This is a genomic window from Streptomyces sp. NPDC026500 (genome assembly GCF_055567635.1).
The window spans coordinates 1-112232 of the sequence record NZ_JBVHQB010000009.1; the positions used below are offsets into that span (position 1 = coordinate 1).

The 112232-nt window shown below is 71.3% G+C and carries 102 protein-coding genes, 1 rRNA gene, 4 pseudogenes and 1 riboswitch (1 of these 108 running past the window's edge); of the genes and pseudogenes, 61 read left to right on the forward strand and 46 right to left on the reverse strand.

Features of this window, described 5'->3' with window-relative positions; all coding sequences use genetic code 11:
• The 11 genes from rrf to ACZ4N5_RS17780 all read left to right on the forward strand — a co-directional run.
• Positions 1-95, forward strand: a 5S ribosomal RNA gene (gene rrf, locus ACZ4N5_RS17730); the annotation flags it as partial.
• Positions 96-267: 172 nt separating this feature from the next.
• Positions 268-876: a CDP-alcohol phosphatidyltransferase family protein gene (locus ACZ4N5_RS17735; RefSeq protein ID WP_467757994.1), complete on the forward strand. Its 609-nt coding sequence runs from the start codon at positions 268-270 to the stop codon at positions 874-876.
• Between the two features lie 116 nt (positions 877-992).
• Positions 993-3488, forward strand: coding sequence for a mannose-1-phosphate guanyltransferase (locus ACZ4N5_RS17740; protein WP_355856702.1), 2496 nt, complete (start codon positions 993-995; stop codon positions 3486-3488).
• 107 nt (positions 3489-3595) lie between these two features.
• Complete coding sequence (locus tag ACZ4N5_RS17745) at positions 3596-4495, forward strand: DUF881 domain-containing protein (RefSeq protein WP_467757995.1); 900 nt, start codon at positions 3596-3598, stop codon at positions 4493-4495.
• A complete protein-coding gene (locus ACZ4N5_RS17750) occupies positions 4492-4824 on the forward strand; it encodes a small basic family protein (RefSeq protein WP_003988855.1) in 333 nt (110 codons plus the stop codon). Before ACZ4N5_RS17745 ends, ACZ4N5_RS17750 begins: the two co-directional genes overlap by 4 nt.
• 5 nt (positions 4825-4829) lie before the next feature.
• Entirely contained in the window at positions 4830-5675 is an 846-nt protein-coding gene (locus tag ACZ4N5_RS17755; RefSeq protein WP_467757996.1) for a DUF881 domain-containing protein, read from the forward strand.
• A gap of 61 nt (positions 5676-5736) precedes the next feature.
• Positions 5737-6693: an FHA domain-containing protein gene (locus tag ACZ4N5_RS17760; RefSeq protein WP_467757997.1), complete on the forward strand. Its 957-nt coding sequence runs from the start codon at positions 5737-5739 to the stop codon at positions 6691-6693.
• Positions 6694-6735: 42 nt separating this feature from the next.
• Complete coding sequence (ftsR, locus tag ACZ4N5_RS17765; protein ID WP_467757998.1) at positions 6736-7488, forward strand: transcriptional regulator FtsR; 753 nt, start codon at positions 6736-6738, stop codon at positions 7486-7488.
• 86 nt (positions 7489-7574) lie between these two features.
• Positions 7575-8048: a bifunctional nuclease family protein gene (locus ACZ4N5_RS17770; RefSeq protein ID WP_006123076.1), complete on the forward strand. Its 474-nt coding sequence runs from the start codon at positions 7575-7577 to the stop codon at positions 8046-8048.
• A 218-nt stretch (positions 8049-8266) separates the two neighbouring features.
• Complete coding sequence (locus ACZ4N5_RS17775) at positions 8267-8941, forward strand: MerR family transcriptional regulator (RefSeq protein WP_467757999.1); 675 nt, start codon at positions 8267-8269, stop codon at positions 8939-8941.
• A 72-nt stretch (positions 8942-9013) separates the two neighbouring features.
• Positions 9014-10717 carry a DNA polymerase IV gene (locus ACZ4N5_RS17780; protein WP_467758000.1) on the forward strand — a complete coding sequence of 568 codons (1704 nt, stop codon included), beginning with the start codon at positions 9014-9016 and terminating at the stop codon, positions 10715-10717.
• Here ACZ4N5_RS17780 and ACZ4N5_RS17785 read toward each other — a convergent pair.
• Complete coding sequence (locus ACZ4N5_RS17785; RefSeq protein WP_467758001.1) at positions 10639-11010, reverse strand: PRC-barrel domain-containing protein; 372 nt, start codon at positions 11008-11010, stop codon at positions 10639-10641. The two genes, ACZ4N5_RS17780 and ACZ4N5_RS17785, sit on opposite strands and share 79 nt — an antisense overlap.
• 114 nt (positions 11011-11124) lie before the next feature.
• A riboswitch (glycine riboswitch) is annotated at positions 11125-11220 on the forward strand.
• Between the two features lie 177 nt (positions 11221-11397).
• Here ACZ4N5_RS17785 and gcvP point away from each other — a divergent pair.
• Positions 11398-14283: an aminomethyl-transferring glycine dehydrogenase gene (gene gcvP, locus ACZ4N5_RS17790; RefSeq protein WP_467758002.1), complete on the forward strand. Its 2886-nt coding sequence runs from the start codon at positions 11398-11400 to the stop codon at positions 14281-14283.
• 135 nt (positions 14284-14418) lie between these two features.
• Here the strand turns inward: gcvP and ACZ4N5_RS17795 are convergent, their stop codons facing one another.
• Positions 14419-14625: a DUF5999 family protein gene (locus ACZ4N5_RS17795; protein WP_323178830.1), complete on the reverse strand. Its 207-nt coding sequence runs from the start codon at positions 14623-14625 to the stop codon at positions 14419-14421.
• Between the two features lie 375 nt (positions 14626-15000).
• Entirely contained in the window at positions 15001-15585 is a 585-nt protein-coding gene (locus ACZ4N5_RS17800; protein ID WP_467758003.1) for a hypothetical protein, read from the reverse strand.
• 540 nt (positions 15586-16125) lie between these two features.
• Here ACZ4N5_RS17800 and ACZ4N5_RS17805 point away from each other — a divergent pair.
• A complete protein-coding gene (locus ACZ4N5_RS17805; protein ID WP_467758004.1) occupies positions 16126-17643 on the forward strand; it encodes a glutamate-cysteine ligase family protein in 1518 nt (505 codons plus the stop codon).
• Positions 17644-17659: 16 nt separating this feature from the next.
• On the opposite strand, the gene ACZ4N5_RS17810 is transcribed toward ACZ4N5_RS17805, so the two are convergent.
• Positions 17660-19429: a substrate-binding and VWA domain-containing protein gene (locus ACZ4N5_RS17810; protein WP_467758005.1), complete on the reverse strand. Its 1770-nt coding sequence runs from the start codon at positions 19427-19429 to the stop codon at positions 17660-17662.
• Positions 19430-19613: 184 nt separating this feature from the next.
• On the opposite strand from ACZ4N5_RS17810, the gene ACZ4N5_RS17815 reads away from it, so the two are divergent.
• Positions 19614-20414, forward strand: a complete 801-nt coding sequence (locus tag ACZ4N5_RS17815; protein WP_467758006.1) for a CPBP family intramembrane glutamic endopeptidase — start codon at positions 19614-19616, stop codon at positions 20412-20414.
• 145 nt (positions 20415-20559) lie between these two features.
• On the opposite strand, the gene ACZ4N5_RS17820 is transcribed toward ACZ4N5_RS17815, so the two are convergent.
• Complete coding sequence (locus ACZ4N5_RS17820; RefSeq protein WP_467758007.1) at positions 20560-21369, reverse strand: PhzF family phenazine biosynthesis protein; 810 nt, start codon at positions 21367-21369, stop codon at positions 20560-20562.
• A gap of 502 nt (positions 21370-21871) precedes the next feature.
• Between ACZ4N5_RS17820 and ACZ4N5_RS17825 the strand changes: the two genes are divergently transcribed.
• Positions 21872-22525: a PadR family transcriptional regulator gene (locus ACZ4N5_RS17825; RefSeq protein ID WP_365882300.1), complete on the forward strand. Its 654-nt coding sequence runs from the start codon at positions 21872-21874 to the stop codon at positions 22523-22525.
• Between the two features lie 108 nt (positions 22526-22633).
• Here the strand turns inward: ACZ4N5_RS17825 and ACZ4N5_RS17830 are convergent, their stop codons facing one another.
• Positions 22634-23062 (reverse strand): type II toxin-antitoxin system Rv0910 family toxin, encoded by a 429-nt coding sequence (locus ACZ4N5_RS17830; protein ID WP_356786048.1) that lies wholly within the window; start codon positions 23060-23062, stop codon positions 22634-22636.
• Positions 23063-23446: 384 nt separating this feature from the next.
• Here ACZ4N5_RS17830 and ACZ4N5_RS17835 point away from each other — a divergent pair, with 384 nt between their 5' ends.
• From ACZ4N5_RS17835 to ACZ4N5_RS17845, 3 genes are all read left to right on the forward strand, one after another.
• On the forward strand, positions 23447-23995 hold the full coding sequence (locus ACZ4N5_RS17835; RefSeq protein WP_467758008.1) for a peptidase: 549 nt from the start codon (positions 23447-23449) through the stop codon (positions 23993-23995).
• A gap of 190 nt (positions 23996-24185) precedes the next feature.
• Positions 24186-25190 (forward strand): EamA family transporter, encoded by a 1005-nt coding sequence (locus ACZ4N5_RS17840; protein WP_467758009.1) that lies wholly within the window; start codon positions 24186-24188, stop codon positions 25188-25190.
• Positions 25191-25402: 212 nt separating this feature from the next.
• Positions 25403-26389 (forward strand): DMT family transporter, encoded by a 987-nt coding sequence (locus ACZ4N5_RS17845; protein ID WP_467758010.1) that lies wholly within the window; start codon positions 25403-25405, stop codon positions 26387-26389.
• Positions 26390-26647: 258 nt separating this feature from the next.
• Here ACZ4N5_RS17845 and ACZ4N5_RS17850 read toward each other — a convergent pair whose 3' ends face one another.
• Positions 26648-27337, reverse strand: coding sequence for a pyridoxamine 5'-phosphate oxidase family protein (locus ACZ4N5_RS17850; protein ID WP_467758011.1), 690 nt, complete (start codon positions 27335-27337; stop codon positions 26648-26650).
• Between the two features lie 35 nt (positions 27338-27372).
• Between ACZ4N5_RS17850 and ACZ4N5_RS17855 the strand changes: the two genes are divergently transcribed.
• On the forward strand, positions 27373-28704 hold the full coding sequence (locus tag ACZ4N5_RS17855; RefSeq protein ID WP_467758012.1) for an aminotransferase class I/II-fold pyridoxal phosphate-dependent enzyme: 1332 nt from the start codon (positions 27373-27375) through the stop codon (positions 28702-28704).
• 159 nt (positions 28705-28863) lie between these two features.
• On the opposite strand, the gene ACZ4N5_RS17860 is transcribed toward ACZ4N5_RS17855, so the two are convergent.
• Entirely contained in the window at positions 28864-29799 is a 936-nt protein-coding gene (locus ACZ4N5_RS17860) for a DMT family transporter (RefSeq protein WP_467758013.1), read from the reverse strand.
• Between the two features lie 75 nt (positions 29800-29874).
• On the opposite strand from ACZ4N5_RS17860, the gene ACZ4N5_RS17865 reads away from it, so the two are divergent.
• Complete coding sequence (locus ACZ4N5_RS17865) at positions 29875-30777, forward strand: LysR family transcriptional regulator (RefSeq protein ID WP_467758014.1); 903 nt, start codon at positions 29875-29877, stop codon at positions 30775-30777.
• Between the two features lie 57 nt (positions 30778-30834).
• Here the strand turns inward: ACZ4N5_RS17865 and ACZ4N5_RS17870 are convergent, their stop codons facing one another.
• Complete coding sequence (locus tag ACZ4N5_RS17870; protein ID WP_081223215.1) at positions 30835-31302, reverse strand: pyridoxamine 5'-phosphate oxidase family protein; 468 nt, start codon at positions 31300-31302, stop codon at positions 30835-30837.
• 243 nt (positions 31303-31545) lie between these two features.
• Between ACZ4N5_RS17870 and ACZ4N5_RS17875 the strand changes: the two genes are divergently transcribed.
• Positions 31546-32184 (forward strand): cysteine hydrolase family protein, encoded by a 639-nt coding sequence (locus ACZ4N5_RS17875; protein ID WP_467758015.1) that lies wholly within the window; start codon positions 31546-31548, stop codon positions 32182-32184.
• A 31-nt stretch (positions 32185-32215) separates the two neighbouring features.
• Here ACZ4N5_RS17875 and ACZ4N5_RS17880 read toward each other — a convergent pair whose 3' ends face one another.
• Complete coding sequence (locus tag ACZ4N5_RS17880) at positions 32216-32701, reverse strand: Rieske (2Fe-2S) protein (RefSeq protein WP_467758016.1); 486 nt, start codon at positions 32699-32701, stop codon at positions 32216-32218.
• 221 nt (positions 32702-32922) lie between these two features.
• Here ACZ4N5_RS17880 and ACZ4N5_RS17885 point away from each other — a divergent pair, with 221 nt between their 5' ends.
• From ACZ4N5_RS17885 to ACZ4N5_RS17915, 7 genes are all read left to right on the forward strand, one after another.
• Positions 32923-33696 (forward strand): HipA family kinase, encoded by a 774-nt coding sequence (locus ACZ4N5_RS17885; RefSeq protein WP_467758017.1) that lies wholly within the window; start codon positions 32923-32925, stop codon positions 33694-33696.
• On the forward strand, positions 33693-34076 hold the full coding sequence (locus tag ACZ4N5_RS17890; RefSeq protein ID WP_467758018.1) for a DUF3037 domain-containing protein: 384 nt from the start codon (positions 33693-33695) through the stop codon (positions 34074-34076). The genes ACZ4N5_RS17885 and ACZ4N5_RS17890 overlap by 4 nt, the downstream gene beginning before the upstream one ends.
• A gap of 204 nt (positions 34077-34280) precedes the next feature.
• Positions 34281-35042, forward strand: a complete 762-nt coding sequence (gene fabG, locus ACZ4N5_RS17895; RefSeq protein WP_328556799.1) for a 3-oxoacyl-ACP reductase FabG — start codon at positions 34281-34283, stop codon at positions 35040-35042.
• Between the two features lie 17 nt (positions 35043-35059).
• Positions 35060-35821 (forward strand): SDR family oxidoreductase, encoded by a 762-nt coding sequence (locus ACZ4N5_RS17900; protein WP_467758019.1) that lies wholly within the window; start codon positions 35060-35062, stop codon positions 35819-35821.
• Positions 35822-36071: 250 nt separating this feature from the next.
• Positions 36072-37652 (forward strand): ABC transporter substrate-binding protein, encoded by a 1581-nt coding sequence (locus ACZ4N5_RS17905; RefSeq protein ID WP_467758020.1) that lies wholly within the window; start codon positions 36072-36074, stop codon positions 37650-37652.
• Positions 37653-37819: 167 nt separating this feature from the next.
• Positions 37820-38503 carry a uracil-DNA glycosylase gene (locus tag ACZ4N5_RS17910; protein ID WP_351133963.1) on the forward strand — a complete coding sequence of 228 codons (684 nt, stop codon included), beginning with the start codon at positions 37820-37822 and terminating at the stop codon, positions 38501-38503.
• A 122-nt stretch (positions 38504-38625) separates the two neighbouring features.
• Entirely contained in the window at positions 38626-39183 is a 558-nt protein-coding gene (locus ACZ4N5_RS17915) for a hypothetical protein (protein ID WP_467758268.1), read from the forward strand.
• Positions 39184-39380: 197 nt separating this feature from the next.
• On the opposite strand, the gene ACZ4N5_RS17920 is transcribed toward ACZ4N5_RS17915, so the two are convergent.
• Positions 39381-39842, reverse strand: a complete 462-nt coding sequence (locus ACZ4N5_RS17920) for a hypothetical protein (protein WP_467758021.1) — start codon at positions 39840-39842, stop codon at positions 39381-39383.
• A gap of 554 nt (positions 39843-40396) precedes the next feature.
• Here ACZ4N5_RS17920 and ACZ4N5_RS17925 point away from each other — a divergent pair.
• The gene (locus ACZ4N5_RS17925) at positions 40397-41308 is read left to right on the forward strand and encodes a Gfo/Idh/MocA family protein (RefSeq protein ID WP_467758022.1); all 912 of its coding nucleotides are present in this window, start codon (positions 40397-40399) and stop codon (positions 41306-41308) included.
• Here the strand turns inward: ACZ4N5_RS17925 and lnt are convergent.
• Together lnt and ACZ4N5_RS17935 are read right to left on the reverse strand one after the other, a co-directional pair.
• Positions 41226-42812, reverse strand: coding sequence for an apolipoprotein N-acyltransferase (lnt, locus tag ACZ4N5_RS17930; protein WP_467758023.1), 1587 nt, complete (start codon positions 42810-42812; stop codon positions 41226-41228). The genes ACZ4N5_RS17925 and lnt overlap by 83 nt on opposite strands.
• A gap of 160 nt (positions 42813-42972) precedes the next feature.
• Complete coding sequence (locus ACZ4N5_RS17935; RefSeq protein WP_467758024.1) at positions 42973-43458, reverse strand: nuclear transport factor 2 family protein; 486 nt, start codon at positions 43456-43458, stop codon at positions 42973-42975.
• Positions 43459-43795: 337 nt separating this feature from the next.
• On the opposite strand from ACZ4N5_RS17935, the gene ACZ4N5_RS17940 reads away from it, so the two are divergent.
• Positions 43796-44536, forward strand: a complete 741-nt coding sequence (locus ACZ4N5_RS17940) for an SDR family NAD(P)-dependent oxidoreductase (protein ID WP_467758025.1) — start codon at positions 43796-43798, stop codon at positions 44534-44536.
• Positions 44537-44565: 29 nt separating this feature from the next.
• On the opposite strand, the gene ACZ4N5_RS17945 is transcribed toward ACZ4N5_RS17940, so the two are convergent.
• Complete coding sequence (locus ACZ4N5_RS17945) at positions 44566-44745, reverse strand: hypothetical protein (RefSeq protein ID WP_467758026.1); 180 nt, start codon at positions 44743-44745, stop codon at positions 44566-44568.
• 734 nt (positions 44746-45479) lie between these two features.
• The gene (locus ACZ4N5_RS17950; protein WP_467758027.1) at positions 45480-45653 is read right to left on the reverse strand and encodes a hypothetical protein; all 174 of its coding nucleotides are present in this window, start codon (positions 45651-45653) and stop codon (positions 45480-45482) included.
• Between the two features lie 458 nt (positions 45654-46111).
• On the opposite strand from ACZ4N5_RS17950, the gene ACZ4N5_RS17955 reads away from it, so the two are divergent.
• On the forward strand, positions 46112-47314 hold the full coding sequence (locus ACZ4N5_RS17955) for a T4 RnlA family RNA ligase (RefSeq protein WP_467758028.1): 1203 nt from the start codon (positions 46112-46114) through the stop codon (positions 47312-47314).
• 166 nt (positions 47315-47480) lie between these two features.
• Here the strand turns inward: ACZ4N5_RS17955 and ACZ4N5_RS17960 are convergent, their stop codons facing one another.
• Positions 47481-48356: an undecaprenyl-diphosphate phosphatase gene (locus tag ACZ4N5_RS17960; protein WP_467758029.1), complete on the reverse strand. Its 876-nt coding sequence runs from the start codon at positions 48354-48356 to the stop codon at positions 47481-47483.
• Between the two features lie 597 nt (positions 48357-48953).
• Between ACZ4N5_RS17960 and ACZ4N5_RS17965 the strand changes: the two genes are divergently transcribed.
• The 3 genes from ACZ4N5_RS17965 to ACZ4N5_RS17975 are packed head-to-tail and all read left to right on the forward strand — an operon-like array spanning position 48954 to position 51849.
• The gene (locus tag ACZ4N5_RS17965; RefSeq protein ID WP_467758030.1) at positions 48954-50189 is read left to right on the forward strand and encodes a Gfo/Idh/MocA family protein; all 1236 of its coding nucleotides are present in this window, start codon (positions 48954-48956) and stop codon (positions 50187-50189) included.
• Positions 50186-51127 (forward strand): DUF6807 domain-containing protein, encoded by a 942-nt coding sequence (locus ACZ4N5_RS17970; protein ID WP_467758031.1) that lies wholly within the window; start codon positions 50186-50188, stop codon positions 51125-51127. Before ACZ4N5_RS17965 ends, ACZ4N5_RS17970 begins: the two co-directional genes overlap by 4 nt.
• Positions 51121-51849 (forward strand): cupin domain-containing protein, encoded by a 729-nt coding sequence (locus tag ACZ4N5_RS17975; protein WP_467758269.1) that lies wholly within the window; start codon positions 51121-51123, stop codon positions 51847-51849. Before ACZ4N5_RS17970 ends, ACZ4N5_RS17975 begins: the two co-directional genes overlap by 7 nt.
• A gap of 146 nt (positions 51850-51995) precedes the next feature.
• Here ACZ4N5_RS17975 and ACZ4N5_RS17980 read toward each other — a convergent pair whose 3' ends face one another.
• Positions 51996-52457, reverse strand: coding sequence for a winged helix-turn-helix transcriptional regulator (locus tag ACZ4N5_RS17980; RefSeq protein ID WP_467758032.1), 462 nt, complete (start codon positions 52455-52457; stop codon positions 51996-51998).
• Positions 52458-52607: 150 nt separating this feature from the next.
• Here ACZ4N5_RS17980 and ACZ4N5_RS17985 point away from each other — a divergent pair, with 150 nt between their 5' ends.
• On the forward strand, positions 52608-53783 hold the full coding sequence (locus ACZ4N5_RS17985; RefSeq protein ID WP_467758033.1) for a thiolase family protein: 1176 nt from the start codon (positions 52608-52610) through the stop codon (positions 53781-53783).
• A gap of 143 nt (positions 53784-53926) precedes the next feature.
• Here the strand turns inward: ACZ4N5_RS17985 and ACZ4N5_RS17990 are convergent, their stop codons facing one another.
• Positions 53927-54745 carry a TVP38/TMEM64 family protein gene (locus ACZ4N5_RS17990; RefSeq protein ID WP_467758034.1) on the reverse strand — a complete coding sequence of 273 codons (819 nt, stop codon included), beginning with the start codon at positions 54743-54745 and terminating at the stop codon, positions 53927-53929.
• Positions 54746-54794: 49 nt separating this feature from the next.
• Between ACZ4N5_RS17990 and ACZ4N5_RS17995 the strand changes: the two genes are divergently transcribed.
• From ACZ4N5_RS17995 to ACZ4N5_RS18005, 3 genes are all read left to right on the forward strand, one after another.
• A complete protein-coding gene (locus tag ACZ4N5_RS17995; protein WP_467758035.1) occupies positions 54795-55529 on the forward strand; it encodes a DNA alkylation repair protein in 735 nt (244 codons plus the stop codon).
• 381 nt (positions 55530-55910) lie between these two features.
• Positions 55911-57080, forward strand: coding sequence for an elongation factor Tu (tuf, locus tag ACZ4N5_RS18000; RefSeq protein WP_467758036.1), 1170 nt, complete (start codon positions 55911-55913; stop codon positions 57078-57080).
• A gap of 169 nt (positions 57081-57249) precedes the next feature.
• Positions 57250-58095, forward strand: a complete 846-nt coding sequence (locus ACZ4N5_RS18005) for a spermidine synthase (protein WP_467758037.1) — start codon at positions 57250-57252, stop codon at positions 58093-58095.
• 35 nt (positions 58096-58130) lie between these two features.
• Here the strand turns inward: ACZ4N5_RS18005 and arsM are convergent, their stop codons facing one another.
• Positions 58131-59024 (reverse strand): arsenite methyltransferase, encoded by an 894-nt coding sequence (arsM, locus tag ACZ4N5_RS18010; protein WP_467758038.1) that lies wholly within the window; start codon positions 59022-59024, stop codon positions 58131-58133.
• 196 nt (positions 59025-59220) lie between these two features.
• On the opposite strand from arsM, the pseudogene ACZ4N5_RS18015 reads away from it, so the two are divergent.
• Positions 59221-59376, forward strand: a pseudogene (locus tag ACZ4N5_RS18015) (phosphotyrosine protein phosphatase); the annotation flags it as partial.
• 139 nt (positions 59377-59515) lie between these two features.
• Here the strand turns inward: ACZ4N5_RS18015 and ACZ4N5_RS18020 are convergent.
• Together ACZ4N5_RS18020 and ACZ4N5_RS18025 are read right to left on the reverse strand one after the other, a co-directional pair.
• Complete coding sequence (locus ACZ4N5_RS18020; RefSeq protein ID WP_467758039.1) at positions 59516-60568, reverse strand: DUF8017 domain-containing protein; 1053 nt, start codon at positions 60566-60568, stop codon at positions 59516-59518.
• A 140-nt stretch (positions 60569-60708) separates the two neighbouring features.
• A complete protein-coding gene (locus ACZ4N5_RS18025) occupies positions 60709-61740 on the reverse strand; it encodes a DUF8017 domain-containing protein (RefSeq protein ID WP_467758040.1) in 1032 nt (343 codons plus the stop codon).
• Between the two features lie 152 nt (positions 61741-61892).
• Between ACZ4N5_RS18025 and ACZ4N5_RS18030 the strand changes: the two genes are divergently transcribed.
• Positions 61893-62345, forward strand: coding sequence for a DUF4442 domain-containing protein (locus ACZ4N5_RS18030; protein ID WP_467758041.1), 453 nt, complete (start codon positions 61893-61895; stop codon positions 62343-62345).
• Between the two features lie 239 nt (positions 62346-62584).
• Here ACZ4N5_RS18030 and ACZ4N5_RS18035 read toward each other — a convergent pair whose 3' ends face one another.
• On the reverse strand, positions 62585-62989 hold the full coding sequence (locus tag ACZ4N5_RS18035; protein WP_467758042.1) for a PaaI family thioesterase: 405 nt from the start codon (positions 62987-62989) through the stop codon (positions 62585-62587).
• Between the two features lie 262 nt (positions 62990-63251).
• Here ACZ4N5_RS18035 and ACZ4N5_RS18040 point away from each other — a divergent pair, with 262 nt between their 5' ends.
• A complete protein-coding gene (locus tag ACZ4N5_RS18040; RefSeq protein ID WP_467758043.1) occupies positions 63252-65114 on the forward strand; it encodes a LamG-like jellyroll fold domain-containing protein in 1863 nt (620 codons plus the stop codon).
• Between the two features lie 146 nt (positions 65115-65260).
• On the opposite strand, the gene ACZ4N5_RS18045 is transcribed toward ACZ4N5_RS18040, so the two are convergent.
• Complete coding sequence (locus tag ACZ4N5_RS18045) at positions 65261-65710, reverse strand: MarR family winged helix-turn-helix transcriptional regulator (protein WP_467758044.1); 450 nt, start codon at positions 65708-65710, stop codon at positions 65261-65263.
• Between the two features lie 78 nt (positions 65711-65788).
• Here ACZ4N5_RS18045 and ACZ4N5_RS18050 point away from each other — a divergent pair, with 78 nt between their 5' ends.
• The 3 genes from ACZ4N5_RS18050 (at position 65789) to ACZ4N5_RS18060 (ending at position 68561) form a co-directional block, all read left to right on the forward strand.
• The gene (locus ACZ4N5_RS18050; protein ID WP_467758045.1) at positions 65789-66616 is read left to right on the forward strand and encodes an SDR family oxidoreductase; all 828 of its coding nucleotides are present in this window, start codon (positions 65789-65791) and stop codon (positions 66614-66616) included.
• A gap of 110 nt (positions 66617-66726) precedes the next feature.
• The gene (locus tag ACZ4N5_RS18055; protein ID WP_467758046.1) at positions 66727-67776 is read left to right on the forward strand and encodes an NAD-dependent epimerase/dehydratase family protein; all 1050 of its coding nucleotides are present in this window, start codon (positions 66727-66729) and stop codon (positions 67774-67776) included.
• Positions 67777-67910: 134 nt separating this feature from the next.
• Positions 67911-68561, forward strand: coding sequence for a DedA family protein (locus tag ACZ4N5_RS18060; protein WP_467758047.1), 651 nt, complete (start codon positions 67911-67913; stop codon positions 68559-68561).
• A 15-nt stretch (positions 68562-68576) separates the two neighbouring features.
• Here ACZ4N5_RS18060 and ACZ4N5_RS18065 read toward each other — a convergent pair whose 3' ends face one another.
• Entirely contained in the window at positions 68577-69107 is a 531-nt protein-coding gene (locus tag ACZ4N5_RS18065; RefSeq protein ID WP_467758048.1) for a gamma carbonic anhydrase family protein, read from the reverse strand.
• Between the two features lie 141 nt (positions 69108-69248).
• On the opposite strand from ACZ4N5_RS18065, the gene ACZ4N5_RS18070 reads away from it, so the two are divergent.
• A complete protein-coding gene (locus ACZ4N5_RS18070) occupies positions 69249-70067 on the forward strand; it encodes an acyltransferase (protein ID WP_467758049.1) in 819 nt (272 codons plus the stop codon).
• A 197-nt stretch (positions 70068-70264) separates the two neighbouring features.
• On the opposite strand, the gene ACZ4N5_RS18075 is transcribed toward ACZ4N5_RS18070, so the two are convergent.
• The gene (locus ACZ4N5_RS18075) at positions 70265-71122 is read right to left on the reverse strand and encodes an EamA family transporter (protein WP_467758050.1); all 858 of its coding nucleotides are present in this window, start codon (positions 71120-71122) and stop codon (positions 70265-70267) included.
• Between the two features lie 93 nt (positions 71123-71215).
• Here ACZ4N5_RS18075 and ACZ4N5_RS18080 point away from each other — a divergent pair, with 93 nt between their 5' ends.
• Entirely contained in the window at positions 71216-71788 is a 573-nt protein-coding gene (locus tag ACZ4N5_RS18080; protein ID WP_467758051.1) for a helix-turn-helix domain-containing protein, read from the forward strand.
• Between the two features lie 250 nt (positions 71789-72038).
• On the forward strand, positions 72039-72596 hold the full coding sequence (locus tag ACZ4N5_RS18085; RefSeq protein WP_467758052.1) for a YbaK/EbsC family protein: 558 nt from the start codon (positions 72039-72041) through the stop codon (positions 72594-72596).
• A gap of 119 nt (positions 72597-72715) precedes the next feature.
• Here ACZ4N5_RS18085 and ACZ4N5_RS18090 read toward each other — a convergent pair whose 3' ends face one another.
• The gene (locus tag ACZ4N5_RS18090) at positions 72716-73927 is read right to left on the reverse strand and encodes a cation diffusion facilitator family transporter (protein WP_467758270.1); all 1212 of its coding nucleotides are present in this window, start codon (positions 73925-73927) and stop codon (positions 72716-72718) included.
• On the opposite strand from ACZ4N5_RS18090, the gene ACZ4N5_RS18095 reads away from it, so the two are divergent.
• Positions 73865-74113 (forward strand): hypothetical protein, encoded by a 249-nt coding sequence (locus ACZ4N5_RS18095; RefSeq protein WP_467758285.1) that lies wholly within the window; start codon positions 73865-73867, stop codon positions 74111-74113. The two genes, ACZ4N5_RS18090 and ACZ4N5_RS18095, sit on opposite strands and share 63 nt — an antisense overlap.
• Positions 74110-74469, forward strand: a complete 360-nt coding sequence (locus ACZ4N5_RS18100) for an ArsR/SmtB family transcription factor (protein ID WP_467758053.1) — start codon at positions 74110-74112, stop codon at positions 74467-74469. Before ACZ4N5_RS18095 ends, ACZ4N5_RS18100 begins: the two co-directional genes overlap by 4 nt.
• A 144-nt stretch (positions 74470-74613) precedes the next feature.
• On the opposite strand, the gene ppk2 is transcribed toward ACZ4N5_RS18100, so the two are convergent.
• From ppk2 to ACZ4N5_RS18115, 3 genes and pseudogenes are all read right to left on the reverse strand, one after another.
• Positions 74614-75552 carry a polyphosphate kinase 2 gene (gene ppk2 / locus ACZ4N5_RS18105; RefSeq protein ID WP_467758054.1) on the reverse strand — a complete coding sequence of 313 codons (939 nt, stop codon included), beginning with the start codon at positions 75550-75552 and terminating at the stop codon, positions 74614-74616.
• A gap of 56 nt (positions 75553-75608) precedes the next feature.
• The gene (locus ACZ4N5_RS18110) at positions 75609-75803 is read right to left on the reverse strand and encodes a hypothetical protein (protein WP_467758055.1); all 195 of its coding nucleotides are present in this window, start codon (positions 75801-75803) and stop codon (positions 75609-75611) included.
• 23 nt (positions 75804-75826) lie between these two features.
• Positions 75827-76536: pseudogene (locus tag ACZ4N5_RS18115) on the reverse strand (inorganic phosphate transporter); the annotation flags it as partial.
• Positions 76537-76716: 180 nt separating this feature from the next.
• Between ACZ4N5_RS18115 and ACZ4N5_RS18120 the strand changes: the two are divergent.
• Positions 76717-77649, forward strand: coding sequence for an alpha/beta fold hydrolase (locus tag ACZ4N5_RS18120; RefSeq protein ID WP_467758056.1), 933 nt, complete (start codon positions 76717-76719; stop codon positions 77647-77649).
• A gap of 34 nt (positions 77650-77683) precedes the next feature.
• Here ACZ4N5_RS18120 and ACZ4N5_RS18125 read toward each other — a convergent pair whose 3' ends face one another.
• The 4 genes and pseudogenes from ACZ4N5_RS18125 to ACZ4N5_RS18140 form a co-directional block, all read right to left on the reverse strand.
• Positions 77684-78124, reverse strand: a complete 441-nt coding sequence (locus tag ACZ4N5_RS18125) for a GNAT family N-acetyltransferase (RefSeq protein WP_467758057.1) — start codon at positions 78122-78124, stop codon at positions 77684-77686.
• Between the two features lie 175 nt (positions 78125-78299).
• Positions 78300-78707, reverse strand: a complete 408-nt coding sequence (locus tag ACZ4N5_RS18130; protein ID WP_467758058.1) for a CoA-binding protein — start codon at positions 78705-78707, stop codon at positions 78300-78302.
• Between the two features lie 130 nt (positions 78708-78837).
• Entirely contained in the window at positions 78838-79743 is a 906-nt protein-coding gene (locus ACZ4N5_RS18135) for an alpha/beta fold hydrolase (protein WP_467758059.1), read from the reverse strand.
• A 134-nt stretch (positions 79744-79877) separates the two neighbouring features.
• Positions 79878-81682 (reverse strand): annotated as a pseudogene (locus tag ACZ4N5_RS18140) (TIGR03767 family metallophosphoesterase).
• Positions 81683-81941: 259 nt separating this feature from the next.
• Between ACZ4N5_RS18140 and ACZ4N5_RS18145 the strand changes: the two are divergent.
• The 5 genes from ACZ4N5_RS18145 (at position 81942) to ACZ4N5_RS18165 (ending at position 88859) form a co-directional block, all read left to right on the forward strand.
• Positions 81942-82763, forward strand: coding sequence for a hypothetical protein (locus tag ACZ4N5_RS18145; RefSeq protein ID WP_467758060.1), 822 nt, complete (start codon positions 81942-81944; stop codon positions 82761-82763).
• The gene (locus tag ACZ4N5_RS18150) at positions 82760-83302 is read left to right on the forward strand and encodes a SixA phosphatase family protein (RefSeq protein ID WP_467758061.1); all 543 of its coding nucleotides are present in this window, start codon (positions 82760-82762) and stop codon (positions 83300-83302) included. Before ACZ4N5_RS18145 ends, ACZ4N5_RS18150 begins: the two co-directional genes overlap by 4 nt.
• Before the next feature lie 598 nt (positions 83303-83900).
• Positions 83901-84527, forward strand: coding sequence for a YigZ family protein (locus ACZ4N5_RS18155; protein ID WP_467758062.1), 627 nt, complete (start codon positions 83901-83903; stop codon positions 84525-84527).
• Positions 84528-84637: 110 nt separating this feature from the next.
• Positions 84638-85801 carry an exonuclease SbcCD subunit D gene (locus ACZ4N5_RS18160; protein ID WP_467758063.1) on the forward strand — a complete coding sequence of 388 codons (1164 nt, stop codon included), beginning with the start codon at positions 84638-84640 and terminating at the stop codon, positions 85799-85801.
• A gap of 55 nt (positions 85802-85856) precedes the next feature.
• Positions 85857-88859: an AAA family ATPase gene (locus ACZ4N5_RS18165; RefSeq protein ID WP_467758064.1), complete on the forward strand. Its 3003-nt coding sequence runs from the start codon at positions 85857-85859 to the stop codon at positions 88857-88859.
• A 94-nt stretch (positions 88860-88953) separates the two neighbouring features.
• Here ACZ4N5_RS18165 and ACZ4N5_RS18170 read toward each other — a convergent pair whose 3' ends face one another.
• Positions 88954-89400 (reverse strand): Lrp/AsnC family transcriptional regulator, encoded by a 447-nt coding sequence (locus tag ACZ4N5_RS18170; RefSeq protein WP_261704188.1) that lies wholly within the window; start codon positions 89398-89400, stop codon positions 88954-88956.
• Positions 89401-89768: 368 nt separating this feature from the next.
• Here ACZ4N5_RS18170 and ACZ4N5_RS18175 point away from each other — a divergent pair, with 368 nt between their 5' ends.
• Positions 89769-90251: a rhodanese-like domain-containing protein gene (locus tag ACZ4N5_RS18175; RefSeq protein ID WP_467758271.1), complete on the forward strand. Its 483-nt coding sequence runs from the start codon at positions 89769-89771 to the stop codon at positions 90249-90251.
• Between the two features lie 121 nt (positions 90252-90372).
• Positions 90373-90882 (forward strand): immunity 21 family protein, encoded by a 510-nt coding sequence (locus ACZ4N5_RS18180; protein ID WP_467758065.1) that lies wholly within the window; start codon positions 90373-90375, stop codon positions 90880-90882.
• A gap of 82 nt (positions 90883-90964) precedes the next feature.
• On the opposite strand, the gene ACZ4N5_RS18185 is transcribed toward ACZ4N5_RS18180, so the two are convergent.
• Both ACZ4N5_RS18185 and ACZ4N5_RS18190 read right to left on the reverse strand, forming a co-directional pair.
• A complete protein-coding gene (locus ACZ4N5_RS18185) occupies positions 90965-92656 on the reverse strand; it encodes a DUF885 domain-containing protein (RefSeq protein WP_467758066.1) in 1692 nt (563 codons plus the stop codon).
• A gap of 63 nt (positions 92657-92719) precedes the next feature.
• Positions 92720-93226: an Lrp/AsnC family transcriptional regulator gene (locus tag ACZ4N5_RS18190; RefSeq protein WP_467758067.1), complete on the reverse strand. Its 507-nt coding sequence runs from the start codon at positions 93224-93226 to the stop codon at positions 92720-92722.
• A gap of 81 nt (positions 93227-93307) precedes the next feature.
• Between ACZ4N5_RS18190 and ACZ4N5_RS18195 the strand changes: the two genes are divergently transcribed.
• Positions 93308-94498: a trans-sulfuration enzyme family protein gene (locus ACZ4N5_RS18195; RefSeq protein ID WP_467758272.1), complete on the forward strand. Its 1191-nt coding sequence runs from the start codon at positions 93308-93310 to the stop codon at positions 94496-94498.
• Positions 94499-95201: 703 nt separating this feature from the next.
• Here ACZ4N5_RS18195 and ACZ4N5_RS18200 read toward each other — a convergent pair.
• The 5 genes from ACZ4N5_RS18200 to pdxR all read right to left on the reverse strand — a co-directional run bounded on the left by ACZ4N5_RS18200 (position 95202) and on the right by pdxR (position 104435).
• Positions 95202-96650, reverse strand: a complete 1449-nt coding sequence (locus ACZ4N5_RS18200; RefSeq protein WP_467758068.1) for a GNAT family N-acetyltransferase — start codon at positions 96648-96650, stop codon at positions 95202-95204.
• A gap of 199 nt (positions 96651-96849) precedes the next feature.
• The gene (locus tag ACZ4N5_RS18205; RefSeq protein ID WP_467758069.1) at positions 96850-99501 is read right to left on the reverse strand and encodes a DUF7824 domain-containing protein; all 2652 of its coding nucleotides are present in this window, start codon (positions 99499-99501) and stop codon (positions 96850-96852) included.
• Positions 99498-100946: an SWIM zinc finger family protein gene (locus ACZ4N5_RS18210; protein ID WP_467758070.1), complete on the reverse strand. Its 1449-nt coding sequence runs from the start codon at positions 100944-100946 to the stop codon at positions 99498-99500. Before ACZ4N5_RS18210 ends, ACZ4N5_RS18205 begins: the two co-directional genes overlap by 4 nt.
• A 138-nt stretch (positions 100947-101084) precedes the next feature.
• The gene (locus ACZ4N5_RS18215) at positions 101085-102680 is read right to left on the reverse strand and encodes an alkaline phosphatase D family protein (RefSeq protein WP_467758071.1); all 1596 of its coding nucleotides are present in this window, start codon (positions 102678-102680) and stop codon (positions 101085-101087) included.
• A gap of 273 nt (positions 102681-102953) precedes the next feature.
• Entirely contained in the window at positions 102954-104435 is a 1482-nt protein-coding gene (gene pdxR / locus ACZ4N5_RS18220; protein WP_467758072.1) for a MocR-like pyridoxine biosynthesis transcription factor PdxR, read from the reverse strand.
• Between the two features lie 47 nt (positions 104436-104482).
• On the opposite strand from pdxR, the pseudogene ACZ4N5_RS18225 reads away from it, so the two are divergent.
• Positions 104483-104839, forward strand: a pseudogene (locus ACZ4N5_RS18225) (EamA family transporter); the annotation flags it as partial.
• Between the two features lie 579 nt (positions 104840-105418).
• Here the strand turns inward: ACZ4N5_RS18225 and ACZ4N5_RS18230 are convergent.
• On the reverse strand, positions 105419-106249 hold the full coding sequence (locus tag ACZ4N5_RS18230; RefSeq protein WP_467758073.1) for an alpha/beta fold hydrolase: 831 nt from the start codon (positions 106247-106249) through the stop codon (positions 105419-105421).
• A gap of 298 nt (positions 106250-106547) precedes the next feature.
• Positions 106548-107201, reverse strand: a complete 654-nt coding sequence (locus ACZ4N5_RS18235; RefSeq protein ID WP_467758074.1) for an NADPH-dependent F420 reductase — start codon at positions 107199-107201, stop codon at positions 106548-106550.
• 110 nt (positions 107202-107311) lie between these two features.
• Between ACZ4N5_RS18235 and ACZ4N5_RS18240 the strand changes: the two genes are divergently transcribed.
• Positions 107312-108196, forward strand: coding sequence for an RNA polymerase sigma-70 factor (locus ACZ4N5_RS18240; RefSeq protein ID WP_467758075.1), 885 nt, complete (start codon positions 107312-107314; stop codon positions 108194-108196).
• A gap of 267 nt (positions 108197-108463) precedes the next feature.
• Positions 108464-109225: a GntR family transcriptional regulator gene (locus tag ACZ4N5_RS18245; RefSeq protein WP_467758076.1), complete on the forward strand. Its 762-nt coding sequence runs from the start codon at positions 108464-108466 to the stop codon at positions 109223-109225.
• 133 nt (positions 109226-109358) lie between these two features.
• Here the strand turns inward: ACZ4N5_RS18245 and ACZ4N5_RS18250 are convergent, their stop codons facing one another.
• The 3 genes from ACZ4N5_RS18250 to ACZ4N5_RS18260 form a co-directional block, all read right to left on the reverse strand.
• A complete protein-coding gene (locus ACZ4N5_RS18250) occupies positions 109359-110516 on the reverse strand; it encodes an ROK family transcriptional regulator (RefSeq protein WP_467758077.1) in 1158 nt (385 codons plus the stop codon).
• Between the two features lie 98 nt (positions 110517-110614).
• Positions 110615-111277, reverse strand: a complete 663-nt coding sequence (locus tag ACZ4N5_RS18255) for a response regulator transcription factor (RefSeq protein ID WP_467758078.1) — start codon at positions 111275-111277, stop codon at positions 110615-110617.
• 14 nt (positions 111278-111291) lie between these two features.
• Positions 111292-112232, reverse strand: partial view of a sensor histidine kinase gene (locus ACZ4N5_RS18260; protein WP_467758079.1) — the 3' portion only. 223 nt of this gene lie beyond the right edge of the window; the window shows 941 of its 1164 coding nt (coding positions 224-1164); its start codon lies beyond the right edge, outside the window — the gene reads right to left on this strand; the stop codon is at positions 111292-111294.

Genomic DNA, 112232 nt, shown 5'->3' on the forward strand with positions numbered 1-112232 from the left:
AAACGCCCGGTTACATTCCGAACCCGGAAGCTAAGCCTCACAGCGCCGATGGTACTGCAGGGGGGACCCTGTGGGAGAGTAGGACGCCGCCGAACTAAAATTAGAGCTCCGGCTCTTGGGAATTTTTCCCGAGAGCCGGAGCTTTTTTGTTTTCCGCCAATTTTTCTGATGACGTCTCTCCCTTGCCTCCCCCTCTGCGCTGTGGCGCGAGGGCTGCGGGTAAGGTCAGGGGGCATCGTTGGCTCGTTTCCCACAGGAGGCCCCCGGGTGGAGGTCCAGGAGACCCGTGTTCAGACGGACCGGGTCCTCACCATCCCGAACATCCTCAGCATGGCGCGCCTCCTCGGCGTACCCATCTTCCTGTGGTTGATCCTCAGGCCGGAGTTCGGCGGTCCCAAGAGTGACGGCTGGGCGCTGCTCATCCTCATGCTGAGCGGTATCACCGACTATCTGGACGGCAAGCTCGCCCGGCGCTGGAACCAGATCAGCAGCCTCGGCCGGCTGCTGGATCCCGCGGCCGACCGGCTCTACATTCTGTCGACGCTTGTCGGACTCACCTGGCGGGGGATTCTTCCGATCTGGCTGACGGCCGCGCTTCTCGCACGCGAGCTGGTTCTGCTGGTGATGGTGTGGATCCTCCGGCGCCACGGCTATCCGCCCCCGCAGGTGAACTTCCTCGGGAAGGCAGCCACCTTCAACCTGATGTACGCCTTCCCGTTGTTGCTGCTCAGTGACGCGAGCGGCTGGATCGCGACAGTGGGCGCTATTTTCGGATGGGCGTTCGCCGGATGGGGTACAACCCTGTATTGGTGGGCAGGAGTCCTCTACGTGGTGCAGGTCCGCCGGTTGGTCCGGGCGGACACCATGGCCGATTGAGCTCGGCCCGATTGGGCGGCTGTAGTGCCCCGATGGCCCGCGCTCGAAAACTGCGGGACAATCAGGACGGGTGAAGTCGGCTGTACCGTCGTCTCTTCAAGGAGGACGCTTCCGACATGAAGGCCGTCGTGATGGCCGGAGGCGAAGGCACACGCCTTCGCCCAATGACCTCAAGCATGCCCAAGCCGCTCCTGCCGGTGGTGAACCGCCCGATCATGGAGCATGTGCTCAGGTTGCTCAAAAGGCATGGGCTCAACGAGACCGTCGTCACTGTCCAGTTCCTGGCCTCGATGGTCAAGAACTACTTCGGTGACGGTGAAGAGCTCGGCATGGAGCTCACCTATGCCAATGAGGAGAAGCCACTCGGTACCGCCGGGAGCGTCAAGAACGCCGAAGAGGCGTTGAAAGACGATGCTTTCCTCGTCATCTCCGGTGATGCTCTCACCGACTTCGATCTCACCGAACTCATCAACTTCCACAAGGAGAAGGGCGCGCTCGTCACCGTCTGTCTGACGCGCGTCCCCAATCCGCTGGAATTCGGCATCACCATCGTGGACGAAGAAGGCAAGGTCGAGCGCTTCCTGGAGAAGCCGACCTGGGGCCAGGTCTTCTCGGACACCGTGAACACCGGTATCTACGTCATGGAGCCCGAGGTCTTCGACTACGTCGAGGCCGATGTATCCGTCGACTGGTCCGGCGACGTCTTCCCTCAGTTGATGAAGGAAGGCAAGCCCATCTACGGCTATATCGCCGAGGGCTACTGGGAGGACGTCGGCACTCACGAGAGTTATGTGAAGGCCCAGGCCGACGTCCTGGAGGGCAAGGTCGACGTCGAACTCGACGGGTTCGAGATCTCCCCGGGCGTCTGGGTGGCCGAGGGAGCGGAGGTGCATCCCGACGCCGTACTGCGCGGGCCGCTCTACATCGGTGACTACGCCAAGGTCGAGGCGAACGCCGAGATCCGCGAACACACCGTCGTCGGCTCCAACGTCGTCGTCAAGAACGGCGCGTTCCTCCACCGGGCCGTCGTGCACGACAACGTGTACATCGGTCAGCACAGCAACCTGCGCGGCTGTGTGGTCGGAAAGAACACCGACATCATGCGCGCCGCTCGCATCGAGGACGGCGCGGTGATCGGCGACGAATGCCTCGTCGGTGAAGAATCGATCATTCAGGGCAACGTCCGCGTCTATCCGTTCAAGACCATCGAGGCCGGCGCCTTCGTCAACACCTCGGTGATCTGGGAGTCGCGCGGTCAGGCCCATCTCTTCGGTGCCCGTGGTGTCTCCGGGATCCTGAACGTCGAGATCACCCCGGAACTGGTCGTGCGCCTGGCAGGCGCCTACGCGACGACCCTCAAGAAGGGTTCCACCGTCACCACGGCCCGCGACCACTCCCGAGGTGCCCGCGCACTGAAGCGAGCGGTGATCTCGGCGTTGCAGACCAGCGCCATCGACGTACGCGACCTGGAGAACGTACCGCTGCCCGTGGCCCGGCAGCAGACCGCTCGGGGCAGCGCGGGCGGAATCATGATCCGGACGACACCCGGAGTGCCCGACTCCGTCGACATCATGTTCTTCGACGGGCAGGGTGCCGACCTGTCGCAGGGCGGGCAGCGGAAGCTGGACCGGGTCTTCGCGCGACAGGAGTACCGGCGCGCGTTCCCCGGCGAGATCGGGGACCTGCACTTCCCCGCCAGCGTCTTCGACTCGTACACGGGGTCGCTGCTGCGGAACGTCGACACCACCGGTATCGCGGATTCCGGGCTCAAGGTGGTCGTCGACGCCTCCAACGGCAGTGCCGGACTCGTGCTGCCCAGCCTGCTGGGCAAGCTCGGTGTGGACTCCCTGGTCATCAATCCCGGTCTCGACGAGTCCAGGCCGACCGAGACGGCGGAGACGCGGCGGGCCGGCCTGGTGCGGCTGGGCGAGATCGTCGCGTCCGCGCGGGCCGCGTTCGGAGTGCGCTTCGACCCGGTGGGCGAGCGGCTCTCGCTCGTCGACGAGAAGGGGCGGATCGTCGAGGACGACCGGGCCCTGCTCGTCATGCTCGACCTGGTGGCCGCCGAGCGGCGCAGTGGGCGAGTGGCGCTGCCGGTCACCACCACAAGGATCGCCGAGCAGGTGGCGGCCTACCACGGCACGCAGGTGGAGTGGACGACGACGTCGCCGGACGACCTGACGCGGGTCGGCCGCGAGGAGACGACGATCTTCGGCGGCGACGCACGCGGCGGCTTCATCATTCCCGAGTTCAGCGGTGTCTTCGACGGCGCGGCCGCGTTCGTACGGCTCATCGGTCTGGTGGCGCGGACGCAGCTCACGCTCAGCCAGATCGACGCGCGGATTCCGCGGGCGCATGTCCTCAAGCGGGACCTCGCGACTCCGTGGGCGGTGAAGGGGCTGGTGATGCGCCGGGTCGTGGAGGAGGCGGGAGACCGCTTCGTGGACACGACGGACGGCGTACGGGTCGTGGAGACGGACGGGCGTTGGGTGATGGTGCTGCCGGACCCCGCCGAGGCCGTCACCCATCTGTGGGCGGAGGGTCCGGACGACGCCTCCGCGGAGGCTCTGCTCGACGAGTGGGCGGCCGTTGTGGACAGCGCCGGCCGCTGAAACGATCTTCACTCGTGCGTGCCGGACAAGTGTCCCCAAGGGGGCCTGTCCGGCACGTTGGTGGGGCCATTCGGAGGTAGCACCCGCGACGTGCGACGATGTGCGGCATGCCGCAGCAGCCCCCCGTTCGGAGCAGCGCTCCGCGCCCCCCGCGCCCGGACGCCTCCATGTCGCTGCTCACCAACGTCATGGATCACAGCCTCGACGAGGGGTACGCCGAGGCTGCCGCCCGCAGGGAGGCCGAGGGCGCCGGCGGCATGCCGAAGACGGTCCGGGCCAAGCTGGGTCTTGCCGCGGGTCTGGTGCTCGCCGCGCTCGTGGTCACCGTCGGTGCGGCGAACGCTCGGCTGGCGGCCCCCGTCGTCGCCAAGGAGCGCCAGGAGCTCATCGACCGCATCGAGCGCGAGACGACGGCCGCGGACAAGTTGGAGACCGGCGTCGACGCCCTGCGTGCCGATGTGAGCGCCCGCCAGCGTGTGGCGCTGAAGAAGGACGGCGGCGGTGAGCAGGCCGACCTCGTGAGCATTCTGTCGGGTGCCACCGATGTGCACGGACCGGGCGTGAAGCTCGTCGTGAACGACGCGAAGGAAGCCAGCACGGGCGGTGACGGCACCAATCCGCGGGAGACCTCGGGATTCTCCGACACCGGGCGGGTGCGGGACCGTGACATGCAGCGCGTGGTCAACGGCCTGTGGGAGTCGGGCGCCGAGGCCGTCTCCGTCAACGGACAGCGGCTGACCGCCCTGTCGGCCATCAGGGCCGCGGGTGACGCGATACTGGTCGACAACAAGCCGCTGGTGCCGCCGTACACGGTGCTCGCGGTGGGGGACGGCCGGCGGCTCAGCACCAGGTTCCAGAACAGCGCCGACGGGCTCTATCTGCACGCCCTGCAGGAGAACTACGGCATCAGGACCAGCATTTCCGCCGAGGGCGACGTCCGGTTGTCCGCCGCACCGAGTGTGATCGTACGTACAGCAGAGCCGAGCACAGAGAAGGGCACACCGTGATCGCCGTACTGGGCCTCGTCGTGGGAGTCGTGGCTGGATTGTTGGTCCGGCCCGAGGTTCCGGCGGTTGTCGAGCCTTACCTTCCGATCGCCGTCGTGGCGGCGCTCGACGCCGTGTTCGGCGGTCTGCGCGCGATGCTCGACGGCATCTTCGACGACAAGGTCTTCGTGGTCTCGTTCCTGTCGAACGTGGTCGTCGCCGCGCTGATCGTTTTCCTGGGTGACAAGTTGGGTGTGGGTGCCCAGCTGTCCACGGGTGTCGTGGTCGTCCTCGGCATCCGGATCTTCTCCAATGCCGCGGCGATCCGCCGGCACGTGTTCCGGGCGTGAGGCCGATGAGCAACGAGAACGAAGACGAAGCGCCCCAGAACCCGCTGCGCGAAGAGCTGCCCGAAGAGGTCCGCGCGGCCGCGCAGGAGCCCGAACCGGAGACGGCCGACGAGAACGTCGAGACGCCGCCGTCCGGCCGTCAGAGGCTGGTCAAGGGGTTGTGGCCGCCGCGGGTGTCGCGTGCCCAACTCATCGTCGCCGTGCTGTTGTTCGGCCTCGGCTTCGGCCTGGCCGTGCAGGTGGCGTCCAACAGTGACGGCGACAGCGCGCTGCGGGGAGCGCGTCAGGAAGATCTCGTGCGCATTCTCGATGAACTCGACAGCCGGACTCAGCGTCTTGAGGACGAGAAGCAGGGTCTCGAGGATCAGCGCACCGAGCTGGAGAACAGCTCGAACCAGGCCGAGGAGGCCCGCAAGCAGACGATCGAGAAGGAGAAGCAACTCGGCATTCTGGCGGGCACCGTGGCCGCTCAGGGCCCCGGCATCACCCTGACGATCGACGATGTGAAGGGGACGGTCAAGGCGGACATGTTGCTCGACGCCATCCAGGAGCTGCGCGCCGCCGGCGCGGAGGCGATCCAGGTGAACGGCGTACGTGTGGTCGCCGGGACATATCTGGCCGACTCCGGAAGCGGAGTGAAGGTCGACGGGAACAAGATCACCCAGCCTTATCGTTTCAAGGTCATCGGCAAGCCGCAGGATCTGGAGCCGGCGCTGAACATTCCGGGAGGCGTGGTGCAGACACTGGAGAAGGAGCAGGCCACCGTCACGGTGGATCGCTCGACGAAGATCGTCGTCGATGCCTTGCGACCGGCGGAGCGGCCTGACTACGCTCAGTCGTCCTCCCGGTGAACGGCGGTCGCATGGGGGTCGCCGGGCGAGGGCAGGAGGTTGCGGGGGGTCGGCGCACCGAATGGGTGGTGCGTGGTGGAAACTGTCTGGTGGATACGGACGTTGTGAGGATGTCCGGGTCGACCGGTGTGTTCAATCAGGGTTCGTCCTGCCCCACGGGCGGGTCTGTTTCGGTCAAGGGGAATCGCCCGTGAAGTTGTTTGCGAAGTTGTTCGGCAAGAGCACGCGAGAGGACAGTGGCGACAACGCGACTGCCCGTCACCGTGCACCGCGCCAGGGAGACGCGGAGGCCCGGAGCGGCGACCGCCCGCTGTTCCGGGACCAGGTCACCGGTCCCGGTGGTCAGGGCGCGTCGTCTGTTGACCCTGCCCAGCCGGGCCGCATAGGTTTCGGGGAACCGTCAGCCTCAAGCACGGGTGGAGGGTTCGCCTCCGATCCGTATGCGTCCCATGCCCCAGGTGGGCAGCCGCGGCAGGAGGATCCGTCCATGTCGGCCCAGGTGTGTACGAGGTGCGGGAACCGCAACGCGGAGAACAGCCGGTTCTGTTCCAACTGCGGTGCGCCGCTGCGGGGCGGACCGGAGCGTCCGTCGGAGCAGACGTCCACGATCTCCATCTCCGGTATCGAGGCCTACGACGCCGAGGTGACGGGTCAGACGCCCTCGCCGATGCTCTCCCCGGAGGCTCAGGCGGCGGTCGACGCGCTGCCGGTCGGATCGGCGCTCCTGGTGGTGCGCCGTGGCCCCAACTCGGGCAGCCGCTTCCTGCTGGACGGTGAGCTGACCACGGCCGGGCGTCATCCGCAGAGCGACATCTTCCTCGACGACGTGACGGTGTCGCGTCGGCACGTGGAGTTCCGTCGTGTCGCGGACGGTTCGTTCACGGTCGCGGATGTCGGCAGCCTGAACGGCACGTACGTCAACCGGGAGCGGATCGACCAGGTCCCGCTGTCGAACGGTGACGAGGTGCAGATCGGCAAGTACCGGCTGGTGTTCTACGCGAGCCAGCAGGGCATCTGACCCTCCCCCAACTCCGTCCGGGGGGACACCGAGGGAATGTCCATGCTTCAAACACCGAGCGGCGGTGCCGGCAGCGGTACCGCCGCCGCGGACAGTGGGCTGATGAGCATCGGCGCGGTGCTGAGCGTGCTGCGTGACGAGTTCCCCGAAGTCACCATCTCCAAGATCAGGTTCCTGGAGTCGGAGGGGCTCGTCGAGCCGCGGCGGACCCCCTCGGGGTACCGCAAGTTCAGCGTGAACGATGTCGACCGCCTCGGCCACGTCCTGAGGATGCAGCGCGACCACTACCTCCCGCTGAAGGTGATCCGCGAGCACCTGGACGCCCTGGCGCGCGGTGAGCAGGTGCGGCTGCCCTCCGTGGGCCGCCAGCGCGACGCGGGTGAGGGAGAACCCCTCGGCGGGCTCTACGGCGAGCCCGAGGGGCCCACGGCCCGGGTGGGCCGCGCCGAGCTGCTGGCCGCCGCGGAGATCGGCGAGCAGCAGCTCCAGGAGTGGGAGTCGTACGGGCTGATCGGGCCTCTGCCCGACGGTGTGTACGACGCCGAGGCGGTGACCGTCGCCGCGCTCGTCGTCGAGCTGGGACGCTTCGGCATCGAGCCGCGCCATCTGCGGGCGATGAAGGCCGCGGCGGAGCGTGACGCGGGGCTGGTGGACCAGGTGGTCGCCCCCCTGCGGCGCCACCGCAATCCGCAGACCCGGGCGCACGCGGAGGCCCGTACGAAGGAACTCGCGGGCCTCACGGTGAAGCTGCACGCGGCGCTCGTGCAGACCGCGCTGGGAGTGCGGCTGCGCTGATCCGGGGTACCGGCGCGGGCTGCGGATCGTCCACCCGTTCTGTGCCCGACTACCCAAACGTCCCGGGCACGGCCTAGGGTTGCTGTGTGAACGAGCTCGATGTCGTAGGTGTCCGGGTCGAGATGCCCTCCAACCAACCGATCGTGCTTCTGCGTGAAGTGGGAGGCGACCGCTACCTCCCCATCTGGATCGGACCGGGGGAGGCGACGGCGATCGCCTTCGCTCAGCAGGGCATGGCCCCCGCACGACCGCTGACCCACGACCTGTTCAAGGACGTGCTGGAGGCCGTCGGCCAGGAGCTCACCGAAGTACGCATCACGGACCTGCGCGAGGGCGTCTTCTACGCCGAGCTCGTCTTCGCCAGCGGGGTCGAGGTGAGCGCCCGGCCGTCCGACGCCATAGCGCTGGCCCTGCGCACCGGAACGCCGATCTACGGCAGTGACGGGGTGCTCGACGACGCGGGTATCGCGATCCCGGACGAGCAGGAGGACGAGGTGGAGAAGTTCCGCGAGTTCCTCGACCAGATCTCGCCCGAGGACTTCGGCACCAACAGCCAGTGACGCGGGCGAACGGAGGGCCGCTGCGGGCGGCATTTGCCCGCGGCGAGTGTGGTGTGCCGCGGCCCGCGCCGAGAGGATTCGACTAGCCTTTCCCCGCGGTAGGGCACGGGAAACCACCCTTAGGGTGATTATCACTCGGCGTGCCGAGTGTGGCGATCGTTGACGCGCCCCTGGTGACTGCCTACCGTCGAGAAGGCAGGTCAAGGACGGAGGTCGGCGTGAGAAGCAGCGGCGACGGTACGGCTGGGGGTGCTCCCGGACGCGGTCCGGGGGAGAGTGGCCCGTACCCTCCCCCAAGCTCTCGGCTCGGCTCGAGCAGGGGGTACCCCCATCATGGCGGCGCGGCCGATCACGTTGCGCGGCGGCCGACAGCAGTGCCCGGTGAGGGAGGGGCTGTTCCCGAGGAGGTCGGTTACCGAGGGCCCACGGCGTGCGCCGCCGCGGGCATCACCTACCGGCAGCTGGACTACTGGGCGCGGACCGGACTGGTCGAGCCCAGTGTGCGTCCCGCCTACGGGTCGGGGACGCAGCGCCTGTACAGCTTCCGGGACGTGGTGGTCCTGAAGATCGTCAAGCGGTTCCTCGACACCGGGGTGGCGCTGCAGAACATCCGCACCACGGTCCAGCACCTGAGGGAGCGCGGCTTCCAGGACCTGGAGCGCATGACGCTGATGAGCGACGGCGCGACGGTCTACGAGTGCACCTCGCCCGACGAGGTGCACGCGCTGCTGCAGGGCGGCCAGGGTGTCTTCGGCATCGCCGTGGGCGTGGTGTGGCGGGATGTCGAGAGCGCCCTGTCGCAGTTGCACGGAGAGCGCGTGGACACCGGTGAGACGCTCCTCGGGCACAATCCCGCCGACGAGCTGGCGCGCAGGCGCAACCGCGCGGTGTGACGCGCGGCTTTCGATGACGTGATGCCCCGGCGTGCCGGGGCATTGTCAGTGGCGTAGGGCAGCATCGGAGATGTGAGAACCGCGCCCACGATCCTGCATCTCGACATGGATGCCTTCTTCGCCTCGGCGGAGCAGGCGTCCAAGCCGAGCCTGCGCGGGAAGGCCGTCGTCGTGGGCGGGCTCGGACCCCGTGGAGTGGTCGCCACCGCCTCGTACGAGGCGCGCGTCTTCGGGGTGAACTCGGCGATGCCCATGGCCCAGGCCCGCAGGCGCGCACCGAACGCCGCCTATCTCGTGCCGCGCTTCGGGCTCTACCGTGAGGTCAGCGAGCAGGTGATGGGGCTTCTGAGGGCCCTGTCGCCGCTGGTGGAGCCGCTGAGCCTGGACGAGGCGTTCGTGGACCTGGAGGCGGGCGGGACGGCCTGGGACGACGCCTCGGCGCGGCTGGCCGGTGCCAAGCTGCGCGCGGACATCCGGGCGGTCACGGGGCTCACGGGGTCGGTGGGGCTCGCCGCCTCCAAGATGCTGGCGAAGATCGCCTCGGAGCAGGCCAAACCCGACGGTCTCGTGGTGATCGAGCCGGGCACCGAGCGCGCGCTGCTGGGGCCGATGCCGGTACGGACACTGCCGGGTGTGGGGCCGGCCACCGGCGACCATCTGCGGCGGGCCGGCATCACCACCGTCGAGGAGCTCGCCGAGGCGGGCGAGGACGAGCTGGTACGGCTGGTGGGGAAGGCTCACGGGCACGCGCTGTTCGCGATGGCGCTGGCCCACGACGAGCGGCCCGTGGTGGCCGAGCGGGAGACCAAGTCGGTGTCGGTCGAGGACACGTACGACGTGGACATCCACGACCGCGTCCGGGTGGAGCTGGAGGTGCAGCGGCTCGCGGACCGGTGTGTGCGGCGGCTGCGCCGGGCCGGGCTGTCGGGGCGGACCATCGTGCTGAAGGTGCGCAGGTACGACTTCTCGACGCTGACCCGGTCCGAGACGCTGAGGGGGCCCACGGACGACCCCGGTGTCGTCCGGGAGGCCGCAGCCCGGCTGCTGGAGGGCGTGGACACTACCGGCGGCGTGCGCCTGCTGGGGGTAGGTGTCTCCGGGCTCGCCGACTACACGCAGGAGGACCTGTTCGCGCAGGCGCAGGCCGCTGCCGTGGGGGACCTGGCGGCCGAGGAGCGTTCCGCGGACGAGCCGGCCGAAGAGGCCGCCGGGGAGGTACCGCCCGCGGAGCGGCGGTGGCCCTCCGGGCACGATGTGCGCCATGCCGAGTTCGGGCACGGATGGGTACAGGGGAGCGGGCTGGGGCGGGTCACGGTGCGGTTCGAGACGCCCTGGTCCGATCCCGGCCGGGTGCGGACCTTCCGGACGGACGATCCGCAGCTGGAGCCGGCGGACCCGCTGCCCCTGGTGGAGCGAAGACCGGAGGATGCCGAAGGGCTCCCGGCCGGTTCCGAGCCGGTGGTGTCAGAAGCCGGGACGCAGGGTCCGGGCCGGGACGCGGGCCCAGACGCGGACGCGGGCCCAGACCCAGATCTAGACGCGGACGCGGGCCCAGACCCAGACGCGGGCCCTGACCCAGACCCAGACGCGGGCCCTGACCCGGGCCCAGACGCGGGCCCAGACGCGGGCCCAGACGCGGGCCCTGACCCGGGCCCAGACGCGGGCCCGGGTCCGGACGCGGGCCCGGGCCGCAGGGCTCAGGCGTCCTCCGTGCCCGCTAGCCGGCCGAAGTCCCGGTCCGGCGGCGGCGGAGGGGACGCCACGTCGAGACCGTAGTGGTGGTAGAGCTGGAGTTCCTGTTCGGGGGAGAGGTGACGCCCGACGCCGAAGTCGGGGGCGTCCTTGATCAGCGCTCGGTCGAAGGGGATACGCAGGGTCCCCTCGACGATCTCGCTGGGCTCCAGGGGCACGAAGGCATCCCTGCTGAACAGCCCGGTGCGTATGGCCGCCCACTCCGGGACACCGGTGGCGTCGTCGAGATAGACCTCGTCGATCGTGCCGATCTTGGTGCCCTTGCTGTCGAACGCCTTGCGGCCGATCAGGTTGCGCGGATCGATGTCGGTCTGCACGGTCCCTCCAGTGGTCGCAAACTCATCCGTAAGTACTACAAAAGAGCACATTTGTGAAGGCGGCCACTCGAAGGCTGATGTCTTGTCCTCGCTGGTAGGCTGGCAGACGGCTGCTGATCCCGTGCGGGAGAGTCCTCCAGATTTCACCGGAGGCGCCGAAGGAGCAAATCCTCCCCGGAATCTCTCAGGCTCACGTACCGCACGGACGAGGTCACTCTGGAAAGCAGGGCGGGTGTCGATGGCTTCCGCTCTCACCGACGGTGAAAGCCGGACCGTCCGAGGACGATCCGGTGAAACTCTCAGGTTGAGATGACAGAGGGGGAGGCCGTCGGGGTACCCGTGCCGGGGTGCCCCTCGAAGGTCGCGTCAGACCAGGAGGCCTCCGCCATGACCGCCCCTCGTATTCCGCTTTCCGAGCTCGAACAGGGCATTCCCTTCGAGCAGCGCCACATCGGGCCCGACTCCGAAGCGCGGGCCAAGATGCTCGCGCAGGTCGGATACGGCTCGCTCGACGAGCTGACGGCCGCCGCGGTGCCCGACGTGATCAAGAACGCCGAGGCCCTGAAGCTGCCGGCCGCGCGCACCGAGGCCGAGGTACTCGCCGAGCTCCGCTCCCTCGCGGACCGCAACGAGGTGCTCGGCTCGATGATCGGCCTCGGTTACTACGGCACGTTCACGCCGCCGGTGATCCTGCGCAACGTCATGGAGAACCCGGCCTGGTACACCGCGTACACGCCGTACCAGCCGGAGATCTCGCAGGGCCGTCTCGAGGCGCTGCTGAACTTCCAGACCGTCGTCGCCGAGCTGACCGGACTGCCGACCTCCGGCGCCTCCCTCCTCGACGAGGGCACCGCCGCCGCCGAGGCGATGGCGCTGTCCCGCCGCATGGGCAAGAACAAGAAGGGCCTCTTCCTGGTCGACGCGGACGCGCTGCCGCAGACCATCGCCGTCATAGAGACCCGCGCCGAGCCGACCGGCGTCGAGATCGTCGTCGCCGACCTCGCCGACGGCATCCCGGCCGATCTCGCCGGGCGCGAGATCAACGGCGTGCTGATCCAGTACCCGGGCGCCTCCGGTGCCGTACGCGACATCAAGCCGATCGTCGAGCAGGCGCACGAGCTGGGCGCCGTCGTCACCGTCGCCGCCGATCTGCTCGCCCTGACCCTGCTGACCTCGCCCGGCGAGCTCGACGCGGACATCGCGATCGGTACGACGCAGCGCTTCGGTGTGCCGATGGGCTTCGGCGGTCCGCACGCCGGTTACATGGCGGTGCGCGAGAAGTTCGCGCGCAGCCTCCCCGGCCGCCTGGTCGGTGTGTCCGTGGACGCCGACGGGCACAAGGCGTACCGCCTCGCCCTGCAGACGCGTGAGCAGCACATCCGCCGCGAGAAGGCGACCAGCAACATCTGTACGGCTCAGGTGCTGCTCGCCGTGATGGCCGGCATGTACGCCGTCTACCACGGTCCCGACGGCCTGCGGACCATCGCACGGCGTACCCACCGCTACGCCACCGTCCTGGCCGCGGGGCTCACCGCCGGCGGTATCGAGGTCGTGCACGGCGCGTACTTCGACACGCTCACCGTGCGGGTCCCGGGCCGCTCCGCCGAGATCGTGGCCGCCGCCCGCGACCACGGCGTCAACCTCCACCTCGTCGACGCCGACCAGGTGTCGATCTCGTGCGACGAGACGACCACGCGCGACCAGCTGGCCGCCGTGTGGACCGCCTTCGGCGTTGAAGGCGACATCGAGGCGCTGGACGCGAGCACGCAGGACACCCTGCCGGCCGCGCTGCTGCGCACCGACGAGTACCTCACGCACCCCGTCTTCCACCAGCACCGCTCCGAGACCGCGATGCTGCGCTACCTGCGCAAGCTCTCCGACCGCGACTACGCGCTCGACCGCGGCATGATCCCGCTGGGCTCCTGCACCATGAAGCTCAACGCGACCACCGAGATGGAGCCGGTCACCTGGCCCGAGTTCGGGCAGATGCACCCCTTCGCGCCCGCCGAGCAGGCGCGGGGCTATCTGACGCTCATCCACGAGCTGGAGGACCAGCTCGCCGAGGTCACCGGCTACGACAAGGTGTCGCTCCAGCCCAACGCCGGTTCTCAGGGCGAGCTGGCCGGTCTGCTGGCCGTCCGCGGCTACCACCGCGCCAACGGCGACGACCAGCGCACCGTCTGCCTCATCCCGTCCTCCGCGCACGGCACCAACGCCGCCAGCGCCGTGATGGCCGGCATGAAGGTCGTCGTGGTGAAGACCGCGGACGACGGCGAGATCGACGTCGCGGACCTGCGCGCCAAGATCGAGCAGTACCGCGACGAACTGTCGGTGCTGATGATCACGTACCCCTCGACGCACGGTGTGTTCGAGGAGCACGTCGCCGACATCTGCGCCCAGGTGCACGAGGCCGGCGGCCAGGTCTACGTCGACGGTGCCAACCTCAACGCCCTGGTGGGCCTCGCCAAGCCGGGTCACTTCGGCGGCGACGTCTCGCACCTCAACCTGCACAAGACCTTCTGCATCCCGCACGGCGGTGGCGGTCCGGGCGTGGGCCCGGTCGGTGTGCGCGCGCACCTGGCGCCGTACCTGCCGAACCACCCGCTCCAGCCCGAGGCCGGTCCCGAGACCGGTGTCGGCCCGATCTCGGCCGCTCCCTGGGGTTCCGCGGGCATCCTGCCCATCTCCTGGTCGTACGTCCGGCTGATGGGCGGCGAGGGCCTCAAGCGCGCCACGCAGGTGGCCGTGCTCTCCGCCAACTACATCGCCAAGCGCCTGGAGCCGCACTACCCGGTGCTGTACACCGGTCCCGCCGGCCTGGTCGCGCACGAGTGCATCATCGACCTGCGCCCGCTCACCAAGGCGACCGGCGTGAGCGTCGACGACATCGCCAAGCGACTCATCGACTACGGCTTCCACGCGCCGACGATGTCGTTCCCGGTGGCCGGCACGCTGATGATCGAGCCGACCGAGTCCGAGGACCTCGGGGAGCTCGACCGGTTCTGCGAGGCGATGATCGCGATCCGCGCGGAGATCGAGAAGGTCGGCTCCGGCGAGTGGGCGGTGGACGACAACCCGCTGCGCGGGGCGCCGCACACGGCCGCCGCGCTCGGCGGCGACTGGGAGCACCCCTACAGCCGCGAGGAGGCCGTCTTCCCGGCCGGTGTCTCGGCCGCCGACAAGTACTGGCCGCCGGTGCGCCGCATCGACCAGGCGTACGGCGACCGGAACCTCGTCTGCTCCTGCCCGCCGCTTGACGCCTACGAGGACTGATCAGCGCTCGGCACGTGGACGCCTACGGGGAGTGATCACCCTCGGACATGCGTCGGGGCCGGTTCGGAGAGTACGTCTCCGGGCCGGCCCCTCGTGTGTCTGGGCGGCCTGTCACGGCCGCCCGGGTCGTGCGGCTCAGGCGGCCGTCATCACCGGCGCGCCGCCCAGCGGGCGGTGCGGGGCGATGATCTGGCCGTCCGGCAGGAGCTCACCGGTGTCCTCGAAGAGCAGAACGCCGTTGCACAGCAGGCTCCATCCCTGCTCCGGGTGGTGCGCCACAAGGCGGGCGGACTCCCGGTCGGCTGATTCGGCTGACGGACACGGTGGCTGGTGCTGGCACATGGATGGGATCTTTCGCTGGGTCGAGATGTGAGTGATGGCTGTGGTGTCTGTCTTGCGGCTTGAGGTACTCATGGCCGCCCCCCGTTGGTGTGTGGTCTGGAACCCAGTGTTGCCCCACAGGCGCCAATCCGCAGGGATTTGAGGGCACCACTTCTCACAGGTTTATGACGCATCACCCGCGCGGAGGGTTCACCCCAACTACGCCGTCCTTTCGGGTGGTTCGGGGTGGCCGAATGGGGCTAGTCAGGTCGGGTGCGAGGTGTGTTTCCCCTCGTACGAGCGCTGCATGGCCCTAACGAGCGAGCTGCTCTCCGGGGTGGTGACAGCGCAGTGCCCCGCGGCCGCGACACGGCTGCGGGGCACGGGCGCGGAGGATCAGGCGGGCGAGCTGAGGAGCGGTGCCGGGGTGACCCGGTGGGTGAGGACCGGCAGCAGTTCGGCGACGTGGTACGGACGGTGTGCGGCGATGCCGGGCGGGGCGGGCGCGAGCGGGACCAGGAGGTCGGTGGCGGCCGGATGGCCGGTCGCGCCGTCCGCCGTGCAGTCGCCGTGCAGCCAGAGGGTCAGCATGTAGAGCTCGGGCACGGACAACAGGCGCGCCTGGTAGGGCTGTTGCATGGTCTCGGCCTGCCGCAGGGCGCGTTCCGTCGCGGTGATGTAGGGGCCCTCGAAGAAGCGTGAGAAGGCCCAGCCGTCCGGGGTCAGCATGGTGTCGGCGGCGGCCACCGCACGGTCGCCGCAACGGATCAGGAAACGCCACCCGGCGAGCCGGGTGGCGGAGGCGCCCGCGGGAGTGATGCGATCCAGGACGTGGACGGGCAGCGGGAGTTCGGGGGTGGCGGGTCCCTGCGCCAGGCGCAGGGACGGGGTACGGGCTTCGCGGACAGCGGTGGGGGAACCGAGTGCCGTGAGAACGGTGCGCAGGGCGGGCGCGGGAGCCGGGGGTACGTGCAGCGGCATGGTGGGTCGCCTCTCATTCGACAGGCACAGTGGCGCGAGGGCGGGGGCGGACGGCGCTGTCAGCTCTCGGGTCAGAGGGGCGAGGGGTCTGGATCTGCCGACAGGGTGTCGCCTGCCGTCGTCACCATGACGACAGGACCTAGGACCGCGAGCGCCAACTCTCTGCCTCGGTAGCGGAGTTTATACGACGCGTGTTCAGGCTTTGTTTCGTCTAGTCGTCCCGAATACGAAGAGCAAGGCGCTATTCGGTCGATGAAACGAGGGATTCATCCCGATTCTGCGCGGTCGAACCGCGGTGACCTCGGAATGCTCCGCCGGAGCGGTCGGCCGATTCTCGTCGGCGTTTTTCACGAGATCATGTCGGGCGGCAAACTTGCTCAATGCTCCATGCCCGGTGAATGTGCCCGGGGCCGATGTCCAGCCTAGCGGTCGAAGAGCGAGCGCGGGACGTTATGGATCGCGTTGCCTGGGCATCATCCACCGTGACCCGGGACGCCAGGGCCGAAGCGTCGGCCTGCCCATCCGAGGAGGGACACTTCGATGGGGGAGAAGGTCGTGGCAGGGACGTTCGGCCTGTCTGATCGGCAGCGCTACCGCGACAAGCTCCGACAGTGTCTGACGGGGCTGGAGCGACTGCTGGAGGAGAAGCGGTTCGACCGTCCGAAGAACCTGATGGGCCTGGAGATCGAATTGAATCTCGCAGGGCCCGACGGCATGCCCAGAATGATGAATGGGCAAGTACTCGAAAGGATTGCGAGCCGCGATTTCCAAACAGAACTCGCCATGTTCAACCTGGAAGTCAACATCGCCCCACACCGATTGGGCGGCCGGGTATTCGACCGGCTCGCCGAAGAGATCCGCACCTCGCTCGCGTATGCCCATCGGAAAGCCAGCGAGGTCGACGCCGGAATCGTGATGATCGGCATCCTGCCGACGCTGGGCCAGGACGATCTGGTGTCCTCGAACCTCTCGGACGTCGACCGCTACACGCTGCTCAACGATCAGATCGTGGCCGCGCGCGGAGAGGATTTCGAACTCGACATAGACGGTGTGGAGCGTTTGGTGTGCAGGTCGGGATCCATCGCGCCCGAAGCCGCCTGCACCTCTGTGCAGTTGCACCTCCAGGTCACACCGGGCCGGTTCGCGGATGTGTGGAACGCGGCGCAGGCGGTCGCGGCGCCGCAGGTCGCGGTCGGGGCCAACTCGCCGTTCCTGTTCGGGCACGAGCTGTGGCGGGAGTCGAGGCCCCCGCTGTTCCAGCAGTCCACCGACACGCGGCCGCCGGAGCTGCAGGCGCAGGGAGTCCGACCGCGCACCTGGTTCGGCGAACGGTGGGTCACCTCGGCGTACGACCTCTTCGAGGAGAACCTGCGGTTCTTCCCGCCCCTGCTCCCCATCTGCGACGAGGAGGATCCGCTCGGAGTCCTCGATGCCGGGGGCGTACCCAAGCTCGCCGAGCTGGTGCTGCACAACGGCACGGTGTATCGCTGGAACCGGCCCGTGTACGGCATCGCCGACGGTGTACCGCATCTGCGCGTCGAGAACCGGGTGCTGCCCGCGGGCCCGACCGTCACCGATGTCATCGCCAATGCCGCCTTCTACTACGGGCTGGTCCGCGCGCTCGCCGAGGAGCCGCGTCCGGTGTGGACGCGGCTGTCCTTCGAGGCGGCGGCCGCCAATTTCGACGCGGCCTGCCGGTACGGCATCGACGCGCGCCTGGAGTGGCCGCGGCGCGGCCGCTACGGCGGGACCACGCAGGTCGACGCCGCGAACCTGGTCCGCGACGAACTGCTGCCGCTCGCCGCCGCCGGGCTCGACGCGTGGGGCGTCGAGCCCGCCGACCGGGATCTCTACCTGGGCGTGATCGAGGACCGGTGCCGGCTGCGCGTCAACGGCGCGACCTGGCAGGCGGCCACCTTCCACCGGGCCCTGGAGAAGGGACTCGGCCGCGATGCCGCGCTGGCCGCGACGACGAGGCGCTACGGCGAGCTGATGCATCTCGGGGACCCGGTGCACACCTGGCCGGTGGGACTGCCGGAGCCGGTTCCGCTGGGGTGACGCCCGGCGGTGCCGGTCAGTCCGGGTTGCCCGCGCCCGCGGCTGTGATCGCCTTGAGCATCGCCGCGTGGATCTGTGACGGCTCGTTGACCCGCTGGCCGGAGCCGCCGGTCGCCCTGGCGATCTGATCGACCTCCCGTCGGTCGCTGTCCGGGCCCACCGCGATGGCGATCAGGGGCACCGGGCGTTCCGGGTCGGCCAGTTTCTGCAGCTCGGCGACGAGATCGGACCGGGAGATGCTGCCGGGGTCCTGGTTGACTCCGTCCGTGAGGACGACCAGCGCGTTGAACCGGCCCTTCGCGTAGGAGGCGACGGCTGCCTTGTACGCGGCGAGTGTGGTGTCGTACAGACCGGTCTCTCCGTGCGGGACCGGCTTCAGGGAGCGGAAGGCCGCGGACAGCTTCTCGCGCTGGGTGCGGGATCCCTTGGCGTCGCCGAGCCGCTCGGTCGGTACGAGGACGCGGTAGTCCTTGTCGCCGTCGAGTTTCGTGGAGAACTTCCACAGCCCGATCTCGTCCTCGGGGGTGAACGTGGCGAGCGCCTGGAGCAGCGACTCCTTGGTGACGTCCATGCGTGACTGATCGCTGCCCGGCAGCGGCTCGGCCATGGAGGAGGAGGCGTCGACGACCGTGGTGATCCGGGCGCGCTCCACCGTGATCGTCCACATGCCGAGGGCTTCCTGGACCGCCTCCTTCGACGCGTGGTCGACGAGGATGCGCGCGTACGGCTGCGGGGACCTCCCGCCGGCCTCGGTGACCAGCGTGGCCGACGGGTTCTCGGCGTCCGTGCGGAAACCGAACACCCGCAGGAACTGCCGGGGTGCCGCCTCTCCGAGCAACGTCATGAACCGCAGGGCCGCACGGCTCTTGTCCGTGCCCAGCCGCGGAGCGTCGACCAGCGTGTACGGGTAGTCGAGCAGCGGCGCGCCGTCCTTGGGGTAGAAGAGGTCGAGGTCGTCACCCCCGTCCGCCGAGGTGTTGTGGGCGAACGCCGCCTGCTCGGAGAGGATCAGGGCCTGATTGCGCCCGGGGCTGTCCTGCCCGGAGCCGGAGAAGTCGGGGGGCAGGGTGTCCAGGAGCTGGGTGTCGCTGTCGGACGTGCGCTGCGAGAGCGCCTTGGCCATGGCGGCCGCCCGGACGTCACCGCCCTTGACCCGGGAGGCGGCCGCGCTGATCCGGGCGAGCGCGAGCAGTCCCGTCGAGCTGCGGGCAGGATCGACCGTGCCCAACTTGAGCCTTTTGTCCTGCATCGTCTCCCCGGCCAGCTCGGTCCAGGTGTACGTCTTCCCGGGCCAGCCCAGTGCTTTGGCGGCCGACGGAACCACGGCGACGCCGACCGGTGAGGAGGCGACGTTGCCCAGGCTGGTGACCTGCGTCGCGGTGGTGATCTCGGTGACCCGTTCCACCCACGCGTCCGAGTCCGGTACCCACACCTGCACGTCGGGCTTCCCGCCCGACCGGAGCGCGGCGGCGACCTGGTACGACTCGCGCGCGGTCACCCTGACGTCGAGGCAGCGGCCGTCGGAGGTGACGTTCTTCGCGCGGGCGTCCTCGGCGGCGGCCCTGAGCGCGGGCGCGATGTCCGGCGAGGCGGCCACCTCGATGTGGACGGCGTCGTCCCGGCAGGAGCCCCCGAAGGAGAACAGGCCTCCCCGGACGGCGGCGGCGGTGCCTCCGGCGACGGTGAGGACGAGTGCCGTCGCGAGGGCCACATTGCGGCGGCGTGCGCGGAGCCGGGGGTCGGCGGAGCCCGCCCGTGGCGCGTCGGGCAAGCTGTGACGTCCCATGACGGTGAGGTCCTCCCAGGTGAGCCCAAGCCGTGGGACAGCCGTAGAACAGGCAAAGGGGGAAGTACGCCCCGTATGGCGCCCGTCCCCCGACGGCCTGTCGCGCACGATCTTCGTAACTTCTTTCGAGACCCTAGCGGGGCGACGATGGGGATGCGGCGGGAATACCCAACTGGAGGCGGGAGTGCAGGTGGAGGCGGGATCGGCGGCCGATTCCTTTCCGAAGGAGAGGCTGACACGCCGGATTCTCCGGGACGAGACGCTGCTCGTCCTGGCGCTGTCGCTCGGCGCGAGTGGAGTGTCCGCGCTGATCAGTTTTGTCGGATCGGTCACGAAACCGGGTGGTCTCAAGGACCAGGCGGCCACCCTGAACGCCTCGGCGGCGCCGGGCCGGCCCTGGCTCGATCTGGCCTGGCAGCTCTTCGGTATCGCGTCGGCTCTGGTGCCGGTCGCGCTCGTCGCGCACCTGCTGATGCGCGAGGGCCAGGGGATGCGCGTGATCGGATTCGACCGTACGCGTCCCTGGCCGGACCTCGGCCGCGGTGCCATGGTCGCGGCGGTGATCGGCAGTACGGGAATCGCCTTCTATCTGGCGGCGCGCGGGTTCGGCGCCAACCTCACGGTGGTGCCCGAGGCGTTGCCGGACGTGTGGTGGAAATTTCCGGTGCTGATCCTCTCGGCCGTGCAGAACGCCGTGCTGGAGGAGGTCATCGTCGTCGGGTATCTGCTGCGCCGGCTCGGGCAGTTGGGCTGGACGCCGGGGACCGCGCTGGTGGCGAGTGCGGTGCTGCGCGGCTCGTACCACCTCTACCAGGGCATCGGCGGCTTTATCGGCAACATGGTGATGGGCGTGGTCTTCGTCTATCTGTACCGGCGTTGGGGCCGGGTCGGACCGCTCGTGGTCGCGCACTCGCTGCTCGACATCGGCGCCTTCGTGGGGTACGCGCTGCTCGCCGGGAAGGTGGGATGGCTCCCGACCGCGTGAGTGGCGCTCGCGACCGCTGAGCGACGGGGACTGACCCCGAAGGGGCGTACGACCATCTCGTACGCCCCTTTCGTGTGCTGCCGCGCGAGGCTCGTACGTTGTCGCGCGAGTCCCGTGGACTGTTGCGCGAATCCCGTGGCCTTGCCTACGCGAGCAGTTCGCCCTCGACGACCGTGACCGCGTGCCCGGAGAGAAGGGTGCGGTCGCCGCGCACTTCGGTGCGGACCAGGCCGGAGCGCGGGGAGGCCTGCAGGCCGGTGAGATCGGGGCGGCCGAGGCGCTCGGACCAGAACGGGGCGAGGGCCGTGTGGGCGCTGCCGGTGACCGGGTCCTCGTCGATGCCGACGTTCGGGAAGAAGCAGCGGGAGACGAAGTCGTAGCCCCGGGAGGGATCTTCGGCGCGGGCGGTCGCGATGATGCCGCGCTCGGAGTAGCGGGCGAGCCCCTTGAGGTCCGGCGCGAGACCGCGGACCGTCTTCTCGTCGGCGACCTCGACCAGCAGGTCACCGGTGTTCGGGCCGGTGTCCAGAGTGGAGAGCGGCTCGGCGCCGAGTGCCTCGGCGACACCGTCGGGGGTCTCGACCGGGGTGAGCGGCGCGGTCGGGAAGTCCAGGGTGATCGAGCCGTCGGCGGCGGGGGTGGCGATGAGGACACCGCTGCGCGTGGCGAAGCGCACCGGGCCCTGGTGGGCGCCCGTGGTGAGCAGGACGTGCGCCGCAGCGAGGGTCGCGTGCCCGCACAGGGCGACTTCGGTGGCGGGGGTGAACCAGCGCAGTGCCCAGTCGGCCTCGCCGCCTTCGGGAAGGCGGCGGGTGAACGCCGTCTCCGCGTGGTTGACCTCCATGGCCACGTTCTGGAGCCAGGCGTCGTCCGGGAAGGAGTCGAGGAGGAGGACCCCTGCCGGGTTGCCGGCGAAGGGGCGGTCGGTGAAGGCGTCGACGATACGAATGCGCATGCCCCGACGCTAGCGGTCCCGGGAAGCCACGGGCCAAGGCCAATCCGGGGGATCTGGCCCCTTGTCGGCGCGGGCGGGCGGCACGGGCGCCACGCGTGCCACGGATGTCCCCCGCGGGACGGGCGCCCCGGGCGCCACTGGCATCACGGGTGTCATGCGCGGCAGCGGTGCTGTCGGGTGTTCGGAGTGCCTGATCCGCGTGCCCGGGTTCCTGGGCGGACGGCCGGACGACGTTCCCGGCGTTCCGAGCTGGAAGTGCGGGATCCCGGCGCTTCGTCGAAGTCGTCGTCGGCCGACCGGATCGCCTGTGGCCACGGGCGGGTCGCGCCGCCAAGTCACCTGAGACGGAAGGTGGATCGTGGGAGAGGGCGCTTCGGTGAGATCGGAGCGGCCTTCGTTCAGGCAGGTCAGGCCGCCCTTCTCGAATGGGGTTGTCATGCGATCGCTTCCGATATATCGTTGACGCATCGCGACCGATCAACGATGGAATGGAGTGATTGCGATGCGTTCCCGTGGAGAAGACTTCGGATACGAGCACGAACACGGACATGGACACCACGGCGGACCCGGCCATCGAGGTCGGGGCGGCTTCGAGGGGCTGCGGGGGGCTTTCGGGCCCTTCGGGCCGGGTGGTCCCGGTGGCCCCGGCTTCGGTGGACCCGGCTTCGGCCCGGGTCCCTGGGGCGGGCGCGGCGGCCGGGGCGGACCGCGGGGGAGGGCGCGGCGCGGTGACGTACGCGCGTCGATCCTCGCCCTGCTCAAGGACCGGTCCATGCATGGTTACGAGATGATCCAGGAGATCGCCGAGCGTAGCGGCGGGGCATGGAAGCCCAGCCCGGGTTCGGTGTACCCGACCCTTCAGCTGCTGGAGGACGAGGGCCTGATCACCAGCGAGGCCGAGGGCGGCAAGAAGCTGTTCTCGCTCACCGAGTCCGGCCGCAGCGCGGCCGACGAGGGTCCCGACGCGCCGTGGGAAGAGGCCGGGCGCGGGGTCGACTGGGAGTCGCTGCACGAGATCCGGCAGGCCGGTTTCGGCCTCATGGAGGCCTTCGGCCAGGTCTGGAAGACCGGCAGCAAGGGCCAGCGCGACAAGGCGCTGGCGGTCATCAACGAAGCCCGCAAGAAGCTGTACCTGATCCTCGCCGACGAGGACTGACGGCGTGCCGTGGTATCTGCCGGCGCCTCGCGGAAGTGTTTCCGCGGGGCGCCTTTCCGCATACGGAGCGCCGGGCGCCGCCTCGTGCGACGCGGGGACGTGCGGGGCTCAGACCACCAGCCCGGCCAGCTTGCGCAGCGACTCGTCGAGGGCGGCCGTCGCCGAGTCCTTCAGCTTGCCGGCCATCAACGAGACGGCCGCACCCGTGAACTCCCCGTCGATGCGCACCGATGTGGCGTCGCCGTCGGGAGTGAGTGTGTAGCGCGTGGAGACGATCACCGACATCGGGCCCTTGCCGCGGATGGCCAGGGTGCGGCCGGACTCCAGTTCCTCGATGGTCCAGGTGACCTCGGCCGGGAAGCCCATGAGCTTCATGTTCTCCGCGAAGGTGCCGCCCACTTCGAGCTTCTCAGGGCCGCCCTTCGGGAAGTTGGTGTGCGTCGCGTTCCACTCGCCGTAGGCGGACCAGTCCGTGAGCTGGGTCCAGATCTTCTCCGCGGGCGCCTCGATACGTGCTTCCGCGCTGACTTCGGCCATGCGACCACCCCTTCGTGTCGGGCGCTGCGCCCGGCGCAGCTACGGTGTCGCGGAACGTAGCCCCAGGCTCTGGAACATTCAATACTGATGAACCGTCAGGAATTGTGGAGAGGGCGGGCGGGGGTCCACCGGGACGGGGAGCGGCTCTCGGGCACCCCCGGGGGTCCGAAGGGGCGGCCGCGCGCCGAGGTCCGACGGGCGAGCGCCGGTGCGGCCCCGTCGACTCAAGGGGCGCGAGGCAAGGCGGCGCGCGCCGTAGCGGGAATTCGGCGCGAAGTCATCCGTAAGGAGGAGAACCGCACAGGGATGCCCACCCTGTGTCGGACCTGAAGATGCTGCCCGCCGTGGATGACCCGGCGCCACGAGGCTGATGGGGTAGAGGTTGTGTCATCCCGTATCCCCCAGCAGTCCGCCGCCGCGAGCGGCCCGAACCATCCAGGCATCGACGCCGGACTCAGCGCAGAGCTCGCCTCGGTGGTCTCCGGTGCGCGCCGAAGAGCGCTGCGCGACGGGGACCGGCAGATCGACACGGCCCATCTGCTGCACTCCCTGCTGGAGTCCGACCCCGAGGTGCGCGCCGTCTTCGACGGCGGACCGCAGGTCGCCCGGCTGCTCGGCTACCTCGTGCAGCGCAGCATCGGTTACGGACTCCGCTGGCAGAGCGCCGTCGAGGACTCGGGCGCCGGGCCGCTGGTGGCCGGCGGGAGATGGTCCCCGGTGGCGGCCGGTGCCATGGAGGAGGCGTACGAGCGCGCCGTGCTGCGGGGCGACGGGCGGGCCCGTGGTCTCGACCTGCTCGCGGCGCTCGTCGGCGATCCCCGGTCGCGGGCCGTCGAGGTCCTCGGACGCGCCGGTGTAGAGCTGCCGCCGCTGCTGGAGCGGATCGAGAGCGGCTGCGAGGAGTGCGTGAGCGGCGGCGAGTCGGGCTGCTGAAGTCCCGGCGGCGCCCTGCGGCAGGTGCGTCGGCGGGAGCGGGCGGGCCGAAGTGGGCGAGCGGGAGCCCGGTCACTCTGTTCCACCGTGCGGTCCGGCGGTCGTTGTCGAGGGCCGGTGCCTGAGTCCAGTCGTTGAGACAGGTGTCATCGGGGGTGACGGTCATGTCGTCGCCTGTCATCATGTTGCGGTGCATACGTCTCAGGGGAGTCAGGGCAACCACGGAAGGGGCGTCGGCCTGGGCCTGGCGCTCGTGTCGGCGGTCGCCTTCGGCGGATCGGGTGTCGCGGCCAAGCCGCTGATCGAGGCGGGGCTCGACCCGCTCCACGTGGTGTGGCTGCGGGTCGCGGGCGCCGCCCTCGTCATGCTGCCGCTCGCCGTGCGGCACCGGGCGCTGGTGAAGCGACGCCCCGCGCTGCTCGCCGGGTTCGGACTCCTCGGCGTGGCCGGTGTCCAGGCCTTCTACTTCGCCGCGATCTCCCGCATCCCCGTCGGCGTCGCCCTCCTCGTGGAGTACCTCGCCCCCGCGCTGGTGCTCGGGTGGGTGCGCTTCGTGCAGCGCCGGCCCGTCTCGCGCGGCGCGGCTCTCGGAGTCGTCCTCGCGGTCGGCGGACTCGCCTGTGTGGTGGAGGTGTGGTCGGGGCTCAGCTTCGATGTCGTCGGACTCCTGCTCGCGCTGGGCGCCGCCTGCTGCCAGGTCGGCTACTTCGTTCTGTCCGACCAGGGCAGCGACGCCGGGGACGAGGCACCCGACCCGCTGGGCGTGATCGCGTACGGCCTGCTCGTCGGCACCCTCGTGCTGACCGCGGTCGCGCGCCCCTGGACCATGGACTGGTCCGTCCTCGGCGGCGGCGCGGACATGAACGGGACGTCCGTGCCCGCCTCGCTGCTCCTCGGCTGGATCGTGCTCATCGCCACCGTCGTCGCCTACGTCACCGGAGTGGTCTCCGTGCGCAGGCTCTCCCCGCAGGTCGCGGGCGTCGTGGCCTGTCTCGAAGCGGTGATCGCCACCGTCCTGGCCTGGGTGCTGTTGGGCGAACACCTCTCGGCGCCGCAGATCGTCGGCGGCGCGGTGGTCCTGCTCGGTGCGTTCATCGCGCAGTCGTCGGCCCCGGCGAAGCCCTCGCAGGGGCCGGTCGCGAGTGGGCCGAGCGACGCCGAAAGGGAGTTGTCGGCCCACGGAACGGCCGTCTAAGGTGCTGATCATGCCTGCGACGCTCGTGCTTCCGCCTCCGGCCGCCTGAGGCGGGCGTACCGGAACACCGGCCCGGCCCCAGCGCCGGGCGGAACGGCGCTGCCCGCAGAAGAAGTCCGAGGACCTTTCCGTACGCCCCTGCCCTCATGGCACGGGCTGCGACGCGGTCCCTTCCTGAACTTCTGACTTCTGCGGATCTGCGGAGAGAACACGTGTCGAACACCGCTGTCGGCCTGCCCGTCGGGCGAGGCCTGCTGTATCTGATCGTCGCCGGTGCCGCCTGGGGCACCGCGGGCGCCGCCGCGTCACTGGTCTACCGGGCCAGTGACATGGGACCGATCGCCCTGTCCTTCTGGCGCTGTGCGGGCGGACTCGCCCTGCTCCTCGCCGTACGCCTTCGCCCTCGCCCGAGCTTTCGGCCCGGCCGGCGCGCGGGCCGCCCCGCCGTGCGGGAGCCGCTCGGCCGCAAAGCGCTGCGCATCGGTCTGACCGGCCTCGGGCTGGCTGTTTTCCAGACCGCCTACTTCGCCGCAGTCGAGGCGACCGGCCTCGCGGTGGCGACCGTCGTCACCCTGGGTGCCGGGCCCGTCCTCATCGCGCTCGGCGCCCGGCTGACCATGGGGGAGCGGATCGGCCGGGGCGGGAGCGTCGCGGTCGTCGGGGCGCTGACCGGGCTCGGCGTGCTGGTCCTGGGCGGCGAGGGTGCCACCGTGCGCCCCGGGGGTGTCGTGCTGGCGGTCCTGTCCGCGGCCGGATACTCCGCGATGACTCTGCTCACCCGATGGTGGGGGCGCGACGGCCGCGTCGACGGGTCCGGCACGACGGTGTGGACGTTCGCCGTCACCACCGTCTGCCTGCTGCCGTTCGGGCTGGCCGAGGGGCTGATCCCGCACGCCGCGCAGCCGGCCCATGTGCTGGCACTGCTGGCGTACATCGCCGCCGTCCCCACAGCGCTGGCCTACGCCCTGTTCTTCGCCGGCGCCGCCGTCGTCCGCTCAGCGACCGTGTCCGTGATCATGCTCCTGGAGCCGGTCAGCGCGGCCGCGCTCGCCGTCGCTCTGCTCGGCGAGCGGCTCACCCTGCCGACGCTCGCCGGCACCCTGCTCATGCTCGGCTCGGTCGCCGGCCTCGCGGTGGCGGAGGCACGTGCCGCGGGGGCCGAACGGCGCGCGGCGCCCGCGGAGGCGCTTCTCGTGTGAGGCGGCAGGGGACGGCGGTGCTCGGGTGCGACCCAGGAGGGAGGTGGCGCTCGGGTGACGAAGCACCGGCGCCGGTCCGAGCAGGGGCCGGTGCTCGTCCGGGGCGCCCGGTATGCGGCCGTGCCTGCCGGGTGCGGGTCCGTGCGGACCCGCACCCGGCTCATCCGCTCGCTGCCTGGTCCACGTCCAGGTCCACGTCAACGCCCTGGTCCACGTCCAGGTCCTCGTTCAGGTCCGGGTAAAGATCGGCTCGGGTTCTCACGGCGCTGTCAGGTAGTCGGGGAGGTCGATGCCCGGGGCCAGGTCGTCCGCCGGGACCGGGGTGCCGTGTCCCTTGGTCAGCGGGACCACGCCGGTCCAGTGGGGGAGGGCGAGATCCTCGGGCTCGTCGCTCGGGCCGCCGGTGCGCAGCTTCGCGGAGACCTCGTCCAGATCCAGGCTGATCACGGCGGTGGCCGCGAGTTCCTTGGCGTTGGCCCGGCGGGAGTCGCCCGATCGGCCGGGGACGACGTGGTCGACCAGCGCGTCCAGTGCCAGGCGCTTCTCGTCGGGGTCCGTCACCTGGTGGGCGATGCCGTGCACCACCACGGAGCGGTAGTTCATCGAGTGGTGGAAGGCCGAGCGGGCCAGCACCAGTCCGTCGACGTGGGTCACGGTCAGGCAGACGGCCAGCCCGGGATCGGCCTGGCCGGTCATCCGCAGCGGGCGTGAACCCGTCGAGCCGTGCACGTAGAGCCGCTCGCCGACCCGCGCGTACAGCGTGGGCAGGACGATCGGCGCGCCGTCGCGGACGAAGCCGAGGTGGCAGACGTACCCCTCGTCGAGTATCGCGTGCACCAACTTGTGGTCGTACGCGGCGCGTTCCTTGGAGCGGGTGGGAACAGTGCGGTCGGTCGGGGTGTAGGCAGCGGACCCCGTCGTCCTCGGCTGGGTACTCGTCTCCGGCATTGCCTTCTCCATTGCACTAGTGCATAATCTCTTTTGTGCTAGGAGAGTATCGGATCGAAGGGCGTCGCGCAGCCGACATCGCCGCCAGCGTCGAGCGGGCGGTGGGGTCGGGGGACCTGGAGCCGGGTCAACTGCTGCCGTCGATGCGGGAGTTGGCGGAAGAGCTCGGGGTCAACGCGAATACGGTCGCGGCCGCCTATCGCACCCTGCGCGAGCGCGGGGTCATCGAGACCGCCGGCCGACGGGGCAGCCGGGTGCGCCCGAAGCCGGCCACCACCGGGCGTGAGTACCTTCGCGTCGAGGTGCCCGAGGGCGTGCGGAACATGGGCGAGGGCAATCCCGATCCCGCCCTGCTGCCCGCCCTCGCCGACGCCTTCGCGGCAGCGGCACGGCAGTCCGACCGGCATCCCGTGCAGTACGGGGAGGACGCCGTCGAACCGGAGCTGGAGCGCCTCGCCCGCGCCGGCCTCGACGCGGACGGAGTGCCCGAGGGGCCTGTCGTCGTCACCTCCGGATCGCTCGACGCCATCGAGCGCGTCCTGATGGCCCATCTCAGACCCGGCGACGCCATTGCCATCGAGGACCCCGGCTGGGGCAGCCTGTTCGACCTCGTCCCGGCGCTCGGGCTGCGGACGGTCGGGGTCGGTGTCGACGACGAGGGTCCGCTTCCGGCGGACGTACGGCGCGCGCTGGAGGCCGGGGCGCGGGCCCTGATCGTCACCGACCGGGCGCAGAATCCCACCGGTGCCGCGGTCACGGCCCCGCGCGCGCGTGCCCTGCGTTCCGTGCTCCGGGAGTACCCGGGGACCCTGCTGATCGAGGACGACCACGGTCACCAGATCGTCGACCTGCCCCTGCATCCCCTCGCCGGAGTCACGCACAGCTGGGCCTTCGTGCGCTCCGTCGCCAAGGCGTACGGGCCCGATCTCCGGCTCGCCGTGCTCACCGGCGACCCCGTCACCGTCGACCGCGTGCACGGGCGGCAGCGGCTCGGCCCCGGCTGGGTGAGCCGCCTGCTCCAGAAGGCCGTGGTCCACCTGTGGACCTCCGGCACGGTCGACGTCGGTGCCGTCGCGGCCGCGTACGGGTCGCGCCGAGACACGCTGATCGACGCCTTGAAGGCGCGCGGTGTCGACGCGTACGGGCGCAGCGGGATGAACGTCTGGATCCCCGTCCCGGACGAGACCGGGGCTGTCTCCCGGCTGTTGCACGCCGGCTGGGCGGTCGCGCCCGGCGCCCGCTTCCGGATGAACGCGCCGCCGGGCATCCGGATCACCGTCTCGACGCTTCGGCCCGAGGACACCGAGCCGCTCGCGGACGCCGTCGCGTCAGCCGTGGGACCGGCACCCGCACGCCGCTACATCTGAGGTGCCGCCGTCGTCGAAGCCCGGACGGCGGGTGGCGCGGGCCAGGACGGCGGGTGGCGTGGGGCACGTACGGCGGGGGCGTGGGGGCACCGTACGACGGGTGGCGGGCGTTTCTGGCGGCGGGTGTCGTGGGGGCCGGGACGGCGGGTGCCGTCGGCGTCAGCGGCGCGGCTTCGCCTGGGTGAGGGCCGCGCCCGCGAGGACGATCACCGCGCCGACCGGCGTCGACCAGGCCAGCGACTCGCCGAGAATCGCGACACCGGCGGCGGTGGCGATGACCGGGATGAAGTACGTGACCATCTGCGCCGTCGTCGGGCCGACCTCGGCGACGATGCCGTACTGGACGAGCATGGCCAGACCGGTGCCGAGGGCCCCCAGGGCGGCTATCGCGAGCAGCGGCACCCACGCGACATGGCTCGGAAACGTGGTGAACAGCGGCGTGACGAGGGCCAGTTGGGCGGTGGCCAGGAGCAGTTGGGCGCCGGTCATCGACAGATGCGAGTGGCCGGTGCCGGCCAGCGTCCGGCGGACGTATATCCAGCCGACCGGGTAGCTCAGCGAGGCCAGCAGGGCCATCGCCGTGCCCGTGGCGTCCAGGCCGTGGAAGCCCTGCCAGATGCCGAGGACCGTCAGGACGCCGAGGAAGCCGATGCCGAGACCGGCCACTCTGAGCCGGGTCGGCCGGTCCTCGGACAGGGCGACCAGGGACAGGGCCATGCCCCACAGCGGCGACGTCGCGTTGCAGATGCCCGCGAGTGTGGAGGGGATGGTCAGTTCGGAGTAGGCGAAGAGGGAGAACGGCAACGCGTTCAGCAGGAAGGCCGCGACCGCGAGGTGTCCCCATGTCCGCGCGCCGCGCGGCAGCCGCTCCCGCTTCACCGCCATCGCCGCCGCGAGCACCGCGGTCCCGAACAGCAGCCGCCCGAAGGTGACCTGGAACGGCGCGTAGCCCTCCGTGCCGACCTTGATGAGCAGGAAGCTGAAGCCCCAGATCAGCGAGAGGACGCCGAAGCGGATCCGCCAGTCGAGGGCGGTGCGACGGCGGGGTGCGACGCCGGTCGGCGTGACGGGGCGAGGGGAGGCGACGGTGCTCATGGGGTCAACAATGAGGCAGAACAATCTCGTAGCACAAGCGAGAATACTCAAGCGATATCTCGTAGCATTGCTTACATGTTGAATCTGGAGCGACTGCGCACCCTCGACGCCCTGGCCCGGCACGGCTCGGTGAGCGGCGCGGCCGAGGGACTGCACGTGACCACCTCGGCCGTCTCCCAGCAGATGTCCAAGCTGGAGCGCGAGGTGGGACAGCAACTGCTCGCCAAGAACGGCAGGGGAGTGCGCCTCACCGACGCCGGGCGGCTCCTGGCCGAGCACGCGGCGCGCATCCTGTCCCAGGTCGAGCTCGCGCAGTCCGACCTGGAGGCGCAGCGCGGTCAGGTGGTCGGCGAGCTGCGGCTGTCCGCGTTCCCGACCGCGGCGCGCGGACTGTTCCCGGCGGCGCTCGCCGAGCTGCGCGCCGACCACCCCGGACTGCGGGTGCGCTCCAGCGAGCTGGAGCCGGAGGCCGGGGTCGCGGGGGTGGTGCGCGGGGACCTGGACCTCGCGGTCGTGCTCGACTGGTACAACAAGCCGATGCCGCTGCCCGACGGTCTGGTGAAGGCGTCGATCCTCGACGACCCGGCCGATGTGGCGATGCCGGCCGGCCATCGGCTCGCGGGCCGCGACGAGGTGGACCTCGGGGACTTCGCCGACGACGAGTGGATCACCTGGGGCGAGGGCGAGTTCTGTCACGAGTGGCTGATGTTGACGCTGCGCTCCCAGGGCGTCGAACCGCACATCGGGCACCGTGCCGCGGAGACGCACACCCAGCTCGCACTCGTCGCCGCCGGGCTCGGCGTGTGCGTGGCCCCGCTCCTCGGGCGCCATCCGATGCCCGAGGGAGTCGTCACGGTGCCGGTCCGTCAGCGTGTGCGCCGCCATGTCTACGTCGTCTGGCGGGCCGACGCCGACCGCCGGCCGTCGATCAGGGCGGCGGTGGACGCCTTGCGCAGGGCCGGTGAGGCCGTCGAGTAAGGGGCCGGGAAGGGCGGGCCGCACCCCACGTCTCCGCCGTGATCGACCGGACAGGTCCTACATCGGGGGGAGCTTGCGGAAGTCCCACGAGGCGATCGCGTCCGGTGTCAGCCGCATCCAGGCGTGCCGGCCGTCGTGCGGCATCTCCTCCAGGCCGAAGTTCTTGCGGGCGAACAGGGTCTCCGGGACGTCGAGTTCGGCGCACAGTTCCCCCGTGCGCGGGAACTCGCCGACGAACTCCACCGTGCCGGACAGCTCGACGCCCCGCAACTCCCCGTACTCCTCACCGGAGTCGATCACCACGGCGACCCGCGGATCGTTCCGCAGCTGCACCCAGCGCTTGCTGCGCACCACCGAGTACAGCCACAGCGAGGTGCCGTCCCAGGTGAACCAGAGGGCACTCACATGCGGGACTCCGTCCTTCGACACGGAGGCGACGCGGCAGGTGCGCTGAGTGGTGAGGAACTCGTCCAGTTCACCCGGGGTCATCATGATCTTCCGGCCTCTGCGCTGGGTGACGGCCATACGGTCCCCTCTTCTTCTGTGAATCGGCTCTGTCCGTGCCGAGCTGTGTCGGCGGCCCGCCCCGGGCCGCTCCTCGTACCGGCCGTGTCCCGGGCCGGCCCCGCGGGGCCGGCCCGTTCCGTACCCGGACAAGGGTTCCTGCAAAGGTTCCTGACGCTCCGTCAGGAAAGCATGAGGCGTCTTCCGCCCTATCGCAATGGTCGTTACGCTCGCCCGTCCCGAACCGCGACGACAAGGAGAGTCATGCCGTCGTTCGAGCAACTCAGTGAACTCCTCGACCCCGTCGGCACGGTACTGCTCACCGTGGAGTGCCAACAGGGTGTCGTGGGCCAGGACAGCGCGCTGCCCGAACTCGCCAAGGAAGCACGGTCGTCCGGAGCGCTCACCCGGGTCGCCCGGCTGGTCGCAGCCGCGCACGAGAGCGGGGTGCAGGTGATCCACGCGGTCGCCGAACGCCGTCCGGACGGCCGCGGCGCGAACCGCAATGCCCGGCTGTTCCGCGCGGCCGAGCGGCTGCCGGTGCAGCAGCTGACCGGGACGACGGCGGTGCGGATCGCGCCACCCATCGAGGTCGCCGAGGAGGACTTCGTCGTACGCCGGCTGCACGGTCTGTCGCCGATCGCGGGCACCGACGTCGACCCGCTGCTGCGCAACCTGGGCTGCCGCACCCTCGTCGTGACCGGAGTATCGGCCAACATCGCCATCCCCAACGCCGTGTTCGACGCCGTGAACCGCGGCTACACCGTCGTCGTGCCGGCGGACGCCATCGCGGGGGTGCCCTCCGAGTACACCCCCGCAATGGTCCGCAACACGCTCGCGCTGGTCGCCACGATCACGACCACCGACGACGTGCTCGCCTGCTTCAAGCGACGACGACGCTGACACTGACGTTCCGAGCGGTCGGCGGTCGGCGTCAGGCGAGCTTGATCGAGTCCCCGTCGACGGTGATCTTGGCGGCGGCCAGCGCGCTAGTCGCGGGCCCCTTCTTCACACTTCCGTCGGTCGCGGAGAACTGGCTGTTGTGGCAGGGACAGGTGATGACACCGTTCGCGATGTCCTTGACCGCACAGCCCTGGTGGGTGCACTTGGACGAGAAGGCCTTGAAGGTGCCCGCCGTCGGCTGGGTCACCACGACGCCCTTGTCGGCGAAGACCTTGCCACCGCCCTCCGGGATGTCGCCGGTCTTGGCGAGTTCCGTGCCGCCCGCGTTCCCGGCCGCGCCGTTGTCGCCGCCGCCCGAGGTCCCGCCGCTCGCGCCGTTGCCGGAGCCCACGGTGTTGGAGGCCTTGTCGTCCGCCCCGCACGCGGTCAGCGCGACGGCGAGCCCTGTCGCGCCGACCGCCGCCACGACGGTGCGCCGGGCCGGTGCCTGTGCGGGGTGAAGCGATTCGCTGGTCATGCTGGCTTTCCCTTCAGCGGACATGATCTGGATCTGCTCAGAGGTACGGTCCGGCCGTGCGCGCTGTTCAGGGAATGGAGACTTCTTGACCGGATCGACAGCGTTCCGACAGCCGAGCCGCCGCGATCACGATCCGCCGCTGCCGCAGATCCCGGGGGCCGCTCCGGCCGCCGCCCCCGGATTGCGTCCGCCGCACGGGACCATCCCAGTAACCTGGGGCGATGCTCAAGGAAGTGAACGCCACCCGCTACATCACGCCCTTGCGTGAGGGCGGCTCGCTGCCGGGACTCGTCGAGGCCGACGACCTCGGGACGTACGTCATGAAGTTCACCGGCGCCGGACAGGGGCGCAAGACGCTCGTCGCGGAGGTCGTCTGCGGTGAACTCGCCCGCCGGCTCGGTCTGCGGGTGCCCGGCCTGGTGACGATCGGCCTCGACCCGGTCCTCGGGCTCGGTGAACCGGACCAGGAGGTCCAGGAACTGCTGAAGTCGAGCGGCGGCCCGAACCTCGGGATGGACTTCCTCTCCCGCGCCATCGGCTTCGACCCGCTCGCCTTCGAGGTGAGCGCCGAGGACGCCGGCCGGATCGTCTGGTTCGACGCCCTGGTGAACAACGTCGACCGCTCCTGGCGCAACCCCAACCTGCTGATGTGGCACGGCGACCTGTGGCTCATCGACCACGGCGCCACGATGATCTGGCATCACCACTGGCCGGGCGCGGAAGCTTCCGCCGCCAAGCCGTACGACATCTCCGACCACGCACTCGCCCCCTTCGGGCCGGACATCGCCTCGGCGGCCGCCGAGCTGGCCCCGCTGGTCACCGAGGACCTGCTCGCCGAGGTCACCGCCGAGATCCCCGACGCCTGGCTGGCGGGCGAACCCGGCTTCGACTCGGCGGACGCGCTGCGGCGGGCCTACGCGCGGCCGCTGCTGGCACGCGCCGGCGTCATCCACGAGCGGATCAAGGGCCTCGCCGGCATCGAGGGGGACAGGTGAGCGAGCGGGACGTCTTCGAGTACGCGCTGCTGCGCGTGGTGCCGCGGGTCGAGCGCGGCGAGTGCTTCAACGCGGGCGTGCTGGTGTACTGCCGCGCCCACTCGTTCGTCGCGGCCCGTACCCATCTGGACGAGAACAAGCTGTTCGCGCTCGACCCGGACGCGGACGTGGTGGGCGTACGGGCCGCGCTGCGCGCTGTCGAAGCTGTCTGCGCCGGAGGAAACGCCGCTGGTCAAGCGGCGAACGACGACGCCGGACGGCGTTTTCGCTGGCTGATCGCGCCGCGCTCGACGGTGGTCCAGCCGGGTCCCGTGCACACCGGCCTGACCGCCGATCCGCGGGTCGAGACCGAGCGGTTGCTCCAGCTCCTGGTCAGGTAATGGATCACATGGGCGCGGTGTGCCGTTGACACCGCGTGCCAGGGCTTCTAGCGTCACGTCTGCTGAAGGTACTAAGCGGTCGCTCACTGGACGGGCGTACCGTGAGAGCCGCGGGTCTTCCGGGACCCCCGAAGACTCCGCAAGGGTGTCGAGACAGCTTGGCCGGGCTTGGGCCGGCTTTTCCAAGGGCGAGGAGAACCAGCAATGTCCACCACTGAGCAGCGCGTCGCCGTAGTCACCGGTGCCGCGCGCGGCATCGGCGCCGCGACCGCCGTACGACTGGCCGCGGAAGGCCGCGCCGTCGCGGTGATCGACCTCGACGAGGCCGCGTGCAAGGACACCGTGGAGAAGATCACCGCGGCCGGCGGCAAGGCCCTCGCGGTCGGCTGCGACGTCTCCGACGAGGCCCAGGTGGAGGCCGCCGTCGCACGGATCGCCGAGGAGCTCGGCGCGCCGACCATCCTGGTGAACAACGCGGGCGTCCTCCGCGACAACCTGCTGTTCAAGATGAGCGCGTCCGACTGGGACACCGTCATGAACGTGCACCTGCGCGGCGCCTTCCTGATGGCGAAGGCCTGCCAGAAGCACATGGTCGACGCCAAGTTCGGCCGTATCGTCAACCTGTCCTCGTCCTCGGCGCTGGGCAACCGCGGCCAGGCCAACTACTCCACCGCCAAGGCCGGTCTCCAGGGCCTCACCAAGACCCTGGCCATCGAGCTCGGCAAGTTCGGCGTGACCGCGAACGCCGTGGCGCCCGGCTTCATCGTCACCGACATGACCGCCGCCACCGCCGCCCGCGTCGGGATGGACTTCGACGACTTCCAGGCCGCGGCCGCCACCCAGATCCCCGTGCAGCGCGTCGGCAACCCCGACGACATCGCCAACAGCATCGCCTTCTTCACCGGCGAGGCCGCCGGATTCGTCTCCGGCCAGGTGCTGTACGTGGCCGGCGGACCGCTCAACTAGGCGCGGGGGAAAAGCACATGACCACGCTCCCCGAACTCTCGGGCAAGGTCGCGCTCATCACGGGTGCGAGCCGCGGCATCGGCTACGGCGTCGCGGAGGCCCTGGTCGCCCGCGGCGACCGGGTCTGCATCACCGGCCGCAACGAGGACGCCCTCAAGGAGGCCATCGAGACGCTCGGTGCCGACCGCGTCATCGGTGTGGCCGGCAAGGCCCACGACGAGGCCCATCAGGCCGTCGCCGTGGAGCGCACCATGGAGGCCTTCGGCCGCGTCGACTTCCTGGTCAACAACGCCGGTACGAACCCGGTGTTCGGGCCGATCGCCGAGCTGGACCTCAATGTGGCGCGCAAGGTCTTCGAGACCAACGTCGTCTCCGCGCTCGGCTTCGCCCAGCAGACCTGGAAGGCCTGGCAGGGCGAGAACGGCGGCGCGATCGTCAACATCGCCTCGGTCGCCGGCCTCGCGCCCTCGCCGTTCATCGGCGCGTACGGCATCAGCAAGGCCGCGATGATCAACCTGACGGTGCAGCTGGCGCACGAGTTCGCGCCCAAGGTGCGGGTCAACGCCATCGCGCCCGCCGTGGTGAAGACGAGGTTTGCGGCCGCACTCTACGAGGGCCGTGAGGCGGAGGCCGCCGCGGCCTACCCGCTCGGCCGGCTCGGCGTGCCCTCCGACATCGGCGGAGCCGCCGCGTTCCTGACCTCGCAGCAGTCGGACTGGGTCACCGGTCAGACGCTCGTGGTCGACGGCGGAATGTTCCTCAACGCCGGAGTGGAATGACCCGAGGGCCGGTCGGACGTTCCACGCGCGCGGGGAACGTCCGACCGGCCTTTTGTCGGTAGTCGACAAAGAGCCTGCCCGCGCCGAGCGACGCGGGGCCGGATTTCCGGAGCGTCGACGCTTTCACAGAACTCTGACAACGTAGTCACAAACGTGCTGATCAAGTGCCCTGCCGGGAACACGGTTCCCCCGGCGGGGCACTGCGGTATGGTCTGCCGACCCTTGGTACGGCGGATCGAGGAGCGTGCGCGTGTTCAACCGGAACCGATGCCTGCGACAGCTGGCGGCGATCACGTCCATAACCCTGGTGGCCGGGTGTGGCGTTCTCTCCTCGGGATCGCCGGCCGACAAGGGGCCGATCGTGGTGGGCACCACGAGCGCCCCCAGCACCCTGGACCCGGCTGCTTCCTGGGACGGCTCGTGGGAGTTGTTCCGCAACATCTACCAGACGCTGCTGGGCTATCCGACCGGCTCGGTCACCCCGCAGCCCGACGCCGCCGAGAAGTGCAGGTTCACGGATGGAACCAATCGCGTCTACCGCTGCGTACTGCGTCCGAACATGAAGTTCTCCGACGGTGACCCGCTCGACGCGTCGGCCGTCAAGTACTCCATCGACCGGATCAGGACGATCGGTGTACGCGGCGGTCCCGCCGGTCTGCTCGGCAGCCTCGACCGGGTCCAGGTCCTGGGCAAGCGCGAGGTCGTCTTCCACCTCAACAAGCCGGACGCCACCTTCCCGTTCGTCCTGGCCACGCCGGCGATGTCGATCGTCGACCCCGACGAATACCCCGCCGACGCCCTGCGCAAGGACACCAAGGTCTTCGGCTCCGGGCCCTACAGCCTGCGCTCCTACACGGAGGGCAAGCAGGCCGAACTCGTCAGGAACGACCACTACGACGGCTTCGCCGAGCGCAAGAACAACGCGGTGACGATCCGTTACTTCCAGGACTCGGCCCAGCTGGTCGGGGCCCTGAAGGACAAGAAGATCGACGTCACCTACCGCGGCCTCGCCGCTTCGGACATCGTCGCCCTGCAGGGCCACGGCGACGGGAAGGACATCCAGCTCCTCGACGGCGCGGGCACCGAGATCAGTTATCTGGTCTTCAACCCGAAGGATCCGTGGGCCGGAAAGCCCGCCGTCCGCAAGGCGATCGCCCAGATCGTCGACCGGCCGGCCATCGCGCACAAGGTCTACAGGAACACCGTCGACCCGCTCTACTCGATGGTCCCCGCGGGTCTGACCGGGCACACCACCGGCTACTTCGACCAGTACGGCAACCCCAACCCGTCCAAGGCCCGCAAGATCCTGCTCGACGCGCACATCAACGGACGTGTCCCGCTCACCCTTTGGTACACGACCGACCGCTACGGCTCCGAGACCGCCCCGGAGTTCCGCGAACTCAAGAGCCAGCTCGAACGCTCCGGCCTGTTCACCGTCACGCTCAAGAGCCGTCCCTGGAAGACGTACGAAGCGGGCTACCGCGCCGGCGAGTACCCGGTGTTCGGCCGCGGCTGGTTCCCCGACTTCCCCGACGCCGAGAATTTCATCGCCCCCTTCGTCGGCGAGCAGAATGCCCTCGGGACGCCCTATCCGGCCCCGCGGATCACCGGCCGCCTGCTGCCCGAGTCGCGCGCCGTGCGCGATCGCGCGGCGGTGGTCAAGGAGTTCGAGGAGGCCCAGCAGATCCTCGTCGACGACGCCCGGCTGCTGCCCCTGTGGCAGGGCAGGCAGTACGTGGCCGCGAACGAGGAGATCTCGGGCGGCGAGCGGGCACTGGACCCGTCGACGATCATGACGATGTGGGAGCTGGACCGCAAACCGAGCTGGTAGCGGGCCCGGGACCGGCTGCCGGAAGAACCCCGTGCCGCCGGTCGGCGGCGCGCCGTGGGGGCACACGGTACCGGGCCTACGGCCTCGACGCGGGCGACGAACCGATTGTCAGTGCTCGACGGTAGGTTCTGTGGTCTGGAAGTCATCGCACATCGAAGGAAGTTGACGTGACCGATATCGCCATGCTGCCCGAGTCCTGGCGCGGCGTCCTGGGTGAGGAGCTGCAGCAGCCCTACTTCAAGGAACTCACCGAGTTCGTCGAGGAGGAGCGGGCGAAGGGTCCCGTCTACCCTCCGCGGGAGGAGGTCTTCGCCGCGCTCGACGCCACGCCGTACGAGCGGGTGAAGGTATTGGTTCTCGGTCAGGATCCGTACCACGGCGAGGGGCAGGGGCACGGCCTGTGCTTCTCGGTCCGTCCTGGAGTGAAGACCCCGCCGTCCTTGCGGAACATCTACAAGGAGATGAAGGAGGAGCTGGGCACCCCGATCCCGGACAACGGCTATCTGATGCCGTGGGCCGAGCAGGGCGTGCTGCTGCTCAACGCGGTGCTGACCGTGCGCTCCGGCGAGGCGAACTCGCACAAGGGCAAGGGCTGGGAGAAATTCACGGACGCGGTCATCCGCGCGGTGGCCGACCGCCCCGACCCGGCGGTCTTCGTGCTGTGGGGCAACTACGCGCAGAAGAAGCTCCCGCTGATCGACGAGGAGCGGCATGTGGTGGTGAAGGGGGCGCACCCCTCGCCGCTGTCCGCGAAGAAGTTCTTCGGTTCGCGTCCGTTCACGCAGATCAACGAGGCCGTGGCGGCCCAGGGCCATGAGCCGATCGACTGGCGCATCCCGGACCTGGGCTGAGCGCCGAGCCGCTGGGCGGGACCGTCACCGGCCTGGCCCAGCGGCGTACGGGGGCGCCTGAGCGGGATTGTCAGTGGCTCCGGTTAGCGTCGTGAGGGACAGTGACGATCCTGGAGGACGCGGTGGCGGAGCAACAGGAGCAGGCGGCGCCGGACGCCATGATGACCCGGATCGGACAGGCCGTCATGCTGCACCACGCCGGTGACCGCGAGGAGGCCCGCGGTCGCTTCCTGAGTCTGTGGGGCGAGATCGGCGAAGGCGGTGACGCCCTGCACCGCTGCACGCTGGCGCACTACATGGCCGACACCCAGGACGACCCCGCGGACGAACTCGCGTGGGACCTGCGGGCCCTGGCGGCGGCCGAGGAGCTCGCCGACGGCCGGGTCGCCGAGCCCCATCAGTCCCTTGCCGTACGCGCGTTCTACCCATCGCTGCATCTGAACCTCGCCGCCGACTACGCGAAGCTCGGCCGCTCGGAGGCCGCCCGCACTCATCTGCGCCGGGCCCGCGGTGCGGTCGGCGCCCTCGCGGACGACAGATACGGGGACGGTGTCCGCGCGGCGATCGGCCGTCTGGAGCTGAGGCTCCAGGACACCGGCACCTCGGCGGAGGCCGGCCGCCCCGACCGCTTCGGCGGCCCCGGGGGCGAGACACTCGGACCGCCAAGACAGCGGCCCTGATGTCCAATGTCCCGTCCCGTCGGGGCGGCAGGTGGTTCGGGTTCTGAGCCTCGTCCCGCGGTGGGCGGCAGGCGGTGCGGTCCTGAGCCCCGCCTTGCCGGGCACGGTGGCGCTGTCCCGAGCCCTTTCGTGCCGGGCGCGGGACGCTGGGCACCGGGTCCCCGGTGTCGCAACCTGGCCGGGGTCGCCGGGCGCCGTCAGTTTCCGTACGTCTTCACACAGATGACCGCCTCCGGGCTGTCCGCCTTCCAGCCCCCGTATTTCCTGCCGAGGGCGCACACATCCGACCGCTTCGGCACGGCGGGGATGCCGGGCGGGCCGGCGACGCGGGGTTTCGCGTGCCGCGGATCTGGACGCGGGGCCGGGCGGTCGTGCCGCGGAGGGGCCGGGGGTGCCACGGCCTGCGGTGGGGGAGCCGACCGGTGCCGGGTCGCCGTGTCGGGTGAGGGCTGGTGCGAGGCACCGACGCGCTCCAGCGCCTCCCTGGCCGGTGCCTGCACGATCTGGGACCTCTCTTTGCTGTCCTGGTGCGGCGCGGCGGGCCCGGACGGGGCGGAAGGGGAGCCGGAGGCGGGCGGCCGCTGGACGGTCACACAGCCGGAGAGGGCGGTGACTGCCACGGCGACCAGGAGCGTTGCGGTCGTCGTCGTTCGATACACCCACGCAACTCTGCTGGTTCCGGACCGCTTTGGGGAGCGGAGAAGTTCAGGATGCCCCGCACGGGTGATCCTTCCGCTCCTCCGGCGGGCACGGACATCGGCGAGCTGACACGCTGCCGGGTGCGCCGGGTGCGCCGGGTGCGCCGGGTGCGCCGGGTGCGCCGGGTGCACGGGGCGTGCGGGGTACGCCGGGTACACGGGGTACCCCGGGTATGCGGGGTGTGCGAAGTGCGCGGGTTCGGCCGGGGTGCGGCCCTCTTCCGCGGGGAGTGGTCCGCCACCCCCAACCGGCACGGGCCGCAGACCAGGCCGCCCACTCGGGGGACCGGGGACCTCGAACAAGGCACCCGTCGCCCGTAAGGCCCTCTGGGCGGCCCGGACCAACGGATGGACGACCGCGCCGTGATCGCCCTGCGCAGCACGGCGTTCACGGCCTTGTCCGAGGCGGGGCCCGCGCCCTTCCCGCGGAGCTCCGACGGAATCGCCGACCGGCGCCCGCCGCGGCGGCCGTATGCTTCCGACGGAACCCGCGTCGGCGACTGAAGGAGACCCCTGTGAAGGTCGGCTGCATCGGACTCGGCGACATCGCGCAGAAGGCGTATCTGCCGGTGCTCGGCGTGCGGCCCGAGATCGAACTGCATCTGCAGACGCGGACGCCCGCCACGCTCGACCGGGTCGCCGACGGCCTTCACCTGCCGCGGGCGCAGCGCCACACCGACCTGGCGGACCTGCTGGCCCAGGACCTCGACGCCGCGTTCGTGCACGCGGCCACCGTCGCCCACCCGGAGATCGTCGCGCGTCTGCTGGAGGCGGGCGTACCGACGTACGTCGACAAGCCGCTCGCGTACGAGCTGGCCGAATCGGAGCGGCTGGTCCGGCTCGCCGAGGAGCGGAACGTCAGCCTCGCGGTCGGCTTCAACCGGCGTCACGCGCCCGGATACGCACAATGCGTCGAACACCCGCGCGAGCTGATCCTGATGCAGAAGAACCGCACAGGGCTGCCCGAGGAGCCCCGCACCATGGTCCTCGACGACTTCATCCACGTCGTCGACACCCTGCGCTTCCTGGTGCCGGGTCCGGTCGACGACGTGACGGTGCGGGCCCGTGCCGAGGACGGGCTGCTGCACCACGTGGTGCTCCAGCTCGCCGGAGAAGGATTCACGGCACTCGGTGTGATGAACCGGCTGAGCGGCTCGAGCGAGGAGATCCTCGAGGTCTCGGGCCAGGACACCAAGCGTCAGGTGGTCAATCTCGCCGAGGTGATCGACCACAAGGGGCAGCCGACCGTGCGACGGCGCGGCGACTGGGTGCCGGTGGCCAGACAGCGCGGTATCGAGCAGGCGGTCCTCGCGTTCCTCGACGCCGTGCGCGCGGGAAAGGTGCTCAGCGCCCGGGACGCGCTGGCGACTCACGAGTTGTGCGAGCGGGTGGTACGAGCGGTCGAGGAGCGGTCCGCCGCAGCCTGAACGTGCGCGCGCCCTCCGTCACGCACAGCGCCGCCATCACCAGCAGCGCGCCGTGCACCGGCCAGTCGCCGAACCGGACGTACGGCGTGACACCCCGGGCCAGCGGCACCTCGTAGACCATCGCGCTGCTCGTGCCGGTGCCGAGCCAGGAGCCGATGCGCTCGCCGTCCGGCCCGTAGACGGCGGAGACGCCGGTGAGGGTCGCGTGCACCATGGAGCGGCCGGTCTCGGCGGCGCGCAGCGCGGCGAGCGAGGCATGCTGCTCGGGCGCCCAGCTGTGCTGGAACGTCGACGTCGAGGACTGGGCCACCAGCACCTCGGCGCCGTCCTGGGCGAGGTGGCGGCTCATGTCGGGGAACGCCGACTCGAAGCAGATCATGGGGCCGACGCGCAGCCCGTGCCCGACGTTCATCACCACCTGCTCGGTGCCCCGCCTGCGGTCCTCGCCCGCGGCCTTGCCTACCGAGGTGGCCCAGCCGAGCAAGGAGCGCGCCGGCACGTACTCGCCGAACGGGACCAGCCGCATCTTGTCGTAGCGGTCGCCGGTCGGACCGTGCGGTCCCACCAGGACGGAGCTCTTGTAGATCCCGGGCCGGTCGGAGCGGCGCGCGTCGACGTTCACCAGGATGTCGGCGCCGACCTCGTGGGACAGCGTCGCGATGCGGTGTGCCAGATCGGGCCGGTCGGCCAGGTCGAAGCCGACGCTGCTCTCGCCCCAGACGACCAGGTCGGCGCCCTGCCCCGCGAGTTCCCGGGTAAGGGCTTCCTCGCGCGCGAAGCGCTTGTCGCCGCTCGTGCTGCCGTCCACGACACCTGGCTGCACGACCGCGATCCGCACCCGGCCGTCGACGTCTGGGCGCGGCGACCACACCCAGGCCGCCGAGGTGGCGGCGGCCGTCGCGACCAGTCCGGCCACGGCGGGCATACGGGACTCACGCACCGAGACCAGCACGGCGACCGCGACGTTGACCGCCACCACCAGGAAGCTGAGCAGCCACACCCCGCCGACCGAGGCCAGCCGCAGCGCGGGCCCCACCTGCCACTGACTCGATCCGAGCAGACCCCAGGGGCCGCCCAAGCCCTGCCAGGACCGAGCGAGTTCGACCATCAGCCACCCCGACGGCAGGACGAGGAGGGCGGCGCCGACCTGGCCCGGTGACGGCACCCCGGCCAGGAACCGCCGGACGAGCCAGCCCCACGGGGCCCACAGCGCGCCGAGCAGTGCCGCTATGACCAGCGTGAAGACATTCAGGCTCGGCAACAGCCAGTGGTGCACGGCCAGTATGAAACCGAACCCGCCGAGCCAGCCGTCGTACGCGGCACGCCTGCCCGTGGGGGCCGAGCGGGCCAGCAGGATCCAGGGCACCAGCGCCACGTACGCGAACCACCACCAGGACGGGGCGGGGAAGGCGAACACGGGCAGCGCGCCCGCCAGCGCGGCGACGGCACCGCGCCGCCAGGGGGAGACCAGCCATGGGCCGAACGCACGGTCGGGCCTCTTCATCCTTCGCCTCCCTGCCCCGCAGTGTCTCCAGTGTGCGCGTCGGGGGCGATCTCCGACAGGGGGCAGGGAGATCGGGAGGGGGCGCGTCGGCAGGGAAGCGCCCCAAGTCCTGGAGGCGGTTCGGGAACGCGCCGGATCGGTGGGGAAGCCGACCGATGGCTCAGGGGTTCGCGGGCGCGTGCCGGGGCTGCGGCATCCGGCGCCACTTCTCCTGGACGACCACCTGACGCAGCCGCCAGCCGTCGTGGGTGCGCACCAGGCCGAAGGCGTAACGGCCGCCGCACACAAAGTCGGGCGCGGTGGAATCCCCGTCCTGCCCCGCGAACCGCATCGGATTGATGTAGTCCGCCTGTACCTCGGCCGTGTCGCCGGTGTCCTGATCCAGGACGCCGAACCGCACACGCCGGTTGACGATCAGATGCTGGCGCATCGCGAACAGTTCCAGGCTCTGTGAAAGCCATCGGGCGACCTCGGTGGCGTCGCCCTCGACGCCGCCGGACGAGCGGTAGTCGGCGCGGCCTTTCGGTGTGAACAGCCCCCGGTACGCCTCCCAGTCGCCGTCGTCCACTGCCACCGCGTACGCGGTGACGATCTCGTCCACGGCGAACCGGTCCAGCACGGTCGCGAGCTCCACACGCTGCGTCATCGGCTCAGTGTTGGCCACGGGGCCTGCCACGCCAAGGGGCTGTGCGGGGATATTCGGTGTCCGGCAGGGTTCGATTCGGCATCGGTCAGCACGGTCCGGGCGGTCGGCACGGTCCGTGCGGTCTTGTGGGTGAGGCGGCACTCGTACGCGGGCGAGCCGTTCCTGGAAGTCCGAGACGTCATGCCGGGGCCGGCGCGGATCTGCCATCGTTGGTGATCCATGATCGACCGCGGACGACCCGTCCATAGGGATCCGGTCCGATCGGGAAGTGTTCCCACCCATGTCGGTCACCCCCGCTCATGCGTCGGTGACCCGTCTGCCACTCCAGGAGGCTCATATGGCACGTCCCGTCACGATCGTCACGGGTGGCAGCCGGGGGATCGGCGCCGCGACCTGTAAACGGCTCGCGGCGGACGGGCACGACGTCGTCGTCGGTTTCGTGAGCGACGGCGAGGCCGCCGAGCGGACCGCGACCGCCGTCCGCGCGGCCGGGGCACGCTGTGCCACGGTACGCGTGGACACCTCCGACGAGGCCGACGTCGAGCGGCTCTTCGACACGGCCGCGGACCGGTTGGGGCAGGTGACGGGGCTGGTGAACAACGCCGGGGTGACCGGACCGCTCGGGCGGCTCGCGGACGCCGACCCCGCGGATCTGCGACGCGTGATCGAGGTCAATGTGCTCGGCACGCTGCTGTGTTCGCGGCGCGCCGCCCGGTCCATGGCCGCCCTGGGGGGCGGCGCCATCGTGAATGTGACCTCGGCGGCCGCCACGCTCGGCAGTCCCGGCGAATTCGTGCACTACGCGGCGAGCAAGGCGGCCGTCGACGCGCTGACCACGGGACTCGCCAAGGAACTCGGCCCCGACGGCATCCGTGTCAACGCCGTCGCGCCCGGCATGATCGACACCGAGATGCACGCGACCATGGGTGACCCGGGGCGTGCCGAACGTGCCGCCTCGTCGATTCCACTGCGCCGCGTCGGCGGGGCGCAGGAAATCGCCGCCGCCATCGCGTGGTTGATGTCGCCCGAAGCGTCGTACACGACGGGGGCGGTGCTAAGGGTGTCCGGCGGGCGGTGAGCCCGTGCGCGCCGGAATCGCGAAAGGCCCTACGCCGCCTCGATGATCTCGCCGCGTATCGCCTCGGCCCACTTCACGACCAACAGCTCGTACTCCGCCCGCTCCTGTGGGGACAGAGAGCCGCCTGTCCGCGTCCACAGGGAGCGGATCTGTTCGTTCAGCGCGGCGGCAGACCGCACGGAACCAGGCGGAGTGACATCGGGGGACATGCGCACCAGCCTAGGCGCAAGGACTGACACTGCGCTACCGGGCGGCTACTCAAGCCGTATGTGCTTCGTCACGCGAATCCGGCCGATGCCCAGTTGCGCGCCGAACTCCCCTTCTCGCGGCCTCAGTTGTCCTGGTCGGCGCCGCACCGACCAGGTGGACGGAAACGTCCACGGGGCCGGTGCGAGCTGCGCGGAACAGAGGAGATCCCTGCCGCGTGGGGGCGGTCGGGTCGGGTGGGGCCGCTGCGCTCGCGTCGCGTGGTGGACTCGCGCCGGGTGGGTGTATTCGAGGCTCGGGGTGGACAGTTCGGCACCGACGGGGGCGGGCCGCAACGCGACACCATCCCCGGAAGGCAGCACACGACGGCCGAACCGGCATGACCGTTCTGCGAGATCGTCGCCGGGCGTGCACCCGCCGAGTGGATCGGCGGGCGTGATCACTGGCCCGACGCCGTCGCTCTCGTACCGCTTTCGAAGCCCTGCCGGAGGAAGCCGGCGAAGGAGAAGACGGAGGGTGGGCCGCACCGCTCGGCCTGCCGGACCCGCCTGCCGCGAATGCCCGCTGCCGTGCCGGACCGGGCACATCCCGGAGTCGTGGTCGAGCGGATCCTCGGGCGGCGAAGCGATGGGAACCGCGCAGACCCGTCCCTGTCCGCATCCACGCGAGACAGCGACGAGCGCACACTCGAAAGCCCCCTGGAGCGATCCCGGGGGGCTGTGGTTCCGTCGCGGGCTCAACCGTTCGGCCCGCCCGACTCCGCTCTCTCCGCCCAGACCCGCGCCGCGAGCGCGTCAGCCTCGTCCTGCGGGATTCCCGCCTTCACGAGGATGATCCCGCGGCTGCCGTCGGGAAACTTCACACTGCGCGCTTCCGTGCCCAAGCGGCCCAGCATCGGCGCCTTCGGCATGCTCCACCTCCAGTCGGGGAGACCACGCTAAAACGCGTCGGCGCAGTCCGCAGAAGTGTTCGGCCAGACGGCCTACAGCGCCTTCGCTCCCCGCTGGTCGAAATCCGCTTGGCCGATCCCTGCTCCGGCGGGAGGATCAGCGTCATCCCGGCGACGTGGACCGGGTCGACGGACACCGCGGGCTGCGGGCGCCCACCGTCATGCGAGAGGAAGCGACGTGAGCAGCCGTCCGACCGCGGCCGACGTGTCCGGCCCGCCAGAGCCGCAGGCCGACGTCCTCGCCCGCCACGCGACCCGCCGGCCCCACCCCGTGCTGCCGGTGTCGATCTCCACGTGCATGTGCCGACGCTGTCGGGCCGGCGCGTCAGTGGTCTCGTCGCGTGGGCGGGACAAGACATCGGGCGTTACGGCGAAGAAGCCGAGCGGGGCGTCGGCCGAGGGCGCGGGCGGAGGCTGCCATGCGGCTCTCTGACCTGTTCCGCCTTCGCGACCTCGAGGCCGCCGTCATGGACGGCTACGTGACACGCAAGGCCCATCCGTCTCTGCCGCTCCGCATCCTCACGTACACGAGAACGTGCCAGTACGAGCGCGCCTGGACCCCGGTCACCCTCCATTGCCGCGGCCTGATCACCGATGACAGGACCGGCGCCATCGTGGCGCGGCCGTTTCCGAAGTTCTTCAATGTCGGCGAGCACCAGCTCGGCAGCGAGTACGCACCGCCGCTCCCCGACGGCGAACCGTTCGAGGTGTACGACAAGGTCGACGGATCGCTCGGCATCGTCTTCCACTACGACGGCCGGTGGTGTGCCGCGACGAAGGGCTCGTTCACCAGCGAGCAGGCGCGGTGGGCGCAGGCCTGGCTCGACGGCCACGACACCAGCCGGCTCCAGTGCGGAACCACCTACCTCGCCGAGGTCGTCCACCCGGAGAACCGGATCGTCGTCGACTACGGGGACCGTCAAGACCTGGTGCTGCTGGCCGCGTTCGAGCCGGACGGCACCGAGACTCCGCTCGCCGTCGCCGCCGGCGACTGGGCGTCCGTCGGCTCCGTCGTCCGTACGTGGCCCACCCTCCCGCTGCCCGAACTGCTGAAGCTCACCGAGGCCGACACCCGCCCCGACGGCCGGCGGACGAACGGCATGCACGCCGAGGGCTATGTCATCCGCTACGCCGGCGGGCTGCGGGTGAAGGCGAAGCTCGCCGAGTACGTCCGTCTCCACAAGGTGCTCACCGGGATCACCGAGCGGGACATCTGGCGCTGCCTCGGTATGCAGAGGTTCGCCGGCCGGCCACCGAAGCTCGTGGCGAAGGCGCTTGGCTGCCCGGTCACGGAGGTGTCCGCGCTCGGGGCCGACGGCAAGGGCCCCCTGGACGCGCTGCTGGAGCAGGGGCCCGACGAGTTCGACACATGGGTGCGCGGCGTCGTGGCGCGGTTGGAGCGAGACGCCGCCGCGGTGGAGACGGTCGCGGACCACGCGTTCCAGCGCATCGCCCACCTCGGCGCAGACCGCGGGGAATTCGCTCGCGCGGCGCGGGCCATCCGTGACCCGGTCGTGCGAGCGACTATGTTCCTGGTCCTCGACGGCAAGCCGCTCGACCTGCACCTGTGGCGGTCCATCAAGCCCGGGACGTCCGCGCCGTTCGTCGCCGACGACGAATGATCAGCCCTGCACGGCGGCGAACGCCGTCACTTCGGCGAGTGGGGGACGGCTCGGAGACGGCTGGGAGGACAGGCCCCCGTCGCTCCGTCCAGCCACGTGATTCTGCTAGCGGGTCCGGGATCAGGCACGTGGTTCCGCCATGAGGAGCAGCCGGGAAAGGGTCGGCTCAGCCGGCGGATTCGGCTGCGTGAGGGCTGAGGACATCGGTGCCGACCAGCCCGATGATGACGAAGCCGAGCACGATCCGGTACCAGACGAACGGCATGAAGCTCTTGTGGGAGATGAACTTCATGAACCACGCGATCACCGCGTAGCCGACCGCGAAGGCGATGATCGTCGCGAACATGGTGGGCCCCCACGAGACATGGCCCTGAGCGGCCGCGTCCTTGAGCTCGAACGTGCCGGAGGCGAGGACGGCCGGCATGGCGAGGAGGAAGGAGTAACGGGCCGCCGCCGCACGGCTGTAGCCCATGAAGAGGCCGCCGCTGATGGTCGCGCCGGACCGGGAGACCCCGGGGATCAGGGCCATCGCCTGGCAGACGCCGTACAGCAGGCCGTCCTTGGTGTTCAGGTCCTCAAGTACCTTGCGCTGCTTGGCCGCCCGCTGCCTGCCGCCCGTCTCGTCGCGTGCCGCGAGCCGGTCGGCGATGCCTAGCACGACGCCCATCACGATCAACATGGTCGCGGTGACCCGCAGATCGCGGAACGGCCCCTCGATCTGGTCCTTGAGCGTGATCCCCAGCACCCCGATCGGGATCGAGCCGACGATGACCAACCACCCCATCTTCGCGTCGTGGTTGCCGCGCATCGCCTTGTCCGTGAGCGAGCGGAACCATGCCGACAGGATCCTTCCCACGTCCTTGCGGAAGTAGATCAGCACCGCCGCCTCCGTTCCGAGCTGCGTGATCGCGGTGAACGCCGCGCCGGGGTCCTCCCAGCCCGCGAACGCCGCCGTCAGCCGTAGATGCGCGCTGGAGGAGACGGGAAGGAATTCGGTCAGCCCCTGGACGAGTCCGAGGATGAGAGATTGAAACCAAGACATGAAGCTACGCGGTCCAAGTGCTGATCGTGGAACGGGAGATGGGCACGCCGGATCGCGGTGCGAGGTGATCATGGGTGCTGAGGGCAGCCTAACCTCCGCCCGCCGACCCGGGCCACAGGGGTTCCGGGACCGCTCCCGCGAATGCTGCGCCGTCGGGGTGCCCGGCGTCGTTATACCCCCGGTGATCGTCCCGTCGTGGCGGTCGGTCGCCGACCCGATTCCGATCCGGGCTCGGTCGGGTCAGGTTCGGGTCCGGCCGGATTCCGATCCGGGCTCGGCCCGATTCCCGGCCCGATTCCGATCCGGGCCTGGCCGCGTCAGATCCGCGTCCGGCGAGATCCGGGTCCGTTCAGGGACCGGGCGCGATCCGGCTTAGGTCAGGGATCGGGTGTCGTCCAGGTTCGGCCGGGGCGGGATGACACCCGATGGCACGGTGACCGGGGTGTTGACCGGCCGCCCGGCCGACGCTTACGTTGCAGCGGCAGGGAAAGCGCTTGCTACCACCGTTCGCGTCCGTTCGGAGATGTGCGTCCGTCCGGTGGAGCCATGCGCTGGCCGACGTCTGACATCACGTCCGATGGAGCGCTGATCAGGTAGATGACCGTATCCCGTACCGCAACAGCCCCCCAGGCCTCTACGAACCGCGCCGCGAACGCCCCCCTCGACGGTCGCCGCATCAGGGTCGCCGTCGTCGGCGCGGGCGCCATCGCGCGCGGGAGTCATCACCCCGCACTCGCCCGGCTCGCGGAGGAGGGCGAGACGGAGATCGTCGCCGCGGTGGACATCGCCGAGGGCGCGGTCCGGCAGTTCTGCGCCGAGGCGGGCATTCCGCACGCGTACACCGATCTGGACCGGATGCTCGTGGAACAGCGGCCCGATCTGGTCGCCGTCTGCACCCCGCCCACCCTGCACCGGGAGCAGAGCGTCGCCGCGCTGCGGGCGGGCGCGTGGGTGTGGTGCGAGAAGCCGCCCGTGCCGACGCTCGCCGACTTCGACGCCGTCGAGGCGGCGGAGGGCACGGACGGCGGGCCGTACGCCGCGATCGTCTTCCAGCACCGCTTCGGCTCGGGCGCCCGGCATGTACGGCGCCTGATCGCGGAGCGGGCGATGGGCCGGCCGCTCGTCGCGCACTGCCAGACCACTTGGTACCGCGACGCCGCCTACTACGCCGTCCCCTGGCGCGGCCGCTGGGCGACCGAGGGCGGCGGGCCCGCGATGGGACACGGCATCCACCAGATGGATCTGCTGCTGGACCTGCTGGGGCCGTGGACCGAGGTGCGCGCGATGGCCGGTCGTCTGGTGCACGACGTGGAGACGGAGGACGTCTCGACCGCCCTCGTCCGCTTCGCGAACGGCGCTCTGGCGACCGTCGTCAACAGTGTGCTGAGCCCCGACGAGGTCAGCCGCATCCGCGTCGACTGCGAGCGCGCCACCGTCGAGCTGACCCACCTGTACGGCCATGGCAACGACAACTGGCGGATCACCCCCGCGCCCGACGTGCCGGAGGCGGACGTCGCGGCCTGGCGGGATTTCGGCGCGGACGTGCCCAGTTCGCACCTCGCGCAGCTACGGGACCTCGTCGCCGGCATGCGGGCGGGCGAACGGCCGCGCAGCAGCGGTGCCGACGGGCGGACCAGCCTGGAACTGATCACCGCGCTCTACAAGTCGGCGTTCACGGACACGACCGTCCGCGCGGGAGAGATCGGTCCGGGAGACCCGTACTACACGGCACTGCACGGCGGCGCGCCCGGCTGGACACCCGCCGGGCCCGAGTCGGCGGCGCCCGAGGTGGCCGAGGCGCCTGCGGCGGCACGCGCGGAGGCCCGGGCATGAGCGAGGAGCCGGAGTCCGGCCTGCGGATCGTCCACACGCACGGGGAGCGCATCTCGATCAGTGAAGTCTCCACCGGCGTCGAGCTGTTGAACTACGTCTACCGGCCCGAGGCCGCCTGGGAGTCACCGAAGCCGTATCTGCATCCGCTGCGGACGCTGGCCGGCAACGTCGTCACGGACTACCGCCCGAACGACCACCGCTGGCACAAGGGCCTCCAGATGACGGCCTCGCACCTCTCCGGACAGAACCTGTGGGGCGGCAACACCTACGTCCACGGACAGGGATATCTCGAACTCCCGGAGCGTGTCGGGTCGATGGCGCACGTCGCCTTCGCGGAGGTCGCCGCGGCAGACGGTGGCGCGGTCATCTCCGAGCGGCTCACCTGGCATCCGTACGACGGTGAGCTGTGGGCCGACGAGGAGCGCCGCGTCGAGGTCCGCGACGTCGATCCCGGGGCGGGCTCCTGGGCGCTGACCTGGAGTTCCGCGATCACCAACCGTCGCGAAGAGCTCTTGCGCTTCGGCAGTCCGACGACCGCGGGGCGCGAGATGGCCGGCTATACGGGCCTGTTCTGGCGCGGACCGCGCGCCTTCCGGGACGGGCTGGTCATCGGGCCGGACTCCGAAGGACCCGGGCTGATGGGGCGCCAGGCGCCCTGGCTCGCGTACTCGGCGGAGCACGACGGCTCCGACGGTCATGCCACCCTCGTCTTCGCGCACGCGCCCGAGAACGACCACACCGGGTCGCGGGGCGCCCACCCGGCCCACTGGTTCGTACGCAACGAACCCTTCGCCGCTGTCGCCCCGTCCCTCGCCTTCTACGACGAACTGGAACTCGCGCCCGGCGACACCCTCACCCGCCGCTACCGGGTGGTCGTCGCCGAAGGGGCCTGGGAACGCGAGGACATCGTCAAGTACCTGGCGGAGCACCCCTGGTGAGCGCCGTGACTCCCGGCTTCCCCGGGCTACCGGGAGCCGTCGCCGTGTCGCATCTGCGGGTGTACGACTGGCGCGCGGTCGACGGCGTGTGCGGCGGAACTCCCCATCTCCACCTGACCTGTTCGGAGGCGTACGTCGTCACCGGCGGACGCGGCTCGGTCCAGACACTGACAGCATCGGGGTACGAGGTGACGCCGCTCGTGCCCGGCACGGTCGCCTGGTTCACCCCGGGCACGATCCACCGCCTCGTCAACGAGCACGACCTGTGCATCACCGTGCTCATGCAGAACAACGGCCTGCCGGAGGCGGGCGACGCGGTCATCACCCTGCCCCCGGAGTACCTGACCGATCCCGGGACCTACGCGGCGGCCACCGTCGTCCCGGCGGACGCGCCAGAGGAGGAGCAGGCGCGCTTCGCCCGCGCCCGGCGTGATCTCGCCCTGGAGGGGTACCGCGCATTGCGCGACGCGGACGGACCCGCGCCCCTCGCGGCGTTCCACCGGGCAGCCGCGGCCCTGGTGCGGCCACGCCTCACGGAGTGGCGCGAACGGTGGCGGCGCGGGGCCGAGGCCGCCGCCGCGGCGACGGGGGACCAGCTCGACCGACTGGAGCGGGGAGACGCGTCGCACCTCGCCGCGGCCGTCGTACGAGCCGAATCGCCCTCCGCACGGGGCCGGTTCGGAATGTGCGGACGGCTCGACGTCTACGAGACGGCCGACTAGGCCGTACCATCGCCCGCTGCCCGCTGCCCGCTGCCCGCTGCCCGCTGCCCGCTGCCCGCTGCCCGCTGCCCGCTGCCCGCTGCCCGCTGCCCGCTGCCCGCTGCCCGCTGCGCCCGTCTCCGCGTCCGCGTTCCCCGTGTCGGCGGTTACGCCACCGCGGGTCCCGTCACCGTCCACCCCGGGGCCTGGGGGTGGGCCGTGAGGGTTTCGTGTTCGACCTGCTCTCCGCATTCCTGGCAGACCACCAGGGGAACCAGCTCGTGGCCGCAGGTGTGCTCCAGCACCATGGGCCGGAAGCCGCCCTCCTGGAGGTGCCGGTCTCCCCACGCCATGAGCGTCAGCAGGACGGGTTGCAGTTCGAGCCCCGACCGCGTCGGCCGGTACTCATAGCGCTTGGGGCGGTCGCTGTACTCCGCCTTCTCCAGCAGACCGGCGTCGACGAGGCGCTTCAGCCGGGTCGTCAGCACGTCGCGAGGGGCGCCGGTGTTGCGTACGAGCTGGTCGAAGCGCGTGGCGCCGAGCGACACCTCGCGCAGGACCAGCAGGGAGTACTTCTCGCCGACGAGGGCGAGCGTCGCGGCGATCGAGCAGGGGCGGGGGTCCTTCATGCCCTCAGTCTACGAGGGTGGGTTGGATGTTCCAACTCACTGGGTTACTCTTGGGTCACTTGGTGGGTTGGAAAATCAAACTCATCGGATTCGAAGACCGGATCCGCCCGGTCGCCGGTTCCCCGACCTCGAAGACCTGAGAGGCATCCCATGCGTGACGCCGTGATCGTCGAAGCCGTACGCACCCCCGTGGGCAAGGGCAAGCCGAGCGGCTCCCTCGCCCACGTCCACCCCGTGGAACTCCTCGCCCACACGCTCCGCGCGCTCGTCGAGCGCTCCGGGGTCGACCCGGCGCTCATCGACGACGTCATCGGCGGCACCGTCGACCAGGTCGGCGAACAGGCCATGAACACCACCCGGTACGCCGTGCTCTCCGCGGGATTCCCCGAGTCGGTCCCGGCGACCACGGTGGACCGCCAGTGCGGCTCGTCGCAGCAGGCCGTGCACTTCGCCGCGCAGGGCGTCATGTCGGGGGCGTACGACATGGTCGTGGCCTGCGGTGTGGAATCGATGAGCCGGGTGCCGATGTGGTCCAACGTGCCGGCCGGCGCGGACCCCTTCGGGCCCGGGGTCGCCGAGCGCTACCCCGAGGGTCTGGTGCCGCAGGGCATCAGCGCCGAGCTCATCGCCGCCAAGTGGGGCATCACCCGCGAGCGGATGGACGCCTTCGCCGTCGGCTCGCACCAGAAGGCGGCACGGGCGTGGAGCGGCGGTCTGTTCGACGTCGAGGTCGCGCCCCTGGAGGGCGTCACCCGGGACGAGAGCGTCCGCCCCGGCAGCACCCCCGAGGTGCTCGCCGGGCTGAAGCCCGCGTACTACGACCCGGGCTTCGCCGAGCGTTTCCCGCAGATCGACTGGTCGGTCACGGCCGGGAACGCGAGCCCGGTCAACGACGGGGCGTCCGCCGTGCTCATCACGTCGAGCGAGACCGCCGCCCGCCTCGGACTGCGGCCCATCGCCCGGCTGCACAGCTTCGCCGTCACCGGCTCGGACCCACTGCTGATGCTCACCGGCGTCATCCCCGCCACCGAGAAGGTGCTGCGCAAGGCCGGGCTGGACCTCGGGGACATCGACCTCTTCGAGGTGAACGAGGCCTTCGCCGCCGTCGTCCTGGCCTGGCAGCAGGAGACGGGCGCCGACCTGTCCAAGGTCAACGTGCACGGCGGGGCCATCGCGATAGGCCACCCGCTCGGCGCGAGCGGCACCCGGCTCACCACGACCCTCGTCCACGCGATGCGCGCCCGCGGGGCCCGCTACGCGCTGCAGACGATGTGCGAGGCGGGCGGACTGGCCAACGCGATGATCCTGGAGGCCGTGCGCCCGTAACGGCTGCAGATCCTGGAAGCCTCGCGTCCGTGGCGGCCGCAGATCTTGGAGGCCGTGCGCCCGTAGCGGCCGCAGATCCTGGAGGCCTCGCGTCCGTGGCGGCCGCAGATTCTGGGCTGTGTGCGCCCAGGCGCTGGCGGGCCTCAGTGACCGCGCAGGTGGTGGCGCTTGCGCCAGGCCACCGCCGTTCCGACCAGGGCGGGGACCGCGATCAAGGCCATCGCGATCAGGAAGGCCGGGGAGGTCGGCGAAGACGCGCGGGCGCCGGCGACGGCGTACGCGGCGGTGTTCGGGATCGAGCCGAGCGCCGTCGCGACCAGGAAGGGCAGCCAGCCCATGCGGGAGACGGCCGCGCAGTAGTTGGCGGCCCAGAACGGCACGCCGGGGAACAGCCTGGCCACCATCATCGAGCGGAAGCCGTGACGGCTGAGCTGACCGTCCGCCGCCTTCAGCCAGCGGGCCCGCAGCAGCGACCGCAGCGCGTCCTGCCCGAGGATCCGGCCGAGCCCGAAGGCGACACCGGCGCCGAGCACCGTGCCCACCAGGGCGGTGCCCAGGCCCAGTTGAGAGCCGAACAGGGCGCCGGCCGCCAGATTGAGCAGCGGCCTGGGCACGAAGGCGACCGTGCACAGGCCGTACGCCACGGCGAACGCGACGGCCGCCGCGGCGCCGCCGAGCTGGGGTGGCCAGCCGTCGGCGAGCAGCCGTTGCGGGTCGAAGAGCAGCACGCTCGACGCGGCGGCCGCGAGCAGCACGACCAGCAGGGAGAGCCGCGACCAGGGCGAGAGCAGTGCTCTCAGGCAGCGAGCGCCCAGGCCGGTGCGTGCGGCGGTCGGGACCGCGGGTGCGGCGACGGCGATCTCCGAGGCGACGACCAGGTCGGTTGCGACGGCGAGCTCCGTGGCGGCGGCCTGGGGAGTGGCCGTGGCGGTGCCCCCAGAGCGGGTGGTGGCATCGAGCATCCGGTGACACTAGCCGACGCATGTGTGTGACCGCCGTATGGTTCGTCTCATGGGCGTCACAGCTTCCGGAACGTCGGGTGCGCGGTTCGAGGTGCCCGACAGCGTCCTCGCGGACACCGTTCTGGAACGGCTCACGACCGTCTACCCGGCGGCCGCCGACCCTCACCGGGCCGCGTCGATGCGCGCGTACATGAAGGACATCGCCCCGTTCCTCGGGCTGACGACGCCCGAGCGCCGTGCCCTGTCGCGCACCGTGCTCCTGGACACCGCCCGTCCCGACGAGGCGGACTGCACGGCGCTCGCGCTGCGCTGCTGGCGACTGCCGGAACGCGAGTACCAGTACTTCGCCGTCGACTACCTGCGCCGCCACGTGGCGCGCCTGTCCTCGGGCTTCCTGCCGGTGGCCCGGCACCTCGTCTCCACCGTCTCCTGGTGGGACACGGTCGACGCGCTCGCCGCGCATGTGGTGGGAGGCCTGGTGGCCGCCGATCCGCGACTGCGCACCGACATGGACGGCTGGATCGAGGACGTAGATCTGTGGGTCGCCCGTACGGCGCTGCTCCATCAGCTCCGTCACAGGGAGGCCACCGACACAGGGCGCCTCTTCGCGTACTGCGTCCGCCAGTCGGGCCATCCCGATTTCTTCATCCGCAAGGCCATCGGATGGTGTCTGCGCGAATACGCCAAGATCGACCCGCAGGCGGTACGGGACTTCGTCGCCGCGGAGCGGGCGAGGCTCGCGCCGCTGTCCGTGCGCGAGGCCCTCAAGAACATCGGCCCCTGAGACCGCGGACGCCCCCGGACCCCGAGGGTTCCCGACACGCAGCTCGCGGTGGCTGCACCCCCGCACCGCCCGCACCACCCGCGCCACACCGGTCCACGGGGCACCGAAAACCATTCGACGTGGGCAGACGCGTCGGCGATGATCTCCTCATGTTCCGGTACGCCTTCTTCCTCGCAGCATCCGCAGTCGCGGATGCGCCGAAGGCTGCCGTCCCGATCATCACGGCAGCCGTCGACGGCGCCCGAAGCTGACCCTTCCCGGATTGTCCGGCGGACCCCGCAGGGGGAGGGTCGGTAGCTCCTGGGGGTCCCCGTCCCGGCCCGTACGCGCCGGGGCCATCACTCAGCTCCGCTGACACTGAAGAGGCTTCGAGGTACAGCCATGCCCAAGACGGCTTACGTGCGCACCAAACCGCACCTGAACATCGGCACCATGGGTCACGTCGACCACGGCAAGACCACCCTGACCGCCGCCATCACCAAGGTCCTCGCCGAGCGCGGCTCCGGCACGTTCGTTCCGTTCGACCGGATCGACCGCGCGCCGGAGGAGGCCGCCCGCGGCATCACCATCAACATCGCGCACGTCGAGTACGAGACCGACACCCGGCACTACGCGCACGTGGACATGCCGGGCCACGCCGACTACGTCAAGAACATGGTCACCGGCGCGGCCCAGCTCGACGGGGCGATCCTCGTCGTGTCCGCGCTGGACGGGATCATGCCGCAGACCGCCGAACACGTGCTGCTCGCCCGGCAGGTGGGCGTCGACCACATCGTGGTCGCCCTGAACAAGGCCGACATGGCGGACGAGGAGCTCGCCGACCTCGTGGAGCTGGAGGTCCGCGAGCTGCTCTCCGCGCAGGGCTACGGGGGCGACTCGGTTCCCGTCGTACGGGTGTCCGGCCTCAAGGCCCTTGAGGGGGACCCCCGGTGGACGGCGGCGATCGACGCGCTGCTCGACGCGGTGGACACCTATGTGCCGATGCCCGAGCGCTATCTCGACGCGCCGTTCCTGATGCCCGTCGAGAACGTGCTCACCATCACCGGACGCGGAACGGTCGTCACCGGTGCCGTGGAGCGCGGCACGATCCACGTCGGCGACCGCGTCGAGGTGCTCGGCGCCGGCGTCGACACGGTGGTCACCGGCCTGGAGACCTTCGGCAAGCCCATGGAGGAGGCGCAGGCCGGCGACAACGTGGCGCTGCTGCTGCGCGGCGTGCCCCGCGACGCGGTCCGTCGCGGGCACATCGTCGCCGCGCCCGGCAGTGTCGTACCCAGCAGCCGTTTCACGGCGCAGGTGTACGTCCTGTCGACGCGCGAGGGCGGCCGTACGACAGCGGTCTCCACCGGGTACCGGCCGCAGTTCTACATCCGCACCGCGGACGTGGTGGGCGACGTCGACCTCGGCGAGCGGGCCGTCGCCCGGCCCGGCGACACCGTCACCATGACGGTCGAGCTCGGCCGCGAGGTGCCGCTGGAGCCGGGCCTCGGCTTCGCGATCCGCGAGGGCGGCCGGACGGTCGGCGCCGGGACGGTGACGTCGATCGGCTGACGTCCGGCCCGACAAGCCGGTCGGCCGACCTCCGGCCAGGTAGGCCGGTCGGCCGACCTCCGGCCCGACAGGCCGGTCGGCCGACCTCCGGCCGGTGCAGCGACGCGGGTGCCCGCCATGACAGGGCGGGCACCCGTTCGTGTCGTTGCCGGTGCCGCACAATGGACCCGTGGACGAGCCGATACCCGTGACGCGGGCCGTGGATCACGGGACCGCCAAGCTGATGCCCGACGTGGACCGCGAGCGGGCGTGGCTGCTGACCGTGGACGGCGCACCCCAGTCGTACGTCGATCTGGACGAGCCGACGCATCTGGAGTTCGAGTACACGCGGCGCCTCGGGCATGTGCTGGACACGGTCACGGAACCGGGGAAAGCCCTGGACGTGCTGCACCTCGGCGGCGGGGCGCTGACTCTGCCCCGCTACGTCGCGGCCACCCGGCCCGGTTCGCGGCAGGACGTGGTGGAGGCGGACCAGGGCCTGCTGGCCATGATCGGCGAGTGTCTGCCGGTGCCGGGCGGCGTCGGCATCGAGCTGCACTGCGCCGACGCCCGCACCTGGATCGAAGCCGCCGCCCCCGACTCCGCGGACATCCTGATCGCGGACGTCTTCGGCGGCTCGCGCGTACCGGCGCACCTGACATCCACCGCCTACGCGGGCGCCGCCGAGCGCGTGCTGCGCCCCGACGGCGTCTACCTCGCCAACCTGGCGGACGCGGCGCCCTTCGCCTTTCTCCGCTCCCAACTCGCCACGTTCTCGACGGTGTTCGAGGAGATCGCCCTGATCGCCGAACCCGGAGTGCTGCGCGGGCGGCGCTTCGGCAACGCGGTGCTCGTGGCCTCCCACCGCCCGCTCGACACGGCCGCCCTGGCCCGTCGCACCGCCGCCGACGCCTTTCCGGCACGCGTCGAACACGGCCCCGGACTGCGGGACTTCATCGGCGGTGCCGCTCCGGTGCGCGACGAGAACGCGGTTCCGTCACCCGAGCCGCCGGGCGGATCCTTCGGTATCGGGTGACGCGGTTACCGCTTCTTCCACGGAGTGCGGGTTCTTCAGTTCTGGCAGCCGCAGCCCGAAGCGGACTTGGCCTCCGTGACCGTGACGCGGGGGTCGGGGGAGGCTTCGGCGGGTGTGCAGCAGGCGCTGACGCCGCAGCACGTGTCCGCCGACCTGGTCGTGGGGGATGTCTGCGGCTCGGTCCGGGGCTTGGTGGCGCGGACGACGGCGGAGTGCATGCCGTCGGCTACGGGGTGCGTGGGGGTGATCTCGACGTTCACGAACCCTGCCGCCTCGAGGCCTTCGCGGTACTCGGCGAAGGACAGGGCACCGGCGATGCAACCGACGTAGTCGCCGCGCTCCGCGCGCTGTTGGGGTGTCAGGTTGTCTTCGGCGACCACGTCCGAGACACCGATTCGGCCACCCGGTGTCAGGACGCGGAACGTCTCCGCGAACACCGCCGCCTTGTCGGTCGACAGGTTGATCACACAGTTGGAGATCACCACGTCGATGGTGTCGGCGGGGAGCGGGATGGCCTCGATCGTGCCCTTGAGGAACTCGACGTTGGTCGCGCCCGCCTTCCTGGTGTTGGACAGGGCGAGTTCGAGCATCTCCTCGGTCATGTCGAGGCCGTATGCCTTGCCCGTGGGGCCGACGCGGCGGGCCGACAGCAGGACGTCGATGCCACCGCCGGAGCCGAGATCGAGGACACGTTCGCCCTCGTGGAGATCGGCCACGGCGGTCGGGTTGCCGCAGCCCAGTGAGGCGGCGACGGCCTCGGCGGGCAGGGCGTCGCGCTCGTCGGACGCGTAGAGGGTGGAACCGAAGTTCTCGTCCACCTCGACCGGCTGCGGCCCGCAACACGCGCTGCCACCCTCGGTCACCTTCACGGCCGCGGCGGCATACCGGCGACGAACGGTCTCGCGCAGTTCTGTGGACTGATCACTCATGAGTCACTCCCGAAGGACGGGACACCTCAGGCCCCGGACCGGCTTGTATTGACGTTCGCTGATGCAAGCTTGCGCCTTGAATCGAAGAACGTCAACATAGAGCTGCGTCGAAACAAAAGCCTGAGGTGATCGGCCAGGAAACGGACGGCGCCTGCTGCGCGGGACTGGCCGCCGCCCCGCCGACCGAGGATCAGGCCCCGTCGAACCGGCGAAGAAGTTCAAGGCGTTGGGCGACCCGTTTGCGCTCGACGACCCGGCCGGACAGGGTGTCGCCGCGGTCCGGCCGATCCGGGACGAGATCGAGCGGCGCATCCGCGCCCTCGTGCCTGAACCGGCCGAACTGACCCACTGAGCGATCCGCCGTACCGAGCACGCGCTGACCGCAACTCCACCCCGTCGAGGCCCACTTCACCCCGTCGGGCGTCGGGCCCCCGCCCGCCGGGCCTGGAAGGCTGCCACGAGGCTCGGAGCCCCGGGCTTCGGTCCTGGGTTCAGGAACCCGTCGGGTCGCCGTGCAGTCGTACCGTGCTGAGGATCCTTTGTACGGTCGCGTTCCGGATCTCGTCCGAGACGCCCTTGGCGCCGTAGAGCGTCCAGGACACGAAGTCGCCCGCCGAGTTCTTGAAGGCGAACGTGGTCGCCTTGCCGTCGGAGTCGCACTTGTTCTTCTTGGCGACGCCCGAGGAGTACGTCGTCGCGACGCTGCCCTTGACGCCCGAGGCCGTGGTGTACGCCTGGGGCTTGCCGATCTTCAGCAGCTTCTTCGAGGCGTCCTTCTGGTCGGTGTAGCCACCGAAGACCCACCACGCCGAATCATTGCGTGCCACGTCGTCGGTGTTCTTGGCACCGCTCTGGCCCTTGGTGCCCGCGGCGGCCAGTGCCGAGTCGCTCGTGTGGCCGTCCTTGTCGTCGTCGGACGTGCACCACTTCTCCTTGAGGAAGGCGGGTGCGGACATGCCGATGAGCGCGGAGCCGTCGCCCTTCTTGTCGTCCTCGAAGCCGATGAAGGTGCCGGGAGTCTTGACGTCCCAGTCCGGCGGTACGTCGAAGGCGGTGCCCCACTTGGGGTTCACCACCACCTTCCAGCCGGCGATCGTCGCCTTCTCCTCTTCGCCGCCGCGCGGGTTGTCGTCACTCCCGCTCCCGCTCGCGCTCGGCGACGTAGCGGCCGACGCCTTCGGGGACTTGGACGTGTCGGCGCCGGCCTTGTCGTCCTTGCTGCCACCGCCCAGGACGAGGAATCCCGTGACTCCGGCGGCGATCACGACGGCCAAGGCCGCGACGATCGCGGTGATCTTCGTCTTGTTGCCGCCACCGCCACCGCCACCGCCGCCGGACGCCTGGGGCGCGCCGAGGGGATCCGACGGAGCTCCCCACGGCTGCTGTCCCGGCTGCGGTCCGTACGGGCCCGGCTGCTGCGGATACCCCGGCTGCTGGTATTCGGGCTGCTGGTACGGATTCGGCTGCTGGTACCCCGGCTGCTGGTACGGGTTCTGGTCCTGCGGGTTCTGCTCGCCCCCGGGCGGCTGCTGTCCTGGCCACATGGCCGTTAACGATAGAGGGGCTTGTGACCCGAGTGCCACGGCGGTCCCCGAAACGGCCGGGCCGCCGGGCCACTTGCCCCATTGATCCCGGCTCGGGGCGGCCCCGTACGATCCCGGCTCGGAATCCAACTGCCCCTGAATCAGGCCCCCGTCGGGTCACCGTGCAGACGTACGGTGCTCAGGATCTTCAGGATGGTCGTGTCGGGGATCTCGTCCTTCACGCCGGTGGCCCCGTAGAGGTTCCACGCCACATAGTCGCCCGCGGAGTTCTTGAACCCGAACGTGATGGCCTTGCCGTCGCTCGCGCACTTCCCCTTCTGGGGAGTGTTCTTGGACCTGGCCCAGGCGATGCTGCCCGTGACGCCCGACTTCGTGGTGTACGGCTTGGCCTTCTTGTCGAAGGTGAGGCTCTTCTTGTCCGGCTGGGTGTAGCCGCCGAACACCCACCAGGGGACCTGGTTCAGGGCGACCTCGTCGGTGTTCTTCGCTCCGCTCGCGCCTTTGGTGCCCGCGGCGCCGAGAGCGGTGTCCTCCGTACGGCCGTCCCTGTCGTCGTCGGACGAGCACCACTTGGACTTGAAGTAGGCGGGCGCCGACATCACGATCAGCGGCTTGTCGTCGGCCTTCGCGTTCTTCTTCTCGAACCCGACCGACGTGCCCGGCGAGGCCACCTCCCAGTCCGCGGGGACATCGAAGGCCGTGCCCCACTTGGGATTGACGACGACCTTCCAGCCGGCGACGGTCGGCTGCTCGCCCGCTCCGCCGCGCGGGTCGCCGTCGGAGGGCGACGCGCTCGGGTCCTTCGGCGCGCTCGTGGTCGGATTCGCGTCCTTGCCCTTGTTGCCGCCGTCGGCCTTGTCGTCCTTGGCGCCGCCGAGCAGGAGGGCGCCGGTCACCCCGGCGGCCACGACCACGGCGGTGGCCGCCACGATCGCGATCACCTTAGTCCGGTTGCCGTTCCCGCGCGGCGGCTCGGGCGCGCCCGCGGGAGCCGGCGCACCCCATGGCTGCTGTCCCGGCTGCGGTCCGTACGGGCCCGGCTGCTGCGGATACCCCGGCTGCTGGTATCCGGGCTGCTGATAGGGGTTCGGCTGCTGGTACCCCGGCTGCTGGTACGGGTTCTGGTCCTGCGGGTTCTGCTCGCCCCCGGGCGGCTGCTGTCCTGGCCACATGGGCAGCCACGTTAGTGGCGCCTGTGAAACGTTTCTGTCACCGCGTCTCGTCAGGCCTGTACCGGAGTGTGGCTCCGCCCGCACCGCTGATCGACTTCGGCGCCGGACGGCGGGGCTGGCCAAGGATTGCTACCCATGGGTAACATCGCGGTATGAGCGCAGACCAGATGACGATCGGCGAGATGCTCGCCGCGACCGTGCCGATGGCCCGGACCCTGAACCTCGAGTTCGTGGAGACCACTCCGGAGAAGGCCGTCGTGGCGCTCCCGGACCAGGGCGACTTCCACAACCACGTCGGCGGACCGCACGCCGGTGCCATGTTCACGCTGGGGGAGTCGGCGAGCGGGGCGATCGTTCTGGCCGCCTTCGGGGACCAGCTCTCCCGCGCCGTACCGCTCGCGGTCAGCGCCGAGATCGCGTACAAGAAACTCGCCATGGGCCCCGTCACGGCCACCGCGACGCTCGGGCGGCCCGCCGCCGCCGTGGTCGCCGAGCTCGACGCCGGTCAGCGTCCCGAGTTCCCGGTCGCCATCGCCATCCAGCGCGCTGACGGCGCCGTGACCGGCGAGATGACCGTCGTCTGGACGCTCCGCCCGAACGGCTGAGACCCACCTCGCGCACAGGGCCCTGATCGGGGAGTACGACCCGATCGGGGCCCTCGGCCGTTGCGCCGGGGCCGCTCGCCGATGACGGCCTCCCCTCCTGTACATCGCCCCGCCTCGCCTGCGCCCTCGCCCCGCCCCGAGCTTGGCGTCGAGCCGAGCGTCGACCCGTGCCCCGACCGGGCGTCACCCCGTGCCCCGAGCGGGTGCCGACCCGTGCCCCGACCGGGCCCCGACCCCGGTCAGCCGCGTGGCACCCGTACGCTCACCGTCTGGGTGACCCGGGTGCAGAGCTGTTGCCGGTCGTCCTCGATGTCGCACTCCACGACCGCCGTGTCGCGGCCCACCCGCAGCACACGGGCCTTCGCGTACGCGGCTCCCTCGCGCACGGGCCGCAGGAAATGGGTGGTGGACGTGGTGGTGGCGGGAACGGCGCCGGCGGGGCCGTTCAGCGCGGCGCACACTGCCGAGGCGACGTCGGCCAGGCCCATCAGCGCGCCTCCGTGCAACCCGCCCCCCACGGTGGACAGTTCGGTCACGAAGTCGAGTTCGGCGTGCACTGCCTCGGCCGACAGGGCGGTGAAGCGCACGCCCAGCGTCCTGGCGTAGGGGGCCATCGCGTAGATGTCTTCGGCGGTGACGGTCACAGCAAGCTCCTTGTGGGAGAGGTGGGGCGGAAGTCGATGATCCGTTCTATCAACTCCCCTGAAGGTAGGGGGAGTTCCAGCAACGGAGAGCATCTTTGCTCCCCCGGTCCTCCGTCCCGGACCGGGGGCCGCGCCCTGGGCCGCCACGCCGGGCGCCAATCGTGCGGCGAACACAATGCGTCGTTCAGCTGACTGCCACTGCCCGGCCATGGCCGGTCAGCACCGTGCCCCCTGACCCCCATCTCGCTCACCTGGAGGGCACATGAGCACGGCAGGACAGCAGAACGGGCCGGGCAGACGGGCTCTGCTGCGCGCCGCGGTCGCCGTACCGGCGGCCGGCGCGGCGACAGCGGCGTTCGAGACGACCCCGGCGCGGGCCGCGACCACAGGCCGGGGAGGCCGGTTCGACACCGAGAGCCCGCGCTTCGCGCTGGCCGTCCTTCCCGACACGCAGTACCTCTTCGACGCCGACAGCGCGGACCCGGCCCCGCTGCGCGAGACTTTCCGCTACCTCGTGGCGGAGCGGGCCGAGGCGAACATCGCGTTCATGACGCACCTCGGCGATGTCACCGAACACGGCACCGAGGACGAGATCGGACGCGCCGCCGACACCTTCCGCACCCTCCACGGCAAGGTTCCCTACAGCGTCCTGGCCGGCAACCACGACATCCCGTCCTCGACGGACGACCAGCGGGGAGACACCGCCTACCTCGCCGCGTTCGGCCCCGAGCGCTACGCCACCATGCCCACCTTCCGCGGCGCCTCTCCCGACGGCTACAACAGCTACCACGTTCTGCGCGCGGGCGGCCGGGAGTGGTTGGTGCTCGCCCTGGACTGGCGGGTGTCGGACAAGGGGCTGCGCTGGGCACAGGGCGTCCTGGACGCCCACCCCACGCTTCCCGCCGTACTCACCACGCACGACATCGCCTGGTCGGACGACGACGGCGCGGCCCAGCTCTCGGACAACGGCAAGCGCCTGTGGGACGGTCTCGTCCGGGGCAACGACCAGATCTTCCTCGCCCTCGGCGGCCACTACTGGCCGCCTGGGCGCACGGTCCTGTCCAACGACGCCGACAACGATGTCCACGTCCACATCACCAACTACCAGGACCGCTACTACGGCGGCGCCGGGATGATCCGCACCTACTCCTTCGACCTGGTCCGGGGCGTCATCGACGTCGAGACGTTCGCGCCGTGGTTCCTCGCCAGGGACCCCGGGAAGCGGACTCCGCTGGAGGCCGAGACCATCGAACTGACCGGCCCCGTCGACCGGTTCAGCCTGCGCGTCGACTTCGACGAGCGCTTCGAGGGCTTCGCACCCGTCGTCCCGCCGAAGCCGCGCCCCGCCTCCGCCGTGATGCCGCACGGCACGGTGGCGTACTGGCGTTTCGACGGCTCCGGGACGGCTCCGGGCGCTCCCGTCGCGGACGGCACCGTCGTACGGGACCTCACGGGCCACGGGAACGACCTGACCGTGAGCCGGTTGCACGAGAGCGGCCCGGCCGTCCTCACCTGGTCGGACGACCACCATCCCGGTCAACCCGCCCACGCCAGCCTCCACTTCGACGGCGGCAAGAGCCCGGACCGCGGCGCCATCCTGACGACGGGCGCCCAAGCCGCCCTGAACAGTGCTGAGTTCACCCGCGGCTACACCATCGAGACGTTCATCAGGCTGCCCGACCCCTTCGACGGCGACCATGCCTGGATGGGCATCCTGAGCTGGGAGGGCCGCAACGGCGACGCGGGCAAGACGACCGGCTGGTCCCCGCTGGAGCCCACCTGCAGCCTCAATCTGTCGCCGGAGCGGTTCCTGCAGTTCGTCGTCTATCCGGCGCGGCAGGACGCCGACCCGACCTCCTGGAGCCACGCCCTCCCCGTGGGCCGCTGGACCCATGTCGCCGTCGTCAACGACGGCCGCCGCACCGTGCTGTACGTCGACGGCTCGAAGATCGCCCGCAATCCCACGCAGCCGTCCACCGGGATCGCGACGCTCGGCAAGCCCTTCGTCATCGGTGCCACCCAGTTCGACGAGAACTTCGGGCAGGGCTTCTACGGCTGGATCGGCGACACCCGCATCGTCGACCACGCCCTGCCCGTACGGGACTTCCTCACGTCCTTCGCGTAGACACCGGCCCCGACCAGGGCCTCTGGCCAAGGCGCCCGTCCGGTCCGGCAGTTCGGGCCGGACCGGACGGGCGTCCCGGGGGAGTGCCGGTCGGCACGGGGAGCGCACCGGCCCCCCTTGCGAGTCTGCGAGGGACCTGAGCCAGGTCAGTACTTGAGCTTGAGGAGGATGCGGGCCAGTTCTTCCAGCTCGGCCGGCTCCAGCTTGTCGGTGAGGGCGGGTGCCAGGGCCTCGCGGCGGGCCCGGTCCGCACGCTCGAAGAGATCCCGGCCCTCCTCGGTGATGGTCACCTCGACGGACCGGGCGTCGGTCGCCGAGGGGGCCCGGGTGACCAGGCCCCGCGACTGGAGCGCGTCGATGACCCGGGAGACCTGGCTGCGGCTGATCAGCGCACAGGAGCCCAGATCGGTGGCCGACAGGGGACCGTCCTGGTGGTAGAGCCAGAGCAGCACCTCGAACCAGGACGCCGGCAGCCGGAAATCGTGTTCCAGGCGGGCGTTCGCCCGTGCGGTGAGGGCGGTGCCCACTCCCACGATGCGGTAGTACGCCTGGTCCTCCACAGTGAGCTCCGCCTGCTTCAGCCTGATCTCCGTCACGACACGAGTCTACCCAGTTGCGTGCGCACGCACGCAACCCTAATATGTGTGTGTACACGCAACCATGGAGGCCCCGTTATGAAGATCGCCCTTGTCACCGGTACGTCCACCGGCATCGGTCTGGAGACCGCCGTACTCGCGGAGCGGGCCGGCTACACGGTCGTCGCGACCATGCGGGACACCGGCAAGGCCGGCCCGCTGCGCGAGCGGCTGCCCGGCGTCGACGTCCGGCAGCTCGACGTCACGGACCCCGACTCGGTCGCCGACTGTGTCGACGCGGTGATCGCCGCCTACGGACGGCTGGACGCCCTGATCAACAACGCGGGCGCCGGGCACGTCGGCACCATCGAGCTGGAGAGCGTGGACGACGTCCGTGACGTGATGGAGGTCAACTTCTTCGGCGTCGTCCAGGTGACCAAGGCCGCGCTGCCGCATCTGCGCGCATCCCAGGGCCGTCTGATCACGGTCACGAGCGTCGGCGGTGTGGTCGGCCAGCCGTTCAACGAGGCCTACTGCGCGGCCAAGTTCGCCGTCGAGGGCTGGATGGAGAGCCTTGCTCCGGTCGTCGGCAGGCTCGGCGTGGCGGTCAGCGTGATCGAGCCCGGCGCGGTGGCCACCGAGTTCGTCGCCAACGTCCGCGCCGACCGCGACATCGAGACACTCGTCGCCGGGGCGGGTGTCTACCGGCCGGTGATCGGCGCCTATCTCGACCGCACCGCGAAGTCGTTCTCCACGGCCCAGAGCGCACACGAGTGCGCGGAGGTCGTCGTCGCCGCGCTGACGGCCGACGAGCCCCGGTTCCGCTACCAGAGCTCCGAGTGGGCGGCCGGCTTCACGGGCGTCAAGCTCGCCGACGCCGACGGCTCGGCCGTGCAGGACCTCACGACGTCCTGGCTGGGGGAGTGAGCACCTGTTCCCTTCCGGCCGTCCATGCCCGACCCTGACCTACGGGCGGTGCGTGCGCGTCGTCCACAGGCCGGGCGATGCGCCGGGGACAGGGTGCGAGGAGTGCGAGCGTGGGCGTGGGCGGGCGGAGCGCCGTTCTGGTGACCGGTGGCAGCGGGTTCGTCGGGAGCCATCTGGTGCGGCGGCTGCTGGAGCGGGGCTACCGGGTCCACACCACCGTACGAGGGACCGCGAACGCGGCGAAGGTGCGGCCGCTCCGGGAGATGCAGGAGGCCTTTCCCGGCAGGCTGGCATTGTTCGAGGCGGATCTGCTGGCCGAGGGGTCCTTCGACGCGGCGATGAGCGGCTGCGGCGTGGTCTTCCATGTGGCGTCGCCGTTCCTGATGCCCGAGAAGATCAAGGACGGCCGCCGGGACATGGTCGACCCGGCCCTGCTCGGCACCCGCAATGTGCTGGCGGGAGTGGAACGGACACCGACGGTCGAGAAGCTCGTCCTCACCTCCACCGTCGGCGCGATCTTCGGCGACTACATCGACGTCCGGAGCATGGACGGCGGTGTCCTGTCGGAGAAGTACTTCAACACCACCAGCACCGTCGAGAACAACCCGTACCACTACGCGAAGACGCTCGCGGAACGCGCGGCGTGGGAGGCGGAGGCGGCCCAGGACCGCTGGCGCCTGGTGTCCGTCAACCCCGGCCTGATCCTCGGCCCGTCCCTCACCCCCGCGTCGGAATCCGGCAGCCTGTTCCTGCTGGAGGAACTGTTCAAGGGTTACTTCTTCTACGGCGCCCCTGATTTCAGCTTCACCACGGCGGACGTCCGCGAGGTCGCCGACGCGCACATCGCGGCGGCGGAGCACAGCGGCGCCAAGGGCCGCTACATCGTCGCGGCCGAGACGATGACGTCCTTCCACGACATGGCGCGCGTCATCCGCGGCCGGTATCCCCGCGCCCTCCGGCTGCCCCGCACCGCGCTCCCGCACTGGCCGGTCCGCATTCTGGGTCCGGCGTTCGGACTGACCCAGGACTACATCCGCAAACACCTCGGTATCCGGTTCCGCGTGGACAACAGCCGGAGCGTGCGGGAACTGGGGATCACCTACCGCCCGGTGGAGGAGACCCTCCTCGACCACTACGGGACCTGGCGGCACAGGACGTGACAAGCCGCACGTCCGGGCCGCTGTTCAGGGCGACCAGGTAGGCTTCCCGGCGGGCGCTCCGGGGAAGCGCACCTCGGTGATCATGCGAAACGCGGTCGCCCGGGTCACGTAAACCGAAACGGGAGGAACCGGCGTTGCACGTCCAGGACTGGCTCGAGACGGTGCCCGCGGTCAGTATCTACGCGCTCGTGGCCCTGGTCATCGGCCTGGAGAGCCTGGGCATCCCGTTGCCCGGAGAGATCGTCCTGGTCTCGGCGGCGCTGCTGTCCTCGCAGCACGGCGGTATCAACCCGGTGGTCCTCGGCGCGTGCGCCAGCCTCGGGGCGATCGTCGGCGACTCCATCGGATACGCCATCGGCCGCAAGGGCGGACGCCCGCTGCTCGCCTGGCTCGGCGCGAAGTTCCCCAGACACTTCGGCGAAGCCCATGTCGCCACGGCCGAGCGTTCCTTCCAGAAGTGGGGCATGTGGGCCGTCTTCTTCGGCCGCTTCATCGCCCTGCTGCGGATCTTCGCGGGCCCGCTCGCCGGTGTGCTGCGGATGCCGTACTGGAAGTTCCTGATCGCCAACGTCCTCGGCGGCATCATCTGGGCCGGCGGCACCACCGCGGTCATCTACTACGTCGGTGTCGTCGCCGAGTCCTGGCTGAAGCGCTTCTCGTGGCTCGGCCTGGTCGCCGCGGTGCTCATCGGTCTCGCCTCGATGCTGATCGTCCGCCGCAAGGCGAAGAAGGCGGCGACGGAGCACGGCGCGGCGGAGCCGGAGCCGGTCCCCGCCGCCGAGTAGAGCGGCTGCTCGGACCTACTCGTGGATCTCGCGGTGCGCCTTCGCCAGCTCCACGTAAAAGACGCCGTTCAGCGAGAGACCCTCGCGCTCCTCGTCGGTCAGCGGACGCCTGACCTTCGCGGGGACACCCGCGACGAGTGAGCCCGGCGGGACCGTCATCCCCTGGGGCACCAGCGCCTGCGCGGCCACCAGCGAGCCGGCCCCGATCACGGCCCCGTTGAGCACCGTGGCACCCATGCCGATCAGACAGTCGTCCTCGACGGTGGCGCCGTGCAGGACGGCGTTGTGGCCGATCGAGACCCGCTCCCCGACGGTGATGGGGAAACCGGGGTCCACGTGCAGAGTGCAGTTGTCCTGTACATTGCTGCCGGCGCCGATGACGATCGGGCCGGCGTCGGCGCGCAGCACCGCGCCGTACCAGACACTCGCGCCGGCGTGCAGCGTGACATCTCCGATGACCACGGAGGTGGGCGACACGAACGCCTCCTGGTCCACCTGCGGGTCCTTGCCGCCGATCCCCTTGATCAGCGCCTGCTGAGTCGTCACCGTGTCACCGTCTCGTCGTGTCGTGGTCCAGGTCCTTCTGAGTACACCGGCACCGTATGCCATCGCCCCACGCCCCCGGTGGGGCGAAGATCACAGCGGCGCGGCCGCATCGGCGTGGTCCGCTCTGAGTACCGTGAACGGGTGTCCAGGAGCAAGAACACGTTCTCATCATGGCGGCGACGCCTCGCGCAACGCGCCGTCCACGCGGGCTGGGCCTGGGTGCAGCGCGCCGGTGCCGTCTCGGCCGAGCGCCCGGGACGGTTCCGCTTCGGTGCCATGGGAGAGAACACCAGGCTGGCCTTCCCGCTGGGCACGGTCTTCGGTGAACCCTGGATCCACCTCGGCTCGTACTGCATCGTCGCCGAGCAGGTCACGCTGACCGCGGGGCTGATGCCCGATCTCGACCTCGGTGCCGACCCGATCCTGCGCATCGGGGACGGCGTCGTGCTCGGCCGCGGCAGCCATGTCATCGCCGACACGACGGTCACGATCGGCAGCGACTGCTACTTCGGGCCCTATGTGTATGTCACGTCCACCAACCACTCGTACGACGATCCGCACGAGCCCATCGGCAAGCAGTGGCCGCGGATGGAGCCCGTGGAGATCGGGCCCGGCTGCTGGATCGGGACCGGTGCGGTGATCCTTCCCGGCGCGCGGATCGGGCGGAACGTCGTGGTCGCCGCCGGTGCGGTGGTACGCGGTTCGGTGCCGGACCACTCCGTCGTCGCCGGAGCCCCCGCGCGGGTCGTCCGGCGCTGGGACCCGGTGGACGGATGGCAGCCGCCGCTGCGCACACCGCCGCCGGTGCCGATTCCCGACGGGGTGACCCCGCAGCAGTTGCTGGCGCTGTCGCAACTGGACGAGGAAACGGTCGCGCGGCTCGCGCAGCTGGACCTCGACGTGCGGGACGCCGCCGAGGACGTACACGCGCAATCGGGCGACATCCGCGCCGAGTCCTGACCCGGGGCGGGCTCCGTCTTCCGACGGGGGCGGCCGGTCTGTCGTCCGGGCCAGGCCCGGTCCTTCGTCCGGGGCGGGCCCGGTCCTTCGTCCGGGGTGGGTGGTCTGTCGTCCGGGCCAGGCCTGGTCCTTCGTCCGGGGCGGACAGTCCGTCGCCGTCGACCGGGGTGGGTCGGGTTCCGTCGGCCGGAGCCGGCTCAGCCGGTCGCCAGCAGCACCGTGCCGACCAGCGCCAGCGTCGCTCCGGCGGCCTGCACCGCGCGCAGACGTTCCCTGAGGACACCGCGTGCGGCCAGGGCGGTGACCACCGGGTAGAGCGAGGCGAGGACGGCGGCGACGGTGACCGGGCCGTGCTGGGCGGCGACCGAGTAGGTGCCGTTGGCCGCGACGTCGGCGAGACCGACGAAGGCGAGCGCGGGCAGGGAGACCCAGGGGAAGCCGCCCTCGGGAAGGGCCGGGGCGCCGCGCCGAACGGAGACGGCCAGGGCCGCGCCACCGGTGACGACATTGGTGACGCGCTGCACGAACAGCGCCAGGAAGAGTCCGGTGACCGACGACGACGCCTCCGCGATCAGCGCGAACACCGTGCCGAAGCCGGCGGCCGCGATCAGCGTCAGGAGGATCGCCTGCCGCTGCACGGGCGCGCCCCGCAGCTGGGGCCCGCCCGCGAGGACGACACCCGCCACGGCGACCGCGATGCCCGCGATCTGCAGCAGCCCCGGGCGCTCCCCGAGGAACAGGCCGACGCCGATGGGGACGGCCACGGCCAGCGAGCCGAGGGGGGAGACCACACCCATCGGGCCGAGCGCGAGCGCCTTGTAGAAGGAGAGCAGCGCGATCGGGCCCACGAGTCCCGCGGCGACCGCGAACCACAGCTGCGGCCCCGCCGCGCTCCAGCCGCCGGTGGCCAGCACGATCGCGCCGAGGACCACGGCCGCGATCGACTGGGAGGCGACGACCACCGTGAGGGCGGGCGTGCGCCGGGTGAGCAGACCTCCGCCGAAGTCGGCCAGGCCCCACAGGAGGCTGGTGGCCAGGGCGAAGAGTGCTGTCACGGGGTGCCTCGCAGTACAGTTCGGTGGACGATCAGGTGCACCACACGATAGTTCATCTGATTGAACTCTGTCATTCAAAATATTGGACGGAATGTGTCGGATCTCGACCTGCTGACTCAATCCCTGGCACGCAATGTGAAGCGCTGGCGCTCCGAGCGCGGCTTCACTCTGGAGGCGCTCGCGGCTCGCGCCGGCGTCAGTCGCGGCATGCTCATCCAGATCGAGCAGGCCAGGACCAATCCCAGCCTGGGTACCGTCGTCAAGATCGGCGACGCGCTCGGCGTCAGCATCACCAGCCTCCTCGACTACGAGCAGGGGCCCAAGGTCCGGATCGTCCCCGCCGACCAGGCCGTACGGCTGTGGCACACCGAAGCGGGCAGCTACAACCGGCTGTTGGCCGGCACCGAGGCGCCCGGCCCGCTGGAGATGTGGGACTGGCGGCTCATGCCCGGCGAAGGCAGCCCCTCCGACCCGCATCCGACCGGCACCGTCGAACTCGTGCACGTCATCGCGGGCGACATGACCCTCACCGTCGACGGCGTCGAGCACCTCGTCCCCGAGGGGGCGAGCGCGTCGTTCGAGGCCAACACCCCCCACACGTACGCCAACAAGGGCGAGGTCCCGGTCGAGATGGTCATGGCCGTGTCGGTCCCGCTCGTGCACTGAAGTCCTTGGCGGGCCGGTCCGACTCGTGCACTGAAGTCCTTGGCGGGTCGGTCCCGCTCATGCACTGAAGTCCTTGGCGGGCCGGTCCCGATTCGTGTACTGGAGTCCCTGGCGGACCCGTTCCGATTCGTGCACCGAAGCCCCCGGCCGGCCGGTCCGGAATCGTGTGCCGACGGCCTTCGGCGGGTCGATTCCGCCGTGCGTGGAAGGCTCCCGGCGGGTGGGTCCGCACGGCTGTTAGCGTGCCGTCATGCGCGCACCCATCGGACACTTCGACCACGCCGTCCCCGCCCCCGACTGCCTGGACGAACTTTCCCGCCCCGTCGCCGACGCCGTGCGCGTCTGGCGCGGCGGCACCCCCGTCGAGCAGATCGTCTACGTCGACACGAACCCCGAGTGGGCCGACACCGCCACCTTCGTCGAGCACTACGGCGAGGAGCTGCTCGACCGGTCCGCGAACTGCGTGGTCGTCGCGGCCAAGCGCGGCGGCCGGACCACGCTCGCCGCGTGCCTCGTCCTGTCCACCACGCGCGTCGACGTCAACGGTGCCGTACGACGTCAACTGGGCGCCCGGAAGGCCTCGTTCGCCCCGATGGTCACCGCGACCGACGAGACCGGCATGGAGTACGGCGGCATCACACCCGTCGGACTCCCGGACGGCTGGCCGGTGTTGGTGGACTCGGCCGTCGTCGAGCTGCCGTACGTGCTCGTGGGCAGTGGCCGCCGGCGCGGCAAACTCCTCGTGCCGGGCAAGGCGTTGGCGGAACTGCCGAACGCGGTGGTGATGGAGGGTCTGGGCGTCGCCTGACGGTTCACGCCGGTCGTGAACCGTCTGCCCTCGACGGGATCCGCCCTCGAAGGGATCCGTTCTCGTCGACGGGCCGGTGTCCGATGGGGATTCGTTCCTGCCGGGTGTCGGTGGCCTGTTCAGGCGGCGGCGTGATGCGCGAGCGTCCGATGCGGATCCGCCTCGCCGGGTGCCGGTGCCGGATCGGCGTGGACCAGGGCGGCGGTCAGCTTCGGGACGGCGTGCAGCAGGGCGTGCTCGGCCTCCACCGCGATGTCGTGGGCCCGGCGCACGGTCGCCTCGCCGTCCACCACGACCGCCACCTCCGCGCGCAGCCGGTGCCCGATCCAGCGCATCCGCAGTTCGCCCACGTCGCGCACCCCCGCGACCTCCCGCAGCGCGCGCTCGGCGCGGTCGACCAACTCCGGTTCCACGGCGTCCATCACGCGCCGGAAGACCTCCCGGGCGGCATCGCGCAGCACCAGCATGATCGCGGCAGTGATCGCCAACCCCACCAGCGGGTCGGCGAGTTGCCATCCGAGGGCCGCGCCTCCCGCGCCCACCAGCACCGCGAGTGAGGTGAATCCGTCGGTACGGGCGTGGAGTCCGTCCGCGACCAGCGCGGCGGAGCCGATCTCACGCCCTACCCGGATGCGGTGCCGGGCGACCCACTCGTTGCCGGCGAAGCCGATGAGCGCGGCGACCGCGACCGCGGGGAGGTGTCGCACAGGCTGCGGATCGAGCAGCCGGCCGACCGCCGCCCAGGCCGCGAAGGCGGCGGACGCGGCGATCGTCAGCACGATCACGATGCCCGCGAGGTCCTCCGCCCGCCCGTAGCCGTAGGTGAAGCGCCGGGTCGCCGCGCGGCGGCCCAGCACGAAGGCGACCCCGAGCGGCAGGGCCGTCAGCGCGTCGGCCGCGTTGTGCACGGTGTCGCCGAGCAGCGCGACCGACCCCGACAGCACGACAACGGCCGCCTGCGCCAGGGCCGTTGTGCCGAGGACCGCCAGGGAGACCCACAGCGCCCGCATGCCCCGGGCCGACGATTCCAGCGCGGAGTCGAGCTTGTCGGCCGTTTCGTGGGAGTGGGGGGTGAGGAGATGGCGCAGCCGGCTCCCGAGGCCGCGCGGATGACTGTGCCCCCGAGGACGGGAACGGGGGTGAGGGTGCGGCCGACCGGGGGAGTGGCCGTGAGGGTGCGCTTGAGTGTGGCCGTGGCCGTGCGCGTGCCCGGTTTCGTGACTGTGTTGTCCCGGGCCGTTGGCGTCCTCGTGCCCACGGTCCTGCCCATGGCCGTCTTCGTGCCTCTGACCCGGCCCGTCGGCTCCCTCGTGCCCGTGCGCGTGCCCGATTTCGTGGCTGTGGCCCCGCCCGTGGGCGTCCTCGGAACCATGATTGCCGTTGCCGTTGCGATTGCCGTCGGCGTCGGCGTCCTCGTGGTGATGGCCGTGATCGTGGTCGTGCCGGTCGTTCACGTACGTCCCCTTCCGTGCGGGAGTGGACGCGCGGGTGTCCACGAAGCCATTATGTGCGTATGAGCGCACGCATGCACCTATCAACTGCGCACGATGCGCACCCGCGCACCCCCGGCGAGGAACAGTTCGCGCTCGCCGCCGAACTCCTCGCCCTCCTCGGCGATCGCACCCGCCTCGCGCTGCTGCATGCCCTGACCGGCGGCGAGGCTGATGTCACGACGCTGACCGAGGTGTGCGGGGCGGCCCGTCCGGCCGTCAGTCAGCACCTGGCCCGGCTCCGTCTCGCCGGGCTCGTGAACACGAGGAAGGAAGGGCGCAGGGTGATCTACTCGCTCGGGGACGGTCATCTGCGCCGGGTGGTCGACGAGGCGCTGAGCCTGGCCGACCACCGGCTGTCCGACCGGCCGGCGCACGACTGAGGCCACTGTGCGGGGCTCGGGCGTGTGCTGGAGCCGATGTGCGGGCGAGCCCGCGCCACCTGGGGTGACACGCGGTCGAGCCCGTGTGTCCCTGGGGTGACGTGCGGTCGAGTCCGCGTGCACCCGGCGTGACTTGGGGTCGAGTCAGTGCCGCGGGCGGCGCTGTGAGCCCGCGGCCACGCGGTGGCCCGTGGGCGCCGCGTCGTACTCGCTCTCCTCGCCCTCTTCCAGCAGGTTCGCCGCCGCGCCCACGATGCTCGGGTCGGGGCTGCCGACGACCTCATCGTCCTTGTCGGCGTAGGAGAAGCGGGCCAGGACGCTGCGCATGGCCTCGACGCGGGCCCGCTTCTTGTCGTTGCTCTTCACCACCGTCCAGGGCGCCTGCTCGGTGTCCGTCTCGCGGAACATGGCGACCTTTGCCGCCGTGTAGTCGTCCCAGAGGTCCAGCGAGGCCAGGTCCATGGGGCTCAGTTTCCACTGCCGTACCGGGTCGACCTGACGGATCGTGAAGCGGGTGCGCTGCTCACTCTGGGAGACCGAGAACCAGAACTTGATCAGGTCCACGCCGTCGTCGACGAGCATCCGCTCGAACGCGGGCGCCTGCCGCATGAAACGCCGGTACTCGTCGTCCGTGCAGAAGCCCATCACCCGCTCCACACCCGCGCGGTTGTACCAGGACCGGTCGAACATCACGATCTCGCCCGCGGTCGGCAGATGCTCCGCGTACCGCTGGAAGTACCACTGTCCGCACTCCCGCTCGGTCGGCTTCTCCAGCGCCACCACACGGGCACCGCGCGGGTTGAGATGCTCGGTGAACCGCTTGATCGTGCCGCCCTTGCCGGCCGCGTCGCGCCCCTCGAAGACGATGACGAGCCGACGCCCGGTCACCTTGATCCAGCTCTGCAGCTTCAGCAGCTCGATCTGCTGGAGCCGCTTGTGCCACTCGTACTCCTTGCGCTCCATGCGCTGCTCGTACGGGTAGTTCTCCCGCCAGGTGTCCACCGGGCTGCCGTCCGGCCGGATCAGTACGGGGTCGTCGTGGTCGGAGTAGTCCACCCGCATACCTGCCAGTAGTTCCGTCATCCGGCCCTCCTTTTCCCGTGCTCCGATTCTCCGTCTTTGGGTCTATCTCCGCCGTTTCAATGGAATTGCGGAACGATCAGATGGAAGCCGTACGCCACCACGGCCGCGCAGCCGAGGAAGCAGAGCGTGGCCTGGGCGAACCCCAGGGTGTCGCCGCCGGTGCCGTCGTCCCGCGCGGCCTCGACGCGCGCGAGGCCCAGCATGCCGAGGGCGAAGACGACGACCGCTGCCACGGTGACCCCGACGCTCACCGCGGCGACCTCGCCGAGTGCGGCCAGCCGCCCAGGTAGGTGCCGAGGCCGATGGCGAGCCCCGCCGACGCGATGACCCACACCGGGGGACCGGCGTCATGGCCGAGCGCGCCCGCCGAGATCAGCGTCACGTGATGACGCCCATCGTCTTCTGCGCGTCGTTCGTGCCGTGCGCCAGTGACACCAGTGAGGCCGAGGCGATCTGTCCGAGCCGGAAGCCCCTGGTCACCGACTTCTCGCGGGCGCGGGCAGTGATCCGGTACGCGAGGTAGGTGGCCAGCAGTGCGGCGACACCCGCCACGATCGGCGAGGCCACCGCCGGGATCAGGATCTTCTCGGCCACCTTGTCGAAATGCACGCCCTGCTCACCGGCGCCGACCCACACCGCGCCGATGAGTCCGCCGAACAGGGCGTGCGAAGAACTGGAGGGAAGTCCGAGCAGCCAGGTCAGGAGGTTCCACGGAATCGCCCCGACCAGGCCCGCGAAGATCATGCCCGGAGTGACCAGCGTGTCGTCGACGATCCCGCCGGAGATCGTCTTGGCGACCTCGGTGGACAGGAACGCACCGCCCACGTTCAGAACACCGCTGATGAGGACCGCTGTTCGCGGTTTGAGGGACCCGGTCGCGATGGACGTGGCCATCGCGTTCGCCGTGTCGTGGAATCCGTTCGTGAAATCGAAGGCCAGAGCCGTGACGATGACGACCGCCACGAGGAACGTGATGTGGTCCATCTCTCGATGGAAGCAATCGGAGGCGTACGGCGGGAGAACCGGAGAAGAAGGCGACGCGTGCCCGAGTCGAGCTGAACACTCGCTGACTGGCGTAACGGGCAACCTTCGTACGACGGACGTCACTTGATGATCCGTCAAACCACTTGCTCGCGCGGTGCCGTACGGATGACGATGTCGATCATGCCGACCTTCGCCGCCCCCGACGGAACCCGACTCGCCCATCACGCAAGGGGCGAGGGCGAACCCCTGCTCTGTCTGCCGGGCGGACCGATGCGCGCCTCCGCCTACCTCGGAGACCTCGGCGGACTGACGCGGCACCGCCGGCTGTGCGTGCTCGATCTACGGGGGACCGGCGACTCGGCGCTCCCGGCCGACCCGGCGACGCATCGCTGCGACCGGCAGGTCGACGACGTCGAGGCGTTCCGCACGCACCTCGGACTCGACCGGGTCGATCTGCTCGCCCACTCGGCGGGCGGCGACCTCGCGCTCCTCTACGCCGTCCGCCATCCGCTGCGCGTCCGCACCCTCACCCTGGTCACCGGACGGGCGCGGGCCCTCGGCGTCGACTTCACCGCGGAGCACCGTGCGGAGGGTGCGGCGCGGCGCACGGCGGAACCGTGGTTCGAGAGCGCGCACGAGGCTTACGGGCGGATCTGGGCCGGGACGGCGACCGATGCCGACCTGGACGCGGCCACCCCGTTCTTCTACGGCCGTTGGGACGCGACGGCCCGGGAGCATGCCGCGACCGAGGTCGAGCAGACCAACGAGGAGGCCGCCGATCGCTACGCCGCCCCCGGCGCCTTCCGGCCCGCCGCGGCCCGCGCGGTCGCGGCCGACTGGGACGCCCGCGTGCTGCTCGTCGCGGGCGAGCTGGACAGCGGCCCGCTGCCACGTGTCGCCGCCACCGTCGCGGACCTGTTCCCCCGGGCCGAACTGGCCGTCCTGCCGGGCTGTGGCCATTTCCCGTGGCTCGACGCCCCCGAGGCCTTCCGTGAGACCGTCGCGGGCTTCCTCGACCGGGTGGACGACCGGGAGGACCACTCGGGGGACGGCCAGGAGGATGTCCGGGGGGACGGCCCGGAAAACGATCGGGGGGACGGTTCGAGGGCTTGACGCTTCGGGCATCTCGCCGGGGTTCCCTCGGCGTTCAGCTCAGTCTCAGGTCGATGTATTCCGCGGTCTCGCCCGGGAGGACGTAGCGCTCGATCTCCACGAAGCCGTGTCGCCCGGCGAAGCGCAGTCCGTCCTCGTTGGCCGCCAGGACGACCGTCTCGATCACCGCGGCGCCCAACGCGCGTGCCTGCTCCAGACCGCGTGCGTACAGCTCCTCGCCGAAGCCCTGGCCGCGGTGTTCGGCGAGCACCCGCGCTATCACGGTCGCCGTCGCGCTGTCGTCGGTCGGCGGACGCACGGTCGTGCAGCCCACCAGGACGTCGCCGAGATAGGCGACCTCCAGATGGTTGCGCCGGACGCGCTCGCGCACGTCGTCGAGCGACATGGCCGCGGGTGGCACGATCACGTTGTGGACGTGTCGCCAGTCCGCGAGGCGGGCCTCGTCGTCAGGCGCTTCGATGCGAAGGATGGACACCGGAGCAGGAAACCCGTACAGGCCGCACGGCGTCAACAGCCCGTGTCCGGGCCCCTCTTGAGCCGGGCCGCCGGGCCCGGTCGGTTGGCGCAGCCCGCAGCCCGCAGCCCGCAGCCCGCAGCCCGCAGCCGAAGGCCTGGCCGCTTGGAAGCCCGGGCGGCGGAGACGAGTCGCTTCAGCCGAGTCGCGGGATCTCGATGGCCGGGCAGCGGTCCATCACCATGTCGAGCCCGGCGGCGCGCGTCCGCTCGTACGCGGCCTCGTCGATGACGTCGAGCTGGAACCAGACGGCCTTGGCGCCGACGGCGACGGCCTCGTCCGCGACCTGCCCGGCGAGGTCGCTGTTGACGAAGACGTCGACGACATCGACGTCGAAGGGGATGTCCGCGAGGGAGGCGTACCCCTGCTCGCCGTGGACGGTCTCGGCCTTGGGGTGCACGGGCACGATCCGCTTGCCGTAGCGCTGAAGGACGTCGGCGACTCGGTAGGCCGCGCGGCGCTGGTTCGACGAGAGTCCGACGATCGCCCAGGTGTCACCCCGCTCGGTGAGGATCTTGCGGATCGTCTCTGAGTCGCCGTACACGCTCGGCCTCCATGGGAATCAGTCAGTGCCTGTCACGCGCAACAACAGTGGGCGGAGCGCGGTGATTCCTCTCGGCCGCCGCGACTCGGTCTCCGTCGACTCGGCCGCCGTCGACGACGAAGGGCGGTCGTCACTGGCCGAATGCCTGCTCCGCCGCGCGGTCCGGCGCGTCGCCGGGGGAGGTGTTCGCTGTGTCGCCGTGCTTCCCGTGTGCCCGCAGGTGCTCGAGCAGCAGACGGTTCAGCGTCTCGGGTGCCTCCTCGGGGATCCAGTGGCTGACGCCCGGGAGGATCTCGAAGCGGTACGGCCCGTTCACCCACCGCCCGGTGTCCTGCGCGGGAGCCGCGCCGAACGCTGTGTCCTCCGTGCTCCAGGCGTACAGGGTGGGGACCTCGATGACGCCGATCGCGCCGTCGGGGCGGCCGGACCGGTACCAGTTCAGTGCCGCGGTGAGGGCGCCGGGCCGGGACAGGTGCCGGACGTAGGCGTCGGCACTGGCCTGCGGCACCTTTCCCGCGTAGAGCGCGCGAAGCAACTGGGCGGCGTCGGCCAGCATGCGATCCTCGGTGGCGGGTGTCTCGCGCCAGTCGCGCATGTAGTGGGATCGCGCGCGCTGGTCCTCGTCGGTGCGCAGAGCGTCGGCGAGAGCGCCGGGGTGCGGGGTCGAGACGACCGACAGGGTGCGGACGCGGCCGGGATGGGCGGCGGCGGTCCACCATGCCACCGCGCCTCCCCAGTCGTGACCGACCAGGTCGAACGTCGACCAGCCCAGTGCCTCCGTGATCGCGACGACGTCGTCGACCAGGATGCCGATGCGGTAGTCCTCGGGCCGCTCCGGGCGCACCCGAGGGGAGTAACCACGCTGGTCGGGTGCCACCACGCGGTAGCCCCGCGCGGCCAACGCCGTGATCTGCCGTTGCCACGCCAGCCCGGTCTGGGGGAAACCGTGCAGCAGCAGGACCGGGCGGCCCTCGGGCGGACCTGCCGCGATGGCGTCGAACACGCCCGCGGCGGTGGAGATGCTCAGCTGGTCCACGATCCACTCCCTCAAACCGACTGGTCGGTCAGCCTTCAGGCAGCGGAACCGGATTGTCAAGGTCGCGCTGTTCACGCACCCCGGCCCGGCCGTCGCTCCGCTGTCCGGTGCCCCGGCCGCGGCGACCGGACCCGCTACGCGGTGATGCCCAGCAGCTCGGCGTTGCGGTCGCCCGGACCGCCCGCCCACCCCTCCTGGACGCCGGCCAGCATGCCCTCGGCAAGCCCGGGAGCGTTGTAGGCCAGCTCCCGGTACAGCGAGGCGAGACCGGTCGCCGACAGGTCGGAGAAGTCGGCGGAGGTGCGGTGCGGGGCGGCGGACTCGACGAGGGTGGTGAACAGGGACACCGTCCCGTCGGCGTTGTCGGCAAGTTCGAGCAGGCGGGCGTGGTGCGGATAGTCCACGTGGGAGGCGGTGTTGACCTCCCAGAAGGAGCGGGCGGGTGTCGGGTGCGCGTGCGGGGTGACGCGGTTGACGTGGCTGTGGCCGTTGACCCAGGCCACCACGTTCGGGAAGCGGGAGAGCAGGGCGATGACCTCGGCTCCGTCGTGACGCGGTTCGTCGGTGCGCGCGGCGTCGGGGCGCCGGGTCATGCTCGGACTGTGGTGGTGGCTGAACACCAGGATGTGGGCGTCGTCGGCGCCGGGATCGCGCACGAGGCGGCCGTCGTTGTCGTAGGACCGTGAACTGTGCGCGCTCAGGGTCCGCTCCAGCCAGCGGAGTTGTTCGGTGCCCAGCGAGCCTTCGTAGTGGCCGCTGCGGTACGTCGTGTCGATGCTGACGCCGACGACGTTCTCCGCGATCCGGAAGGAGTAGTACAAACGGTCGCCGTCCAGATGGTCCGGCGAGTAGCCGTGTCCGACCGGGCCCGCACCCGTGTACGCGGGGTCGAGATGGGCGGCCAGGTAGTCGTGCGGCGTGCACAGCCGGCGCCGCTCGTCGGGGGTCACGTGCCTGGCCCCTGGCGCGTGCCGGCGCAGGATGGCGGTGAGGACCGCGCTCTTGGGGTCGTCCCCGGTCCGCAGCGCGTCGGCATAGGCGCCGGCGTCCGCGTCCGGCACCGAAAGGAGCTTGCGGGAGCCGACGGCGATGTCGCCGAGCTCGGGCGAGAGGCAGCCGCCGGGCAGGGCGTCGTGGTTGCCGGCCGTGGAGTACCAGGGGATTCGCAGCCCGGGCTGGTCACCGGCCGGGTCGCGGCGGCGAGGAAGCCGGGGATCAACGGCAGGCCGCGCCGTTTGTCCAGATCGCGTACGGTCGCCTCTCCCGGGTGCCAGAAGAGGGGCAGACCGGAGTTCTGGACGCCTTCGTACGCGGTCGGGTCACCGGAGTTCGGCGTGATGCGGCCGCCGCTCATCAGCGTCAGGAACCACTCCAGCTCGATCGCCGCGTTGTTGTCGAGGTTGTCGCCCGTCGTCATCACGAACGCCGGCGGCAGCCCGGTGTGCGGACCCGCGCGGAGCGCGTTCACCTGCTCCACGAGGGCCACCGCGCCAGCGACCGTCAGTGCTTCCTGCGGCCGCCACGCGGTCGCCGACCGTGCCCGCAGAAACTCGGTGCGCAGCGGGTTCTGCACGTCGGCCAGGTGCAGATCGGTGAACTGGACGAAGCAGGCGAGCGGAGTACGCCGGTCCTCGCGCCCGGAGCGGGCGGCGGCCAGTTCCTCGCGTACGACGGTCGGCCAGCCGGGGCCGGAGAGCAGCCGTCGGTAGCTGCCGGGACGGGCGGGGCCGCCGAGACAGGCGGTCGTCTCCAGCGTGGTGACCCCGGCGCGCGGTGCGGCTGGGCGTGCGGCTCGGGCGGGGCGCGGTTCGGACGCGCGGTGCCGCTGGCGTGGCAACAGTGCCCCCGCCGTGCCCGCTGCGCCGGCCGCGACGGCGGCCCCCGAGGCGAGCAGAAGACGACGACGGCCGATGGCGGACGTGGATTCGGTCCCGGTCATGCGGCAGCCCTCCGGTGCCTCCGAGTGACTCACTGAGCGGAACCACTCATTCAGGCCTCGGTGGCCCATCGCGTGGCGCGGCCGTGAACGCCGCGTGATGGCTTGCGGAAGCCGGTGGGAGCCCCGTGCCCGGTGCCGGGGTTCACCTGCCGGGCGCGTGGCCCCCGGAGACTCGGACAGGCACCGCGAAGCGCGGGCGCATGTCCGGAACGGCCCCCACCTCCCCACACCCGGCCGTACGTCCGCCTAGGCTCACCTCGTGCTCCGTATCCTCGACGCCCGCACGGGCGAACCCATCGACGCAGCCCTCGCCCGCCGCGGCCTGGTCCGCGTCCACGCGCACCTGCCCGGGTTCGACATCACGGGTCTGCGGGTGCTCCTGGTCGCCGACGTCCTGGTGCGCGCCCTGGAAATCGGCGGCAACCCCGTCTGGGCGACGCTGACTTCGGCGCCGGACCCGGCAGACACTCTGGACCGTGCAGATCCCGCGGACCGAACAGCCCCATCGGACCCATCGGACACATCGAACCCATCGGATCCGGCAGCCTCTTGGGGTGAGGCGGGACTTCGGGCGCGCGCCGCCGAACTCGGAATCCGGCCGTTCGAGGTTCACCGCGAGACGGAGCCGGGACCGGCGGCGACGCGGACCATCGACGTCCTCGTTCTGGAGGCCGCCGCGACGGACGGGCCGCGCGTCGAGGTGGCACCCGTCGACACCGGGCGCGGTCCCGCTCCCGCTCCCGGGGATCCCACCGTGTTGCGTCTTGCTCTGCTGGCGCGGCGCCGGGACCTGCCGCTGCGTCTCGACGCGGACGCACTGGCGGAGGCCGAGGGCACGCTCAAGCGCTGGCGCGCCGCCGTCGCCGGATGGGCCACCCGACCCTCCAAGCCGGTACCCGAGGACGTACGCCTGCGGTTGCGCGCCGCCTGGGAGGACGACCTGGACGTGCTTGCCGTGCTGGATGTGCTGCGGTGGGTGGAGACGTCGGACGTCGCGGAGGGGGCCCGCTTCGAGTCGTACGCCTTTGCCGACCGCCTGCTCGGCCTCGAACTCACCCGTGAGATCGGGGCGTCGCTGTGAACGAGCGCGCCGCCGCGGGCCCGAGGCGAAGACTGGTCGTCCTGCGCCACGCCAAGTCCGCCTGGCCCGTCGGAGTGCCCGACCATGAACGCCCGCTCGCGACACGCGGCCGTCGCGACGCCCCCGCCGCCGGACGCGCCATGGCGGGAGCCGATCTCCTGCCGGAGCTCGTGCTGTGTTCGACCGCCGTACGCGCCAGGGAGACCTGGGAGTTGGCGGCGGAGCAATGGGGCACCCCGCCGCCCGTACGGCTCGATGAGCGGCTGTACGCGGCCGACGTACCGGAGTTGCTGAAAGCCGTGCGGGAAGTCCCGGAACACGTACGGACCTTGCTGCTGATCGGGCACAACCCGGGACTTGAGGAGCTGGTCCTCGAACTGGCCGGGGACGGCCTCGACGACACGCTGGACCAGGTCCGGACGAAGTTCCCGACCTCGGCCGTCGCGGTCCTGGTCTGGCACGGCAGCGGCTGGCACGAACTCGGGCCCGGCGACGCGCTGTTGACGGACCTCGTCGTGCCGAGGGGCAAGAAGGATTGAATCTCGGCCGACGTACGCCCGGCGCCGACGGTCCGGGCCGGATGCGGCAGGGTGGAGCGTCTCGCGGGTAACGCCCGCTTGTCCCGTCACCAAGGGCGAGGTTGCGCGCCGGTGGCCGAGCGAGGACAAGACGTGACCCGCACCCCTCGCGGGAGCGAGCGCGCGCTGTCCGCCGCGCCTTGCCCGCCGCCCGCCGTCGGCCACGCGCGCGTGCGGCGCGTGTGAACGTGACGGGGTGGCCCTGGTCCGCGTGCCCGTCGGCCTGGCGCGTGCGGTGCTTGGCCACGGGCTTCGGGCGTCGCCCGGGTCTTGGTTCGTGGGCACGTGTGCGGGCGTGCAAGATCGTGGGCCCGGCCTTCCTTCCGGTTCCGGCCCGTCGGTTTCCACGCAGGCGGTGCGTGATCACGGGCCCGGACGCCGTCCCGGGCTTGGCCCGTCGGGCACGTGTGCGGGCGGGCGGCGCATGATCGTGGTCCCCGGGCATCGTCCCGCGCCGGCCGCGTCGGCCACGCGCCCATGTGGCGCATGATCGTGGGTCTGGGCACGTCCCGGGCCTGGCCCGTCGGGCATGTGTGTGCGCAGCGCATACGCTGGCGTGATGCAGGACGAGTACCGCACAGTGGCCCACTCGGGCGTGCACGAGACCGAGATCAACCGCTCCCGTTTCCTGTGCGCCCTCGCCCCGGCCGCCACTGAGCGGGAGGCCCAGGACTTCATCGCCACCGTCAGGAAGGAGCACGCGGACGCCACGCACAACTGCTTCGCGTACGTCATCGGCGCTGACGCCGCCGTGCAGAAGGCGAGCGACGACGGCGAACCGGGCGGCACCGCGGGCGTCCCCATGCTCCAGATGCTGCTGCGCCGCGACATGCGGTATGTGGTCGCCGTCGTCACCCGCTACTACGGCGGGGTCAAGCTGGGCGCCGGCGGACTGATCAGGGCGTACGGCGGCTCAGTGGGCGAGGCTCTGGACGCGCTCGGCACGATCACCCGACGTCGGTTCCGGCTGGCCACGGTGACCGTCGACCACCAGCGGGCCGGCAAGGTGCAGAACGATCTGCGGTCCACCGGTCGCGAGGTGCGTGATGTGCGTTACGGCGAGGCGGTCACCATCGAGATCGGGCTGCCGGACGCCGATGTGGAGGCCTTCCGGGCGTGGTTGGCCGACGCGACCGCTGGGACGGCCGATTTCGAGCTGGGCGGAGAGGCCTACGGCGAAGCATGACAAATCAGGGCAATCCATTACCGATGGGTGAATTCTTGTGACGGTCATGGCGGGCCGATACGGGAGTAACCGCCCGTGATGTCAGACCCGGCCGTTACCCTTCGGGGATCATGAGGCTCCTGCACACTTCCGACTGGCATCTGGGCCGGGCGTTCCACCGGGTGAACATGCTCGGCGCCCAGTCCGACTTCGTCGGCCATCTCGTCACGACCGCGCGTGAGCGCGAGGTGGACGCGGTGGTCGTCTCGGGAGACGTGTACGACCGTGCCGTCCCGCCCCTGGCCGCGGTCCAGCTCTTCGACGACGCCCTGCACCGGCTGGCCGACCTCGGCGTGCCCACCGTGATGATCTCCGGTAACCACGACTCGGCGCGCCGGCTGGGCGTCGGCGCCGGACTCATCGGGCGGGCGGGCGTCCATCTGCGGACCGACCCGGCGGCGTGCGGCACCCCCGTGGTACTGACCGACGCGCACGGCGATGTGGCCTTCTACGGCCTGCCCTATCTCGAACCCGCTCTGGTGAAGGACGAGTTCGGGGTGGAGAAGGCGGCCCACGAAGCCGTGCTGGCCGCCGCCATGGACAGGGTCCGAGCCGACCTCGCCACCCGCGCGCCGGGCACCCGCTCCGTCGTCCTCGCCCACGCCTTCGTGACCGGCGGCGAGGTGAGCGACAGCGAGCGGGACATCACCGTCGGAGGCGTGGCCTCCGTGCCCGCCGGAGTCTTCGACGGCGTCGACTACACCGCACTCGGCCACCTGCACGGCAGCCAGACCATCGCCGAGCGTGTGCGCTACTCGGGCTCCCCACTGCCGTACTCCTTCTCGGAGGCCGGTCACCGCAAGAGCATGTGGCTCGTGGACCTCGGCCCCGACGGCTCCCTGACCACGGAGCGGATCGACTGCCCCGTGCCCCGCCCGCTCGTCCGCCTCCGCGGACACCTGGAAGACCTGCTCGCCGACCCGGAGCTGGACCGCCACACGGGCGCCTGGGTCGAGGCGACCCTCACCGACCCGGTGCGGCCCGCCGACCCCATGGCGCGGCTGGCCGACCGCTTCCCGCACACGCTGAGCCTCGTCTTCGACCCCGAACGCTCTCCGCAGGCCCCGGACGTCTCGTACGCCCGCCGGCTCGCGGGCCGCACCGAAGAGCAGATCGCCGAGGACTTCGTGGCCCATGTGCGCGGAGCGGGCCCCGACACCCACGAACAGGCCGTGCTCCGGGACGCGTTCGACGCCGTCCGCGCCGACGAGACCGTACGGGAGACCGCCCGGTGACATCACGTCCGCCGTACATCCAGGGGGCCGCCCGCCCGGAGACCGAGGGAAACCGATGAGGCTGCACCGCCTGGACATCACCGCCTTCGGCCCGTTCGGCGGCTCCCAGCAGGTCGACTTCGACGAGCTGTCCGCCGCCGGGCTGTTCCTGCTGCACGGACCGACGGGCGCGGGCAAGACCTCCATCCTCGACGCCGTCTGCTACGCGCTGTACGGAGCGGTTCCGGGCGCCCGGCAGAGCGGTCAGGGCCTCGGTCTGCGCAGCGACCACGCGGCACCCGCGACCCGCACCGAGATCCGCCTCGAACTCACCGTCGCCGGACGCCGGTTGGAAGTCACCCGGCAGCCGCCGTGGGAGCGCGCCAAGAAGCGCGGCACGGGCACCACGACCGAGAAGGCGCAGAGCTGGCTGCGCGAGTACGACTCCTCAGCCGGCTCCTGGAAGGACCTCAGCCGCTCCCACCAGGAGATCGGCGAGGAGATCACCCAGCTGCTCGGCATGAGCCGCGAGCAGTTCTGCCAGGTCGTGCTGCTGCCCCAGGGAGACTTCGCGCGCTTCCTGCGGGCCGACGCCGAGGCCCGCGGCAAGCTGCTCGGCCGGCTCTTCGACACCCACCGCTTCGCCGAGGTCGAAAAGCGCCTCGCGGAACGCCGGCGCGCCGCCGAGGCCGAAGTGCGTGCCGGTGACGCCGCGTTGCTGGCCGACGCGCACCGGATGCACCAGGAGGCCGGGCCCACCGTCGAGGAGCCGCTGCCCGACCTCGCGCCCGGCGATCCGGGCCTCGCCGAGTCGGTGCTCTCCTGGGCCGCGGTGGCCCGCAGCGCCGCCCGCGAGGGGCTGACCATCGCCCACTGTGCTCGCAGGGCCGCCGAATCGGCGCAGGCCGCGGCAGACCGCGCGCTCGACGACGTACGCGAAGTGGACCGGTTGCAGCGCCGGTTCGCCGAGGCACAGGAGCGCGCCGCGCGTCTGGAGGAGCGCGCCGACGCCCACCGGGACGACCGGACGCGAATGGAGCGAGCGCGCAAGGCCGAGGCCGTGGCCCCCGCACTCGACCTGCGCGATTCCGTCGAGGCGGAGCACCGGCGAGCGGCCGCCGAGGAGACACGCGCGCGTGCCGCCGTGCCCGAGGCATTCACCGGCGCCGGAGCGCCCGGTCTCGCAGCCGCCGCACGCAAGGCCGCCGAAGAAGTGGGCGGCCTGGAGTCGGCGCGCCGCGCGGAGCGGCGCCTCGGCGAACTCGGCACGGAGCGTGCCTCCTTGGACCGCCAGGAGCGCGCAGACGAGGACATCCTCCAGGACACTGAGAGCTGGCTGGCCGGCTGGGAGGACACCCGCGCGGGCGTCGAGGCGCGGATCGACTCCGCGCAGGAGGCCGCGGCGCGTGCCGAACAGCTCGCCGTCCGGCGCGAACCGGCGTTCAAGCGGCTCGCCGCGGCCCGTCTGCGCGACGAGTTGGCCCAGGACACCGAGAACGCCCACGCGCGGAGCCTCGTCGCGCGCGAGCACGCCACGGAGGCACACGCCCACTGGCTCGAGCTGAAGGAACAGCGCCTCCAGGGCATCGCAGCCGAACTCGCCGCCGGGCTGGTCGACGGCGAGTCCTGCGCCGTGTGCGGTGCCACCGAACACCCCGCGCCCGCCCGGAAGATCGCCGGTCACGTCGACCGCGAGACGGAGGAGCGGGCCCTCGCCGCCTACCGGCACGCCGACGAGGAGCGCGCCGAGGCCGAGCGCCGGCTCGGTGTCGTACGCGAGGCGCTGGCCGCCGCGACCGCCGAGGCGAATGACACGCCGACGCGGCAACTCGCCCAAGAGGCGGATGAGTTGGAACGGCTGCACACCGAGGCCCGCGCCGTGGCCTCCGGGCTGCATGCCGCGCGCGAGGCCCGCGAGCAGGCCGAGCGGGAACACGAGCGACGGCTGGCCTCCCAGCAGGAGGCCGCCCGCCGGGTCGCCTCGCGGGCCTCGCTCCGGGATTCTCTCGACCGCGAAAGGGCCTCGCTGGAAGGGCAGTTGGAGCAGGCGCGGGGCACTGCCGGGAGTGTGTCCGAGCGGGCCACGCAGCTGGAGCGACAGGTCGCGCTGCTCACCGAGGCCGCGGACCGCGTGCGCACGGCCGAGGACATCACGCGGCGCCTCAAGGAAGCCGACGCGCGTCTCGCCGACGCGGCCTTCCGCGCCGGGTTCGAGACTCCGCAGGCCGCGGCCGCCGCGCTGCTCGACGACGCGGCCCACCGCGACCTCCAACGACAGCTCGACGCCTGGCAGTTGGAGGAGTCAGCGGTGCGCGCCGTGCTCACGGAGGCCGACACCACAGCCGCGGCACGGCGCCCGCCCGTCGATCTGCGGGCCGCCGAGCAGACGGCCGAGTCCGCCGCCCGGCGCCTGCGGGACACCGCGTCCGCGCAGGACGCGGCGGCCCGGCGCTGCGCGGAGCTGGACGCGCTCTCCACCCGTGCGACCAGAGGAGTTCACCGGCTCGCCCCGCTGCGCGGGGAGTACGACCGTGTGGCCCGGCTCGCCGGTCTGGCGGCCGGCACGTCGGCGGACAACGAACGCAAGATGCGCCTGGAGTCGTACGTCCTCGCCGCCCGTCTGGAGCAGGTCGCCGCCGCCGCGACCGTGCGCCTCCAGCGGATGTCCTCGGGGCGCTACACCCTGGTGCACTCCGACGGCCGGGCGGGCCGCGGACGCAGTGGTCTCGGACTGCACGTCGTGGACGCATGGACCGGACGGGAGCGCGACACCGCGACCCTCTCCGGGGGTGAGACCTTCTTCGCCTCCCTCGCCCTGGCCCTCGGCCTCGCGGACGTGGTCACCGACGAGGCCGGTGGGGTGCGGCTCGACACGCTCTTCATCGACGAGGGCTTCGGCAGCCTCGACGACCAGACCCTCGACGAGGTGCTCGACGTCCTCGACTCGCTGCGCGAACGCGACCGCAGCGTCGGCATCGTCAGCCACGTCGCCGACCTGCGGCGGCGCATCCACGCCCAGCTGGAGGTCGTGAAGGGGAGAACGGGGTCGGTCGTGCGGCAGCGGGGCGCCGAGGACTGAACCATGTCCCCGGGGGCTTGGGGGTTCGGGTGCCGGCGCCCGAACCGGAACGGTCCGGGGCGGCCCGCCCGCCCGCCGCGGTCTCGGGGCGGTCTCAGTGGCCCAGCGGGCGGCGCGGCAGCGGTGAGGAGTAGACGACGCTCGTCGTCACCGAGCCCAGCGTGCCGATCTTGCCGGACACCGTCTCCAGGTGGCCCATCGAGCGCGCGGCGACCTTGATGACGAAGCAGTCGTCGCCCGTGACATGGTGCGCCTCCAGGATCTCGGGCGTGACCTCGACGAGGTCGTGGAACGGCTTGTAGTTGCCGTTCGGATACCTGAGCCGGACGAACGCCAGGATCGGCAGTCCCAGGCTCTCGGGGTCGACGACAGCCGCGTACCCCTGTATGACGCCCGCCTCCTCCAGGCGGCGCACCCGCTCGGTGACCGCGCTCGCGGACATGGAGACGGCCCGTGCCAGCTCGGCGAAGCTGGACCGGCCCTCGCGTTGGAGGACGTCGAGGATGCGCCAGTCGGTGGCGTCCGGGGAATACGCGGTCATCCGTGATGAATACCAGGAGAATCCCCGGCCGATCAAGAGCGCTGCCGTGGATCGTCACTTCAGGACGGAGATCGACAGACGTAGATTTCTGGTCAGGAAGTCCCGCGAGATCCGGTGCGGAAGAAGCACCGGGGTGGCAAGGGCGGCACCGGTTCGGCGGGCTACGGAGCAAGGAAGGGCAGGCCATGACTGCGACTGCTGAGGGCATCACGACCGGCACGGCGACCGGTCCGGCGTCGACCACGAGTCCGCGCGGGGCGGACACGGCGACCGGTCCGGCGTCGACCACGAGTCCGCGCGGGGCGGACACGGTGACCGGGCCGGGGTCGACCACGAGCGCCCCCGGGCCGGGCACGGCGACCGGTTCCGTGGTCGGTTCCGTGACAGCGGCGAACCCCGTTCTGCGGGTGGTGCCGGCGTCCCCGGCCGCGGCCGCCGCCTACTTCGGCGCGAGCCTCGTGTTCCACGCGGACGTGTCCGACGTGGCCGCGGCCCTCGCCGCCGGTGGCGACCCGGGGTTCGTCGTCCTCGACTCCCGCTCCACCGCCTCGTGGGACCAGGGCCACATCCCCGGTGCGGTCCACCTGCCCACCGCGCTGATCCCCGAGCAGGCCGAGCAGCTCCTCGACAAGTCGGTGCCGGTCGTCACCTATTGCTGGGGCCCCGGATGCAACGGCGCGACCCGCGCGGCCCTCGCCCTCGCCGAACTCGGCTTCCAGGTCAAGGAGATGCTCGGCGGATTCGAGTACTGGGCCCGCGAGGGCTTCGAGTTCGAGACCTGGGAGGGGCGTGAGCGCCCCGCCGCGGATCCGCTGACGGCGCCCGTGGAGGCGGCGGACTGCGGCTGCTGACCCCGGGGAACGGGGATCGCGGGGACGGCTTGCGCACCCGCGTTTCGCGTCGATGTCCGGCTCCGGCCTCCTGGGGATGCCTGCCGTACGGGGGCGGACGGGTGCCGTGTAACTTCTGCGCATGCCAAGATACGCGGACCCTGGTGCGGTCCAGTGGGTGGAGTCGGGCGGCGGGCCGCTCATAGCGATTCCGGAAGTGGTGCTCCCGTTCTGGTCGGGGGCCGACGGCGACGACATGTCCTGCGACTACGACCGGTCCTGTGACGTCGACGGGTTCATCGGCCTTCTGCCCGTGCGCGACACCTGGGCCCTGGTCCTCGGCGACGATCCCGCCTCGACCACCTACCTCCCCGAGCACGGCGCCTTCGTACGCTGGTGCGCCGCCGAGTCCGAGGACGAACTGCTTGCTGTCGTCCCGGCTGCGCTGGCGGAAGCCGTGTGGGAGCCGGAGGCGCAGTGGAGCGTGCCCGGCCCCGTCGTCCTGTTCGACGCCGCCTGGCCGGGCAGCGCCTCCGAGGGCACGGACCACCTGAGGGTGACGCTCGAACCGGGCCTGTACGGGGTCCGCGCGGCCCGCGTCGAGCCGGGACCCGAGACGTGGGTGGGTCTCGTACAGCTGCGCCGGCTGTAGGCCTGATCCCCTTCAGGGACTGGCCTCGGGGCGCTCCGACAAGGGGGCGCGGCGGCCGGAAGCCGGCCGCCGCGCGGGGGCGTCAGAGTCGGGACAGCTCGTCCACCAGGTCGTCCAGGCCCAGGGAACCCTGGGACAGGGCGGCCATGTGCCAGGCCTTGGCGTCGAAGGCGTCACCGTGGCGCTTCTTCGCGTTCTCACGGCCCAGCAGCCAGGCCCGCTCGCCGAGCTTGTAGCCGATGGCCTGGCCGGGCATCGTGAGATAGCGGGTCAGCTCGCTCTCCACGAAGTCGGCCGGGCGGCTGCTGTGCGAGCCGAAGAACTCCTGCGCGAGCTCCGGGGTCCAGCGCTCGCCCGGGTGGAAGGGCGCGTCGGCCGGGATCTCCAGCTCCAGGTGCATGCCGATGTCGACGATGACCCGGGCGGCACGCATCATCTGCGCGTCGAGGTAGCCGAGGCGCTGCTCCGCGTCGGTGAGGAAGCCGAGCTCGTCCATCAGCCGCTCCGCGTACAGCGCCCAGCCCTCGCAGTTGGCGCTGACCTGGCCGACGGTGGCCTGGTAGCGGGACAGGTCGTCGACGACGTACGCCCACTGCGCGAGCTGGAGGTGATGGCCGGGCACGCCCTCGTGGTACCAGGTCGAGACGAGGTCGTAGACGGGGAAGCGGGTCTGTCCCATGGTGGGCAGCCAGGTACGGCCCGGCCGCGAGAAGTCCTGCGACGGGGCGGTGTAGTAGGGGGCCGCGGCACCGCCGGGCGGGGCGATGCGGGACTCCACCTTCCGTACCGGCTCGGCGAGTTCGAAGTGCGTGCCGTCCAGGGCCGCGATCGCCTCGTCCATCAGCCCCTGGAGCCACCTCTGGACCTCGTCGACGCCCTCGATGTGCCGGCCGTGCTCGTCGAGGTGCGCGAGCGCCACCCACGGAGTCGCCGCGCCGGGCAGGATCTTCTCGGCCTCGGTCCTCATCTCGGCGAGGAGACGGTGGTACTCGGCCCAGCCGTACGCGTACGCCTCGTCCAGGTCGAGATCCGTACCGTTGAAGTAGCGCGCCAGCCGCGCGTACCGCTCGTGGCCCACCGTGTTCGGCGCGCCCTCGATCGTGGGCGCGTACACCTCGCGCATCCAGTCCCGCAGGGAGACCAGCGCCTGCGTCGCAGTACGGGCCGCCGCGTCCAGGTCCTCGCGCGCGGAGTCGGGGCCTGCCGAGACGAAGTCCTCGAACCAGCCGCGGCCCTGTCCGTCCGTGTCCGACCACTCGGTGAGCTGCTCGATGAACGTCGCGGTCGGGCGCGGGCCCGCGTACAGCTTGCGGTCCAGTCCGAGCGCCAGGGACTCCCGGTAACCCGCGAGCGCGGCCGGTACGGCGCGCAGCCGCTCGGCGACCGCGGCCCAGTCCTCGTCGCTCTCCGTCGGCGTCAAGGTGAAGACCTGCCGCACACTGTGCGCCGCCGTGTGCAGATTGCCGACCGACCGCAGGCCTTCGCCCGCGTCGTGGACCGCGAGCGCGGCGGTGAGCCGTTCACGCAGCAGCCGGGCACAACGGCGCTCGATGTCACGTTCCGCGCCCGGTTGCCGCTCCGCCTCGTCCAGCCGCGCGAGTGTCACCCGCGCCAGTTCGGCGACGGCCTCCTGGCCGGCGGGCGAGGTGTCGGGGAGCCTGCTGTGACTCTCCTTCACACCGAGGTAGGTGCCGAGAACCGGGTCGAGGGCGATGAGCTCGTCGACGTACGCGTCGGCGACCTCGCGGGGCAGCGGGTTCTTCGTCTGTGACATGAGCACATCCTCATACGGGGACGGGCGCCGCGTCAGCACGGCCAACCGGGCTATTTCACCGCATCAGCCGGATTTGGCCGGGGGCGATGTGCCCGGCGCCGCGGGCGGCAGCAAGGGGCCGCAGTCCCACTGCTGGAATATCAACCGCGTCTCGACCCGCGCCACTTCACGCTGCGAGGTGAACTCGTCGAGCACCAGGCGCTGCAGATCCGCCATGTCCGCGACCGCGACATGGACGAGGTAGTCGTCGGGACCGGTGAGATGGAAGACGGTCCTGGACTCCGGCAGCACCCGGATCCGGTCCACGAAGGGCCCCACCAGTTCCCGGCGGTGCGGCCGGACCTGGACGGACAGCAGTGCCTCGAGACCCCGTCCGAGCTTCGCCGGGTCCAGCCGCAACTGATGGCCGAGAATCACCCCTGCCCGCCGCAGCCGGGTCACCCGGTCGAGGCAGGTCGAGGGCGCGACCCCGACCTGCGCGGCGAGATCGCGGTACGTCGTCCGTGCGTCGTTCTGCAACAGGCGCAACAGATGAAGATCCACCGGATCGAGTACGACGGAATCGGCCATGGCGCGAACGTAACACGGGATGTGGCGCCCGAACCCCGCCCGGTGTTCAGGCTTCCGCCCATGGACTCCGTTGTGTACGACATGCAGGGCGCGCAGGACGCGCAGGACGACCTGAGCGGGAACGGTCAGGTCTTCGCGGCACCGACCCGGGCACTCGCCACGGAGGCCGTGCACGCCGGCCGGGAGGATCTGGCGGCTCTGGGGCTGCACGCTGCCCCGATCGACCTGTCCACCACCTACCCGTCGTACGACAGCCGTGGTGAGGCCGCCCGGATCGACGCCTTCGCGGCCGACGGCGCCGAGCCCGAGGGCCCGCCCGTCTACGCCCGTCTCGGCAACCCGACCGTCGCCCGTTTCGAGACCGCCCTCGCGCGTCTCGAAGGCACCGAGAGTGCGGTCGCCTTCGCGAGCGGCATGGCCGCGCTGAGCGCCGTCCTCCTCGTCCGCAACGCGATGGGGCTGCGCCATGTCGTCGCCGTACGTCCCCTGTACGGCTGCAGCGACCACCTCCTCACGGCCGGGCTGCTCGGCACCGAGGTCACCTGGGTCGACCCGGCCGGCATCGCCGACGCGCTGCGTCCCGACACCGGCCTCGTGATGGTCGAGTCCCCGGCCAATCCGACGCTCGCCGAGCTCGACCTCCGGGCCGTGGCCCACTCCTGCGGTTCCGTCCCCCTCCTCGCCGACAACACCTTCGCCACGCCCGTGCTCCAACGCCCCGCCGAACAGGGCGCGCGCCTGATCCTGCACAGCGCCACCAAGTACCTGGGCGGACACGGGGACGTGATGGCCGGAGTGGTCGCGTGTGACGAGGACTTCGCCCGGAAGCTGCGCCAAGTGCGGTTCGCGACGGGAGGTGTCCTGCATCCGCTGGCCGGCTATCTGCTGCTGCGGGGCCTGTCGACCCTGCCGGTCCGGGTCCGGGCCGCGTCCTCGAACGCCGCGGAGCTCGCCCGCCGGCTCGCCGCCGATCCGCGCGTCGCGCGCGTCCACTACCCGCGCATCGGCGGCGCCATGATCGCCTTCGAGGTGCACGGCGACCCGCACGACGTCATCGCCGGAGTCCGGCTGATCACCCCCGCAGTCAGCCTCGGCAGCGTCGACAGCCTCATCCAGCACCCCGCCTCCATAAGCCACCGCATAGTCCCCACCGCGGACCGCCAGGACGCGGGCGTCAGCGACCGCCTGCTGCGCCTGTCGGTAGGCCTGGAGGACGTGGACGACCTGTGGTCCGACCTGGAGGGGGCACTGGGGTTCAGCAGCGGGGGGTGAAGGGTCGGGGGAGCGGCGCCCGGCGGCACCTCGGGGGCGCCCCGGTGTCGGTAGTGCCTGGCGGCACCGTGGCGCCGGCGGCGCAGGCAGTGCCTGGCGGCACCAGCGGCCCGGCGGCTACCAGTGGTGTCAGCGGTGCCTGGTGGTTTCCGAGCGTGTCGGCGGTGTTCGGAAGTGTCTGCTGAGGCCCGGGCACCCCGGCGCCGTTGGGCCTTCGTCCCGCCAGTCGGCTGGTACGCCCGGTCTCGCGTCGGTGGGCCCGGACCCCGGGGTCTCACGTAAGGCGGTCCGTCGCCGCGAGGCTTGTCGCGCCGATCTGCCGGCACTCGGGGGTCTCGGGCCGGGCGGACCGCTGCCACGCGGCGGTCCTGCGGCGGGCGGAGCGGCTGACCGGTTGGGCGTCGCGGCACAGGAACGGCGGGGGTGGAGCGGACGGGTCCGCGGACCCGTCCGCCCGGACGCCCGGGCCTGCGGACGCCCGGGCCTGCGGACGCCCGGGCCTGCGGACGCCCGGGCCTGCGGACGCCCGGGCCTGCGGACGCCCGGGCCTGCGGACGGGCGGGCCCGCGGACGCCCGGGCCTGCGGACGCCCGGGCCTGCGGACGGGCGGGCCCGCCGGCCGACGGGCTCGCGGGCCCGCTCGATCCCGGGGCCGTCCCGGCCGGCCGTCGTCGGGAGCGCGGACCCGAGTTCTCGGGGCCTGCTAGTCCCGGCGGGCCCACGTTCCGTGCTGCGCGTGACCCTGGCCCTGGTCGTACGGCAGACGCGAGCTCACCGGCGTCGCGTCCAGGCGGGCGGTGATGACCAAGGTGCCCTCCTCGATCTGGTAGTCGAGCGGGAGGCCGAGACTGCGCATGGCGGCCACCATGCCGGTGTTGGACGCCTGCGTGACGGCGTACACGCTCTCGCAGCCGGCCTCGACGGCCATCGTCACCAGGCGGCCGAGCAGTTCGACGCCGATACCGCGCCGCTGCCAGTCGTCCTCGACGAGCAGCGCGACCTCCGTCTCGTCGCCGTCCCAGAGGAGATGGCCGAGCCCGACGATCCTGCCGGATGCCGTCTGAACGGCGAGGGTGCGCCCGAAACTGGGGCTGAGCAGGTGGTTGAGGTACCGGTCCGCGTCCCCGACGGGGCCGTGGTACCGCATGCTCAGCGTGCGCGGCGAGCAGCGTTCGTGCATCGCCTTCGCGGCCTCGACGTCGGAGGCGTCGGCGCGCCGAACCGTGATCGCGTTGCCCTGGGGCAGCGTCAGCATGTCGTGCCCGCCCGGAATGCGCGGACCGAGCCGCGCGTCCAGCTCGACCAGGGCCCGCGCCCGGGCGAACTCGGTCGGCGTGAACGGCAGATACGGCCGCTCCACCGTGATCATCCCGCCCTCCGGTGCCCGCAGCCGCATCACGGTGTCCTCGAGCGCCCCCTCCACGGGAGCCCCTTCCGCCGCCCGGCCGGAGACGGGGGACGTGGCGGGCAGCGATCGGATCGTGCACCGGCCGAGCAACTGCCGCAGCGCGAGCGGAAGTTCGGAGGCGTCGAGGGCGGTGCGGGTGGCCAGGCCGAGCACCCGGGTCGGCGCGTCCACCAGATCGTGTGCGTCGGCCCGCTCGATCCAGGTCGCGGTGCCGCCCGCCTGCGCCACGTTACGGGTGATCTCGGACGTGGCCAGTTCGGCCGGGGCGCGCAGCAGGAACTCGTCGACCGTCCCGTCCGCCAGCGGGTGCGTCTGGAGGCTCAGGATGTCGACCTGGCGCTGTGCGAGCGCCGTGCACAGTGCGGCGAGCGAACCCGGCGCGTCCTTGACCGTCGTACGCATCCGCCACAGCACGGTCGCCTCAACGACGGCCACCGGTGCGGCGGTTCCCGCCTCTTCCCCGGCAAGCCCGCCCGCTCGCCCGTCCGAGGGCGGCCGGGCGCCGGGATCGCTCGTCGGCGGCGCGTGACCGTGGCGCCGTGCCCACCATGTGTGGAATCCGGCCGTGGCGACGAGGATCACCGCGGAGATGAGCAGCAGCGCGGTACCGTCCGGCCCGTGCCCGATCAGATTGGCCACACCGTCCGCGACCGCTACGGCCGTGAACAGTGCGGCGAGTTCGACGATGTCCCGTCGCCAGTGGTGGACGGGCCGTCCGTGCTTCGCACGCGTCACATCAGACATGTCTGGAGTCATACAGTCACTGTGAAGGAACGGTGTTGCGTGATCACGAACGGCTTGTGGCTGATCGGTTAAGTGTCGTTCTGCCCTTTTTGCAGTTCTTTTTACGGGTCTTTTGCCTCGAACGCGCGAGCGGGCTGTTCACCTGGTCAGGACCGCCCGGTACCGGGTCGCCTTGCGCCATGGGTGTGGCGGCCCTACGTCAGGCGGCGGCCTCTTGCGTCAGCGCCGTCCGCAGCCGCCGGGCCTGCGTCACCACCTTGGACGAACCGCGCCGCCCGGCGGTCCCGGCGAGATGCGCGAGATCACCGCGCGCGCCGGACCGCTCGGCACAGTCGGCCGCGACGGCCAGCAGCTCGCCGAGCCCCCGCACCGGGCCGCCGCCCGCCCCCTCCGCTGTGAGGTCGGCCAGCAGGGTCGGCAGCAGGTCGCGCAGCACCGACCAGACGGTGGCGTACGCGCCCGTGGCCGCCGCCGTGCGTATCGACTCGGCCAGCCGGGACTGCTTCAGCGCTCCCCTGCGCACCAGCTCCCCGATGTCCGCGCCGAGCCGACCGGCGTCGAGCTGTCCCCGCGCGGCGAGGACCAGCAGGGCGTCCACGGCTGCGAGCCGGTCCTCGGGATGCCGGGCCCCGAGCCCGTACGCCACGCACAGGTGCAGCGCTTCGCCCGCCTCGCCGTCGGCCTCGGCGAGGAGCGGCAGTATCGCGGCGTCCGTGCGACTGTCCTCCACCGCGGCCGTGCTGATGTCGCGCAGCAGCCGCGCCGCCACCAGCTCCCGCCGTCCCGGTACCACGGCCGTCCAGTGCTGCCGGTCCGTGACGTCCCAGTGCCGGCAGTACGAGCGGTCCTTGAACACCGTGAACGGGCGTCCCAGATGCCGGAACTCCGGGGGGAACAGGCCCTGTATCTCTTCGAGTTCACCCAGCTCCAGCAGGATGCGGACGCCCGAGGTCCGTCGGCGGCTCTCCGGGAGAAGTGGCCCTTCGGCGGCGAGCCACTGGGCCAGCCGGTACCCCTCGGGGCTGCCGAGAGCGCGGGCCCGCGCCGCGGCTGCCGTCGCCGTCGCAGGGTCGTCGCGCCGTACCCGCAGCAGTGCCTGCGCGAAGTCGGCGGCGCCCGGCCGGGCGTCGAGCCGCCGGTACTCGGTGAGGCGGGCCACCAGCTCGTCGGGCTCCAGCAGCCCGGTGTCCCAGGTGGGAGTGGCCAGCAGGAACGGCATCGGGTCGGCGCGGAGCCGATAGGCCGCCTCCCACAGGCGCGCTTCGAACGCACGGGACAGAGCACTGTGGTGGCAGTTGCCGCTTGTCATTCCCTGGTGCACCCCCGCATGGAGCGTGTCCATGCCGACCCGCTCGAACAGGGCCGCGAGGACGACTTCGAGACCCTGTGGCGAATCACGGAAGTGCCTGCCCGCGTTCGCGTACCGCGGATCGCCGTCCTTCCACCAGCATCGCGCGACCACGGGGCCGAGTGCCTCCACCAGAGCGTCCCGGTCGCGGTGGGCGTGGCGGACCAGACCGTCCAGGGTGCGCTCGAACGCGGCGACGCCACCACCGGACGCCAGCAGCGCGCTGACCTCCTCCGCCAGTTCGGCCACCGAGTCCGGTGCCGTCGCCAGCCGTGCCCACTCCGGAACGGGCGGCAGCACCTCCTCCTGGACCACCGAAGCGGAGCCGGGAGCCTCGATGCCGAGCAGTCGCTGCGCCCGCAGCCGCAGCCCCGGACTCAAGTCGTCGGTGAGCTCGCCGAGTCGATCCCGCGCGTCACCCGAGTCGGGCAGTGCGGTGACATGGCGCTCCACCAGCTTCAGCGCGCGCTCCTGCGCCTCCGTGTCCTCGTGTCCGAAGGCTTCCGCCACCGCGGGCAGCAGCACATCCGCCGTGGACGGATCGTGCCTGAGGACCTTGCCCAGCAGGACGAGCTGGGCCCGGACCAACTTCTTCTCGGTGCGGAAGAGCACGCCCGAGGACATCTCGGCCAGCTGACGGGACGTCAACTCGCCGTCCAGCGCGAGAGAGGCGAGCACCGACTGCGCGTGCCAGGCGACGGCCGGCACGGCCTGGCAGGCCAGCGCCGTCCAGTCCGCGGTGCGCTCTCGTTCCTCGTCACGTGTCAGGCCGAGCGACGACAACAGGCGCAGGAACACCCGCTGGTCGGCGGGAACGCCGCCGCGCAGGAGCCGGGCCACGCAGGCGTCCACCAGAACCTCGCGGTCGAGGCTGCCCTCCTCGGCCAGTTCGGCGAGTGCGTTGTACCAACTGCCAGGTCCGTCGCCGAACAACCACGTGATCCGCCCCGTGACCTCCAGGGACTCGAAGAGGGCGGCGATCATCCGGGGCAGGTGCGGCTCCTTGCGCAGCCGCTGCACCACGGTGCCTCCGCTGTGCCACGAAGCACCGACGTGCTCGAACCAGCCCTGCACATAGGCGTCGGTCGTCGGGACCTCGCAGCCGGACAGCCCCACCAGCCCCGACAGAAGCGCGAACGGGAGCCGGGACGTCGCCGGCCGAGCGGCGAGCCGGTGCGTCAGGTCGGCGAGCCAGTCGGACTCGCGGTCGCCCAGTACATGGAGGAGGACACCGGGGGAGGCCTGGGACCAGCGCATGTCGGCCGCGGCGATCCAGGTCGCCGCCCCTGCGGCTCCCGTGTGACAAGCGGCTCCCGCCGCGTGCAGCGCGGGATAGGCCACTCGTGATGCCGCGTTCCACGGCGCGGTCCGCAACTCCTTGCGGAGTTCCTTCAACGCGGGCAGGCAGGCTCGGCGTTCGCCGTCGGTCATCCCGTCCAGGAGACCGGCGGCCTCGACCGTCCGCCCCGCCCGTACCGCATTCAGCAGTGCTTCGCCGCTCATCGCACATCGCCCCCGTCGACCGGAACTTCCAGGAAATCTTCGCGTCGTCCGCCGGCCGGAGCCGGACTGTCCCCGTGCTCGGCCCGAGCGCCCCGCCGCACCATCCGCACCGCGAGGGCGTGCTTGCAGGGCCCGCGTCCGCCCCGGTACTTCGCCCACCACAGGCAGGAGCAGCTCAGTGTTCCCGCGTCGTCGCGGACCCGGTGCACATGTCCGTCGTCGGCCGTCACCGTGCCGATGGCTCCGGCCAGGGCCACCGCGCCCGCCGACACCAGGGCGCGGGCCGACCGCAGGCGCGGATTGTGCCGCTCGACCCGCCCCGCGTCGTAGGGCAGTTCGCGGTGGAAGTACGCCGCTTCCGCGGTGTCGTACCCCACGCGCCCCGAGGTGCCCAGCCGGACCAGGGCGGCCCTCACCCGCTCGGCGGGCAGACCGGAGGCGGTGGCCAGGTCACCCACGTCGACGCGCGGCTCCCAGGCCAGGAGCACCGCGATGAGCTCCGCGTCCTCTCCGGCCTCGTCGGTGGCGAGGGCGTCCAGAACCCCGCCCTCCCCGGAGAAGCCCCGGGAGGCGTCCGGCGACAGCGTGAGCGTGAGCCTCATACCGGGCAGGACGGCTTCCCAGGCGCCGGCCGCGGCGACTTCGCCGGTGACCGGTGGGCCGTACACCCGCAGGGCGGTCGCATGGCGCAGCACCCGCTGGAGCGCGATCAGCCGCTCGGGGCCGGGCAGACACACCGCCCCCGGAACCGGCCGGGTCGTCGGACGCAGTCCCCGGCCCGTCGGCACCACCCACCGCGGACGGCCCGACATCCCGCGCGCGGTGCCGCGCGGCAGGGAGCGCAGGAACCGCACGCCCTCCGCCGCGGGCAGCTCGGCCCGCAGATCGAACCCGGCCGCTATCACCTGGGCCTCGGCGAATCCCCGCAGCCAGCGGTCCGGCAACGGCACCTTCTTCTCCACGACCGGTCCGTCCAGCGTGGTCACGGCCATCTCGTCGGGGCCGACCCGAAGGTGCAGCGGATCGTCCGTGCCGATGCGTGAAAGCGCCTCGCGCAGCGGGTTGTTGACGTCGACATTGGTCGTCCCGTGCCCGATCTCGTCGCCGTCGAGGCCCGCTGTCAGGACGTCCAGACGCGCGTACACCCCGCCGCAGCCGGAGAAGGACTCGAACCGGATCCGGTCGCCGTTCCCCGTGACCACCGGGTCCAGGGAGGCGCGCAGCTGCGGCTGGTAGTAGCGCGCCGCCGCGACGTCGGCCACCGCCAGCAGGCCCGCCGCCGCCACTTGAGGTGACGTCAGAAAGCCCGCGAAGAACCGCGGATGGTCCTCGATTCCCGTGGGCGTCGCGCCCCGCGAGGTCTCAAGGCCCAGGCGCCGTCCGTCCGGTGCGGACTCCAGCGCGGAGGGTCGGGTGTAGGCCACGGCCTGCAACGATCGCGTCATGGAAAAACCGTAGAGGCGACCACTGACAATCACCTCTGACCTGCGACGACTTGCTCATCAGGCGACTTCGGCGGCGAGGCCGCCGGGCCGCGCGCCGGGGGGACGGCCCGGTGCGCGGCCTCGCGGTTCGGACACGGTCTACTGCCCTACGCGCCCCGGCTGGAGTACCTGCGTGAACAGCACGGTCCCGTCCTGTTCACGCAGCCGCACCGTCAGCTCGCCGCTGTCGCCGTCGATGTCGACCTCGCCGAAGAACTGATAACCGCCGGCGGGCGAGACGTTCGAGGCGACGGGCGCCTTCACGAACACCCGCTCCGGACCGAACGTGTTGTCGAGCGCGCTCGCCGGGAAGGCGCCGGCGTTGAGCGGACCGGACACGAACTCCCAGAACGGCTCGAAGTCGGTGAAGGCGGCCCGCGACGGCTGGTAGTGCTGCGCCGAGGTGTGGTGCACGTCGGCGGTGAGCCACACCGTGCCCGTGATCCGCCGGTGCTTGATGAACCGCAGCAGCTCGGCCAGCTGCAGCTCACGTCCGAGGGGCAGGCCCGGGTCGCCCTGCGCGACGGCCTCGATGTTCGGCTGCCCTTCGGTCGTGTCCGGCACGACGAGGCCGAGCGGCATGTCCGCGGCGATCACCTTCCACACGGCACGCGAGCGCGACAGCTCGCGCTTCAGCCACTCGAGCTGTTCGGCGCCGAGGATGCCCAGCGGGTCCGTGGTCTGGTTGTCCGGGGAGTTGGCGTTGCGGTAGGTGCGCATGTCGAGGACGAACACATCCAGGAGCGGCCCGTGGCGCACGATCCGGTGCACACGGCCGTCCCGGTCGCCGGGCCGCAGGGTCGAGACGGGGAAGTACTCGCTGAACGCGCGCCGGGCCCGAGCCGCCAGGACGTCGACGCTCTTCTCGGTGTAGCGCGTGTCCGTGGTCGCGATGACCTCACCCGGGTACCAGTTGTTGCGCACCTCGTGGTCGTCCCACTGGATGACGGAGGGCACCTGGGCGTTGAACCGTTTGAGGTTCTCGTCGAGCAGGTTGTAGCGGAAATTGCCGCGGAACTCCGCCAGCGACTCGGCGACCTTGGACTTCTCCTCGGTCGTGATGTTCCGCCACGTGCTGCCGTCGGGGAGTGCGGCGGTCGCGGCGATCGGGCCGTCCGCGTAGATGTTGTCACCGCTGCACAGGAAGAAGTCGGGGTCGAGCCGGGCCATCGCGTCGTAGATGCGGTAGCCGCCGATGTCCGGGTTGATGCCCCAGCCCTGGCCCGCCAGGTCGCCCGACCACAGGAAGCGCACGCCACCGCGCCGCCCGTGCGGAGTCGTGCGGAACGTCCCGCCCACCGGCTCGCCGGTGCGCCGGGGGTCGTCGGGGTCGGCGAGCAGGACGCGGTAGTGGATCTGTTCGCCGGAGGGCAGTCCGCGCAGCCGGGTGGTCCCGGTGAAGTCCGTGTCCGTGCCCAGCAGCGGACCGTGCCATCTGCGCGCATTGCGGAACGTCTCGGTCGCCGAGGTCTCGACGATCATCCGGGCTGGGCGGTCGGAGCGGACCCACACCAGGCCGGAGTCGGCGGTCACGTCGCCGGCCTGGACGCCCCAGCCCGCCGTCGGCCGGCCGGACAGGGCGAACGCCGGTGCCGAACCGAGCGCGGTGGGCAGGGCCAGTGCCGCCGACGCGGCCAGGGAGCCGCGCAGCACGCTGCGGCGGCCGGGAAACGAGCTGGGCGGACGGTGCGACATGGATACGCCTCCGGGGACGGATTCGGCCAGTGTGCAGTGCCACAACTACTGGTGCGCCGCAGCGCACACGGAAACCGCGGGTGAACAACTGACCCTGGGAAGTGGGGGATTGCCGCACGACTTCGGGGCTGGACCGGGTTCGGCGGTGCGGCACGGGGTGGTGTGGGGCGGTGAATGGCTCGGCCGGACCCGGTGGACTCGGACCGCCCCCCCGGGCTCCGACCCCGGCCCGGAGTGGCTGCCTCTGGGGCGACGCGCGCAGGTGAGGGTGCTTCAGTGCGCCAGGGGCCCGTCATGGGCACCTTGGTCGCGCACGGCGTCCGCCATCAGCCGCACACCGTCGCGTATCCGCGCCGGCGGCAGATGGGCGTATCCCAAGACCAGCCGTACACCGTCCACGGCCGTCTCTCCGTAGTGTGCCGAGGCCCGGACCGCCACCCCGGCCGCCGCGGCCCGTGCCAGGAAGCGGTCCTGTGGCCCGTACCGGTCGGGCAGCGCGGCGACCACGTGCAGGCCCGCCGCGATCCCGGACACCTCCGCGCCGGGAAAGTGTTCCTCCAGGGCCGCGACCAGGAGGTCCCGCCGCTCCTGGTAGGCGCGCCGGCAGCGGCGCAGCTGACGGTCGTAGTCGCCGCGCTCGACGAAACGGGCCAGGAGCGCCTGGTCCAGGACGGGGTTGCCGAGGTCCATGGTGCGTTTGCGCTCGACGACCTCCTCGACGTGGGACGCGGGGACGAGCAGCCAGCCGAGCCGCAGCCCGGGAGCGAGCGATTTGCTGACCGAGCCCGTGTACGCGACATGCTCGGGGTCGAGTCCCTGGAGGGCACCCACCGGGGCACGGTCGTAGCGGAATTCGCCGTCGTAGTCGTCCTCGATCACCAGCCCGTCCACGGACCGGGCCCAGTCGAGGAGCTCTGTGCGGCGCCGCGCCGAGTACGCGATCCCCGTGGGGAACTGGTGGGCGGGCGTCGTCACCACGGCGCGTACGCCGGAGGCCTCGAGCGGGGCCATGGCAAGGCCCTCGCCGTCCAGTGGGAGCGCTACGGTGCCGACGCCGGCCGAGGCGAACAGCGAGCCGTGTTCCGGACTGCCCGGATTCTCGACGCCCACGGCGGGCGCCCCGCGCGCGTGGAGCACGAATCCGAGCAGAGTCATCGCCTGCGCGACCCCGGAGACCACGATGACGCGTTCCGGGTCCGCGTCCACGCCCCGGCGGCGAACGAGCAGTTCGGCGAGGGCCGTCCGCAGCCTCGGCAGACCGCGCGGATCCGGGTAGCCCAGTGCCTGGTGGGGCAGTTCGGCCAGTACTCCGCGATGCGCGGCGGCCCACGCGGCGCGCGGAAAGAGGGACAGGTCGGGGGTTCCCGCCACGAAGTCGGCCCGTACTCCGGTCGGCCGGGGGGCGAGGTCACGCGCGCGTGGACCGACCGTGCGGACCGCGCCGCCGACCCAGGTACCGGCACCGCGGTCACTGCGCAGATACCCTTCCGCCGTCAACTGCTCGTACGCCTCCGTGACCAGCCCCCGCGACACGCCGAGATCACCGGCCAGCTCACGGCTGGAAGGCAGCCGGGTGCCGGGAGCGAGCCGCCCGGAACGGACCGCCTCACGCAGAGCGGCCTGCAGCGTGCGTCCACGCGCGCGTGCCGGCGCCGCCGCGGCGGGCAGGAGCAGCTCCCAGGCGGCCGACCAGGGTGCCGCGCCCGCTGGACCGGGATGCGGCGGCCCGCCTCGATTGGTCCCCGATGACGTCATGGAAGTGGACCTTAAACCGGACCACGTCCGTTAATAGCGTCAACGTCATGAACGCCACCACCACCCGGGGCGCGCTGCTCGCCGCCCTCGCCTGTGTCCTCGTCGGAGGTTCCTTCACCGCCAACAGTGTCCTTGGCCACTACCCGTACGCGGGCGGCCAGTTCCTGCGATACGGCCTCGCCTGTGTCCTTCTGCTGCCCCTCCTCGGCCGGGGCGCCGCGGCCCCGCTGCGGCGGCTCACCACCCGCCAGTGGGGGCGCCTCGCGCTGATCGCGGCCGTCGGCATGGTGGGCTTCAACCTCGCGGTGCTCGCCGCCGAGCGCACGGCCGAACCGGCGGTTCCCGGCGTCTTCGTGGGCTGCGCGCCGGTCGTCGTGGCCGTGCTCGTGCCTCTTCAGGAGGGTCGTCGTCCACAACGCCGGGTCCTGTACGGGGCGTTGCTCGTCGCCGTGGGCGCCTTCGCCGTTCAGGGGTGGGGCCGCACGGACGGGGCCGGGATCGCGTACTCCGTGGGCGCGCTGGCCGGGGAAGCCGGCTTCGCCGTACTGGCCGTACCGGTACTGCGCCCCCTCGGGCCACGGCTGCTGTCGGCCACCGTGTGCGGGATCGCCGCGGCCGAGTCGGCGGTGGCCGGGGTGATCACCGGCCGCGGAGCGTGGCTGCGGCAGCCCGACGCCACCGAGGCGACCGCCCTGCTGTGGCAGGCGGCGGTCGTCACGGTCGTCGGCTTCGTCTGCTGGTACATGGGCGTGCAACGCATCGGCGCGGAGCGCGCCACGCTCTTCTCCGGCCTCATCCCCGTCGCCGCCGCCTGCACCGCGCCGCTCGTGGGCACGGGCGCCTACGGAGCCGCGCAGGCCGCGGGAAGTGCCCTCGTGGGCGCCGGAGTCGCCCTCGGGTCAGGCGCGTTGAGCCTCGTGTTCGGACGCGGCTCACGGGCTGCCGCAGAGGACGGCTCAGCCGCTGCCGCCGTGGAGGACCGCTCAGCGGCTGCCGTCGAGGATGACGCGGGCGACGAGCGCCGGGTCGTCGTTCATCGGGACGTGACCGCAGCCGGGCAGCCGCACCAGCCGCGCCCGCGGAATGATCTGCTTGGCCCGGACGCCCTGGCGGCGCATGAGCAGCCGGTCGCGGGTGCCCCAGGCCACGGTGACGGGAAGCGTCGGGATGTCGTCCGTGAACTGGACGTTCGTGCCCGCCCGGAGGGTCTCGGTGAATCCCTCGGCGTGGGCGAGCGCGAGTGTCTCGGCGACGACCGCGTCCGCTGAACGCCGACCGGGCCGGGCGTAGATGGTGCTGGTCAGCACTGTCCGCCCGGCCGCCGAGCGGGACAGTCGCTCGATGACCGGGACCGGCATGCGCCGGGCCGCCGCTCGCATGGCGATCAGCAGGCCGAAGGCGTAGCGCCGCTCCACAGGTGACCAGAAACCGGCGGGCGAGAGCGCGGTGACGGACCGTACGAGCTTCTCGCGGCCCAGTTCGAGGGCCAGCAGCCCGCCGAGCGAGTTGCCGGCGACATGCGGCCGCTCGATCTCCAGCGCCTCGCACAGCGCGCCGAGCACGGGCACCACCGTCGACAGGTCGTGGGTGAGTCCTTCGGGCAGCGCCGGAGACTTGCCGAAGCCGGGGAGGTCTACGGTCACCACGTCGCGTTCGGCCGCGAGGATGGGGACGACCGGGTCCCAGGCCTGCCGGTGGTGGCCGATCCCGTGGAGCAGGAGCAGCGGTTCACCGGTGCCCACGCGCGCGTAGGACAGGGTGACCGCCCTCGGGCCGCGCGGGGAGGGGAGGCTGACGGTGACCGTGTCGGACATGGGACTGCTCCTCGTCTGGACGCCGTGACGAACCATCTTGTAGACAGTTTGTCAGCAACTGCTACCGGCGGGTAGCCCCAGGCTGTCACGAACCGTACGCCAGGAACCGTACGGCGCGGATCGGGCAGTCGGGTCCAAGCAACCGAGGACCAAGCAACCGAGGTCCAGGCAACCGAGGGCCGGGCGGGCAAGGACCGGGCAGCCGAGGACCCGGATGCCTGTACCTCGATTGCCCACCCTCGGCCCTCAGCTCCCCGCACCCGTATCCCGCCCGCATCGCCCGCTCCCGTCTCCGGTGCTAGCGCGCCCTGTGCACCTCGACGTTGAAATCCGGGTGCCCGATGCCCTGGAAGAGGTTCAGCCACAGCGGCAGATACATCTCCGCCGCCCGCGCCGTCCGGATGCCCCCGAGGTCGAGCACGCGGTGCGCGGGCCAGCCGAAGTCGCCCAGCAGCGCCGTCACCTGCTCCTTGGCGCTCTCGTCGTCACCGGAGACGAAGATCTGGTGCTCTCCCGGCACCCTGGCGGGGTCGACCATCACTTGGCAGTTGACGGTGTTGAGGGTCTTCACCACGCGGGCCTGCGGGAACGCGCGCTGGATCTGCTCACCCACGCTGTCCGACTCGACGGGAGAGAGCCGCAACTCGCCGTCCTCGAACGCCATGGGATTGGAGACGTCCAGGAGCACCTTGCCGTCCAGGTTCTCCTCGCCGGCCGACCGCAGCACGGCGAGAGCGATGCGCCCGCCCACCGCGTTCACGACGACCTCGCCGAACGCCGCGGCATCCGCGAACGTGCCGTGACGGGCCGTGGGACCCGAACCGCCGGCCCACTCGACGGCCGCAGCGTTGTCCTTCGTGCGCGAACCCAGACAGACCTCGTGGCCCAGTTCGACCAGCTTGCCGGCCAGCGTGCGCCCCACGTCGCCCGTGCCCAGTACCCCGTATCGCATCGTCGTTCCTCCTGTGTCGAGACCCCGGGCCGGCGTCGGCCCGCCGTCATTGTGCTCCGGGGCGGCGATTTCGCCTGGACATGGAGGAAGGTGTCGGGTGGGATGGTGCGGTGGCTATCGACACCGCGACCGATGTGTTCGAAGAACATCGCCCCGTACTGATGGGTGTGGCGTACCGCATGCTCGGTCGCGTGGCCGACGCGGAGGACGTCGTCCAGGAAGCGTGGCTGCGCTGGTCCGCCGACGACCGGTCGGACGTGCGTGAACCGCGCGGCTACCTGGTCCGCGTCACCACCCGGCTGGCCATCGACCGACTGCGCCAGGTCCAGTCGCGCCATGAGTCGTACGTCGGACCATGGCTCCCTGAACCGTACGTCACCGACTTCGGCGACACCGCCCCGGACAGTGCCGAACGGGCCGTCCTCGCGGAGTCCGTCTCCCTCGCCGTCCTCGTCGTCCTGGAGTCCCTGTCACCTCTGGAACGCGCGGTGTTCGTCCTGAGAGAGGCGTTCGGCTATCCGTACGCCGACATCGCCACCGTCCTCGAACGGGGCGAACCGGCGGTACGTCAACTCGCCGGCCGGGCACGCAAGCACGTGGAGGAACGGCGGCCGCGCTACGAGGTCGACCCGGCCGAACGCCGTGACCTCACCGAGCGGTTCCTCGCCGCGGCGGGCGAGGGCGATCTGGCGGGACTCATGTCCCTGCTGGCACCGGAGGCGCGGCTCATCGGTGACAGCGGAGGCCTGGCCCAGGCGCCGCTGCGGGTTCTCGACTCCGCCGACAAGGTCGGCCGCTTCGTCATCGGCGTCGCCAGGAAGGGGGTACCCGGCCTGTCGTTCCGCTTCCTCGAGGTCAACGGCGGTGTCGCGGTGCTCGCGCTGTCGGAGGGCAAGCCGGACAGCATCATCCAGCTGGACGTCGCGGACGGTCGCATCCAGTGCGTCTACATCGTGCGCAACCCGGAGAAACTGGTGTCGATCTCCACCGACTGACCCCCTCCGAACGCCTCGGTCCGGGGCGCGCAAGACAGCGAGAGCCCCCGTCATTGGACGGGGGCTTTCGGCGTTGTGTCACGGACGTCGCCCAGCGAGAACAACCCGTGAACGCTCCGCGGCAGGGCGCCTGTGCAATCCATAAGGGATCGAGGATTGGTCTTGACCAAGGGTGGGGGCGGCCCTATCGTCGCAGGGATAGTGAGGAACCTTTAATAAACAAGGGCGCTAAAACGCCGCCGGGCCACGGCGATTGCGGAGGACAGGGTGGGGACCACGCAGTTGGAATCGGTGCCGGAACCTAAGTACTGGCATCTCAAGACCGTGCTCAGTGAAGCACTGGACTCCGAATTCACCGTGGGCGAGATCCTGCCCAATGAACGTGATCTGGCGGCCCGCTTCGGTGTCGCTCGGGCGACCCTGCGCCAGGCGCTCGAACAGCTCGAACTGGAAGGCCGACTGCAGCGCCGTCGTGGCGTGGGCACCACGGTCGCGCCGCCGCGTGTGGGTGTGGCCGTCGGAACCGAACAGCAGGTGTGGCCGGGGGCGGCAGGCGACGCCTGGCATGCAGCGGACTGCACCGTGGCGGCACCGCCGGCGTCGGTGACCGGCATCCTGGAGACCGCCGCCGGCGAGCTGGTGCACACGGTGCGCCGTTCCCGGGTGACGCACGGTCAGCCCGTCGCCGCCGAACTCCTGTACATCCCGGCGTCCTCGGTGCCGGACCTGTCGGCGATCGACGCGCCCTCGGGTGCCGCACGCGCGCGTGCCGTGCTGCGGGAGCTTCAGCGCCTGGAACTGGAAGGCCAGGACCGTGCCGTCGAGCTCGGCTCGGCCCGCGCGGACGACGCCAAGGAGCTCGACCGCCTTCCCGGAGCACCCGTTCTCGTCGTCACGACCCGGTTCTTCACCGAGGGGCGTACCGCCGCGGTGTCCGTGGCGACGTACCGCGCGGACACCTGTCGGCTCACGTTCGGTGACTCCGGCGGCGTGGAGATCCACCACGACCCGCAGCGTCACGCTTCCTGAGCCGTCCCGCCCGGACCGCCGCGCTCTTGGCGGCGCGACGCGGACGACACCCGGCGCGCCCCGGAACACTCCGGGGCGCGCCGTCTTCTTGTAGCTGTTGCAGCGGTAGTTGAAGCCCCGCCTCGCTGCCGTGTCAGCGGCGCGCCGTCACGGTCCCCTCCACCGCGAACAGCTGTTCCTCCACGTGGTCGAGGGCCAGCCGCAGCGCCCCGGTCGCCACGGCCGCTTCCCCCAGCATGGAGAGGGCCACCTTGGGCGGGCGCAGGCAGTAGCGCGCCAACTCCCGCCGCAGCGGCTCCAGTACACCGTCCAGACCGGCCGCCCAGCCGCCGATGACGACCAGCTCCGGATCGAGGGCGAGGACGAGGGCGGCCACATCGTGCACCAGCCGCTGGATGAAGCGGTCGACCGCCGCACGCGCCCGCTGGTCGCCGCCCTTGGCCAGCGCGAACACCTTGGCGACCGCCTGTTCGTCGAGCGGGTGCAGCGGCTCGTCCGTGGTCGACAGCAGCGTCTCGGGAGTGACGTCGCGGCCCAGCAGATGCAGGGCGCCGATCTCACCGGCCGCCCCGCCGTACCCCCGGTGCAGCCGTCCGCCGATCAGTGAGCCGGCGCCCGGACTCAGCCCCGCCAGGACGAACACGACGTCGTCGGACTCGGTCGCCGAACCCTTCCAGTGCTCGGCGACCGCCGCCGCGTTGGCGTCGTTCTCCACGAGCACCGGGCACTTGAAGGAACGGCTCAGCCGCTCGCCCAGCGGAAGGCCCGTCCACTCCGGCAGCGCCGTACCCAGCCGTACGGTGCCGTCCGCCTCCACGATGCCGGGGCTTCCCACGCCCACCGCCCGCAGCGAGCTGCGGGCCACACCGGCCCTGCGCAGCAGTTCGGCGACCGTCATCCGAAGCCGTTCCAGGCGCTCGTCGGCGGACGCCGTCTCGTCCACGTCCTTGGCCATCGCGCCCATCACGCGCCCGTCCAGGTCCGCGAGGAGCGCCGCGACGCGGTGCGGGCCGATCTCCAGGCCCAGCAGATGCCCCGCCTCGGCCCGGAAGCGGAACCTGCGCGCCGGACGCCCCTGGCGCCGTGCGGCGCCCTCCTCGGCGGCCTTCTCGACGACGAGCCCGTTCTCGATCAGCCCTTCGACGACCCCTTCGACCGTCGGCCGTGACAATCCGGTCACCCGGGTGATCTCGGTGAGCGTCGCGCAGTCCGTGGCACGCAAGGCGTGCAGCACCACCGCGGAATTGATCCGTCGCAGCAGAGAGGGATCCCCGCCGGTCAACCGCCCCAACGTCCGTCCTCCCAGCTTGTACGCGTGTTGGCCGGATCGTACTCGTCGCGGGGGACCCCGGCGAGGGCCGGGGACCCTTTCCCTTGCGCGCGCCGCCGTCAGCCCGGCGCCACGAACCCCGACTCGTAGGCCGCGATGACCGCCTGGGTACGGTCCCGGGCCCCCAGCTTCGCCAGTACCGAGCTGACATGCGACTTGACCGTCTCCGTCCCGACGACCAGCCGCGTGGCGATCTCGGCGTTCGACATCCCCCGGGTCATCAGCCGCAGCACGTCCGCCTCGCGCTCCGTCAGCGCGGCCCGCTCCATGGCCGCACGCGCCGCCGGATTCCCCCCGCTCTCCCCGTACTCGGCCGCCAACTGCCGTACGGAGGCGGGGAACAGCAGGGACTCGCCCTCGGCCACCAGACGTATCGCGTGCACGATCTCGGCCGGCCGCGCCCGCTTGAGGAGGAATCCGTCGGCACCCGCGCGCAGCGCCTCGTAGACGTATTCGTCGTTCTCGAACGTCGTCACGACGACGATCTTCGGCGGATCGGTGACGGTCCGCAGTACCGCGCGGGTGGCCTCGATGCCGTCCATCAGCGGCATCCGGACATCCATGGCGACCACGTCCGGCCGCAACCGCCGGACCAGCGGGATCACCGCGGCACCGTCGGCCGCCTCACCGACGACCTCGATGTCGGGCTGCGCCTCCAGAACGGCGCGCAGCCCCGCGCGTACGAGAGGTTCGTCGTCGACGAGCAGAACGGTGACCGGCATCCGGCCAGCGTAGATCAACGCAACGGCAGCTCCGCATGCACCTGCCAGTCGCCCTCGTGCGGGCCCGTGCGGGCGCTGCCGCCGAGCAGCGCGGCCCGCTCCCGTATGCCGCGCAGGCCGCTGCCCCGGCCGGGCCCGGCCATGCCGTCCGGCAGCGGATTGCGCACCTCCAGGGCGAGTGCGCCGTCCCTGACCTCGATACGGACCCGCACCGGGACGCTCCCGGCGTGCCGCAGCACATTGGTGAGCGACTCCTGGAGGATGCGGTAGCCCTCTCTGGACACCGGACCGGGCACGGTCTCGAGAGGGCCCGACACCTCGGCGTCCACCTTGGCTCCCGATGTGCGCGCCGACTCCAGCAGCCGGTCGGCGTCGGTCAGCGTGGGACGGCTGCTCACGGGACGCTGTGCCTCGCGCAGCACTCCCAGCACCCGCTCTAGGTCCTCCAGGGCGGCCCGTCCGGTCTCCTCGATGGCGACCAGGGCGCGGCCGGTGAACGCCGGGTCGCCGGCCGCCCGCGCGGCGCCGGCCTGCACCACCGCGACCGTCAGCGCGTGGCCGATGGAGTCGTGGAGCTCACGAGCGATGCGGTTGCGCTCCAGGAGTTGTTCGGTGCGCTCCTCCAACGCGGCGAGCCGCTCGGTGGGGGAGGGACCGAGGAGCCGCCGCGCCACTGCGGTGGTCAGCTCGCCGAGGCCGACCACCGCGCCGTACAGGGCGAGCAGGGGCAGCGGGACGAGCAGCGCGCAGCTCCAGTGCGGGTCCAGGAGCCTCACCACAGGGTCGTTGGCCGGCCAGTAGCCGAGGGCCGCTCTGCAGAGATCGACGGCGTACGCGGGCAGCCAGACGGTGACCATGGACGTCACCACGCTCAGCAGCATGCGCGCCTCCAGCCACAGGACGGTCCGCCACCGGTCTCGCAGGCCGACCGAAGGAGCGACCGAGAACGCCGTGT

Excerpts from the sequence above, each read along its gene's own strand:
- ACZ4N5_RS18095 (WP_467758285.1), top strand. The coding sequence starts at position 73,865 with ATGGCCGTCTTCGTGCCTCTGACCCGGCCCGTCGGCTCCCTCGTGCCC.
- ACZ4N5_RS17745 (WP_467757995.1), top strand. The coding sequence starts at position 3,596 with ATGCCGCAGCAGCCCCCCGTTCGGAGCAGCGCTCCGCGCCCCCCGCGC.
- gcvP (WP_467758002.1), top strand. The coding sequence starts at position 11,398 with ATGACCGCCCCTCGTATTCCGCTTTCCGAGCTCGAACAGGGCATTCCC.
- ACZ4N5_RS17995 (WP_467758035.1), top strand. The coding sequence starts at position 54,795 with ATGGGCGTCACAGCTTCCGGAACGTCGGGTGCGCGGTTCGAGGTGCCC.
- ACZ4N5_RS18120 (WP_467758056.1), top strand. The coding sequence starts at position 76,717 with ATGCCGACCTTCGCCGCCCCCGACGGAACCCGACTCGCCCATCACGCA.
- ACZ4N5_RS17965 (WP_467758030.1), top strand. The coding sequence starts at position 48,954 with ATGACCGTATCCCGTACCGCAACAGCCCCCCAGGCCTCTACGAACCGC.
- ACZ4N5_RS18155 (WP_467758062.1), top strand. The coding sequence starts at position 83,901 with ATGCAGGACGAGTACCGCACAGTGGCCCACTCGGGCGTGCACGAGACC.
- ACZ4N5_RS17960 (WP_467758029.1), bottom strand. The coding sequence starts at position 48,356 with ATGTCTTGGTTTCAATCTCTCATCCTCGGACTCGTCCAGGGGCTGACC.
- ACZ4N5_RS17875 (WP_467758015.1), top strand. The coding sequence starts at position 31,546 with ATGCCGTCGTTCGAGCAACTCAGTGAACTCCTCGACCCCGTCGGCACG.
- ACZ4N5_RS18100 (WP_467758053.1), top strand. The coding sequence starts at position 74,110 with ATGAGCGCACGCATGCACCTATCAACTGCGCACGATGCGCACCCGCGC.
- ACZ4N5_RS18195 (WP_467758272.1), top strand. The coding sequence starts at position 93,308 with ATGCAGGGCGCGCAGGACGCGCAGGACGACCTGAGCGGGAACGGTCAG.
- ACZ4N5_RS18185 (WP_467758066.1), bottom strand. The coding sequence starts at position 92,656 with ATGTCACAGACGAAGAACCCGCTGCCCCGCGAGGTCGCCGACGCGTAC.
- ACZ4N5_RS18085 (WP_467758052.1), top strand. The coding sequence starts at position 72,039 with ATGCGCGCACCCATCGGACACTTCGACCACGCCGTCCCCGCCCCCGAC.
- ACZ4N5_RS17980 (WP_467758032.1), bottom strand. The coding sequence starts at position 52,457 with ATGAAGGACCCCCGCCCCTGCTCGATCGCCGCGACGCTCGCCCTCGTC.
- ACZ4N5_RS17870 (WP_081223215.1), bottom strand. The coding sequence starts at position 31,302 with ATGGCCGTCACCCAGCGCAGAGGCCGGAAGATCATGATGACCCCGGGT.
- ACZ4N5_RS18050 (WP_467758045.1), top strand. The coding sequence starts at position 65,789 with ATGAAGATCGCCCTTGTCACCGGTACGTCCACCGGCATCGGTCTGGAG.
- tuf (WP_467758036.1), top strand. The coding sequence starts at position 55,911 with ATGCCCAAGACGGCTTACGTGCGCACCAAACCGCACCTGAACATCGGC.
- ACZ4N5_RS17950 (WP_467758027.1), bottom strand. The coding sequence starts at position 45,653 with ATGCCGAAGGCGCCGATGCTGGGCCGCTTGGGCACGGAAGCGCGCAGT.
- ACZ4N5_RS17880 (WP_467758016.1), bottom strand. The coding sequence starts at position 32,701 with ATGACCAGCGAATCGCTTCACCCCGCACAGGCACCGGCCCGGCGCACC.
- ACZ4N5_RS17945 (WP_467758026.1), bottom strand. The coding sequence starts at position 44,745 with ATGTCCCCCGATGTCACTCCGCCTGGTTCCGTGCGGTCTGCCGCCGCG.
- ACZ4N5_RS17830 (WP_356786048.1), bottom strand. The coding sequence starts at position 23,062 with ATGGCCGAAGTCAGCGCGGAAGCACGTATCGAGGCGCCCGCGGAGAAG.
- ACZ4N5_RS17935 (WP_467758024.1), bottom strand. The coding sequence starts at position 43,458 with ATGACGCAGCGTGTGGAGCTCGCGACCGTGCTGGACCGGTTCGCCGTG.
- ACZ4N5_RS17990 (WP_467758034.1), bottom strand. The coding sequence starts at position 54,745 with ATGCTCGATGCCACCACCCGCTCTGGGGGCACCGCCACGGCCACTCCC.
- ACZ4N5_RS17985 (WP_467758033.1), top strand. The coding sequence starts at position 52,608 with ATGCGTGACGCCGTGATCGTCGAAGCCGTACGCACCCCCGTGGGCAAG.
- ACZ4N5_RS18180 (WP_467758065.1), top strand. The coding sequence starts at position 90,373 with ATGCCAAGATACGCGGACCCTGGTGCGGTCCAGTGGGTGGAGTCGGGC.
- ACZ4N5_RS17860 (WP_467758013.1), bottom strand. The coding sequence starts at position 29,799 with ATGAGCACCGTCGCCTCCCCTCGCCCCGTCACGCCGACCGGCGTCGCA.
- ACZ4N5_RS17900 (WP_467758019.1), top strand. The coding sequence starts at position 35,060 with ATGACCACGCTCCCCGAACTCTCGGGCAAGGTCGCGCTCATCACGGGT.
- ACZ4N5_RS18165 (WP_467758064.1), top strand. The coding sequence starts at position 85,857 with ATGAGGCTGCACCGCCTGGACATCACCGCCTTCGGCCCGTTCGGCGGC.
- ACZ4N5_RS17940 (WP_467758025.1), top strand. The coding sequence starts at position 43,796 with ATGGCACGTCCCGTCACGATCGTCACGGGTGGCAGCCGGGGGATCGGC.
- arsM (WP_467758038.1), bottom strand. The coding sequence starts at position 59,024 with ATGAGTGATCAGTCCACAGAACTGCGCGAGACCGTTCGTCGCCGGTAT.
- ACZ4N5_RS18190 (WP_467758067.1), bottom strand. The coding sequence starts at position 93,226 with ATGGCCGATTCCGTCGTACTCGATCCGGTGGATCTTCATCTGTTGCGC.
- ACZ4N5_RS17970 (WP_467758031.1), top strand. The coding sequence starts at position 50,186 with ATGAGCGAGGAGCCGGAGTCCGGCCTGCGGATCGTCCACACGCACGGG.
- ppk2 (WP_467758054.1), bottom strand. The coding sequence starts at position 75,552 with ATGACGGAACTACTGGCAGGTATGCGGGTGGACTACTCCGACCACGAC.
- ACZ4N5_RS17820 (WP_467758007.1), bottom strand. The coding sequence starts at position 21,369 with ATGCGCATTCGTATCGTCGACGCCTTCACCGACCGCCCCTTCGCCGGC.
- ACZ4N5_RS17955 (WP_467758028.1), top strand. The coding sequence starts at position 46,112 with ATGCGGCTCTCTGACCTGTTCCGCCTTCGCGACCTCGAGGCCGCCGTC.
- ACZ4N5_RS17760 (WP_467757997.1), top strand. The coding sequence starts at position 5,737 with ATGGGTGGTGCGTGGTGGAAACTGTCTGGTGGATACGGACGTTGTGAG.
- ACZ4N5_RS18020 (WP_467758039.1), bottom strand. The coding sequence starts at position 60,568 with ATGTGGCCAGGACAGCAGCCGCCCGGGGGCGAGCAGAACCCGCAGGAC.
- ACZ4N5_RS17885 (WP_467758017.1), top strand. The coding sequence starts at position 32,923 with ATGCTCAAGGAAGTGAACGCCACCCGCTACATCACGCCCTTGCGTGAG.
- ftsR (WP_467757998.1), top strand. The coding sequence starts at position 6,736 with ATGCTTCAAACACCGAGCGGCGGTGCCGGCAGCGGTACCGCCGCCGCG.
- ACZ4N5_RS18025 (WP_467758040.1), bottom strand. The coding sequence starts at position 61,740 with ATGTGGCCAGGACAGCAGCCGCCCGGGGGCGAGCAGAACCCGCAGGAC.
- ACZ4N5_RS18230 (WP_467758073.1), bottom strand. The coding sequence starts at position 106,249 with ATGTCCGACACGGTCACCGTCAGCCTCCCCTCCCCGCGCGGCCCGAGG.
- ACZ4N5_RS18255 (WP_467758078.1), bottom strand. The coding sequence starts at position 111,277 with ATGCCGGTCACCGTTCTGCTCGTCGACGACGAACCTCTCGTACGCGCG.
- ACZ4N5_RS18235 (WP_467758074.1), bottom strand. The coding sequence starts at position 107,201 with ATGCGATACGGGGTACTGGGCACGGGCGACGTGGGGCGCACGCTGGCC.
- ACZ4N5_RS18170 (WP_261704188.1), bottom strand. The coding sequence starts at position 89,400 with ATGACCGCGTATTCCCCGGACGCCACCGACTGGCGCATCCTCGACGTC.
- ACZ4N5_RS18040 (WP_467758043.1), top strand. The coding sequence starts at position 63,252 with ATGAGCACGGCAGGACAGCAGAACGGGCCGGGCAGACGGGCTCTGCTG.
- ACZ4N5_RS17755 (WP_467757996.1), top strand. The coding sequence starts at position 4,830 with ATGAGCAACGAGAACGAAGACGAAGCGCCCCAGAACCCGCTGCGCGAA.
- lnt (WP_467758023.1), bottom strand. The coding sequence starts at position 42,812 with ATGAAGAGGCCCGACCGTGCGTTCGGCCCATGGCTGGTCTCCCCCTGG.
- ACZ4N5_RS18160 (WP_467758063.1), top strand. The coding sequence starts at position 84,638 with ATGAGGCTCCTGCACACTTCCGACTGGCATCTGGGCCGGGCGTTCCAC.
- pdxR (WP_467758072.1), bottom strand. The coding sequence starts at position 104,435 with ATGACGTCATCGGGGACCAATCGAGGCGGGCCGCCGCATCCCGGTCCA.
- ACZ4N5_RS17865 (WP_467758014.1), top strand. The coding sequence starts at position 29,875 with ATGTTGAATCTGGAGCGACTGCGCACCCTCGACGCCCTGGCCCGGCAC.
- ACZ4N5_RS18215 (WP_467758071.1), bottom strand. The coding sequence starts at position 102,680 with ATGTCGCACCGTCCGCCCAGCTCGTTTCCCGGCCGCCGCAGCGTGCTG.
- ACZ4N5_RS18210 (WP_467758070.1), bottom strand. The coding sequence starts at position 100,946 with ATGACGCGATCGTTGCAGGCCGTGGCCTACACCCGACCCTCCGCGCTG.
- fabG (WP_328556799.1), top strand. The coding sequence starts at position 34,281 with ATGTCCACCACTGAGCAGCGCGTCGCCGTAGTCACCGGTGCCGCGCGC.
- ACZ4N5_RS17825 (WP_365882300.1), top strand. The coding sequence starts at position 21,872 with ATGCGTTCCCGTGGAGAAGACTTCGGATACGAGCACGAACACGGACAT.
- ACZ4N5_RS18200 (WP_467758068.1), bottom strand. The coding sequence starts at position 96,650 with ATGTCTGATGTGACGCGTGCGAAGCACGGACGGCCCGTCCACCACTGG.
- ACZ4N5_RS18205 (WP_467758069.1), bottom strand. The coding sequence starts at position 99,501 with ATGAGCGGCGAAGCACTGCTGAATGCGGTACGGGCGGGGCGGACGGTC.
- ACZ4N5_RS17800 (WP_467758003.1), bottom strand. The coding sequence starts at position 15,585 with ATGCCGCTGCACGTACCCCCGGCTCCCGCGCCCGCCCTGCGCACCGTT.
- ACZ4N5_RS17810 (WP_467758005.1), bottom strand. The coding sequence starts at position 19,429 with ATGGGACGTCACAGCTTGCCCGACGCGCCACGGGCGGGCTCCGCCGAC.
- ACZ4N5_RS17850 (WP_467758011.1), bottom strand. The coding sequence starts at position 27,337 with ATGCCGGAGACGAGTACCCAGCCGAGGACGACGGGGTCCGCTGCCTAC.
- ACZ4N5_RS18030 (WP_467758041.1), top strand. The coding sequence starts at position 61,893 with ATGAGCGCAGACCAGATGACGATCGGCGAGATGCTCGCCGCGACCGTG.
- ACZ4N5_RS17805 (WP_467758004.1), top strand. The coding sequence starts at position 16,126 with ATGGGGGAGAAGGTCGTGGCAGGGACGTTCGGCCTGTCTGATCGGCAG.
- ACZ4N5_RS17740 (WP_355856702.1), top strand. The coding sequence starts at position 993 with ATGAAGGCCGTCGTGATGGCCGGAGGCGAAGGCACACGCCTTCGCCCA.
- ACZ4N5_RS17795 (WP_323178830.1), bottom strand. The coding sequence starts at position 14,625 with ATGTGCCAGCACCAGCCACCGTGTCCGTCAGCCGAATCAGCCGACCGG.